This window comes from Aporhodopirellula rubra (assembly GCF_014192335.1).
GTDB classification, from domain to species: domain Bacteria; phylum Planctomycetota; class Planctomycetia; order Pirellulales; family Pirellulaceae; genus Rhodopirellula; species Rhodopirellula rubra.
Genome location: NZ_JACHXU010000004.1, coordinates 288358 through 403700, shown reverse-complemented (window position 1 = coordinate 403700; position 115343 = coordinate 288358). Strand labels below are relative to the sequence as shown.

Sequence of the window (115343 nt, the reverse complement as noted above, 5' to 3'; positions counted from 1 at the left end):
TCCCAGCATCGCGATGTTTCCGCCATGACACATTTGCGAGATCATGTCGCGGAAGGCGGTCGGGTTGCCCGACATTTCCAGGCCGACGTTGAAGCCTTCTTTCATGCCGAGTTCGCGTTGAACGTCAAAGAGTTTCTCGTGGCGAACATCGACGGTCCGGGTGGCACCGAGTTTCTTACCGAGTTCGAGACGCCAAGGGTTGATGTCCGTGAGGACGACGTGTCGGGCACCGGCATGTTTTGCGACCGCTGCGGCCATGCAGCCGATCGGTCCCGCGCCGGTGATCAGCACATCCTCGCCTAGGATCTCGAACGACAACGCGGTATGAACGGCGTTGCCGAAAGGGTCAAAGATGGCCGCGATGTCACGGTCGATATTGCGATCATGGTTCCAAACATTGGTTACCGGGAGCGCGATGTATTCGGCAAAGGCACCGGGGCGGTTCACCCCGATCCCCTTTGTGTCGGCACACAGGTGACGTCGGCCCGCCATGCAATTGCGGCAGCGGCCACAGACAACGTGCCCTTCTCCACTGACGATGTCGCCGGCGCGAAAGTCGACCACGTTCGAGCCGACTTCGACAATTTCTCCGACGAACTCATGCCCGACGACCATGGGGACTGGAATCGTTTTTTGAGCCCAGGCGTCCCATGTGTAGATATGAACGTCAGTTCCGCAAATGCCAGTGCGATCCACTCGAATCAGCACATCGTTGATACCGATGCTGGGGATGGGGACTTCTTCTAACCACAAACCCGGCTGTCGGTGACGCTTAACGAGTGCTTTCATATTCGAATTACTGATCGATGGATGCGACTTCCTTTCCGGCTCGCGTACCCAATGCACCCCACAAACCGTAAGGGCTGATAGAGCCTGGTGCGCTTTCGCCGGTTCCACCCGACCACACATTGCCGTGGTGGACATCTCCCGCCTCAATAGAGTCGGTGATGAATCGTACCGCGCCATCACCCATCAAAACATGGGCACCGCCTTGGTGCTGGCTGCTCACCGACGCTATTCCGTAACTGTCGGCGGTTGTACCGCCAAAGCAGAGTTCACGGTTCGGCGGAAGAATTGTGTTAACCGCGGAATAAGCCGCGCCGGACGATGCCCAACGGTAGCCTCGGCCTTCATTAGACGCCGCAAGTGTCGGCGGCGTTCCGGTTGCCCAAAATTGTGGACGCGTGCTGTCGGTAAGACCTTCGTGCAAGCACAAATCGGGCTCGTCTCGAACCGTTTCGGCGCCACTGTCATTACCAACTGCAGCAATTGTCCGAATGTTGCGGTCACCAAGGTCAGTCGTGATCTCGCCACAGATGATGGTGTTGGCGAGCCCATCGAGAATGTCACGGAAACCTGTTTGCTGGTGTGACACAAACGCACCACGACACGCAGCACGGGTTTCCGATGCGTGAGTGGAAGCGTTGCCGAGAACCAACGTCGGTGCAGAAGGGTCGTTATCGATTCCGAGTTTGCCCAATCCCATGTAGTGGATCGAATCACCAAGGCACGCCGCGTAGTTGGTACGGCCCAACGCTGGCAATCCCGTTCCCGGATCGCTTGGGCAGCGAAGGGTTGGGATTTCGGTTGACCACGGTGCGTAGTTCCCTTCGTTCGTTTCGGGACCCATCGCCGGCCAAGGGTTGGGCGTGCCACCTGCGTTGGCCATCGGGTTCACGATTTGTTCCCACAACGCTTGCTGTTCGAAGAACGGTGTCAGTCCGACCCAGATCGACAAATCCATGCGGTTGGTCAGGTTGCTGCCGACGGCGGCTCCATCGGCCCAGGTGCCTGCACCGTGCATTGGCATTTTATTGTAGGAGGAGTGGTAATTGTGGACCGCAAGTCCGAGTTGTTTGAGGTTGTTGCTGCAACTCATTCGCCGTGCTGCTTCGCGCGCAGCTTGGACGGCGGGGAGGAGCAGGCCGACGAGCACACCGATGATGGCGATCACGACCAGAAGTTCGACGAGGGTGAATCCGAATGGGGCGCGACGCGCCGGGTGAGTTGATTTCATAGTAGAGTCCGAACAAATAATGGAATGATTGATTAATGAGAAAGATTGCAAGCTCGATCATTGAGTCGCCTTTGATCGGCAGACTCGAGATTCTCATGGAAGGCCCCGTAGGCCCGATCCGGATTTGTCGCAGTGGTGCTTTCGAGAACGCAGCGAGCTAGCCAGCAGCGTGCTGAAAACATCGCGATAACGAACAGGTGCGCAGAGGCTACCCGTCGGTCACAAAGATTCCGGAAACTCAATCAAACAGTGGGCGGACCACGTGAAGAGACTCCGCCACAGAGAGGCGGAAGTGGAAAGGTGAGTCCCTTGAGGCGAGACTCGTCGTCGCTGGCGAAAGGAGCGAACGATATCGCCAACGAGTCGCCGACCTGTCCGACCAAACTGATCGAACAGCAAAGAGCACAAAGCCCCACGCATTCGTCGGCTTTGGATTGCCCGGCAACCAACGACGAGTGCGATTCCGGATGGTCGTCCGCACTCGGATGTTCTGTGGAATGGTCACAGCAACAACCGGTATCGTGCGATTCGGGCGTGTGTGGGGCAGGCGTCGGCGTTGCCGCCGGTTGCGTTGCCACAACCGCACACTCACACGCAACACCGCCCGCCGAATGATCATGCACATGATGGTGGGCAGCGGGCAAAAGCCAGCCACCTACCACATAGGCGATCAGTGCGATTTGAGCGGTGAAACGTTGCATGAATTGCGGGTGTCGAGGGCCGAGCAAGAGAACGGTGTATGCGTGCTACGCGTTGAACTGTGTTTGGTTCATAACAGATTACGCGTAGAAACAGAATAAATGAAGCTGCTTTTTCGCAAGGAATTTCGTGTTTTTACGGAGATTCCTCGGGCATCAACACATCCGTCGTGTTCTGGGGCGTGTTCTGGAAGGTGTGATCGTGCCCGTCATGCGAGTTGTGTTTGTGTCCTGGCAAATTTTCGATTCCGACCGCGATGGCCACACCGAGAAGCAGTGCGGTCGTCAATTTTCCACGGTCGTGATCGTGAAATGCGACCTCCGGAAGAAGGTCTGCCAGGGCGATGCAGATGAAGAATCCGGCTGATACGGCAAGCCCCCAACCGAGGACTTCCGTGCCTTCGGTCCAGTGCGTTGCACCGAAATACATCAGCAACGCACCGAGCGGGCAGGCCAGTGAAAAGCAGATATTCGCGGCACTCTGGGCGTTCTCGGACCAGCCTTGTTTGCTCATCACCGACGTGATCGCGAACGCGTCGAGAGGTTTGTGAAAGGCGACTGCCAAGAACGTTCCCAGACCCGCCAGACCCAGCCACGCACCGTGGTGAGCGTCCGCGATCACGCTACTCGCCAGTGCGACGCCATCGATGATGGTGTGTAGGGCTAAACCGAAGAACATCCCTGCCCAACTGAGTCCCTTGTGGGGGTGAGCGTGGGAATGGGAATGGGAATGGGAATGATCGTGTCCGTGAGAATGGCTGTGTGCGTGAGAATGCACTTCCTCGTGGGCATGCCCATGCTCATGAGAAGTCTCGCCCTCGGGGGAATCACCGTGATCGTGGTGGGCGTGATCGTGCGCTGGGTCGGGTTCCTTGGCACCGTGGTCATGGGTGTGAAATAAGCGGATCAGGAGGAACATCGAAATCAAGCCCACCAACGCCGCTCCCCCGGTTTTGGAAGACGAACCGAGCACCTCGGTCGCGTGTGGCAACAGGTGTAAAAGTGCGATGCCTAGCATTAAACCACCCACGCCGCTCATCAGCATCTGCGTTCGCAAGTGAGTCATGCGAAAGAGTTTCGACAGTCGCCCGCCCATTAGTGACGCCATGATGACGAACACGCAGTAGACGATTAACAACGGTTCGGGCGACAGCGACATCAATAGGACCGGCAGAAAGCGGGGGTGAGGGAAAGAAATGCTCAAAATTGAACCCAACATCCTACGGCATCAAAGCGGAATCGACTATTGACCTATCCAAGGGGGCGGAGAGGCCGCGGTCCCTCAAACGGGATGCGGCCGACAAGGAGGTCATCGACCGGGATTGCGTCAACGCAGCGGAGCGAGTCGGATCCCAGGAGACATCTGCGATGGACGCAAAATGCCGGTGAATCCGGGCACCTGACCCTCTCCTTCGCGTCACCGCCGCGAAGTTGGTCGGATTCGATCAAGTTTGACGGTTATGACGGTCGATACCTTTCCTGATAGGTGGGCTCTCTTTCGAGGGTCGTATGGTTCACTGAGAGGGTTCGCCGCCATGGGGCTATTCGGAACGATTCAGCAATCCGCCGGCGCTCTTAATACGGCTCAGGTGGGACTGCAGGTAGTTGGTAATAACATTGCCAACGCCAACACCGAAGGCTTTATCCGGCAGCGTCTTGAACAGACCCCTGCCGTGGCGGTCCGCGAAGGCGGGCTGATCCTGGGAACCGGGGTCCGGGCCACCGGTGTGAAGCAGGTCATCGACCAGGCTCTCGCCGAACGGATGTTTAACGCTAAGACCGCGCTGTCGGGAAGCGAGGCGTTGCAGTCGGCCTACAACCAACTCGAGGAGTTGACCACGGATCTCGATGGCGGCGGACTGAGCGAACAGTTTTCGTTGTTCAACAACGCGCTGCATGACTTGTCGACTCAGCCGAACGATTCGGCGATGCGTGAGTTCGTGATCATCCAAGGTGAAAACCTCGCCGAAAACTTGCAAACGGCTCGAACGAAAGCAGGCAATTTGGCGGACCAGTGGAATGGCGACATGTCTGACATGGCCACTCAGATCAACCGGTTGACCGAACGCATTGCGAGATTGAATACCGAAATCGCCACGATCGAAGGCGGCGGTTTGCTCGGCAGCGATGCGACCGGTTTGCGAGATCAGCGGTATCGCGATCTGGAAGAACTCGCCAGCTACATCGATATCAATTTCCAAGAACAAGAGAGCGGCAACGTTAACGTGTTCGTCGGCGGTGACTACCTCGTCAGTAACCGTAACTATCGCGAAGTGTATGCGGCATTTGACGAATCGGCGGACGGTTTGGAAGTTCGGATTGTCGACACTGATGCTCCCTTGCAGGTCAAAGGCGGCAAGCTCGGTGCAGCGATCGAAATCCGCGGTGGCGTATTCGGTAACTACATCGATAACCTCGACTACATGGCCGAGTCGTTGATCCGCGGCGTCAACGAAGTTCACTCGCAAGGCCAAGGTCGGACCGGTTTCGATTCACTCGAAGCCGCCTACTCGGGGTTGCCGGGAACGCCGATCAGCCAAGCCGATTTGTCGTTTGAACCGAAGAACGGTAGTTTTGATTTCAACCTCGTCGATAACGATGGCGAGTTACTTTCGACGACCCGGATCGAAGTTCGGAATTTGGGACAGATCGGCGATTCGACGTTGGATTCGATCGCCGCGCAATTGAATGACATCACCGGTATCTCGGCCTCGTTGTCGAGCGATGGGCGGTTGCGAATTGAAAGTGATTCGCCGACGTCGCAGTTCACGTTCGGGGAAGACACGAGCGGTTTCTTAGCCGCAGCGGGGCTCAACACATTCTTCACCGGGACGTCGGCAAAAGACATCGCGGTGAACCAAGTGATCAAAGACGATCTCGACTTGTTGGCGATCTCATCGGGCGGAATCGATCAAGACACTAACACGCTCTACGAACTGTTGGACCTCGTCGACCGTCCGGTGGATGATCTCGACGGACGGTCCATTCGTGGGTTGCACGAACAGATGCTCGCGAAGATCGGCCGCGAAGTGAATTTGCAAACCAGTTCGAGCGAAGGTCTCAACGACTTCTATGCGACTTTGCGAAGTCAACACTTGGCCATCACGGGGGTCAACATCGATGAAGAGTCGATCAAGTTGATTTCGTATCAACGTGCCTTTCAAGCTTCGTCACGGGTGATTGCCACCGCGTCGGAGATGCTTGAAATCTTGATGGCACTGTAACGAAGTTCGTTCCCGATACGGCAGATTGCGGGAGCCTCGGGCAAGGCTTGATGATCAATTGACGCCAGTGCGTTGGTTCATCAAGCGTCTCGGTTTATTCCTGCACTTGGCTTGGTTGCCACGCGGTTAGACGCTCGCCCCGAGTTTGCATTGTTGCCGGTTGCGAACGTCTGGTCTGCCGCGATGTTGCATGTTCGTTTCGATCGTGAGTGAACGCTACAGCACCAATCCGGTTGCGAACGTGACACCGTCCAGGCCGATGGACGAGTCGGAGTTGACCGGGCCGCCCGCATCGAGCCACACCTGGGCTTCATACCCGACTCGCAAGAAGCAACCGCATCGTGGTGTCAACGATTGGCCGAACTGCAAACCCACGGAACACTCGGCGTTCGTTAGGATTTCGCGATGGATTGCACGGTCCTCCAGTTCCGTCGTGTAGGCGCCTTTCATTTCGTAGATGCGTTGGTCGGTGTCACCGATGAGGAAGGCACCACGCATGTTGCTGTAGAACGAGAAACGGCTGCACATGATTTGCCGGGTCAACCACAGCGACGCGGTTGGGCCGGCGCCTGCGAAGTCGAGATCGTTGGTGACGGCTTCCTGAAGAACGCCACCCCCGTCGTGAACATCGCCGCGGAGCAGTTGATTCATTTCCGCAATGCGAACGCCCAACCCGAACATGGCTTGGGTTGATGCGAAACAGAATTGCTGTGTCGCTTCGATGTCATAGGTTTGCAATTTCAGTTCATGTTGCGACGTCAGTGTCTCGCCCGCGTTCGCATTCGCGTTGCGAGTAAGGTTGCTGCCCGCACCGAACACGTTGACGAATACCGGTGTGGCACCGACCACGGCAGTGACCGAGACGGGATCCGGTTCGTCGTCAAAGCTGAAGTAGGTGAAACGGACACCTGTGCCGCGGCACGACTGCCATCCCAACCACGCACGCGGGCTGAGGTCGTGTTCATAGTCGAACGGCACGAGGGTGTTGCCGACCGGTGGGTCGATGATCAACGCCACGTTCTGTCCGAAGTTCGCACGAAGCCACAGAAATTCGAAGCCGCCATAGAAGCCGGGGGCAAAATTCCCGAATCGTCCGGATCCGAACGTTGGCATCGACGCGACATCGGCTGGACCACATGCGTTGCCGTACCCAGTTCCGCCGCCAACGAGGACTGCGCCACCGATCGCTGCGTCACCGATCATTTGGCCGTTGCCACAGGAGTTGCCTGACGTGCTCATGGAGGCTGATGATCCTGCGTACCCGGACGCTCCGGCAACGGAATAGCCGTCGGAGTATCCGTCCGTGTAAACCATGCCTGTTCCCGACATCGTACCCGGGCCGGAGAACCCTGTTCCCTGACATCCACCGCCGAGTTGGCTCGGCGACATTTGACCACCGCCCTGGTATCCCGAATGGTAGAGATAAGCGGTGTCGGATGTGGTACCAAACGACCCGCCCATCTGGCCCCCGTATGGCAAGGTGCTGTAACCGCTCGAGGAACATCCTCCATAAGGTGTCGTTGAGTAAATTGCCCCGCCGCAAATCGGCGATCCACACGCGGGAGTCCCGCAAGACGCCAATTGGGCGTTTTGAGCCTGAGCCCGATTCGGAGATGGGAATGGTCCGGCGGCGATTGCTAATACTGCGAGGATCGCAGCGGTACGGTGGTGGATGCTCATGATTGTCATCGAGGTGAAGTGAAACTGATTGTTCTATCTGCCCTATCGGGCTGCACATCTGTATCAATCGTGTTTCGGAAAACGATCTGCTTAATCCGACCTGACCGTATTAGTTCAACATTGATCGCACACTCCCGACGTGCCATTTCGCACAATTGTCAGTGTGTTGCGCGGTTCGCCGCCGCCGCTGGTCCTGAAACGCACGTGACCTCCGACGCTGAGGGAGGCCGATTTCGCTGACCCGCTCGGCGCTGGTCGGGATTAGCACGGCCTCGTGATGATCTGTACGGTGTTGGTCTCGAATTGCCGTGCGACGGCCGGATGCTTGCGTAACTCGGCGTTTCGCCGACAATGCTCGCTTTGTGTGCTCGAAACTGACTCTCCACTCTGAATTCCCCTCAATTTCTCATGAAATCCATGGACGCCCTGGTGTCGTTGTGCAAACGACGCGGTTTTTTGTTTCAATCCAGCGAAATTTACGGTGGGGTTCAGGGGTTGTGGGACTACGGTCCGTTGGGCGTTGAACTCAAACGCAACCTCAAGGATGCGTGGTGGCAGGACATGATCAGCGGCCACAACGAACTGGCCACTCCCGCTGGTGCCCCCAGCCCGTTCGAGATGGTCGGCCTGGATTGCACCATTCTGATGCACCCCCAGGTGTGGAAATGCAGCGGCCACTACGACCTTTTCCACGATTACATGGTCGATTGCCGGGAATCGAAAAAACGTTATCGACACGATCAGGTTCGAGGCCGATTTGTCGAATACAAAGACCAAAAGATCTTTGTGACGACACTTGCCGAAATCGAGCAGGAAATCGACGAGATCCGCCGTCGTTCGCTCAAGTTCTTCAAGCTGCGACCTAAGAACGCAGACGACATCACGATCGGCGACGAGTCGATCACGCTCGATAAAGTCGATTCTCACGACGACGTTCTCGGACCGGATGCGAAAACGCTCGGCACGCTCACCGAGCCGCGTGAATTCAACTTGATGTTCAAGACCACGCTCGGAGCCCTCGGTGGTGAGGACGACACGACGTTCCTGCGACCGGAAACCGCACAAGGGATCTTTGTCAATTTCAAGAACGTGCTCGATAGCTCGCGGGTTCGTGTCCCGTTCGGGATCGGTCAGGTCGGCAAGAGTTTCCGCAACGAAATCACCCCGCGGAACTTCACCTTCCGGTCGCGTGAGTTCGAACAAATGGAAATCGAATTCTTTTGTCATCCCGATCAATCGCAAGACTGGTATCGATACTGGCGTGATCGTCGGATGGCCTGGTACACCGAGATGGGATTGTCCGGTGAATCGCTGATCATGCGCGAGCACGAACAGTCCGAGTTGGCGCACTACAGCGTCGGCACTGCGGACATCGAATATGCGTTCCCGTTCCTTCCCGAAGGCGAGTATGGCGAACTCGAAGGCATCGCGCACCGCGGCGATTTTGATCTCCGCAGTCACATGGAAGGGAAACTCGACCCGGCCACGAATCCGATGACAGTGCAACTCGGCGAAGACGGCAAGCCGAAGTACCGCGGCAGTGGAAAAGACCTCACTTACCGTGATGACATTTCGAACGAGAAGTTCACTCCTCATGTGATCGAGCCGTCCGCCGGTGCCGACCGGGCTGCCCTTGCGTTCTTGTGCGAAGCGTACACCGAAGACGAGGCTCCCGACGAAAAGGGCAATCTGCAAACGCGTACGGTGATGAAGTTGCACCCGCGACTCGCGCCGATCAAGGCAGCGGTATTCCCGTTGGTGAAAAAGGACGGGATGCCTGAAATCGCTCAAGAAATCTACGCGGGCCTGAAACAACACTTCAACGTTTTCTATGACGCCAAGGGTGCGGTCGGTCGTCGCTATCGTCGCCAGGACGAAGCCGGCACGCCATACTGCATTACCGTCGACGGTGATTCGTTGACGGACAAGACGGTCACCATCCGCGACCGTGACTCACTCGAGCAAACTCGTATCAAGATCGACGACGTCGTCGACGTAATTCGCAGTCGGATTCTTCAATAGCAGTGACTGCTCACCTTGTCCGAATCGGTTTCGCAGGCGATTGCTTCGTCGCGGTTTCACTCGTTGAATCGGCGACCTTCACGCGTGGCAGCGAAGTGTTGGTGCAGACGCCACGCGGGATCGAACTCGGTGAGGTGCTCGGCGAAGTTTCGGTGAACAATGCGGGATCGGGCGACACGCAATCGGGCGACATGCAATCGGGCAATGCGGGATCGGAAGAGGAAGATGCGCCCACGGCACGATTGCGGATCATCCGCTCGCTTACTGAGGAAGATCGGCTTCTGGTCGAGCGATTGCAGCGATACAAGCGTGATGCCGTGCGTCGTTGCCAAGACGTACTGGCGAGCAGCGATTCGGACGCCGTGCTGCTCGATGTGGATCAATTGTTCGACGGCAATACTCTCGTGTTGCATTTCCTCGGCCCGGTCGACGCACTCGGTCGAGAAATCACCGATCAAATCGTCGCTGAGTATGAAGCTCGGGTGCAGTCGATCCGGCTCGCCGAATTAATGACCCACGGTTGCGGTCCTGATTGTGGGACCGAAGCGGGCGGTGGTTGCGGTACGGGGGGCGGTTGTGCCTCCTGTGCGGTAGCGGGTGCCTGTACGAAATAACGTGACTTTCGAAGACCATTCAATACACCTGATCGCACCATGCCCGACAGTCTTTACTTAGCCACTAACGAAAACGCGACGGGCAAACGGATGATCGCCCTCGGGGTCATGGAACTCGCGATGCGGAGGTTCGGTCGGGTCGTTTTCTTCCGTCCTGTCGTGCGTGATTCCGCCGACGACGATCAAAGCATTCGGCTGATGCGATCACGCTATCAACTCGCTGCGTCGCCACAACAGATGTTCGGCGTGACCCGCAAAGAAGCGCGTCAAATGCTCGCTGAGGATCGATACGAAGGGTTGATCCAACGCATCCAACAGAAATTTAAGAACCTGCAAGAGTCAGCTGAATTCGCGGTTGTCGAGGGCACGAGTTTCCAAGGGCTGGCGACGGAGATCGAATTCGAACTCAACGCGGACATCGCCGTCAACCTCGGCTGTGCGATCATGTCGGTCTATTCCGCGGCGAGCCAATCGGTGGAGGAGAGTGTGCAGTCGATCCGGATCGGGAACGACTCGCTCACCGATCACGGCGGGCAATTGCTGGCGACCGTGGTGAACCAGGTTCCGCCGGAACAACGCGATGCTCTGCGGGCGGGATACGCGGCGGCGGGACTCGCCAACACGGCGCCGATATACACGTTGCCTGAGGAGCCTCTGTTGCGGCAACCCACCGTGCGTGAAATTCAGGTCGGCCTCGGTGCGTCGGTACTCGGTGGTGATGAATCAACTTTTGATCGCGAGGTGGCTCGGTTGAAGGTGGCCGCGATGTTGTTACCTGACTTTCTCGAACGTATGAAGGCCGGAAGTCTGGTGATCACACCGGGAGACCGCAGCGACATCATCATCGGCTGCGCGCTGGCGAGTTTGCATTCGGGCAGCCCGTCACCGGCGGGACTTGTGTTGACCGGTGGCCTTTTGCCGCCACTCGCGGTACGGCGAATGGTGAATCCGACGAGTGGATTGCCGATCCTGACCACGAACGTTGACACGTTTACCGCCGCGACAATGGCGTCGAACGTGCGTGCGGAAATCGGCGAACACTCACCGCGAAAGATTGAGTCCGCACTCGGATTGTTCGAGCGAAGTATCGACATGGAAGATCTCGCTCATCGGTTGGAGGCGCCTGGTATTCAACGTATTACGCCGATGTTGTTCGAACACTCGCTCATCCAGCGAGCCCGTGAAAACCGCGTTCGCATTGTCCTGCCCGAAGGCCAGGATCCGCGAATCCTGCAGGCGGTCGATGTTCTGCGGCGACGGGGGGTCGCCGACATCGTCTTGTTGGGCGACCCGGCGAAGATACGAAGTGCGGCCAGCCAGGTGGGCGTGACACTGCCGGAACTCGACGCCTTGGAAGCAGGAGGAAAGCCCGTCGCCCACGACCCCGACAGTGAAACCCCTACGGTCGAGATCATTCATCCACCGTCGAGTCCGTTGTTGGACTCGTTCGTCGAGGAGTACTATCTGCTGCGTCGCCACAAAGGGTTGACCCGCGACGTCGCACGCGACCGGATGCAAGAGGTCAGCTATTTCGGAACCATGATGGTGCGCCGGGGCCTTGCCGCGGGAATGGTTTCCGGTGCGATGCACACGACCGCGGCGACGATTCGGCCGGCTTTCGAATTTATCAAAACACGTCCCGGGATCGGCTGCGTCAGCAGTGTGTTTCTGATGTGTCTGAAGAACGGCGTTTTGGTCTACGGCGACTGTGCGGTTGTCCCCAACCCGACGGCGGAACAGTTGGTCGAAATCGCCAGTTGCAGTGCCGATACGGCAACTCAGTTCGGCATCGAACCACGCGTCGCGATGTTGTCTTACTCGACCGGTGAAAGTGGACAGGGGGAGGACGTCGAACGGGTTCGATCGGCGACCGCGATGCTCAAAACGGCACGCCCCGAACTCTTAGTCGAAGGCCCGTTGCAATACGACGCCGCGATCGATCCGAGTGTTGCGGCCGCGAAACTGCCAGGCAGTAAAGTGGCGGGTAGGGCGACTGTATTTATCTTTCCCGACCTCAACACGGGCAATAACACCTACAAAGCGGTTCAGCGATCTGCCAACGCGTTGGCGATTGGCCCCGTTCTGCAAGGGTTGCGGCGTCCCGTCAACGACCTTTCACGTGGATGCACCGTGGCCGATATCGTCAACACCGTTGCGATCACCGCGGTTCAGGCACAGGCGTCTGAGTCCATCGCCTTAGATCCGGTACCCACCGACAACATCGACGAAGCACCTGTCTCATGAACATTCTTGTATTCAATGTTGGATCGACCACGCTCAAGTACGCGTGCGTCAAAGTCTCGACCGGCGAGCGGCTTTACGAGGGACTCGTCGATCGGATTGGACAGGTCGGGGGTGACGCCCCTGATCACCTTTCCGCGGCACGTTGCGTGCTCGAACAATTCGGCTTGTTGCCGGGAATGCAAACGCCAAAGGACATGCCGAAGCTATCCGCGATCGCTCACCGCATCGTTCAAGGTGGCGACAGCTATCCGACACCTGCGGTAGTCAATGCCGAGGTGCTCGCACAACTCGAGACACTCGACACGCTCGCGCCGCTTCATAATCCGTCCGCCCGGTCGGTGGTCGTTGCGATCGATAGCTTGGGCGTTCCGTTGCCGCAAGTCTTGGTTTTTGATACTGCTTACTTTAGTACGCTGAAACCTGCCGCCTATCGGTATGCCATTCCCGAGCCGATCTACCGCGCCCATCGTGTTCGTAAGTACGGGTTCCATGGCACGTCGCATCGTTTCGTCACGCAACTCGCGATCGAACGCCTGGATATCGAATCGCCTGCCCGCATTATCTCGTTGCATCTGGGTGGTGGAGCGAGTGTGACCGCGTCGATCGATGGTGCTGCCGTTGATACGTCGATGGGAATGACGCCTCTCGAGGGACTCGTCATGGCGACGCGGTGTGGCGACATTGATCCATCGGTGCCGTTGCACCTGATTCGATCGGCGGGAATGTCCGTCGATGATGTGGATCGATTGCTCAACAAGGAAAGCGGTCTGGTCGGGTTATGTGGCGAAGCCGACATGCGGGCAATCTTATCGCGTCGTGAAGCCGGCGACGGCGCAGCCGAGTTAGCGATCGATATCTACGTTCGCCGGATCCAAAAAGTCATTGGTGGTTACATCGCGATTCTCGGCGGTCTCGACGCATTGATCTTTACCGCGGGAGTTGGCGAACACGCGGTGAAGATCCGCGAACTCGTTACAGGACCGCTGGCTCACTTGGGGATTGTGATCGATCCTGGCGCGAACGAATCACCTCCGATGCGCGACAGCGTGGCTGAAATCAGTCACCCTTCGGCCACGGTTCGCACGTTGGTCGTGGCCACCAATGAAGAGCTCGCGATTGCTCGCGAATCGGCACAACTGTTGATGGACGCGTAGGCGTCTGCCTCGAGGACTGAATTCGGGCGAATCCAGCTAGCGTAATCGGTCACGCTATCAGTTGAACAGCTTTAGGTCAGGTCGATCGTTCGGAGTCGGAGTGCGTTGCCGATCACGGACACGCTGCTCAAACTCATCGCCGCCGCTGCCACCATCGGGCTGAGCAATAGGCCAAACACTGGGTACAAAAGTCCAGCCGCTAAGGGGATTCCGATTGCATTATAAACGAACGCGAAGAACAGGTTTTGGCGGATGTTACGCATCGTTTTACGGCTGAGGTTCGCCGCCGCCGCGACACCACGTAAATCGCCGCCGACCAACGTCACGCCTGCGGACTCGATCGCGACGCCGGTGCCCGTTCCCATTGCGATTCCCACGTTCGCTTCGGCGAGTGCCGGAGCGTCGTTGATCCCATCACCCGCCATCGCAACCACTTTGCCTTGCTCTTTTTGTTTGCGAATGAAGCTCAGCTTTTCTTCCGGCGAGACGCCTGCGTGGTACTCGTCAATGCCGAGTTCAGCAGCAACGGACTTCGCCGTCGCCTCCGCATCGCCGGTCAACATCACGACTCGCAAACCGAGTTCGTGCAGTGTTTTAAGAGCAGACGGTGTGGACTCTTTAATCGGATCGGTGATTGAGATCATGCCTGCCAGTTCACCATCGATCACAACGTAGACCACCGTCGCACCATCGCGTTGGTAGCCGATGGCCTTTTGGTTGACTTCATCGATCGACGTCGACGCGGCGAGAGTGCTGGAAATCAATTTCGAGTTGCCGACGAGGACGTCATGCCCATCGACAGTGCCACGAATGCCTTGCCCCGTGATGCTGTCGAAATCGGTTGCCGACGGAATCGGTTCTTCGGCACGCCGGACAACTGATTGTGCGAACGGATGCTCGCTGTGGCTTTCTAACGCTGCAGCGATTACGAGCACGTCGGCTTGTTTCCATTGACCAAACGTTTCGATTGTCGTGACCTCGGGGCGACCTTGAGTCAGCGTGCCCGTCTTGTCGACGACAACCGTGTCGACCTTTTCCATGATTTCCAGCATCTCTGCGTTCTTGACCAACACGCCTTCCTTTGCCCCCCGTCCCACTCCGACCATCACTGACATCGGCGTTGCCAACCCCAGTGCACAGGGGCAAGCAATGATCAGCACCGCGACCGCGGCCACCAAGGCGTGCGCGAGTTGAGGTTCAGGACCGAACACCGCCCATCCGACGAAAGCGGCAATCGAACTCAGGATGACGGCTGGCACGAAGTAGCGTGCAACAACGTCAGCCAGTTTTTGTATGGGGGCGCGGCTGCGCTGCGCATCGGCGACCATTTGCACAATGCGGCTGAGAACGGTTTCGCCTCCCACGCCCGTTGCTTCCATGACGAACGCACCGGTTTGATTCAACGTACCGCCCGTGATCTCATTACCTTCACTTTTAGGAACAGGCATGGGTTCACCGGTCAGCATCGATTCATCGACCCGGCTGCTCCCGCTGATCAGTCGCCCGTCGACAGGGATCTTTTCGCCGGGACGCACGCGGAGGTGATCTCCCTTGCGGACTTCATCGAGCGAGACTTCCTCGTCGGAATCACCGGAGACGCGATGTGCCGTTTCGGGGGTGAGTTGCAGTAGTTCACGAATTGCGCCTCCGGTCTGGTGTCGAGCTCGCAGTTCGAGCACTTGGCCGAGCAGCACCAAGGTGATGATCACGGCGGCGGCCTCGAAGTACAGCGGTGGAACGCCGTTTTCATAGAACGCTCGAGGAATCACATCGGGCAGCACGACGACAACGAAGCTGAACAGATACGCGGCCATCGTGCCGACGGCGATCAACGAAAACATGTTCAGGTTCATCGTCCGGAACGATTTCACGCCGCGAACGAGCAAGGGCCAGCCACACCAAAAGACTACCGGTGTCGCGAGTGCGAGTTGCAGCCATCCGAACGACGTGATGGACAATCCACTTCCGATCCGCAATCCGACCATCGGGCCCATCGCGATCACGAGCAGCGGAATCGATAACGCGGCACCGACCCAGAACCGGCGGCGCATGTCGATGTACTGTTCGTCTTCACCGGTGGCCGAGGCGTCGACGAATTTGGGCTCGAGATCCATTCCACAGATCGGGCAATCGCCTGGACCGACCTGTTCGATCTCCAAATGCATCGGGCAGGTGTAGATTGCGTCCGGGTTTGCGGGCTGAGCGTTCGATTTGGCGGCTGAGCCTCCGCCGCCGTGCCCGCCGCAGCAACTGTGCTCAGGTGCGGAGCCCCCTTTGGCGGCATCTTTAGCCGCGCGGTTCGCCAGCACGCCCGCGGGGTCGGATTCGAATTTGTCTTGGCAGCCTTGATGGCAAAAGAAGTGCGTTTTGCCCTGATAATCGCGGTGCAAAGGCGTCGACGGATCGACCTTCATTCCGCAAACAGGATCAATCGCTTTTGCGGCGGAATCGTCCGGTCGGGGGACCGGGTCAGTGATGGGCAGTTGCATTGGATTTTTCATGCGTGGGCACAGTAGCTCGACGCCGCTGCGTTTTATCGATTCGTGATCGGAGGATTGATCAGTGAGCAGGCGGGAGGCCGCTGATACAAAACATCAGGTCTAAGTTGGTGAGGAGTCTTCGGAGACACAGGGAATTCTACGAGAGCGAGCAAGTCGTATGCCGCGCGGGACCCGACAATCACCAGGAAGTTCCAAAACCAATGGGATTCGTTCGTTGGCTACTCTCATGTCGGCGGTGTTACAATTCAATAGCGAGCCGGATCGGTGCCGCGTTTGGTTGCCCCCACGCTGGGATGCATCAAACGGCGTTGAGCAGCGTTGAGCAGCGGTGAACAGCATTGAACGGTGTTGAACGGTGTTGAACGGTGTTGAACGGTGTTGAACGGTGGCCGCATGAAACACACGCAGGGGAGTATGGTTTGCAACGACGCGTTGGCTGGTTCCTCTTGATGATTGTCATTTCGTGGGTGGTCATGACGTTGACTCACGAGACCGGTCACCTCATTGGTGGTGCCCTTAGCGGCGCCACACTCACGGATTGCGATCTCGCTCCTTGGCGGTTGCCGTATTGCCTGCATTCACCTGACCCGCATCCACTCGTGACACTCTGGGCGGGGCCGGTTTTGGGCGTGATCGTACCGTTTCTCGCGGCGATGATGTTGCGCGTCTGGTGGGCTTGGTTCATCGCGGACTTCTGTTTGATCGCCAACGGCATCTATCTTGCGCTAGCGTGGGTCTCCGGAGATCGTTATCTCGACACGCCGCGACTTCTTGCCGCAGGAACGCACCCTGTTTTCGTTTTCATCTTTTGTGCTTTAACGATCGGGTTCGGATACCCGCGGTTTCGAGACCGCTGCATGCGTGTCCTGGCGAATCAATCGGTTGAAAGAGAGCCGACTTAGTGCGGCAACACTGTCTCGGTTTATTTGACGCGGGAGGCAAACAGCGTTTGGTATTCGCGGAGATGTTCGTCCACCTCGCGTGACAGCATGCGACCGTTGAAATGTCCACTCAAGACGGTGGCGTAATAGATCGGCATGGAAGCCGACGGGGCGAACGGTCCGAGCGAGCTGCCGATGTAGGTTCCGTACGCTGGGTAGAGAACCCGGTTGGCTTCAATAATGCCGGCTCGGTCGCCGCGAGCGTAGAGGTAATCCATCACATCACGTGACGCGACAGTTTCGTGGTAAAGTGGCGTCCAGAGATAGATCAGTCCGTAGGTTCCCGGATACTTTCGCCTCGCAAAGTCTTTCGCATGAGCGAGTTCATGAAGCGCGATCGCGGGAACGTCACTGTAGAGATGCACGGTCTGAGTGAATGGGTTGAAATGGTCGCCACCGATCAGCCGACCGGGAAAGATCGCTTCGCCGCCGACCGACAATAATCCGAGTGTGTAACGGTACGGCCACGCAACGGTGCGGTTTTTTTTCAGTCGTTTGAAATCCTTCAATGGCGCGTATTGGTTCAACCGAACTTTGATGTGCGCGAGTTCTGCCGATTGCATGTAATCGGTTGCCACCTCGATCGTAGGCTCAGTGATGCGGTGGTTGTCGATGCGTCGATCCCACAGCAACAACTTGCTGGGAATTCCCCACACCCACCCCGCAGTGTCGAGCCACCAGATCGGTCGACCGACTTCGATCTCGGGCTCGTCGTCACGCGTCAATTCTGGAGAGACGTTGCGTGGATGCATCGCGATGGGTTGCGGCGAAAGGACGTGACATCCCTGTGCTCCCGGTATAACCAACAGCAGCGTTAATACGATTAGATGGTGGACTTTCATGGTGCTTAGAAATCTCTCCAAACACCCAACGTCATGCCGAGCCAACGTGCAGTCGATGAGTCTCCCGCAGCGCCCCAAGTATCACGGGCTTGCGCGACGCCCTGGACCATGAACCCGCGAGCGCCCAATTGCAGAAACGTTTGGTCGGTGATCTTCCACAGCACGTCCGCGTGGGCTTCGTATGCCGTGGCGAATTCACCGCGTCGTCGCGAGAAGGTCGCGAACGATCCATCCATTCGCACACCACTTTGATCGATCAGGCTACCTCCGATTCCACCCGACAAACCGGCCGAGAGGACCAAGGCACGCCAATCCCAATACCCCGTGGCGGTCGCGTCAACGGTGACCACGTGATTTTCACCCACCGCCAAGTCGTCTCGCGTCACATGGTCGAACGCATCGGCAATGTGAGTGTACCGGGCTCCCAGCGTCGTTTCGCTTCGCCCCCGGAGCAGAAGATTAGTCCACCCGTATCCCAATCGCGTCGTCAGCAGCTCTCCATGATTTGAGTAGTACTCGCCGGGGCGAAACTCCGTCTCTCCTTCGCCGGTGGTTCGCAACAACGAGAACTCTGTGATCTGTCCAGGACGTGATATTCGAAATGGGGTTTGGTGAGACAGCCGAACACGAAAGCCTGCGTTTAAATCCGACTCCACCGTCGAGATCCGATCGGTGCCGCCGTCGTTCCAACGCAAATCGATATCATCGTCGCGGTCCATCATCACGCCCTGCAGCGTTCCGGACCACGCGGGCGTTGGCGACATGATGATCACATCATCAACCACGAGCGTGTTTGCCTGCCAATCCGACGACGTGATCGCCATCGGCAACTCTTCGGAAGATTTACCTTGGGCAGAGATGTCTTGGGCAGAGGTGTCCGCGCATGCAACGCATGGCACCATGAGCACTGCAGTCCAGACCGCAGCCAGGATCCGTCGGCGATGAGCGGTGACGACGTGCAATGCGGCTTCAGCGTGGTGAGAGTGCGGAGCGGTCGGCCGCGCGTGCCGAATGGATCGGAGGACGATGTCCGAGCGACCGGAAGGACGACCTTGCATCTACCTCAAAAATGGTTGCGACGGCAAGAGCGTACCGGACACGGCGCGTTTCCCATCAACTGTTTCACGACCGGGGACTGCCTCAGGTCGGCTGTTTGCTCCAGTTCGCCTCGTCGGTGTCGAGACGGTCGCATGCCGTCCTTGTTGAGAGTGAGTTTCGCCCGGCGTGGCGCGACGCGGCCGTGAGGATCGAGCGGGCTGGTCACTTTGCTTTTTTGGGCGACAGTCTATAATCGAGTCGACGCGTTATTGGCGTGAAGCGAATTCAATGATCCACGTCGTCCTGTCTCTCATGCGACTGAGACACGCTCGGCGATCGGTGTTCGCTCCTGCTGAATATTCACTCACACGGATGGAACGATGGGATTTTCTGTAGCGTACGAAACCGCTGAACTCATTTCGCCCGCATTGCAGCGGGAGATGATCGCCGTGACGAACGAGCTTTCCAGCGATCGTGCGTGGCTGAGTTGCGAACCACCTCTTTTGATGAATCGCGGTGGGATTCTCGGCGGGGCCAGTAAGCCCAATTTTTCACCCCACCCTGACGAACTCGCGGCCGCGAAAGCAGCGGGCGAACGCGACGGTACGTTGAGCGATCTAATTCAGATCTTGTGCTCGGTGTCATCCCAGTTCGACGTCGATTGGGTGATTTCTCACGACTGCTCCAACGGCCCCCTCGGTTGCATCCGGTGCGGCCGATGTGACCCCGAAGTCCAAGATCAGTGTCAAGTGCTCAGCGAGTTGGCTGAGGAACTGGGCGGATGTGATTTGGATTTGGACGATCTTTGAATCGAGCGAACAAAACTCTCTTGAAATTGACTTTGGCTGGTTACGTTTGAAATTTGGCAACGGTTAACAAGGGTTCCGAAGACCCTTTTCCAATCGATGCATGAACGTTCAAGAAAAACTAGCCGTTTTGGCCGACGCCGCGAAGTACGACGCGTCCTGCGCCAGCAGCGGATCCAAGAAAACCCGTCAAGGCAGCCAAATCGGCAGCACGGAGGGGATGGGGATCTGCCACAGTTACACGCCCGATGGACGATGCGTGTCGCTGTTGAAAATACTGCTCACGAACTACTGCATCTACGATTGTCAGTACTGCGTCAATCGCGTGTCCAGCGACACGCCACGTGCCCGGTTCACCGTTGACGAAGTCGTTTCGTTGACGATGGAATTCTACAAACGCAATTACATCGAGGGCCTCTTTCTGAGTTCCGGAATTATCCAGAATTCCGACTACACGATGGAGCAAATGATCGCGGTGGCGAAACGGCTCCGTACCGAGCAGCACTATGGCGGCTACATTCATCTGAAGACGATTCCCAACGCGTCGCAGGATTTGATCGACCAAGCCGGACAGTGGGCTGATCGCTTGAGCGTGAACATCGAATTGCCCACGGACAACGATTTGTATCGGCTCGCACCGGAAAAGAAGAAGCCTCAGATTGTCGCGACGATGGGCGGGATTCGAGAGCGAATCGACGAGGCGAAAGAGGATGAGAAATCCGGTTTGAAGGCTCGCCGTTTTGCTCCAGCCGGACAGAGCACGCAAATGATTGTGGGGGCAACCGAAACACCGGATGTCGATGTGCTCAAGACCGCGTCGGATTTGTATTCCGGTCAAAAGCTACGTCGGGTGTACTATTCCGCGTACAGCCCGATTCCCCATGCGGACGCTCGCTTGCCCGGTCAATCACCGCCGCTGATGCGTGAGCATCGGTTGTATCAGGCCGATTGGCTGATGCGTTTTTACGGCTTCAAAGCCGATGAAATCGTCGCTGAGAAAGACCGGAATTTGTCGTTGGATCTCGATCCCAAATTGGCATGGGCTCTGGCCAACCGCCAATTTTTTCCCGTTGACGTCAATCGGGCGACTTACGAGGAACTGCTGCGGATTCCAGGGATTGGCGTACGAAACGTGAAACGCATTTTGTCGATTCGAAAGCATCGTCAATTACGGTCGGCTGACTTGCGAAAACTGCGTGTCGCATGGAATCGTACCAAAGCTTTTGTCTTAACCGCTGATCACAACCCCAGCGTTCATGATTTGGATCGGCTGGACCTGAAGTCCAAGGTGACGATCAAGAATGAACAGTTGATGCTGTTCGATGCCGCCGGTTCTGCAATCAGTGGCGAGGTATAGCCGAGCGGTTGGGCCGCGGCGACATCTTCCATATGGACCAATTTGTATCTGTCGAAACGTTCGAGCAGTGGAGGGACGAGGCGAGAAAACTACTCGCCGCGGAGGTTCCGCCATCGGGTGTTCATTTTGCCACGCACGATGACCAGCCGACTCTTTTCGGTTCGGATGAACCGGAACCTGCCGATGACAAGAGCGTCGAGGCAACGGATCGTTCGTCTACGGTTCGTGTTCCGAAGTCCTTTCTCGAAACAGCCCGGATTGTTACCTGTCACCGAAGTCCCGTGCGGTGGGAGTTGCTCTATCGAACGTTGTGGCGATTGACGCACGGGGAGCCATCGTTGCTCGCGATTGCGACCGATGATGACGTCCATGAACTTCATCGCATGAACAAAGCGGTCACGCGGGACGTGCACAAGATGAAAGCGTTTGTGAGGTTTCGCCGCGTCGCATCGGCGGACGAGGAAACGTATGTCGCTTGGCATCGTCCCGATCATCGCATTGTTCGGTTGGCGGCACCGTTTTTTGCCCGGCGATTCAAAGTCATGAATTGGTCGATTTTTACGCCATGGGAGTCTGTCGTTTGGGATCAGGAAAGTTTGCGTTACGGAGACGGGGTTCCTGCCAGCGCGGTGACGGATGACGATTCGCTCGAATCATTGTGGAAGACCTATTACGCATCGATCTTCAACCCGGCTCGGGTGAAGGTTGCGATGATGAAACGAGAGATGCCGGTGCGGCATTGGAAGACGCTGCCGGAAGCCTCGATCATCGAGGATCTGTTGCACGAGGCACCCCAGCGTGTGTCTGAAATGATTGAACGCAACGAAGGCTTTGCCGACACGGCGACGAAGTTCATGCCGAGCCAAATCGATCTGCCGTCATTAAAAACGGCAGCCGATTGCTGCAAGGCATGTGATTTGCATCAGTTCGCGTCTCAGATGGTTTTTGGGGAAGGTCCGCCAGACGCGAAGATCGTTTTGGTCGGCGAACAACCCGGCGACCACGAGGATATCGAAGGCAAACCGTTCGTCGGTCCCGCCGGCGTGTTACTCAATCAGGCACTCGTGCGAGCCGGTATCCGACGCGACGAAGTTTATGTCACTAACGTGGTCAAGCATTTCAAATTCACCGAGCGAGGAAAACGGAGGTTGCACAAAAAGCCCGATTCGCGAGAAATCTTCGCCTGCCGCCCTTGGTTGGAGGCGGAATTGGCCGCGATCAAACCGCAGACGGTGGTGTGCCTCGGGGCCACGCCCGCACAAGCTCTATTCGGACGCGACTTTCGAATCACCAAGAGTCGCGGCGTGATGCGGGCAACCGATTGGTGCGAAAGGACAATCGCGACGTGGCATCCGGCCGCAATACTACGCATGCCTGATGAAACGCGAAGAGGACAAATGTTGCTGAATTTGGTCGAGGACTTGGCAGCGGCAAATGCTTAAGGGCACCGCGGTGTCACCGGCGTCAAATTTCAAAAAACGGGCGTCGTCTTCAATGAATCAGTGCAACGTGCTCAGCAAACAATGGCTTCGATACTTCAAACGACCGATCGCGGACTCTACTGCCCCGTGGGCGACTTTTATGTCGACCCGCGGGTGCCCGTCAATCGTGCCGTGGTCACTCATGCCCATACGGATCACGCTCGATGGGGATGCAGGCACTACTTGGCGGCGCAGCGCAGCGAGCATCTTTTGCGAATGCGAATGAACGACGATGCTGAGTTTGAATTCTTGCCTTACGGTGAGTCGATCTCAGTCGGCGGTGTCGACATTAGTTTTCATCCGGCCGGCCATATGCTCGGTTCGGCTCAGGTGCGCCTCGAACATCGTGGTGAAGTGGCGGTGGTGACGGGCGATTACAAGCTCGGCAGTGATCCGACCTGCGAATCTTGGGAACCGGTGCCGTGTCATTTGTTGGTAACCGAATCCACCTTTGGATTGCCGGTGTATCGTTGGGAACCCGAGCAGGTGACCGCCGACGCGATCAATGCATGGTGGCGTGAATCACGCGACGCGGGGTTGTGCTGTGTTCTCTACGGATACGCGGTCGGTAAAAGTCAACGATTGCTCGCGGGGCTCGATCCCTCGATCGGAACGATTTACACACATGGGGCCGTCGAGAAAGGAAACGAGGCGTACCGAAAAACGGACGTCGAACTACCTGAGACGACCTTCGTCGGTTCTCTCGATCGCAAACACGATTTCACCGGTGGTATGGTCGTCGCCGTTCCGAGTGCGAACGGAACACCGTGGTTGCGCCGGTTCGGTCGGATCAGTACCGCGATGGCGAGCGGTTGGATGGCTGTCCGTGGGGCTCGCCGCCGGCGTGCGGTCGATCGCGGCTTTGTTGTTAGCGACCATGTCGATTGGCCGTCGTTGTTGAAGGCGGTGGAGTTGTGCGATCCCGAGACCGTCTGGGTGACGCACGGATATTCCGCAGCCGTGGCTCGCTACCTCCAAGAGATTGGACGCGAGGCGTGTGTCATCGACTCGCGGACGCGTAGCGAGAACGACGAGGATCATTCGCAGCAAACCATCGAAGGCGAAGAATCATGATTCGTTTCGCCGAACTTTACCACGCACTCGATTCGACCACGAAAACGAATGAAAAGATCGCGGCAATGTCGTCGTACTTCGCCGCCGCACCACCGCTCGATGCAGCCTGGGCAACGTACTTTTTGTGTGGCAACAAACTAAGTCGTCTCGTTCCTAACAAACTGTTGCGGATTTGGGCGGCTGAGGAAGCGGCGATTCCCGATTGGCTTTTCGATGAATCCTATCACGCCGTTGGCGATTTGGCGGAAACTTTGTCGTTGGTCGTTCCGCCCGGGGAAATGGTTGCCGACGAATCGTTGAGCACATGGGTCGAAGAACGTTTGCAACCCCTGCGTCGCTTGGACGAAAAAACTCAACGTGAGCGCGTTACCGAAATCTGGAGGGAAACACCTTCGCCACTTCGCTTTGTCGTGATGAAACTAATCACCGGCGCATTTCGAGTCGGTGTCAGCAAACGTCTTGTCACGCGTGCGATCGCGCAGCAATCAGGCGTCTCGGCTGATGTGGTATCGCATCGGCTAATGGGAAACTGGAAACCATCGAAACACTTTTTCGAGAGCCTCGTCGACCCCGATGTTCAGGACACCTTGGCCAGCCAACCGTACCCGTTCTGCCTAGCGCACCCGATAAACGTCGACGACGGGCCACGGGAAATCGGGGATGCAAGCGCGTTCGTGGCCGAATGGAAATGGGACGGAATTCGCGGGCAAGTGATCCGCCGCGCCGATCAGACTTTCATATGGTCACGCGGCGAGGAACTGATGGAGAATCGGTGGCCAGAAATTGAGGCCGCTGCCGAACACTTGCCTGACGGAACGGTCTTGGACGGTGAAATCTTGGCGGCTCTCGCGGACGGGACCGTCTTGCCGTTTGCGCAGTTGCAACGAAGGATCGGCCGGAAGACCGTGGGGAAGAAGTTGTTGACCGAGGTGCCCGTGGTGTTTCATGCGTTTGATTTGCTCGAACACAACGGCGAGGATATTCGCGATCAGCCTTTCGACGATCGACGCGGCCAACTTGAACAACTGCTCGGCGATTGCGAGCATCCTCATTTGAAGATCACAGAACTCGTCGCAGGCGAAACATGGGACGAATGGGCGGGCGTTCGCGAACTCAGTCGAGACGTTAACGCCGAAGGTTTGATGCTGAAACGCAAAGATGCCCCCTATGATGTCGGGCGTGTCCGAGGAACCTGGTGGAAGTGGAAAGTCAAGCCGTACACGATCGATGCTGTCCTAATCTACGCGCAAAAGGGACACGGTAAGCGAGCGAGTCTCTTCACCGACTACACATTCGCGTTGTGGGATGGCGATCAGTTGGTTCCGTTTGCCAAGGCATACAGTGGATTGGATGACAAAGAAATTCGACAAGTCGATCGATTTGTTCGGCAGAATACAAAAGACACGTTCGGTCCCGTTCGAAGTGTGACGCCAACGTTGGTGATGGAATTGGCTTTCGAGGGTTTGCAACGCTCCAAGCGACACAAGAGTGGTGTCGCGACTCGCTTTCCGAGGATCTTGCGTTGGCGGCATGACAAACAACCCGAGGATGCAAACCAACTCGGCGAATTGCTCGAAATGCTCGACGATTAACGATCGCGATCAGCACCGTTCGGCACACTTTGTCTAGGCACATTGAGATTTTGTAAGACTATCCCGCGAATTTTATGCATCAACTTCCCGTCGAAACGCCTTCCAAAATCGTCGATCGATATTTCGATTCGATCGGGTGGAAGCCGTTTCGCTTTCAACGATCCGTATGGCGAGCTCATCAAAACGGCCACAGCGGTTTGATTCACTCGGCAACGGGCACTGGGAAGACGCTTGCCGCATGGATGGGGCCAATTCTTCGTTGGCTGAAAGAAAACCCCGACCGATCCCGGTGGAATCCCAAACGCCCGCCGCCGGCACGTGTGATATGGGTGACCCCATTGCGAGCTCTCGCTGGAGATACGGAGGCATCGCTTCGAGCTCCGATGGAGGCAATAGGGCTACCGTGGCGTCTCGAGTCACGAACAGGCGACAGCAAGGCGAGTGCAAAAGCACGACAAGTGAAACGGCTGCCCTCCGCATTGGTGACAACGCCTGAGAGTTTGTCGTTGATGTTGACGCATGAGCGATTGCTATCGCAGTTGTCGGGCGTCGAGACGGTAATTGTTGATGAATGGCACGAGTTGTTGGGGACCAAACGCGGCATTCAAACCGAGCTGGCGCTCGCGCGTCTCCGGCATCTCAATCCGCAAATTCGCACGTGGGGATTGTCCGCGACGCTAGGTAACCTCGAACAGGCAAAGGATTCCTTGATAGGAGTGAACCCCTGCGGTCCCGTTCGGATCATCGAGGGCTACAAGAAGAAACGCATGACGTTGGAATCGATCATTCCCGAACGGATCGAACGTTTTCCCTGGTCGGGTCACATCGGAACAAAGATGGTTCCCCAGGTCGCCGACCGATTGAAAGACGTTAACAGCGCACTGATTTTCGCCAACACGCGATCCCAAACTGAAATTTGGTATCAACAATTACTGCGACAACGTCCCGATTGGGCGGGCAAGATTGCGCTGCATCACGGTTCGCTCGATACGACCGTTCGGCGATGGGTGGAGGACGGTTTGCGAGACGGATCGCTGCGCGCGGTTGTCTGTACGAGTAGTCTCGATCTCGGCGTTGATTTCACCGCCGTCGATCTGGTGCTGCAGATCGGCAGTCCCAAGGGCGCCGCCCGGTTGCTGCAACGTGCCGGTCGCAGCGGCCATCAACCCGATGCGGAAAGCCGCCTCGCTTTTGTGCCGACCAACGCGATTGAACTGATCGAATTAGCGGCGGCTCAGGACGCAATCCGTAAAGGGCACTTGGAAGCAAGGCCGCTGATAAACAAACCTCTCGACGTCCTTGCGCAGCATTTGGTCACGATCGCGATCGGAGGGGGATTCGATGCCGATGAATTGCTCGAGGAAGTCCGATCCAGCCGTGCCTACGAATCGTTGACCGATTTGGAATGGCAATGGGTTTTAGATTTTGTTGTCCACGGTGGCAGTTCCCTGACCGCTTACCCGGATTTCCATCGCGTCGAACGGAATGAGAATCGGTACACCGTTACCCAACGTCGAACGATGACCATGCACCGCATGAACATCGGGACGATTGTTTCGGACGCTTCGATGAAGGTGAAGTATCTCAAAGGGGCGACACTCGGCAGCGTGGAAGAAAGCTTTCTGTCAAAACTCAACGAGGGAGATCGGTTTCTGTTTGCCGGGAAATTGGTTTCCCTGGTACGCGTGAAAGACAATGTCGCCTACGTCAAACGTGCCAAGGGGCAACCCGATTCCGTGCCCCGTTGGATGGGCGGACGGATGCCTTTGTCGTCTGAACTCAGTGCTGAACTGCGATTGAAACTCGAACAAGCTGCCGACGGCAAACTCGTCGGACGTGAGATGCAGGCGTTGAAGGGGCTTTTCGATCTGCAAACACGATGGAGTGCATTGCCACGTTCCAATCAACTGCTGATCGAGCGAATCGAAACGCGGGGCGGTCATCAAATGTTTGTTTTTCCGTTCGAGGGCCGTTTGGTACACGAAGGGTTAGCAGCGGTGTTCGCCTACCGGATCTCCCAATTGCAAAAGACGACGTTCACGATGGCGTGCAACGACTACGGAATTGTCCTGCAGTCGCCCCATCGTGTGCGGCTCGACGAAGTGATTTGTGAAAAGGTTTTTTCAACCAATGATCTCACTGCCGATATCTTGAATAGCATGAACTCGACGGAAATGGCCAAACGGCAGTTCCGCCAAATCGCACGCGTCGCGGGGCTAATCCATCCAGGTTATCCCGGCCAACGCAAGAGTACGTCGCACGTGCAGGCGAGTAGCAATTTGTTCTTTGACGTTTTCCAGGAATATGATCCTGATAATTTGCTGCTCGAACAGTCTCGCCGAGAGGTGTTGGAGTTTCAATTAGAGTCGTCGCGTTTGTTTGACGCCCTTGAGCGAATCGAACGAAGTGAAATGTTGATTACCGAACCGCCGAAAGTCACGCCTCTCGCGTTTCCTTTGCTCGTCGACAAATTGCGAGAACGAATCAGTAGTGAGACGTTAGGCGAACGCATCGCACGAATGCAACAACAGTTAGAGAAAGCGGCCGATCAATCAAGTTAGCAATTGTCTGCCGGTCTCGGCTCATTCGGGCTCACCGAGTGGATTGTGATTGAGAACTGGAGCAATATGGACGTCAACACGGAGGAGAAACATGGCTCACGAAATCGATGTCGAACTCAACGGAATCGAGCTGCGTCTCCACTGCGATGGGGCGGTGTCTTGGCCTGAGCAGCAAACGCTCTTCGTTGCTGACACTCACTTCGGCAAAGAAGCAACGTTCCGGCGGCACGGCATTCCCGTGCCGATTGGCAGCACGCAAGGAACGTTGACGAGGATCGAGAAATTGATTCACTCAACCGAAGCAAAACGGTTAGTGATCTTAGGCGATATGTTTCACGCCCGGTCATCATTGTCGCCTGACGTGATCGGCAGTCTCGAGGCATTCTTTTCTTCGCATCCGAGACTGGCGATCACGCTCGTTCGCGGAAATCACGACGCTCATGTCGGGCAATTGCCGCCATCGTGGCCGGTCCAGATTGTAGATCCGTATTATCGGTTAGGAGACCTGGTGATGACCCACCATCCACAACCGGTACCGACGGATGCGAGTGTGCTGCTGTGCGGCCACTTGCACCCTGCTGTCGCAATGGGAGCCTCGTTTGGGAAGTTGCCGTGTTTCCACTACCGGGGCGGCATGATGGTGCTGCCTGCGATCGGACGCTTCACAGGCACGCACGTCGTTCAACTTGAACGAGATGATCGCGCATGGGCGATCGGCGAAAACGAAATCTTTCCCTTGGGCGCTTATCTACGCAGCAACGTCTAACGGTCCAGCAACGACTGGCGAACGTTGATTGGCGTGCAACGCACTGGCGCCTATGCGTTGCTCAGTTCGCTTTCGCTCTTGAGAACTTGGTCGCCATCGTCCTGTTCGACCAAATAGGCCGGTTCCTCATCGCTTGCGTTTCGAGTGATTTCGCTACCCTTGATCGTCTTGGTCACTTTCTCTTTGTATGATTCTTTGATCTGCCCGGTTGCCGTGCCGTTGCCGTAGTTCCACTGGACGTACTGATTGACCTGAAATTTCTGCGCCATTGTTCGTTGCTTTGGTTGTGGGAAGTATCTGAGTTTTTCGGAATCCAATTCCACTTCCGCATTGGTTTAGCAAACAGCAGGCCAACTTTGACGTAAAATCATCAGAGCCTTGTGGTTGGCGATTGATTTTATTCGGATCGATTAAACTCGGTTCAGTCGTTGTCGAAGAATATGGGTGATTTGAACGATGAGCGAGTCGCCCAATCCCTATCAATCACCGACTTTGTTGCCGGTCGCTCCGAGTCGATTGTCGGCGTTTTGGAGGCTGCTCTTTCAGGTTCCGGTGGTTCGATACTTTGCGTATCGGCGAGGTGATATCGGGATCGTGGATGGGGTCGCGTTTTATGTCGACCCAGAAGACTCCTCCAATGTTTACGCCGTTTCGCCATCGAGTATCATGACCGATGCTCGCATGCGTTTGGTCGAGTCGGAAGTTATTCGTGTGATGCCGTATCTATTTTCGCGTCGACCCGGTGCGAGTCGTTTGTTCCATGGGAGAACGCTCGTCATTCGATTGGTCACTTCTTACGAAGAGGCGAAGACGAGTGTCCTGCGAGAAACAACGCTTCCATGGAATGAGGTTGTGAGACGACTGCCCGAAATCGAATCCCTCTGACCAGGGTCTGTTGTGATGCGGAGATCAGCGTTCCGTCACGTGATACCGATGCCTGGGGTTGCGATGTCGTTTCGTTTCGAGACTATGCCGTGCGTCCGAGCGGTTTCAACGCCGCGTCAATGCGTTCAATCGCTTGATCGATGTCAGAATCCGATTGGGCAACGCCGACCGACAGACGGACCACGCCGCGTTGGTCCGTCCCCAGTGATCGATGCGATTGCGGGGAACATTGCAATCCACCTGACGCGATCACTCCCTGTTGTTTGAGGAGTTCCGCGATTGTCCCGCTTGACTGGTTCGTGATTTCGAACGCGATGGTGGGCAGTCGCGAGTTCGCGTGCTGGTTTCCGTAAAGCACTGCCCGGTCTTGTCTCTCAAGGACCGCACGCAATCGTTCGGTCTGACGTCTTGCGACCGACAAACGGAGCTGTCGATCGCTGTCAGACAACCATTCGGTCGCTGCGGCGAGTCCCGCGAGAGAAAACTGGTCGACCGATCCGACGTCGCAATACTCCAGCCGTTTGGAAAACAAATTCCCGCGGACTGTCTCGGTATTTCGGTTCGTTGGCAGTTCGCATTGCGATGAGATGCACCGCAGCCGAGCTGAATCGTTTACATAGAGACCTCCAATCCCCCATGGCGATTGCATCGCTTTGTGACCACCAAACGCAACCAGGTCGGCGTCTAGGGCATCCAGGTCGAGGTCGATCCATCCTGCAATTTGTGCTGCATCGATCAAGACCATGACGTCGTATCGATGCGCCAACGCGATCGTGTCGTTGATCGGCAGAAGTTCCCCGGTGACATTGCAGGCGGCCGTGATTGCCACTAACCCAACTTTGCCAGCCTTGAGAATGTCTTCGAGCTCGTTCAGGTCAAAAGGAGTTGTTGCATTCGCCGCGATCGTATCGACGTGATAACCGCGGTCTTGCAGTTTCATCAGCGGTGCGTGAACCGCGTGGTGCTCCCAACCGCTCGTCACCACTCGGCTGCCCGATGGGAGTTCCACGTTCGCAATCGCCGTCGCCAGCGAAGACGTGCACCCTGGTGTCAGTAACAACTGTTCCGAATTGGCAACGCCAAAATACTGACAGACGGACGTGTGAGACCGCTCAAACGATTCGAGCCACTGATCCGGCGTGGTATTGAACGCACGCTCAACCGCTTCGACAACAACGCGCGGTTTCGGCCAGCTCGTGCCCGCATGATTGAGATAGATCGTTTTGCTCATCCGTTCAGTCTACCGCGACGAGTCTTCCGAACCAGTCGTCAACAGTGCGATCGTTTCCCCTCGGGAAAAACGCCCACAGGGGATATGCTGTAGGCGAGATGTTTCGCGAACAGGAGCCTAGAATTGCAGGAACAAGAAAGCAGTCGTCATCAAACGAAAGTATTGGTCGTCGGAGCGACCGGGTATCTCGGCAAATACATGATCCGTGAGCTGAAACAACGTGGCTACTGGGTGCGTGCGTTGGCGCGGAGCCGAGCCAAACTGGATGCCGTTGCAGATTGTGTTGACGAGATCTTCGTAGGCGAAGCGACAAGGGCCGAAACACTTGAGGGTGTTTGCGATGAAATCGATATCGTTTTTTCGTCGCTCGGCATCACACGTCAACGTGACGGTTTGACCTACACGGACGTTGATTATCAAGCAAACAAAAACGTTCTCGACATTGCGATTCAATCAGGAGTCGAGAAGTTTCTCTACGTGTCGGCGCTCAATGCGGATAAACTGCCCAATATTCAAATTCTCGCCGCAAAAAAGCGATTCGTTTCGGAACTCCAGGCCAGTCCGATCAAGAGCATTGTGGTGCGTCCGAACGGCTTCTATTCCGATATGAAAGAAGTCTTGAAGATGGCGCGTCAGGGCCGTGTGTACGTGTTCGGAACCGGCGAATGCCGATCCAATCCGATCCATGGTGCTGATCTAGCGAGGTTCTGTATCGATCAGTTTTCGACTGAAAACACCGCCTGTGACGTGGGCGGTCCAGAGATACTGACGACGAATGAAATCGCCCGTCTCGCGTTTACCGCGGTCGGAAAAGAACCTCGGATCACTCGCGTTCCTCTTTGGATTAAGAGCCTGGTCCTGTTCTTCGCTCGCACGTTGACTAGCGTCAAAATCTACGGGCCGATCGAGTTCTTTCTGACCGTGTTGACGATGGACATGGTTGCTCCAACCACCGGTTCGCACACGCTGGGCGAATTTTTTGAGCGTGAAGCGAAGAAAACGACGTGAGTAGTGCAGTGACAGCGGCGTCGCTCACTGCTCGTGACTCAACGTGCTCAGTTTCAGCGGGAACTCCTTGACGACCTTCCCGCTGATATCAACGCACTTGAATGTCATGACTGGATCCTCTGGTCGCAGATCGAATGATAATTGTCCCCAGAAGTTACCTTCGTTGTAGGACCACACTGCGTTTGGAAACGTGTTGTGGGTGTGTTCGTTGGTTACCTTTGCGGAAACAAATTCGTACAACGGGTATCCGCGAGGTCGATCCGTTTTCCAGATGTCGGAACGATGGCGATCACCGGAAATTAAGATGACGCCGTCGATCTTCTTGTCATTGATCAGGTCGAAGATTTCGTCGCGTTCGGCGCGGGACCAGTTTCCCGCCCATGAATCTTTCCCATCCTTGTCCGCGCCGTCGGACCACATCGTTCCCGAGGCGATGACTTTGAATTTCCCTTTGGCTGCCGCCAGCCCTTTGAGCAGCCATTTCTTTTGGTCTGGGCCGAGCATCGTCTTTTGTTTCTTGTCACGATAGAAGCGACCATCGGTCATGAAGAAGTCGACATCGCCGAGGGAAAAGGAGTGCCACGTGCCGGGCATCGCTTCGCCACCACCATAGTGCGGGTTGTTCCAGTTCTGTTTGAACACCGTCCAGTTCGGCATCTTCCATGGTGCTTTCATTCCGGCACCCCCTGACGAATCGTTCATCGCCATGTCGTGATCATCCCACACCGCGTAGATGCCGGTACTGCTGGTCAATTCGCTGAACGCCGGGCTGAGGCAGCGGCGGTAATAAAACATGCGTTGTGCGCCACGGCGGTTGACGACGTCGATGTAAACGTTGTCGCCCAAACCCAAATAGGCGAGTGGACGAGATTTTGCCATGTTGCTCCAGGCGTATTCGTTCTTTGGCACATACCGTGCCCCAGAACCGAACGTAACGTCGAACTGGACGTTCTGATTTCGAGTGGGGGCTGTGCGAAAACGAAATGCATCCTTTTCAATCTCTTTCCCGTTCAGCTTGACCGCGTAGGTGTATTCAGTGAACGGTTCCAAACCTTCGACCGTCATGACGGCCGTGAAGTCGTCGGCACTGGACGTTTTCACGGAATTCGATTTGAGGTCGCCGATTTGAATTTGAACTTCGGCGGGGCCTGCCGTGCGTACCCAAAACTTTGCCGACGTTGGCTTGAGGTCTCCGAGCATTGGCCCGTTGAAAAGTTTGAGATCGTGCTCCTCTACTAACTCGACGAACGCTGGTTCAGCCATCAGTTCGGCAAGCCCACCTTCGGCACCATGGCGGCCTGTTTGCCCTGCGGCATCGTCGCCGTACAAAGCGTCGATAAGATACGGATCCAAATCCTTCATCACGACAGATTGCTCGCCGTCGGTAATCGGTGGTTTGGCGATTGTGTTCGTCGAGGGCATTAGTGACACAGCGATGATTGCCGTGGTCTTCAGGAGCGTGGTGGGCAGGCAGGAGCGGACGGACTTCATGATTGGGGGATTGGTTTCGTGTCGTTGGTGGATTGGATGGCAATCAGGATTGAGAGAACGACGTTCAGTGAGCCGGGTCGATAAGCAGTCGTCCTCGTCCACCTTCTAATTTTGATTGCTCTTCACAGAACAAGCGAATTTTTCCGTGCTGACCGGCGTTCGCTCTCAGCGACCACATCGCGGCGCCTTTGTTCGCCACATGCACACGCTGCTCTTCGTTCATCTTTTCAAAAACTTGAATGCATGTTGAGTTTTGATCTTTCAATCCGAACCACAGCAAAATATCGATGTCGCCGGGTGACACGATTTGCCAATGCCCAGCGTTTTGTCCGAGAGCAATGCCGACACTGCCGAGTTCACCGATCTCTTTTTCACCAACGTCGATTGACGGGCGATCTTCTCCCGCGAGTAAAGAATCAACGAACGGGCGGGTGAGATCATCACGATCGAGTACCGCTAACACCTTTTCAACGGGATCGATCGAACCGGTGACGAGAAACTCTGCCCAGCACAGATCCATTTCACCAGGCGACTCGATGCGTTCGGGAAGATACTCCGCGTCGCGAATGCCGACAGGTGGATCCAGGACCAATTGCAATGCAGAGCATTCGGCACCCTCGGCATTGGACAATTGAGATTGCAAAAACTCGTGTACATCGGCGTACACCTCTGCGATCCTCACAAACATCATCATGATGGTTGGGTTTTTTGCCGGCAATTCGTGTCTTACCGCGTAGCGGATGGCTTGCCAAACGGCAGCCGGAACGACGTTTCGATAGATGCCGCTGGTGACTTGAGCAAAATGCTCCGCATCGGGGTCGGTACTCGGTTCAGGTGGGGCGGTGTGTGGTTCGGTCATCGTTCAAATGGGGGCAATGGGCCAACGCGAGTTCTGATCGGCGAAAACGGTGGCCTGTGAAAACAGCGGGAAAACAAAGAAGGGTGGAGCGGCGAAACACATGTTTGCTGCAGCAGCATAACCCAATCGGTAGCCGGCCATGAAGTCGAGAGAATGCATGATGTTCAGCTCGTCACGCTGGCGACCCGAGCCAAATTCACTGCCGATCCGCCCGCAGGACGCTCGCGAGAAGAAGTTGATCCTGCTGGTGTTTGATGCTGTCTTGCCCGTCATGACCGATATTGATATAGACGCCCCGCACACGTGCCGTTCACGCCCCGACTCTGATTGATTTGGGGGGAACGGCGAATTGCCTGCATTTGACGCGACGTGTGACAACAGCTTGCAATCACCGGTTTCTTTCTCCCCGTTCGGACTCGATCGATATCCTTCATGGCCAAACCATCCATCCCAACCGACACTCCGGCAGACGATACCAAGGTTAGCAACGATTTGGTGGAAAACGAGGGCTCCGCACCCGAGGCAACCGTGAGCGACGATAGCGTCAGTAAAGAGTCCGAAAAGACGCCAGCGAAAACCGAGCCGGAGAAGGAAAAGGCGAAAGACGCCAAGGCGTCTGCGAAGGACAAACCGTCTAAACCTGCCAAGACGAACGCAACGCCATCGAAGGTTGCAGCGGCATCTAAGTCTTCCGCCAGTTCTGCGAAAAAAGAGTCCGGTGCGCGATCGAAGAAGACTGCCGCCTCGGGCAAGAATGCAGGATTGTTGCCATCGGATGATCAGTTAGAGAGTTTGAAAGAGGCCGTCGCGGCGGCAGGAGGAGCTGAGAATCTCTTGCTGATTCTGCAGCATGTGGAAGATGCGGGCGGTCGAGTTCAAGTCGAAGAAAGCATCGAAGCTTATCGGGTATTGAAAACGGTTTTAGAGGAGTAGGCTGGCCACACGCCGCTCCCAAATATTGATCGCCACCGGAACACAGCGTGGCAATCCCTGCAACGAGTCCGAGGTGATTTCGATGACCGGAAATCCCTACAGGTCACCGGTTCCTGGTCCGGACATGGATCGGAATGAGTCGCATCTTCCCGCCGACGTGACACTCGGCGGAATCGCTCGACCGGTGTTTCTCGCGTGGGAGCGTCTTCGGGTTGTTTACGTTGTCCTGCTCGGTGCACTCACGTTGTTGCTGGTCGGTTCGGGCATCTTTGGCATGCCGATGCTGGTGAGGATTGGCGAAGGGGCGATTGCCGCCAACCTCTGCTTCTTTGCAGGACCGGCGGTGGAAATCTACGTGCGTTGGCTCGGCTACCGAGGGAAAATGCTGCGATGGATCTTATTCGTAAGCGGCGTGTTGTTGAGCATGATATTGGTGATCGCAACACTCGCAGGTGTGCTCCTGCCTGACCAGAATTGATGTGATACGACCGTGTATGGCTAGAGCATTTTCTAAAGAAGAGGTAGCCGATGCCGCGAGGGTTCATTTCGTCGTTGAGTCGTTTCACTCTATCGGTCTGCGGACCGACTGTGAGGTGTTGCTACACGTACTCGTTGTGATCGCTGGTCATACTTGTCGGTGAGCTGCGTGCGGCGTGACTGGTGATTTCCACGCGTATAGAATGAACTGATCAACTTGCCGCTTTCGGGATTCTGGCCGAGATGGAAGAGACGTTTTACCGACTCGCACCTGCATCGCTTTGGCTTGCCATTTTATGGTTGGCTGAATCGTTCGTGGTCGTTTCACCACCGGGTCGATGGCAGCATGGATTGCGAAACCTCGGTCTTGCCGGAATCAATGGTCTGTTCCTCTTTTTTACCCTCGGCGGTGTCTCCGTCTGGATTGCCAGTGTTTCTCCTTTCGCTCCCGCGTCGGCTTGGGCGATTCCTCACGCGGTCGTTTGTTTTGTCGTGCTCGACCTGTTTTCGTATGGCTGGCATCGACTCAATCATGCTGTTCCGATGCTGTGGAGACTTCATTCGGTGCACCACAGCGATGAACACATGGACGTTACGACGGCGGGGCGATTTCACGCAGGTGAACTTGCTGTCGGAGCGTTGCTTCGGTTGCCGCTGTTGTACTGCATGGCGGTTTCAGCAACGACGTTGCTCGCATACGAAACCGTTCTGGTGTTGGTGTCGATGCTTCATCATTCATCGATCTCGTTGGGCCGTTGGGATCGTTCATTCAGGATGTTGATTTCAACACCCGCGATGCACTCGATCCATCATTCCAGAAACCCGTCACATTTCGGTTCCAATTTCTCGTCCGTCTTCTCCGTCTGGGACCGCATCTTTGCAACGTTTCAGCTAACCAACGGACCCATCTCACACGGACTGGAAAACGCAGACGGCAAATCACTGCGTTCACTAATCACCATGCCTCTCAACCAAACCACCCCACCTCGCCCTACCTCAAACACCCCCGCAAAATCGCGAGAGTAGTGTCACCGGGTTGGAAAGGAAGGCCGAGCGGACGGGGCGAGGTTCCAATGGCACGAGTGGGCAAAGTGCATGGCGGCAAAGCCGATCTAATGAATGGGTTGGCTCAATATTAGGACGTAGAAGGCGAGCTTGCGCGGCCTCTACGTGGCGTAGAGATTGCCGTCTAGCGGCGGTCAATCTCGCGAGTTGTGCTTACGTTGAATCGCTAAGGCTGGTCTGCGCGTACCCCTATCCGTCGTTGTCTGGAGAGGTTTTTCTAGCGGGAAAATGCCTGGACGAACTGCCACAGTGAATTAACCTACGTTGAGACAGAATGAGTTGGAATCGTTGCTCGCTGGTCTAAGTCTGTGTACATGACAATGTTGCAGATGTGCCTGGCTAGACGGATGTGCCGGATGGTGCAGTCAGGAAATTGATGAAATGTGGTAGGTCGGGGGGCCAGATTCTCTCTGCTCGAAGCATCCAGCTCGCTTGCTCTCGCCTTGGCAACTGGTCTTTTTTTGCGGATGTCTTCATACTCAGTGGCCGGCGTCTTGCTCTCGCGAGCAACGGCAAGTCGGTTGTCGATTTTTAGGCGCAACCAAGCTAGATGCTGATTGGCGTCAATAATCTAACGCTTTCTCATACCATCGCTAACTCGAAACTCTGACTGAAGCATGAAACGCGCGCTCATCACCGGGATTACCGGACAAGACGGCTCATATCTCGCCGAACTCCTACTGGAGAAAGGGTATGAGGTACATGGGATCAAGCGACGTGCGTCTTCGTTCAACACTGAGCGGATCGACCACATTTATCAATCACCACACGCAGAGAACAAACGTTTTCAATTGCATTACGGTGATTTGACAGACACGTCGAACCTGACGCGGATTATCCAAGAGGTGCAGCCGGACGAGGTCTACAACCTTGGTGCCCAGTCCCACGTCGCTGTATCGTTTGAGTCACCCGAATACACGGCAGATGTTGACGGGCTCGGCACGCTGCGGCTTCTGGAAGCGATTCGGTTTCTCGGCCTCGAAAAGAAGACTCGATTCTACCAAGCCTCAACGTCCGAGTTGTTTGGGCTTGTCCAAGAGATCCCACAAAAGGAGTCGACACCTTTCTATCCACGGTCGCCGTACGCCTGTGCCAAGATGTACGCCTACTGGATTACGGTAAATTACCGAGAATCCTACGGCATGTACGCGTGCAACGGGATTCTTTTCAATCACGAGTCTCCTCGTCGCGGCGAAACCTTCGTGACACGCAAAATCACACGTGGAATGGCGAACATCGCCCAAGGCTTGGAACCGTGCTTGTACCTTGGAAATATGGACGCGCTGCGCGATTGGGGACATGCAAAGGATTATGTCCGCATGCAGTGGATGATGCTGCAGCAGGAAACTGCGGACGATTTCGTGATCGCAACCGGTCAGCAGATTACTGTCCGCGAGTTCGTGAAAATGTCTGCCTCCGAAGCTGGTTTGGAAATCGAATTTAGTGGAAAAGGGGTAGATGAAATCGCCACCGTTGCGGCGATTAGCGACCCCGAAAAAGCTCCGGAAGTATCAGTCGGTGACGTGATCGTTCGGGTCGATCCTCGCTACTTCCGACCTGCTGAAGTCGAAACCCTCTTGGGGGATCCATCGAAAGCCAAGGCAAAACTGGGGTGGGAATGCGAAATCACTGTCGAGGAAATGTGTGCCGAAATGGTCGCTAATGACCTCGACAAAGCCCGCCGCCATGCCTTGCTCAAGCAGCATGGGCACGACGTTAGTGTCACGATGGAATAGGCATCGAAAAAAACTATGAGTGAGATCGCCGTCCAACGGATCATCGCTGGGATGACATGCTGGAAATTGCCCGCTCGTAAGGTCGGGGACTCATCCTCTAGTACAGGCTAGGCGGCATGCAGGCACGCGTTCCAATCAGGTTCCGCGAAGCGGGAGCTGATTCTGTGTTAGCAACGCGTGAGAGCCATTGGATGTCTTGGTCAATCAATCCTGGCGTTCGGTCGCGTGAATTGATCTGAGCCCCTCTGATTTGTGCGCTCGTCAAATTTTGCCGGTCAGTCGAGTGCCTAGCGGGTGGCCGGAGATTCGGAGCGGGGCGAAGATTTTGGGGGGCCCGGGGCTCGCTGGCCTTTTGGGGGCCGGGTGCCGACTGGTTGTCGGGCACCGGCGTGGGGCAAAAGAAGTGGAAGTGCTGGGACTCGAACCCAGGACCATCCGATTAAAAGTCGGATGCTCTAACCAACTGAGCTACACTTCCGGGCGGGCCACTGGAAACAAAAACAGCACCGTTGTTTGGACGGTGCTGCATTGCAATCAGCGATCCTATGTTTCGTCTTCTAGCGGAGCGGACAGGATTCGAACCTGCGGACCCAGTTGCCCGGGTCACCGATTTAGCAAACCGGCGCTTTCGACCACTCAGCCACCGCTCCCGAGGTGGACTTTCGTCAGTGCGGAATTGTGCTTTATTGCGGTCCCCTTGGCAACCCATCTTCACAGCCACTTTTTAGGGACTTTGGACGGGTTCGAACCTGCACGTTACACTGCGGCATCTGCACTGACGCGTTATCTGTCACAACCCGTTCGTTTTCGGCTGGATGACCGACCCGCATTCACTTTTTCTGAATTAAATTCGATGCAATCGACCCAATGGGATTTGAATCCGAAGTTTGATTTCCGCGATGAGCACGTCGTACCGGAGGGGAAAAAGGTCTCCTTGGACAAGATTTCGACTGAATTTGAGGGGCCTTTTAGCGGTAAAGAGCATGGGAGGGCGTTTGTTGAAGAGGCGATCGATGAAATCCAAACGCTGCAGTACCGGATGTATACGGAGGCGAAACAGTCACTGCTGATCGTTTTGCAGGCGCCCGACGCGGCCGGGAAAGACGGTCTGATTCGCAAGGTTCTCGGTCAGATGAACCCGCAGGGGTGTCGGACGTACCCGTTCAAGGTGCCGAGCAGCCTCGAGCGTTCTCACGATTTCCTTTGGCGGATCCACAAGGCGGCTCCCGCGGCCGGGAAGGTCTCGATCTTCAATCGCTCCCACTACGAAGACGTTTTGGTGGTGCGGGTTGAGGACTTGGTGCCGAAATCGGTTTGGAAACAGCGATATGAGATCATCAACGATTTCGAAAAGTTGTTGCGGCACCGCGGCACTCGGATTCTCAAGTTTTATTTGCACATCAGCCCCGCCGAGCAACTCGAACGATTCAAGAAACGGCTGGACGAGCCGACCAAACATTGGAAGCTCAACGAGGGCGATTACGAGGCTCGTTCAAAATGGGGCGACTACCGCGAGGCGTACGAGGACGCGTTTGAAAAATGCAATTCCGAGCATGCCCCCTGGTACATTATTCCCGCAGACAAAAAATGGTATCGAGACGCCAGCGTCGCGGCGATCGTTCGAGATACGTTCCGTGACATGGATCCTCAGTTACCGCCCATCGATGCGGATCTCGACGAGATACGCAGGCTCTATGAGCGGGAACTGGCAAAACAACAGTAGCTGGCCGAACAAAAATAGCGTTTTAGACTTCCCAGACATCGTCTTTAAACGGCCCAGTACGCTGGTCCAGGACGAGCGTCAGATTCGATAGCCCGTCGTGGTTGAGTTCACCTTGCCTCCGTTCACCACGTCTCTGTTTATTGTTCCGTCGTGCATCGTTGTCCAATGCATTGGTTTCGTTGGCTGTAGTGAATCCCCCCTCTGTCTCGACACAGGCGGGCTGTTCTGCATGACGACAAAAACGAAGCTGGCGACGGAAGCGTTGCGAAGTAATCGAAATTCGCCGATACCACTGACGCCTTAAATCGATCCCATGACGTCGGTCGAAACCGGTGTCGAAGCTCACATTCAAAACACTCATCACTTCCTCCACGCATCTTTCTCCCCATGTCGATTCAGCGAAATCCTACCCGCCCTGTCACCATCGGTTCGATCACGGTTGGTGACGGCAATCCGATCGCGGTGCAAAGCATGACCGCGACCAAGACGCAGGACGTCGACGCGACGGTTGCGCAAGCGGAAGCGTTGCGTGAACGTGGTGCGGGCGTTGTCCGGATCGCCGTTGATAGCACGAAGGATGCGGAGGCGTTGGCTGAGATTCGCAAACAAACGACGGCCAATCTCGCGGTGGATCTCCAGGAGAACTTCCGGCTCGCCGAGTTGGTCGCGCCGCACGTCGACAAGATTCGGTACAACCCCGGGCACCTCTATCACCACGGTCGTGACATGACGTGGCAAGATAAGGTTCGTTATCTGATCGATTTAGCGGGCGGCAATGGTTGTGCGGTTCGCATCGGCGTGAACTGCGGTAGCGTTGATCCTGCGAAGAAGGAAAAGTACGCGTCAGACGACTCGATCACGCCGATGCTCGAGTCCGCGTTGGAGCACTGCGAGTTGGTTGATTCGCTGGGTTTCCACAATTTTGTCGTCTCGTTGAAAGACAGTGATCCGTCGAAGGTCGTCGAGGTGAACCGCCGGTTTGCCAAGCAGCGTCCGGATGTTCCGTTGCACCTCGGTGTGACCGAAGCGGGGATGCCACCCGAGGGAATTATCAAAACTCGAATCGCGTTCGAGCAGTTGATCGGTAAGGGGATCGGCGACACCGTTCGGGTTTCGCTGACATTGCCAAACCCTCGCAAACCGGAAGAAATCGATGCCGGACGCGAGATCGTCGATGACATCTATGCGGGGCGCGTTCGCAGCGTTGTGCGTTTCGATGATACGAAACTGAACATCATCAGTTGCCCGAGTTGTTCACGCGTTGAGAACGAGGCTTTCGTGGATCTCGCCGCGAGCGTGAAGGAGATGACGGAGTACGCGAAAGATCATGCGATCACTATCGCGGTGATGGGGTGCCGGGTTAACGGACCGGGCGAAACCGACGATGCGGATTTGGGTTTGTGGTGTGGTCCGGCGAAGGTCAATTTGAAGAAGGGTGAAGAAGCCCTCGGTGCATTCGGTTACGACGAGATTCTTCCGAAACTCAAGGCAGAGTTGGACGCGTTGATCGCGGAGAAGTCTGGATCGGCGGCGGGCGTTTGAGCCAAGTGGTTGCCCCGGTGTCGCGGTCGAAAAAACGCACTCGCGTTCTCTTGATGGCGACGTCGATGCGTGGCGGAGGCAGCGAGCACCAGGTCGCTTTGCTGGCCCGGCATCTCCCCCGCGATCAGTTCGACGTGCATCTCTATTTGACGCACGCCGAAGGGGAGTTGTTGGCGGAGATACCGCCCGATGTGAAGACCCACTCTCTTGCATTTGAGCAAGGAAAAAGTGGTTGGCGAAAATTGGCCGACCGATGGCCGGGAACCATCTTGCGACGTCAGGCGGAAGAGTTTGCGGAGATTGTCCAGCGAGAAGGCATTGATGTGGTTTATGACCGGGCCTTTCACAACACGATGATCGCGGGGCATCCGGCCATCAAAAATGAGATGAAGGCGAGGCGTGTCTCGACGATCGTCAGTCCGCCCGATGTCGCGCTGCCAATGGTTGAGAAGAGGTTTGTGGCGGCCAAACGTCGGTTGTTGGCGGACGCGTATCGCCGGAGTGACACGGTGGTCGCGGTCAGTACGGCGGCGGCGGATTCGGCGGCGACGTACTACGGATTACCGCGTGACCGGATTGTGGTGGTTGCGAATCCTGTCGATGTAGGACGTGTCAGGGCGGTCGCAGGGATGCCGTCGGCGGATATTGGTCACGAATCGGAGCGGGGGATTACGCCAGCGGCCCACGGTGATCGGCTGCGTTTGGTGTGCGTCGGGCGGATGACGCCGGAAAAGGGGCAGGCCGATTTGATCGAGGCGATCGGTCGGTTGCGAGGAAGATGGCCGGATTCGGGTGTGCCGCGTTTAGTCGTTCGGTTTATTGGCGACGGTCCCGACCGCGAATCCTTGGAACGACGATGGAGTGAAATGGCAGATCCGGATGGGAGCGTGGACGGGCATCTGGTCGAGTTCGCCGGCGTGATTTCGCCGGCTTTGTCCGAAATAGCCCGATCCAATGGTTTGGTGCTTCCGTCTCACTTCGAGGGGATGCCCAATGTGGTTTTGGAGGCGTTCGCATTGGAGGTGCCCGTCGTGGCAACCCGGTCGGGCGGAACCACGGATTTGCAGACTGATTCTGGCCAACCGACCTGTTTCTGGGCGGAACCGGGAGATCCGGAGTCGTTAGCGGTGGCGCTTTTGGCGATGGCCGGTAATCCGGACCGGCGGGCCCGCCATGTGGTGGTGGCAGGAGATCTGATTCGCGAGCGGCACGGAATTGAGGACGCGATCGGCAAAATTGGCCGGATTTTGCACGGATAATCCCGTTAACCGTTATACTTCCACGCTCGCCTAAATTGCCTGTCCCCCTGAGCGTCAAAAGCGCCAATTTTGTTGACACCTCTTTTTTTCGTCAATTATAATTTCCGCTTGCTACCCGCCTTACCCCTTTTCTCTCGTCTCCTTGGAACCACTTTCCCATGAATCTACTCGGGAAATCCTTCTCGGTTTTGATCTTGCTGCTCAGTGTGGTGTTCATGGTTTTGGCCCTGGCGGTCAATGCTTCTCACCGTAACTGGCGTGACATGGTCCTCGCCGATGACGGTTTGAAGGCTCAGATCGAGTCTTACGAACGAACCAACGATCAGCTTCGCGAAGCCCGTGCTCGGACGCAGGCAGAGTTGGACCGCGAAAAAGCGGCTCGACGCACCGCCCTCGCCGCACTGCAAACGCAGCTCGATCAGCTCGAATCACAACTTCGCGAGAGCGAAGCGACCGTCCAGCAGCTTCAAGCCAAAAACACCGAATTGGCACAGCTCGACCGCAGTCGTGCGGAAGAACTCGAGAAGTTAACCGCTGAAACGACGCTTCTGCGTGCACAGATCCGCAAAGAACAGCAGGATCGTGACACGCTGTTCGCCGAAACACTGAAGCTGACCGACGATATGAACGCGTTGCGTGGAATTGTCCAGTTGCAGGAAGATCGCAACGATCAACTGCTCGCTCAGGTCACCCGGTACAAAGAAGTGGTCGACGCAGCGGGGCTGAACATGAATGACCCGCTCGATGGTGCACCGCCGGAACGCAACGGCAGCGTTTTGGTGATCAACCGACCTCGGAAATTAGTCGAGATTTCGATCGGATATGACGATGGTCTCCGGGAAGGCCACTTCCTCGAGGTAACTCGTGGTGGCCGTTACGTGACCCGTTTGCGGGTGCGTGAAACAGAGCCAGATCGTTCGGTCGCGGAGATATTGAACGATTACAGCGAAGGAACGATTCAGGAGGGTGATCGTGTCGACACAACCATCGAGTAGTCCTGGGGCGGGGAAACGTCCCGCGAGTGTCTTTACCGTGATGTTGCTGTTGGCGATGCTGTTCATGATCATTGCTGTTGTGGCGATGTACATGGAGCTGAACCGTTGGGCTCCGGATTACTACAAGACCAACACCGCTCGCCCGTCGACCACTTCGATGGTCGCACCCGCGAACGACTTCTACCTCGCGTAGTTCGCACTTCTTTTTACGTCGCGCTCGCCCATCGATGGCGAGAGCGATTTCGCGGTCATTGCTTTCGCGGTCATTGCTTTCTCGCTCAGTGCCGTTCATGGTTTGAAGGCCGGGGCGAGTGCCAGGATGGGGCCGATCGTGAAGGTGAGCCAATATTCAGCTTTTTGCGTTTTCGAGCCGAAAAGTTGCCGCTCTGCCAATTTCTTCTGAAGGATCCGACCTTGGTGGTCCGATACTAGAGGTACCATGGATTGGGAGGGCGGAACGATCGGTGCCATCGTTCCAGCATTGATAGGGCCATGGTGAGGCAGGGAGGGCTTCACCATGGCCCTTCCCTTTTGCGCTGAGAGTTTTTCAGCAACGAGAGCGTTGCCGCAAATGCCGTAGGTTTTTTAGGTCGCTGCGTTCGCCCGAATAAGGTCCACCGTTTGGGGACTGTGACTACCGCGAATACCGAGACGTTCTAGATGATCAGCATGGCGTCGCCGTAGCTGAAGAAGCGGTATTCAGCGTCGATGGCTTCCTGGTACGCTTGCCGGATCAAGTCTCGCCCCGCCAAGGCGCTGACGAGGACGAGCAGCGAGCTCTTGGGAAGGTGAAAGTTGGTCATCAGTGCGTCGACGGCGCCGAATTGATACGGCGGTTTGATGAACAGATTGGTCGCTCCCGTCCATTCTTTCAGTTCACCGGAATTGGCCGCCACGCTGCTTTCGAGTACCCGAACGCTGGTGGTGCCAACGGCGACGCATCGACCGCCGGCGGCCCGTCGCGCGCGGATGCTTTCGCAAGTGTCAGCATCGATTCGTCCCCATTCATGATGCATGTGGTGGTCGTCGATGTTTTCGGACTCGATCGGTCGGAAGGTGCCGATCCCGACGTGGAGCGTGACCTCGTGGATGGACGTTTGGCCTTTGGTGATGTTCTTGAGCAGATTCTCGGTGAAGTGCAGTCCCGCGGTGGGGGCCGCGACGCTGGCTTTGTCTTCTTCCCGTTTGCTCGCGAAGACGGTTTGGTAATTGATCAGGTCGGCGTCGACCATCCGTCCGTCTCGAATGTATGGCGGAATCGGAACGCGGCCGAACCGTTCGAGCCACCGTGTCGGGGATGACTCGTGTCCCGACAGTGCGTCGTCGAGTTGCACGGAGTCGGGGAGTGGGCGGACGAGCAGGTGACCTTCGTTGTCTCGGCCGATGACTTCGAGTTTGCCCCCGTCGCGTGCATCGCGATCCTGCAGCGTGATCGTTTCGCCGGTTTTCAGCGTGCCACGGGTCTTGGTGAGCAGTTCCCAGACGCCCGACTCCGGATCGCTGCGGAGGAAAAGTCCTTGCCAGCGTCCTTCGGTGCGGGTGCGGTATCCGATCAGTCGCGCGGGGACGACTCGCGAATTATTGAGCACGAGAGAGTCTTCGGCTCGCAGGAGCTCGGGCAGGTCGCGCACGTGGTGATGTTCGATCGTTCCGTCGGCACGGTTGACGAGCATCAGGCGTGCGTCGACACGATTGCGGAGCGGTTCCTGGGCGATCAGCTCGCGTGGGAGCTGGTAATCATAGAGGTTGAGTGAATGCATGTCCTAGCGTAGCACAAAGCGGGGGTCGCTGAGTCGTGCTTGTGCTCGGTAGGCCTTCGCAGCAGTCTCGGGGTAGATCGGATTGATCATCGCACCGGTCGCCAATTCGAATCCGGCCAACCTGGACATCCGAGGGAAAATGTCGATCGCCCAGTGCTGTGATTCCATGGCGCCTTGGAAATCGACGGGGCAGGTGTGAACGAGCATGTTGTACGCGGTGCCTGGTCGGAGAGCTTCGAGCCAGCGAACCACTCGGAGAGCCAAGCGAGCTAACTCCGCGAGCGGGCGATCATGCAGATTGCTGAAGCACGGCATGTGTTCTTTCGAGGTCAGCCGCACCTGCATCGGGAAGCGACTGGCGAAGGGGCAGTAGGCAACGAAGGAGTCCGTCTGGCTGACGAGACGCGATTTCTCTTCGATTTCACCGCGAATTAGGTCGCATTGCAAGCACGATCCGACGCGTGCGTGATGGGCTTGCAGTCGTCGTGTGACTTGTTGGACGAGTGCGGGAACTCGGTTGGTCGCGATTAGTTGGCTGTGGCTGTGTTGAAGCGACGCGCCCGCATCACGGCCGACGTTCTTGAAAATGCTGACGTGTTGTACGCCGGGGACGCTCCGCCAGTAGCGGATTCGATCGGCGTATGCGGCGAAGACAAGAGCGATTTCAGAAGTGTTCAGTTCGCCGAGCGATTCGGTGTGCCGAGGGGCTTCGATGATGACTTCGTGTCCGCCCATGGCGGCTTCGCTCGGGAACAGTTTGCCTGTCGATGAACCTTTGGAAAACGCACGGCTGTCGTTGTAGATCGCCTGAGCGTGGTGACTGCACGAAGTGTACGAACCGCTGGAACGATGAAGGCGGGCCGACGCAGGCATCGCGTCTTTTTCCGCCTGTCGCTCGCTGTCGTCCTGGTTTGGCGGGACGGCCACACCCGCGTCTTCGAGACGGGTGACGGCGGGATATAGGTTGGGAACCACGCGAACGGACCAGTCGACGGCGTTCTCGGCGGAGTCGTGATTCGGGGCACCGTGAGGATCGTGTTCTCCCTCGACACTGGCGACCCAGACCGGATTGGGGGTTCGGTGTTCCTCGCCGGCACAAAAAGGGCAGTCGATCTCCTCGGTCGGTTTGACGATCACGTTGCCGAATTGATCGGGGCGTTGGGATCGCGTGGTCGCAAACCAAGTCCATTCCCCCGTGATCAAGTCGAGGCGAGATTGGCCGACTTTGGGGTCTTTGGACGTAGAGGTTTCCTGTGCGGCATCGCCAGCGGACCGCTTCTCGGGGGCTTCGCGGCGAAGGTTAGTTTCGGGGGTGAAACGCATTTGCAAACCGCGTTCGACACCGATGGGTTCGTCCGTCGGTGCGGCTTCCAATCCGGAAGGGGGCATGCTCTGTGTTCGGGTGGCAGATGCGTCTTCGGAATCGGACGCGGTGGCTCCGGAAAAGACCGCCTTGAGGTCGTAGAGGCGGCTGTCGGTCGAGTCGATTCGGTGGCGATTGACACGCTGAGAAACGGGATTGTTCGCGTTGCCCGAATCCTTCTGAGGTGTCGGCGAATCCGAATCGGGTTTCGCTGGATTGGGGGTGGGACGCGTTTCAGCCGATGCGTTGGCGAGCGTGTCGCCTTCGAGATATCGTTGGTCGCGGTGGCTCGCGCGAAGCTGTCTATTGTCACGTCGATGCCGGAGACGGTCGGCGTTCAGTTCGACGCGAGTGATAGCCATGGAAGCGTCCAATGTTAAATGCTAACGGCGGAGCGAACACGCTCTTGCCTGAAGCGGGGCAACGTAGCAGAAGGGGGGTACTTCATTCTACGGAAATTTCGTTGCCTGCTAGGGGGGAAAATGCTTGCATTTTTCAACCGGGCGACTCCACGTCCGATGGCTATTTTGCCACCCTGCGTTTAAGGGAAATCGTCCGCGCGTAGAGGTCAATATATTGGGAAGCACTCTTCCGCCATGACCAGTCACGCGTCATCCCGTGCGAAACAATTTTTTTCCAAATTTCTTTTTCGTGGAAACGTAGCCGCAGTGCGTCCCCAATCGCTCGGTCCAAAGATGCGGCATCGTAGGAGCGAAGATGAAAACCAGATGCGGTTCCGTTGGCGATGGTTTCGCCGGTCGTATCAACGATCGTATCGGCTAGACCGCCCGTTGCCGTCACAACGCAAACCGTTCCATAGCGCAGACTGTATAACTGATTCAAACCACAGGGCTCGTATCGGCTCGGCATGACGAACAGATCACTCGACGCTTCGATGCGGTGCGCCAACGGATCGCTGAACCCGATATGAGCGGCGAGTTGGTCGGGGTGTTCCTCTTTGAGCCAACGCAATTCGCTCTCGATAACGGGGTCACCGCTGCCGAGCACGGCCCACTGGGTTGGGCGTCCTTCACGCAGGTGTTCCCGCATGACCGGTAGAATCAGGTCCCATCCCTTCTGCTCTGCGAGGCGGCCGACGAGTCCGATCAGCGGCACGTCCGGGTCGCTGGGCAGGTTCATTTCGGCCTGTAACGCGAGCTTGTTTTCGAGCTTCCCGTTTTCCCAACTGTCCACGTCGTAGTTGCGGACCAAGTGCACGTCCTTGGCGGGATTCCAAATGTCGGTGTCGATGCCATTGATGATGCCGCTGACACGATCGCCGAGGCTCCGCAGGATCGGGTCGAGGCCGCATCCGTGTACCGGCGTTTTGATCTCGCGGGCGTACGTCGGGCTGACCGTGCAGACGTGGTCGGCGGTGACGATGCCGGTTTTGAGAAAGTTCAGGCCGCCGTAGAACTCGAACGACTCACTGCGGAAGCGGTCCCACGGCAGTCCTGTGAGCGGGAAGGCTTCGGCAGAAAATGAACCTTGGTAGGCCAGATTGTGAATCGAAAGAATGGTTGGCGTTTCGATGGGGAGTCCGCCCACGCCGTTCTGAATCAACGCGGGAACGATTGCCGTCTGCCAATCATTGCACTGAACCAGGTCGACTCGTTTGCCGAGGCGTTTCATCAATTCAATGGCGGCCCGGCAGAAGAAGATGAACCGTTCGGCGTTGTCACGGTAGTCGCCGTGTTTGTCGCCATAGAGAAACGGCCGCGAGTAGTACTGCGGCTGATCGATGAAGTAGACCGGGACGTTCCCTCCGGGGAGCGTGCTTTTGAGAACGCGGCCACCGACGATCCGGTCCGACGGCATGTCGATCGCAAAACTGATATCGGTTCGTTCGATCGGCATCGACGAGCGGCGGATGGAATCGAACGCGGGCATGATGACCGAGCACTGATGGCCGTTTGCGGCAACGACACTCGGGAGCGTGCCGCAGACATCGGCGAGTCCGCCTGTTTTCGCGAAAGGGACGGATTCCGTCGTTAGGTAGACGATGTTCAAAATAACACCGGGGTGTGGCAATGATGGAGGGAATGCAAAGCAAAGATGTATTAACTCTCGGCCGTCAAGCGACGGAACCGGCCTCAAAATCGTGTCGGGGCGGCACAAAGCCCATGTTTTTGGGGCTCCCGATTCGATCCGGCGCCGCAAAACATCACGGCACACAATAGACTAAGGGAATCATAGGATGAGATGTTGTACCACGAAGATCCCCCACTGAACCCTTTTCAACCGTTCCCCCATCGCAATTTATGCCGCTCTCTCTCGTCGATTTCTGGAAACGCTTGATTCAAAGTGGTTTGGCAGATTCGTCGGTGCCACGGCAGTGGGCGGCGGATTACGCCAAAGAACACGGCTCAAAGCCGCCCACCGACGCGGTGCAGTTGGCAAAGTGGTTGATCGATAGGGGGGAGTTATTGCCCTTCCAAGCATCGTGCCTGCTCAATAGATCGCTTGCGGGGGCGGATCCCGCGAGCGAAAAATCACCGGGCCGGTTTCCGGTTTTAAGGATCGCACCGCTTACGCAGTCCGCGGAAATGCCGCCTGTGCCCTTTTCCAGATGGACACCGGTGACCCACGATTCGTATCCGGACGAACCGGGCATCGTGTTGCAGATCGTTCCCTCGCGATTGACACCGGAAGACGGCGATACGCTCCGCGCGATAACGGGGCTGCGTGGCCCCGGAATTCCGGAGACGGAATTGATGGCTTTGGTGGGGGCGCCGCTGGGTGATCGCCCGACAACGATCCCGCTGGACACGTCGCTCGATGCGGTCGCGGTGTTCGCGAAGATGAAGCCGGGGCAAACGTTGAGCGAACAGATGCGTGTGGCGGATTCTTCCAGCGGCACGAGCTGGGCCGCGCCGGAGATCGCACGGCTGATCGAATCATTGGCCGCGACATTGTCGGCGTTCTCGTCTCAAGGAACCGGTGCGTTTGCGTATCCACCGATGCCCTCGCCGGATCGGATTTGGATTGATGAAACGCCTGGACGCGATCCGATGCTGTGGATCGATCCTGCGGACTATCTATCGGCGGACGTGTTCGATTCTCAGAACACGATCGCGACGAATGAGTCTCGCTTTTTGTATGCCGCTCCTGAAACGCTGTCCGCAAACAGTGCGAGTGGAGGCGGCGCCGTCGGTGCGAGTTCGCTCGAATCCCAATGCGTTTATGCGTTGGGATCTTTGGCGTACCGGCTACGGTTCGGCCGGCATGCTTTTGCGGCGGCGAAGGACGAACAGATTCGTTCTCGGCAACTCCGTTTCGAGCCTCCCGAATTAAGCGAAGCGGTCGCCAAGGGGGCCGCGGGAGATCCGCTGTTGCGAGTGCTCGGTTATGCGTTAGCGAAAGATCCCGCCGCGAGATTTCCGACCCTGGATGCGTTCACGACCGCGCTGAAGGCAGCCGTTCCGGTTGCGGAAAAGAAAGCGGCCTCGGTCGCGACGAGCAAGCCGCCCGCTAAGTCATCGGATCCAGCATCGTCATCAAACGTCGTCGCGTCAGCGGGAAGTTCCGCGCCGAAGGCAAAGTCGTCCCCACCGACGCCACCTGCCGTCACGGTGCCCGATCAGCCCGCCGAAGCCAAGCGATCCGCTGAGTCCGAACGGTCCACCAAGTCCGAACGACCCGCTGCGGTCGAGCGAGAACCGGTAGCGGACGTCCAGCGGAAGTCCGGTTCGAAACCGAAGTCAGAGCAACAGCCTGCTACGACGGTTAAGGCGAAACCCGACGCTGACGCGAAACCCGACGCCGACGCGAAACCCGCGGTCGACGCTAAACATGCGGTCGAACCGAAATCCGTTCGCAAGGACGGGCCAACTGCCTCGCCGTCCGCCGTTGTATCGGAAGACCCCACGTCTGAATCGAAGAAGCCCACATCCGCTGCAACCCAATCGGAGACGTCTCAATCTGTTGGCACGCAACATTCCGCTGGCTTGTGGGGTTCCTCTGGCTTAGAGGGTTCCACTGGCGTGCCGAGTTTCACTGGTGTGCCGGCGCAGTCTGCGTCCGAGCCTATTTCCGACGCATCGGCGGACTCGCGGGGTGGCGTGAATGAAACAGCCCCGGTTCAGGCTGCGGTCGTGCAGGCGGCTGTCGCGTCGACTCAGAGTTCTGACTCGGTGTTGCTCGCCGACCAACCCAAGCAGGCCGCGGTGCGGCGACGTTCGGGGCGGCGCCGGACGGCGTGGTTTGTGCTGGGGAGTTTGTGGATTCCAATTTTTCTGTTGATCATCGCGCTCGCTCTCCAGGATCCGAACGCACCTCAACCGGTTGCCAAACGGGTTCGCCCTCGTATCCCCGCGGTGATCCCATCGGTCACGGGAACGCGACCTGCGTCCAACCCGGCTACGAATCGCCCCGTCCCATCGAGGCGGCCTGCCGAGTCGTCTGAGACCGACACGATCGAGTTGGTTTCGGATCCTGCGATGTTGTGGGCGCCACCTTCTGCGATTGCAGCCGATGGCAAGACGCCACCGAACTCATCCGTGCCGTCGACCATTTTGTTGCCGCCCGGTCCAGCCGCGATCCTGACGTTTGATTTGGCTCATCTCAATTCAACCGGACTGCGTGACGTGTTCGATCCTGAACTCGCGCCGGTGATTGAACGGTTGCAAAAGCGGATCGCGATGCCGCTCGATGATATCCGCATGATTGCGATGGCATGGTTTCCCGGACGAGGCGGTGTGCCCGAAGTAGCGCTAGCGGTTCACATGAAAGCACCTCGTCCGCTCGATGAACTCACCGAAGCGTGGGGCGTTTCGATGGCCCAGTTGCCCGGCGGGATCAAACTGTACGCGGGTGATGATCCGGGCAGCGATGCGTTCTATCCTCACTACGCGGTGTCGGCAAATTCAAATGCCGCCGTTTCAAATGCCTCGGCCGCGAACGAAGGTTCGTCCGGAACCGGGGCGCCGAATGATCAGCTCGTCGATGCGTTCGCGGTCGGCTCGATCGCACAGATCACTCAGGTCGCCGAGGTCGAAGGGGCGCCGGTGTTGTTGCCTCGATTGCTCGAAGAGTTGTGGGTGTCGGCCGAATCAACCGACGCGGTCACGATGCTAACGCAACCCAATTTCTTGATCGCCGACGCGCGAGCGTGGGTCGAGCAAACGGCGCCGACGCTCTTGCAGTGGGTTCAGTCGACGTTGGTTCCCGAGTGTGGCGGGCTGTTGTTGCGAATCGCGTCCGTTCCGCCTGCAACCGACAGCGGGGCCGCCACCAACGATTTCGCACCAGGGTCGCGAGGCAGTTTTGTCGAGGTGCGGTTGGCCGCCGCTCCGGGGATGGACCCGATGGCCTTGAAGACCAAGGTACAATCGCGAGTGGACAACGCGTCGATACAGGCCGAAGATTTTCTCGTTTCGCGGGAAGTTGATCCGTCGTGGCGGTTACTCGCATCGCGTCTGCCGAACATGTGGGCGTTCTTTAGCGAGCAGACTCGATCGGCGGCGATCAAGCGTGAGGTGATCTTGAATGCCTATTTGCCACCGCTCGCTTTACCGCAGGTGGCCTTGGGAACCCTTTTGGCTGCCAATACGACGACGATGACTGCCATCGCTGGATCTCCGGCCACAACCGAGAAACTGACCCTCGCCCAGATGCTCGATCGCCCCATGTCGGTCAGTTTTGGTCAGGAATCGTTGCAATTCGCAGTCGACACGATCGTGAACGAATTTTCCGCCGACCTGCCCGAGGGCAACTCACCACCGAAGGTCGAAATCATCGGCGGTGATTTGCAGTTGATGGGAATCACGCAAAACCAGCAGGTGCGGAATTTCGCAAAAACGGATCAACCGCTGCGGAAAGTGCTGACCGATTTGGTGCTCGGGGCGAACCCCGACCGCACCGCGACAGGCCCGAATGATCCCAAACAGGCATTGATATGGGTGGTAGTTGGAGAGGGCGAGAATGCCGAAATCCGAATCACGACCCGTGAGGCGGCCACCAAGAAAAACTACGATCTGCCCCAGGAATTCCAGCTCGAGGGTTAGTCCGCGTGCATCTTGCCTGTCCTTCAGACTTGACCTGGAGTACAATACCCAACGCGATTGTCGCATGCCTGCGATGATCGTGGATCCCGCCAATTTGGCAGTGAAAAGCGTTTGGCAAGCGAATTGCTAGATTTGGTGTTGATCTCAGTGCTGTTTTGCACCCACACTTGCGGTGCCCAGCGTGGAGCCGAATCGATTGCGGTCAAGCACAACGGCTGAGCGAACCGAGGCTGAATGAAACGATCACTGCCTGGATAGCTGCCGGACGCCCGTCGACTCAAGATGACATGCGTCGATTGGTCCGCACGGTTTTCAGTGATGCCAGCGGATTTCAGTGACGCCGGTGCGAATCGATGGCGCTCTCGGCGAACGGTCGCTGACTAAACGAATTAACGATACAAGAAGCAACTTAGAACGACCTGTGTTCCAGGTTTGATCCTGTCCAACCATTTCCGACCCCTCCTTCCTGGGAGTTCATCTTAACGATGGCCATTAAACTTACCGAGCGTGCTGCAGAAGAAGTCTTGCGATTCCGCAAAGAGCACAACTTTGACGACTCGATGTTGTTGCGTATCGGTGTCGCCGGTGGCGGCTGCAGCGGTTTCAACTACACGCTGAACTTTGACGACAACTACGACGAGAAATCTGACAGCAAGTACGAACACCACGGCGTTGCCGTCGTCGTCGACAAGAAGAGCGCCCTGTACTTGGACGGTACCGAAGTCGACTGGTTCGATAGCCTCGAGAAACAAGGCTTCACGTTCAACAACCCGAACGCAGTGAAGAGCTGCGGTTGCGGTAGTTCTTTCCAAGCCTAGTTTTCTGGCTTGGTCGCAGGCTGCGGCCTGAACGAACCCATCTGAACAAAAACCGACGCGCCGATCAGGATTCATCCTTTTCGAAGCGTCGGTTTTTTATTGCGCTGTAGTTTTCACGCCGAACTTTTTTTGCGCCAAACGAATCATTGCTTGCATGGCCGGCGCGGCCTACAAGAAAAGCCGCTCTAAATGCATCATCCAAACGAGCACCAGGAGCACCAGCGTCACGAGTGACACGGTCATGCGAGTCGCCCATTTGCTACCCGTTTGTTTGCCCCCGCCGTTGTTGTTCCGTCCGGGGACCGATGTGTCGATGCGTAGTCCTCGGGCATACAAAACGAACGACGTTCCGATCATGATCGTCAACACATTAACGCTGACCAAGATTAACGGTCCGAAGATGGGCCATCCTTGTTCCGTCGATTCCCAGACACCGAATGCGGCTTGCAGGCCTGCGGTTGCGATCGGTGGAACCAACGCGGCCGCGATCGCGGCGCCAGCGAGTGCGGATGACAAGTGGCTGCGAGTTCGCGCATACGAGGCGGCCATCCCACCGACCAATCCGACGCAAAAGTCCAGCGGCGATGGATTGCATCGGCCCCACATCTCCGGCGTAACGACTGGTTCTTGAACGATGCGAACGAGCAAGCCGAACAGGAAGCTCGATACAAACGCCCCCAGGAATCCGATCGCGATCGTTAACCAGGAGGTGCGAAACAGCGGCCGGTTGCCGTGCGCCAGCGACAAACCCGCTCCCATGATCGGAGTCATCAACGGTGCGATCAACATCGCGCCAATGATGACGGCGGCGGAGTTCTGCAGCAACCCGAACGCGGCCAACATCGCCGCTGCCGAGATCAGTCCTAGGAATTCGAGGTTCGGTTGCGAGCCTTCCTGTAACGTGTTGGCGAGTTCCAGACGCGCGTCACGATCCATCGGTTCGGCCACGTGGCTGGCCCAGTATCGCACTCGAGAAAGCAGCGATCGGTCCCATCCTTCTTTGCTGCTGACCAATCCGATTGATGCGTTAGTGGAGCCCGAAAGCAGTTCACGTGCTAACGCGTAATGGGATTCCTGCGATGGCGAGGATCCAAAAGGAATCCACACGAGATCTCCTGGATCACAACGCTGGCGTTCGAGTTGCACGGCTTTGTCGATGAGCGTCTGCGGGTCTGTCGTTTTGTCGTTCAGCCAAACATGGTCGAGTTGCAGCGACGCGTGCGTCTGCAGGAGGCGACGAGAGATGAGGTTGGTGGTCTCTCCAAACGCATCGTCCAAGGAAAAGATGTGCTTGTCACTATCCGGGGGCGGTGATTTTACGCTCAACCATACCGACTTCACCCCGCAACGTTCAAACACGGAGGCCTGGAAGCGATCGTCATCAACGTCGTCGACCATCAACAGCAACCGGCATCGCTCCGCATTCAATTTTGCGATCACGGCATCCACGTTGGTTTCGACGAGGTCGACGGCTCCGTTGGAACCGTGTTCCGCGAGAGCGGATTCAGCCAATCTTGCCAGCGTGCGGTGATCGGTGCCGAGCACTAACGCTTTGGGTGCGTAGCCGGTTGAGGCGGCAAATCGGAGCAGCCACGGCAACCCGTCGGCGAGCTGTTTTTGAGATCCGACGAGGAGGATGACGTTCATTTCGCGAAACGATCCAACCTGGGTTGCGATGCGATGATGTTACGGTGAATTCAGGTACATGAGCGTGCCGACGCGTTGCCCGACCGATTGCTATTGTAGCTTTGTCGCGGTGTTGGTCGCACTGCTTGTGCGGAGTCTTTGTCGCCTTTCAAGCGGTTCGGGAATCAACGTTCGAATGGAACGACGTCGATTGACCATCGAAGAACCGCAGATGATGACGTGCTAGCAAGACGCATTAGCGTGGCTGTTTGACGAACCGCCAATCCGGAATCTCTGCCACGCGTGCTTGCGGTTGTGAGATCGGATTGAAGGTGCGGTTGGAAGCCGCCGTTCCGTCGGATCCGTCAGGGCGGACGGGGGCATTGAAGTCGAGTTGCGTCTGTCGCGGTCGTTCCGGACGAATCGAGTCGAGTTGGTCGAGCTGCTCGCCGAGCCCTGGTGGGATGTTTTCGATACCCGGGAGCTCGACGCCAGGAGTGTTGTCTGGTTCGATGAGCAGATCGTCTTCGTCAGAACGCCTTGACTCAGTCGGTTGCGTCGGGTCAGGGAGCGGTTGTTCCCGGTAAAGGAAGTCGCGTCGCAACTCGTCACGCCTTCGTTCGTCTTGGCGGAGTTCTTCTTCCCGTGGGAACGGTGGCAAGAGCGAGTCCATCGGCATCGACGTATCCTGATCACTCGGGGCCAGGTTGTTAGGACCCTGGTTGTATGCTCCCCGGTCTCTCGGTGTTTGGTCGCTAGGCGTTTGGTCGCTCGGGCTGCGGAGGCCATCTTCAAGATCGGAGCCTGTCGACTCAGACATCGCATCTCTTCGGGCGCGTTCTTGCTCGAGCCTCTGTTGTTGAATGTCTCGCTCGAGTTGTCTGATTTTTTCTTCGTCGAGTTTGCGACGTTCTTCCGATCCGACGGGTGGTCCGCCAAAGGTTTGTGACGGTTCAATGTCATCGGGATCAATCAGATACTTTTCAAACTTTTTGCGTTCACGCTGTTCGGCTTGGTATTGGCGGAATTCTTCGAGTTCCGTGACGCTTAGCGCGGGTGCCGCCGGGCTGCCATCGGCCGTCGCATTGACGCTGACGGTGGGTTCGTTGCGTTCGAGAAAACGGTTGCGTGGGATCGGGGGCGAGTCATAGGGATCCCGGTAATTGTTCATCCCCGCGCCGGCCTCATGATCGATGATCGCTTGGACAGGTCCAGTGGCGGCGTGAGCTTCACGATGACTGAGTTGGGCGGCGTACTGATCAAATCGGTGATAAAAGGTTTCTGGTCCACGAGGTGTCGTGATCGGGTCGACGCTGGGCAACATGCGTGGCCGGCAGGTCGGACAACCCGCGATGCGTTCTTGCGGGGTGCCGACGCGGGCGGCATATGATCGGGGTGGCAGGTCGGCGAGTGGGCGAACACCGCTGCTGTGGCAAGAGTGATATCCGTCGCCCCATCCGCATCCGTATAAGCGACCACCCCGCTCGAGTGTTTCAGGAAAACCAGCCGTCGCAATCGAAGACACGGAGAGCGATCCGTAGGGCGCGCAAACGACCGAAAGAGGACCTAGCAAAACACTCGCGACGAGAACCCGTCGAGCGTACCGGACGCGTTGACGGTGTTTACGTTTTTTCGGGGGCAACGCGGTCATGGGTGATCGGCCGTCACAAAAAGTACAGTTACGGTGGAGATGTTCGGCCGTTGTGGATGCGCAGCCGCTATGAACGGTGCGAGCACAACGGGCTCAACCGCTACGATCGGACGTTCGAGTTGAATCGTTGCGACCGACCTGATGATCTCGTTTGAGTTGTTGGTGCCTCGGCAGGGTCCGTTCGGTCAGGTAACTTGTAGGGATGATTCACCAAACACTGATTCAAACAGCGGCGAGTGCACCCAATCTCGATTCTTCAGCGGAGGGTAGCGCGACATTGTTCGCGGGTCTCGCTGATCGCAACCCAAACTTATTTCGGCGGATCGGATTGCCGTTAGGCGATCCCGTGGCGTGGATCGAGTTGCCTTCGGGGAACAAACTTCGAATCGTCCGCGACCTCGAAATGGACCGTACCCGCGCAGCGGGGGCCGAGGAGGGCAGTGACCGAGTTGCGATCGAACTCGGCACGGTTTTCTGTCCGGCCGACTTCCCACCGAGCGAAGGCGAACTGAGTGCGGACCGTGAAACGGCGACGGCTCAAGCGGTCACGTCGTGTTTGTTGAAGGAAGGCGTTCGCCGCGTTCGTGCCGACCGGACGTTGCCACTCATTTATGCTTGGCACGTTGCTGCGGCGGGCATCGAACTCGATTACGACGATCAACTCGGCGTGTTCGACCGACGAATCAAAACCGCTGACGAAATCGCATCGCTGCGCCAGGCTCAACATGTCACCGAGCAAGTCATGTTGCAGATTTGCCGCCGGATCGCGACGGCGTCGGTTGACGACGATGGGCACCTGATCGATGAAGCCTACTTGTTGACGAGTGAGCGGATTCGGGCCTTCGCGGCGAGGCTGTTCATGGATCGCGGGTTCACGATGTCGCACGGTGCCATTGTTGCTTCGGCTCCGCATTCGGCAGATTGCCATCACGCGGGGACCGGACCACTCTCGACGGGCGTTCCGATCATTGTTGATTTGTATCCGCGAGACGAATCGACTCGTTACAACGGCGACTGTACCCGAACCGTCGTTCACGGAACGCCGAGCGAAGAAACCCTTCGGATGCACGCGGCGGTGGTCGCATCGAAAGCCGCGGGTGAGGCGGAAATGTATCCCGGTCGGACTGGCGATGCGGTGCACAAAGCGGTGATTCGAGAACTCGAAGCGGCCGGGTATTGCTTGCACCGCGGTGAATTGACCGATGAGGCGTCGATCCAGCACGGGACCGGGCACGGGATCGGGTTGGAAGTTCACGAGCCGATTCTGTTGGACGACGGCGGTGGCGAATTGTTCGCCAACGAAGTGTTCACGGTCGAGCCGGGCTTGTACGGCCGATTGACCGGCGGTGTGCGGGTCGAGGACATGGTCGTGGTGACCGAGAACGGTCCGGAAATTCTCAACGAATTGCCGATGGGACTCGATTGGCAGTAAGCGGCCACAATCGCTCAAGTCGTGGACGTCGTCGGTTCGATACCTGAAGTGAAGGAATCGACGGAAAAAATGACCCAAACCGAAACATCCTCACCACCGACCGACGAAACAGCGTCCCCTGCACCGATGCAGCCGCAATACCGGGAACGTCTACTTAAAATTAAGACACCCGTTACGGTCACGTTGGCCGAGCGAAAAGAGACGCTGCGTAACATTTTGGCCCTTGTACCAGGGTCAATGTTGACGTTCGACACGCACTGCGACCAACCTCTGGAGCTCTCCGTCGGTGGCCATCCGATTGCGACCGGTGAAACGGTAAAAATTGGCGACAAATTCGGGATCCGGATTCGTGAGATCGGCGTTCCCAAGACCGACTGAGAGGGACGTTGGGGCGACTCGGAGGACGCGAATACCGTCCCCTACTTGCTCAGACGCGACGGAGACCGCATTCTGGGGCACCGCCCGCGAACCGCGGGTGGGCTGAACCGTCGTTTCCCCTTGCTCCTGAATCCACCTCATGAATCATGACGTCTATGCCGTCGGCAACGCGCTTGTCGACATCCAAGCCCAAGTAAGCGAAGAATTGCTTGCGAAACTCGCCTTCGAAAAAGGCATCATGACGTTGGTGGATGACGACCGTCAGGCTGGCGTGCTGTCGAATTTTGATCTCCCCTCGCTAAACCGATGTGCCGGCGGATCAGCCGCGAACACGATTGCCGCGGTCGCCGATTTCGGCGGCAAAGCGTCGTTCGTCGGCAAAATCGGGAACGACGAAACGGGAGAGTTCTTTCTGAAGGATCTCCGTAATCTCGGCGTCACGATCGATGTCGACCCGCTCGACGGCAGCCCCACCGGGACTTGCGCGATTCTGATCACCGACGATGCCGAACGCACCATGTTGACCAACCTGGGCGCGTCGGCCCAGCTTTCCGTCGACGACATCGATGAGGCCGCGATTGCGGCGGCGCAGTACATCTATATCGAAGGTTATCTGTTCACCGGCGACACGACCAAGGCGGCCGCCTGTCGGGCGATGGAACTCGCGAAAAAAAACAACGTCAAAGTTGCGTTCACGGCATCAGATCCATTCCTGGTGAATATGCTCCGCGACGAAATTTGGGAACTGATCCGCGGCCCCGTCGACCTGTTCTTCTGCAACGAAGAGGAAGCACAAAGTCTGACCGGCCTGACCGATCCGATTGCGTGTGCGAGCAAGATTCACGAGTCGGCCGAAAACGTCGCCATGACGCTCGGTGAAAAAGGGTCGATCCTGATGCACGGCGGCGAGGTGATTCCGATCGAAGGAGTCAGCGTTAAGGCGATCGACACGACCGGTGCGGGCGATATGTACGCAGGTGGTGTTTTGTACGGTATTACAAATGGATTATCATGGAAGCAAGCTGGCCATCTCGGCTCGCATGCCGCCGCCCGGGTTGTCGCACAACTCGGAGCACGATTGGCAAACCCGTTCACCAAGGATGAAGTCCTAGAGTTAACCAACGTGTGATCCATGATTGCGAACGTTTTAATCACCGATGATGATGCCGGTTATCGAGAAACCCTCTGCGATGCGCTTTCGCGTCGAGGTCTGAATTTGCATCAGGCCAAGGACGGAGACGAGGCACTCGCGGTGATTGAACGCGAGCCGATTCACCTCGCTTTGTTGGACGTGCACATGCCTCGCGTGACAGGGCTCGAGGTGATCCGGGTGCTCTCCGAACGTCCCGGACCGATGCCGTATATTTTAATGAGTGCGATGATGGACGAAGAGATCGAGCGCGAGGCGGCGAGGATGCGTGCCTACAAGATCTTGCACAAACCGATTCGGTTGAAAGTTCTCCGTGACATTGTCTGCGGCGGTTTGGCCGAGACGTATGGGTGGCGTCCCTCTTGAATTATCCATTGCTGCTCCGGTTTCTCGGAACGATCTGTTTGTTGATCGGCGGATCGATGGGCTTCAGCCTTCCGTTCGCCTTCCCACAGTTTGCCGAGCGGACCCACTTGCCTCCCGCGGCAGAGTTCGAACAAGCCGGCGCCTATGGGTTGCTCGCCAGCATGATGGTCTGTTTTGTGATCGGGTTGGCGTTCCGATTCTTCGGGCGTACCCATCGCCAGGGCGGGCATCTGTTCCGCAAAGAAGCGATGGCGATCGTCGGGTTGTCGTGGGTCAGTGCCACGGTGCTCGGGGCGTTGCCGTATTACTTCAGTGGCACGCAAACGACAGCGGAAAATCCGATCACGTTCATCGAAGCGATGTTCGAGTCGCAGTCCGGGTTCAGTACCACGGGAGCGACCGTGCTGACGGATTTAGAAACGCCCGGAATGGTGCCTCACTGCATCCTGTTCTGGCGATCGTGGACGCACTTCCTCGGCGGTCTTGGGATCGTGGTTCTGTTCGTGGCCATTCTCGGTCAAGGCTCCGCGGGCAAGGCGATGATGCGGGCAGAGATGCCGGGGCCGACTAAGGACGGCAGCATGCCGCGAATGCAGCACACGGCGTTGGTGTTCGCGGCGATCTACTTGGGCCTCAATGTGTTGCTCACGTTTGTGTACTTCTTCGAAGGCATGAGTGCATTCGATGCGATGTGTCACGCGTTCGGAACCATGGCGACGGGGGGGTTCAGTACGTACAACCGATCGCTCGGCGGGTTCGACAGTCCGCTGATTGAGTCCACCACGATTGCATTCATGGTACTCGCCGGAACGAACTTCACGTTGTTGTATCTGACTCTGATCGGTGGCCCGCGACGATTGGTTCGCGATGTGGAGTTTCGCGCCTATGTCGGCATCATCGGTGTGGTGACTGCGGGAGTCGTGTTTTTCGGAATGAAGGCGGGCGACGAAGGTTTTGGTTCGCTCGCGACGGCGACTCGCAACGGATTATTTCAGGTCGTTTCGGTGATGACGACGACGGGATATGGCACGGCCGATTTCGACACGTGGAACAATTTCGGGCGAGGAATACTGTTGTTGTTGATGTTCGTCGGCGGTTGTGCCGGCAGCACTGGTGGCGGTTTGAAGGTGATTCGGCACGTTTTGTTCTACAAAATCTTGCATTTGGAAATGGAGCGCGCCCACCGCCCCCGGGTTGTCCGGCCTCTTAGAATTAGTGGCCAGGCGGTCGATGATCCGCTGCTGGCTCATAATATTTTGCTGTACTTTTGCTTGATCTTGGCAATTTTCGTTTTCTCATGGCTCGCGCTGATCACGTTTGAACCGAATTCAACGTGGGGAGTCGTCGAGAGCGATGTGGCTCAACAAAGCGAAGTCGGAAAACAGTTGCTCAAGGGGACTCTCGACGACAAACTGCTAGATAGTGCCAGTGCCGTTGCCGCGACTCTCAACAATATCGGTCCTGGGCTCGGAGTCGTGGGGGCAACTCGGAACTATGCCGGTTTCAGCCAAGGCGCGAAACTGTTGTTTGTTTGGTTGATGATGTTGGGTCGGGTCGAGATTTTCAGTGTGCTTTTACTGTTCGTACCGTCGTTTTGGCGAAGGGTGTGACATGATGATCCAGAGCTTCGTACGGATGTCGTTCCTGCTCGCAGGTGTCGTCGTCTGTCTGACAATGAACGTCGCACCAGGCGAGGTTCGTGCCGCGGATCTTCCGGTTGCGGATGTCGCTCTTGCCGATGAGGCTCTCGCTGGGGATGCCAATGAGCAGAATGGTGTGGGAAAGGACCGCGACGTTCGGCCCGGTGGCAAACGGACCGCGGTGATTCTTCCCTTCAAAGAGGACATCAATCCGCTCAGTGGTGCGTTGCTCAAACGCAAATTCGAAGCCGCAGTTGAATCAGGTGTCGATGTCATCATCTTTGATATCCACTCGCCCGGTGGGTTCACGTATGTGACGTTCGAGTTGATGGACATGGTGCTCGATGCCAAAGATGTCGAGACGGTCGCCTACATTGAAAAGGATGCGATCAGCGGAGCAGCGTTGTTCTCGTTGGCGATGGACACGATTCTGATGAAGCCCGATGCGCGAATGGGCGATGCGGGTGAAATCGTTATGGGCGAAGACGGAGCGTATCGGTACACGGAAGCAAAAAGTCGCAGCGTTTTGGCGCAGAAGGCACGCGATACCGCCGAGGCGACGGGGCGTTCTCTTGCGCTCGCCGAAAAAATGACCGACAAAGACATGGTCGTTTACCGGGCTACCAATGCGAACACCGGAGAAAAACGTTTCCTCTCCGACAAAGAGCACGCCGCCATGCCTGACGCCGACGACTGGGAGTTGGGGACGCCGATTCGCGAGGCAGGCAAGGAAATGTTCTTCATCGCCAACGGACGCCGCGCCGTCGAACTGGGTATGGCGGATCAGACAGTTTCGGGCAAAGAGGATCTCGCCCGAGTGCTCAACGTTCAGTCGCCAATTCCTGAAGTGCAACGCAGTTGGGTGGACACGTTCGTATTGTTGCTGAACATGAAGGTCTTCACCTTCTTGTTATTGTTGATCGGGTTAGTTGCTCTCGCGATTGAATTGAGTGCACCGGGAATCGGTGTGGGCGGGTTGGTTAGCTGTCTCTGTTTTGGGCTGTTCTTTTGGAGTCGTTTCCTTGGTGGGACGTCCGGATGGCTCGAGGTGATGCTCTTTCTCATGGGGCTGCTATTCATTGCCGCTGAAGTGTTTGTGATTCCGGGGTTCGGGGTTGCCGGCATCATGGGGCTGGCTCTTTCGCTCGGATCGTTGGTAATGGCGTCTCGGCGATTCTCGTTGACCGACGGCGGTGTCGATTGGACTTCATTGAGTAACGACGTGGCACTCGTGTTAGGTGCGTTTCTAGCTTTCCTGGTCGCCGCGATTTTCTTGACCAGTTACATGGGGCAAATTCCGGGACTGAGTCGATTGACGTTGCAGGCGGAGGTCGCGCCATCGGACTCGTTCGTCGTGACAGATTCCGCGCCCGCGTGGCAGCGAGTTGAGCTCGGGCAAACCGGCACGACGGTGTCGCCCTTAAGACCGGGAGGGCGGATCGAAATCGACGACATGATGCTCGACGTCGTCACCGAAGGCGACTACGTCGGCCCAGGAAACTCTGTCCGCGTCATCGCCAAACAAGGCACACGCGTCGTCGTGCGACTCATCGAAGATTCCGTGAACTCTTGAGCGACTCGTCGATTGTGATCACGCACGGATCCTTGAGTCGAGGACTATCCGCGAATGACCAGTGGTTTGGTTGTTCTAATTCGCGTCAATTAGCGAAACTCGCGGGCGCTAATGGTAGTGCGTAAGGATTGATAATAGTGCGGCGAGCAAATGCGAGCGTAGCAATCGCTAACAGCGTTGGCGGGATTGATTCGCATTCAAATCGATGAGCGTGAGAGGACGCCGAATGACAAACGGGCTGATTCTCAAAGACGAATGCGACAAGAGCATCGGTTGCTGTTTTGAGGTGTACAACGACAAGGGGTGTGGGTTCCCTCAGTCGGTGTATCAGGAGTTTCTGGAGATCGAATGCGAGTACCAGCAGATCCCGTTTTGCTCTCAAAAACAACTCCCACTTTTCTATCGCGGAAAAGAACTCAAACGAAAATTTGTTCCCGACTTCATCTGCTAATGGAAGGTCATTTCGGAAATCAAGGCGGTCCGTAACCTGACCGACGAACATCGTAGTCAGGTCATCAACTACCTCAATGCGACCGGCTACGCGCTCGGGAACTTGTCAACTTTGGTCGTCATCCCAGTCTTGAATGGGAGCATTTTGCATTGACAAAGAAAACGTAAATTGTTCGCTCCCATGCGTGTTGCGAACCCAATACGGGGAATCGGTTTCGCTGCTGTGCGAGGCTAGGGGGTGAGTTGCAGGGGGTTGAGATCGAGGCCGGGGATGGCTGTTTGAAGTTGTTTAAGGCCCGTGTCGGTGATTCGTGTGCGTTGCACGTCGATGGTTTGCAGGTTGGGACAGTTTGAGAGTTTCGAGATGGAAGCGTCCGTCACGCCGGTGCCGGTTAGCCAAATCGTTTCGATCGTTTTATCCGCGGTCAGCGATTCGATTACAGAATCATCGATCGCTGTCCAACTGAGATCGAGTTCACGCAATTTTCGGGCGCGTCCGAGAGTGTCTCTCGCATTGGAAGTGATTTTGGTGGCTTCCAAACTGAGCTGATCGAGTTCGGACGATTTGACCAGAATCCGCGAGACTTGTGCGTCATCGATCGGGGTTCGTGAAGCATCGAACCAGTGAACGAGTGGGAGTGGTGGAATCGTTTTCCATCCGTCAAGAGAAACTTCACATCCGGCCAAACAGATCGCGGTGGTGGATCCCGGGATCGGATGATCGTTCAGGTGGTCATCATCGATCATCAAGAAGCGGTCGATGCGATCGTTGTCGGCACGAGACGTGTCGGACGGTTGTTTCAAGCAAGCGAAATCGGACACGTCGACACCGTAGATTTTTGCCAGCGTTTGATATACCTGCGACCTTTGAGGACGCCGCGACGGGTGATCGATTGCGAAATGAGTTTGCAGGATCGAGTGCGAGTACCACCGCGCCAGATCACTCCGGCGTTGCACCTCGCGTCGGTCTCCTTGCAATTCCGCGATCGACGCGATCGGTTGCTGAGCGATGAGGGTTTGGTAGCGGGCGTATTGCAACCGAGGGCTATCCCAACCACCGACACACGCCAGACGGTTACTGGTTTGTATTGATTCGAAATGCCCGGCGATCCCTTCGACGAGCCAGAAGTCTTTGGTATTCAGTGAGGTTGTCCGCGACCGGGCGTGATCGCTCGCCTCTTCAAACAATTGGTGGCATGTTTCGTGCGCCATCCCCGACGTGTCGTCTTGGGGAAAGAAGAACGAGGCTGAAAGCGTGTCGCTGTAGAACCCCGCGGATGCTGCAATTGTGGACGGACGTCCCGCCGCGATTTGAGGATGCGAAATTGTCATTTGGTACGAGCGTTCGTCGGGCAGTAAGACGACTCGGTGCCGGCGACGCAGCGTCAATCGAGAGGTTGCGTTCTTTGATAGATAGTCATCAACGCTCTCGGTGGTCGGATTCCAATTGGCTAATCCGATTGCCGCTTGGTCTCGCCCGGTCCAAAGCGGGAAAAACATTTGAGTCCACGTCCAATAGAACCGTTCGAGGTCGCGGGCAACGCGATTGGATGTTTTGGCATCGGCACGAGAAAGGATCTCGAAGTGCGGCGTTTGAACGACGACAAAACTCGCTGCTCGCCATGGAAGAAATTTGGGTGATACTCGGCCACGTCGAATCGTCACTTGGACTTCGTCATTCTGTGGAATCGTGAGCCAGCGACGGATTGCGGTTGCTTCGGGATCCTCGTGATGGGCTCGCCAAACTTCGAGATATCTCCACCAATCGAGGTCGCCACCACGAGAAGTTGGGCCGAGGCGAAAGGCTTCGGTAGGCGAAACGCCCGATTTCAATATGGCAGCGTCACCGGAAATGGGTGGGGAAGCGGCGGGAGCCGAATCGGAAATGGGTGAGTCGATTCCGATCGGGAGAAAGCACGTGGTTCGATCCGCAGCACTGCCGACGGTCGGCAATGCCAAGATGCTCGCAACGACTAGTGCGAAAAGAAATGCCACCACCGCGTGATTGGGTTTCACTACACTGTGGGGCACGTCGTTCGATGGCATGATCGAGCGATCCCCTCTCGGTTCCCCACCTAAGTTATGAAAATCTAAAGTCATGTGTGTGTCCATTTCACGATCGGTTGTCTCCAGAATGCGTCGGTTATCTGGGGCCGTTTGCATCGGCGTTTGTATCGTTCTCGCATTACCGATGCAGGCAAAATCTGCGGAACGGAATGTGTTGTTCATCATCACCGATGACGAAAGTCCCACGCTCGGTTGTTACGGCGATACGTGTGCCGTGACGCCCGCGATCGATGCGATTGCAGCGGACGGTCTGGTCTTCCGCAACGCGTTCGCGACGACGGCATCCTGTAGCGCAAGCCGCAGTGTTGTCATGAGTGGGCTGCACAACCATCGTAACGGACAATTCGGCCACCAACATCATTATCACAAATTCGCTTCTTTTCAGGATGTGATCGGCCTTTCTCTTCCCCGAGTGATGCATCGGGCGGGGTATCGTACCGGTCATATCGGTAAGTACCACGTCGCACCGGAGGAGATCTATCATTTTGAAACTTATCTCAAGGGCAACGGACGCAATGCCGTCGAGATGGCAGAGAAATCAAAATCGTTTCTGACAGACGGCAGCGACGACCGACCGTTCTTCCTTTACTTTGCGACGTCCGATCCGCATCGAGGCGGCGGCGTCGATAACGATTCAGACCTCGAATTGAAACCTAACCTATTTGGGAACCGTCCTCGCAAAGGTTCGCACGACGCGGTGGAGGAAGTGTTCTTCGACCCGGCTGACGTGGTTGTGCCGCCGTTTCTGCCTGATACCCCCGAAACCCGGAGTGAGCTGGCGCAGTATTACCAATCCTGCAGCCGTATCGACCAAGGTGTGGCTCGATTGGTTCGTATCTTGAAGGACGCCGACCTCTACGACAAAACAATGATCGTCTTTACCTCGGACCACGGGATGGCGTTTGCCGGTGGTAAAACGACTGTTTACGAAGGTGGACTACGCGTGCCGATGGTGGTGCGAGATCCTTACCAAAGCGAGCGTGGCGTTGAGAGCGATGCCATGATCAGCCACATCGACATCACGCCCAGTTTATTGGACTTCGCCGGTGGGCTCGACCGCGATGCCAACGCACCGAAAGACATGCTGAACGTAAAGAAATATTGGAAAGAGAAGAACGCATCTCCGATGGACAACCGTGACGGCGGGAAACCCTTTGACCGATATCACGGCAAGTCCTGGATGGGTGTGCTCGCCGATCCGTCGAAGTCGCATCACGACGAAATTTTTGCGTCACACACTTTTCATGAGATTCAGATGTATTACCCGATGCGGGTGATTCGCGACGACAAATACAAATTGATCTGGAACATCGCTCACCCGTTGCCGTACCCCTTTGCGAGCGATCTGTGGGCCGCTAGCAGTTGGCAGGCCCAGTTAGCTAAAGGGACCGATGCGTCTTACGGAAACATGACGGTCGGTGACTATGTGCAGCGACCTGAATTTGAACTATTTGACATCGCGGCCGATCCCGATGAGACAACCAATCTCGCCGACAGTTCCGGTCATACAGAGGTTCTCAAACAGTACCAAGAGAAACTCAAAGCGGCACAGAAACGCTACCAAGATCCCTGGGTGATGAAGTGGGAGTATGAGTAGGTTTGGAGGTGACAGGTGACAGGTGACAGGTGACAGGTTGCAGGTTGCAGGTTGCAGGTTGCAGGTTGCAGGTTGCAGGTTGCAGGTTTACGTTTCCTGTAATCCTGCTAACCCGATAGTCTGTTAACCTTTTCTCACCTTCTAAACACGAAGAACGATCCGTTGTCGGCGACGTCGAACATTGGTCGGCAGTAGCGGCTCGAACGTTTTCCGAATCCAGGGCGGTACACCATGCTGATGCCCATGTTCCATCCTTCGGCTTGGTGTTTGTCGATCACCGAATCGTCGCCAGGTGAGAAGTATGTGGACGCGATTCGCATCGACAATCCGTTCTTCAGTGGCATCGTCAAGTCCGATCCGACGAGGAAGTGTTCGTCATCGGTACCACCGAGAAACGATGTCCATTCGCCGGAGGAGCCGAACGAGTACCGATAGAAGGCACGGTATTGGTTGCTTGCTTCGAGCGTTTCGGAACCGTTGAAGATCGCACCCGATTCGTCACGAACGGTCGTTGTCACGAGATCGTCGCTAACGCCGCCCATCCATTGAAATCCGAATCCTTGGCAGGCGGACATCTTCCAACTGAGTTCGCCGCGAAGTTGCAACAGGTCGGTTTGGTAGTACCAGTCTTCGTTCAAGTAGTCGAGCACGACACCGTACTGCAAGCCGTAGTCGACGCGTCGAAACAGTCCGCCGGTGAGGAAGATCTGATTGCGGTGTTCGTCGGTGAAGTCTTCGCCTTGCAAATTGCTTTGGGTCGCTCGGAGTCCGAATTGGGCGGCGAGGTCGAGGCCGATCCAAGGTCGCAGGTTGCGTCCTTCGTTGAAGCCCTGTTGGAATCCGAAGCTACCGCTGTCGGTGCTCGATGCCGCACCGGTGGCTGGATCGTTCATCGGGTTGTGGTACGCCTGGTTTCCGATGAAAAATTCGAATCGGTTCCAGTCGATATGGAGGATTGGCAAAAACAGTGGGAAGCAGTCCACGTGGCAGGCGGGGGCACATACATAGCCGTCGCAACTGCCGACGCCCGATGTGCAGGCATCACACCCACACATGTCACCACCGTAGGTTTCGATCCCACATCCGGGTTCGAGTCCGCAGCCGGGCTCGAGCCCACAGCCTGGTTCGATTCCGCAACCCGGTTCGACGAGATAGGCGCCTTCCATGCCACATCCGGGCTCCCGCAGCATCGCGCCGGAGCATTCGCCGCAGTCGCAAACGGGGCCGCACGCGCCGTGATCTTCCAGGAATCCGACCTGACGGACGTCGCCGTTGTTTGGGCGTGAGGTTCTTTGGGTGATACGGGTGGCCGAGGATTGCCGTACCGAATTGGTGGGCCTGGTGGTCACTGCGGCGGCATCCGCATCAACACGGGAAGGCGACCATGTCGTCCGAGCGGATGGTTGCGTTCGCAGAATCCGTACGGGCCCTTCGGCGGAGACGGCGGAAATGGATCCCGGTGCGATCAGCAACGCAATGCTGAGCACGAGGTGCTTTTTCGCAAAGGTGGCTAAACGCAGTGTTTTCGTAGCAGGCATGGAGTATTTCCCGTGTCGCGAACCGCGGCCAATAGACCGCGAATCGTCGTAGGTGAATTCGATATCACTCGTTATCGGACCGGCACCTCCCTCCTCATTAGAAAAACTTGCGTAACCCGCACAGGTTATCTGACCCGAACGTTGCGATTGAGTTTCACGCGACTTTCCATGCTGATAACCCGTACAACCCGACTCCGGTTATGAATGCTGTTTCGGTTGATCGGTTCCTACCGAAAGAGACTGCCACAGGCGGTTCTGAGTCAAGGAAGACTGCAGGCGCCTGTCGTCGACAGGGATTTGGTCGATGATCGTTTGGGTGTTCGACATGGAGGTCAGCAAATCGTATGAGCAAATATCGCCGATTCGGTTTGTTGTGCTTACTCGCGATGGTAGTCCCGAGTTTGGGATGGCGTTATCTGTCCCCACCCGCGGCTCAAGCTCTCGGTGTTCCGTTGAGCTGGGTTGGACTTTCCGATGACGGTGGGGAGAGCGACATGATGTCGCTCGACCTCGGTCACTCGGTCGAAAACCTCGACCTCACCGACCCGCACGCAGAAGTCTTGCCGTCCTCAGTCGAAGTCCTCGGCTCGAGCATCGGGCATGGAGTGATTGGAGAAATCGTTTCCGGTCCGGCGATGTACACGCAAAGCCAAGTGATGAAGTGGGCATACGATCGATCGCCCGAAGCGGCGTTGATCGAGGCAGAGGTCAACGCGGTGATACGTGGAATCGATCCGAAAGATCCCGACGCCTGTTGTTCCGCTCGATTAATCCGAAATGTTTTGCGAGAAGTCGCGTTGGCTCGTCGGTACGATGATGCGACTCACGCTGCAGTGGCCTACCACAAGTTGATCGCTGCGACCGAAGCCGTCGCGGTCGCCGAACAAGCGATTGGGACAGCAGACAGGTTGATCTCGATGGCGGACCAAGCCGAGCGTTTGGAAATTCCTGATGGGGATCCGTTGAAGCTTCGTCAGGCTCGGTTCGACCTGGTCGCGTTGAAGACCGAGCAATCGTTCAATGCATTGAAACTGCGACAGGAACTTTCGCGATTGACCGGTCGTGCCGAAGCGGAAGTTGCCACCGCGGTGATGATGGATCCGCTACCCGTGGAAGCCCGTCCGATTGTGGCGGGGGAAGTCGTCGCGACGGCTTTGGTTCAACGCCGCGATCTTCGTGCGGTCCAGGTGCTGTGTCGTGAACTAAGAAGCTGCAACATTGATGCGGCTCGCCTGTTGATGGGACTCGTTAGTCCCGGAGTGGGAATGTCTCTAGCCACGGCGAGCAAGGGGCTCTTTCAGTGTCTCAAGGAAGACCGATCCGATGATGACTTAAACGCGCGACGCAGACAATGTTCGCAATTGTGTCAATCGCTCGAAGTCGTGATTCGCAACGAAACCTTGCAGGCGGTTTTGGACATCCGCAGTGCAGCGGCGCGGTTGAAAATTGTCGATCAACAATTGCAGCTGGCGAAACAGCGACTCGATGAAACGAGAGGACGTATCAAGATCGACGAAGAGACACCCGGTACGGATCTTGCGTTGGAACTGGAAATCTTTGAGATTCGCGGAAACCGAATCTCGCTACAGAAAGATCTTGTCTTGGCACTCGACGACCTCGATCACGCAACGAGCGCTCCGTTCAGTAACGCACAATCTCGGTGAACCGCTAACGCAGTTGTGCCCGTCCGCGAAAGTCGAGGCGTCGTGAACTCCGAGACCCGCCGGACCTCCTGGTGAGCCGTCGATTCCTTTTAGCCCACGTGGGTGTCCCCGAAGGATCGACGTTCGTAGGTCGTGCAGTCGACCGGCGGACTGTTCTTTCCTGCGTCCACGAACTCATGGGAACCAGCCGATGAGGCGAATCTCGCCGAGTTTTTGTTAAGTGCTGCCGCAACTCTTGGCGAACGGTTGGTTCTTTGCTGATTGCTTTGCGGTCAACGTGGTGGGCGTTTGCTCGATTATTTACCTGCAACCGTTTGTGCGTATCGGTAAACCGCTGTCTTCGCTTACACGGCCTTCATTGCGTTTGGATTGGCACGGGAATCGCTACTTCGTTTGAAAAACAAACCGCGTTGGACGTGAAGCTCACGCCTGCGTGTTAACCACTTTTCAAACCAGGAGATTGCCATGTTGGGCTGGGCTTTGACGTTTCTGATTATCGCATTGATCGCTGGCGTGCTGGGCTTTGGCGTTGTCGCCGGTACTGCAGCAACGATCGCGAAGGTGTTGTTCTTCGTGTTCTTGGTTCTGTTTGTAATTGGCTTGCTGATGGGCCGCCGCGGCCCGGTTGTTTGATCCCAATCGATGAATTGCATCCGAGCGGTGTGCCTTCGCGCACGCCGCTGCTTTCTTGCGCTAGGTAGGGTCAGAACATGAGTCACACGAACCCCGAAATTGAACGGACGCTGGACGAGCTATCCGAGTTAGTCTGCGAGGCGTTGAAGAACGAAGGCGATCAATTGATCGATCGTCGCGAGGGGCTCTTGCGGACGCTCCTGATGAGTGGTTACTCGTCGACGTCAGGAAACTGTCTCATGACCGACATCGAAAACCGCGTTAAAGAGCGGTGTGGTGAATGTGCAATGCACCGTGGCGGGGCGTTGTCATCCGTCACGAGTGATCTGGGTACCCGGTTCAAAACACTCGCACAATGGGAGTCCCGCTCTCCGAGTGATGAGACCCCGTCGAAACCCGCGAACATCAGTTCAGCGACGGATGCGTAATTGCAGGAAGTGAATCTAACAACCAGAGAGAACGATCGCAGAGAGAACGATCATGCCCGAATGGGCAGACAAAGACGAACGACAGTACGAGCATATCAAGGATAGCCAGCTCGACCGAGGCAAGTCGGAGGATCGTGCAGAGGAGATCGCAGCGCGAACTGTCAACAAGCAACGACGGGAGGAAGGTCGCACGCCGAACAAACGGACCCAGGGGGCCGGCAATCCCAATACTTCTCTTGAGGATCGAACTGTTGACGAGCTTAGGAATCGTGCGGCCGAATTGAATATCGATGGCCGCAGTAAGATGAACAAAGCAGAACTCGTCGCGGCGATCCGTCATTCCAATTCATGAACCGGCCGCGTAGGCAAGTTCGGCAAATTGAATATCAACCACAGGACAATCTCATGGCACTGAATCGCAAACTAAGACGGGTTCTTGTTGTTCCACTCTCACTCGCATTGGCGGGACCCGTCGTCGCCCAAGACGTTGATGTGCAAGCGGGGGCATCTGGCGTCGACGTCCGTGCATCGGGTGTGGATGTTGACGTGGATGCGAATCGGCAAACATCTACCGACCGCACGCAACGCCGCCGCGGGAACGGTGATGTCACTGATCGGACGAACCAACAGATCGCCGCTTGGGTTATGGTCGATCAGGAGTCGCTGATTGATCTCGCCACGTTTGGACTTGACCACACGCAATCAGATCAGGTTCGCAAACTCGCCGAAACTGTCATTCAAGACCACAAGAAAATCAGTGAAAAATTATCACCCCCGGCGGCATGGCGGACTCGTCCGACTTGGGCTCGCACGTCTGACCAAATCGAGCGAGAACAGCAACGCCGACTCGACGCCGCGGAAGACCGTGCCGATGAGGTAGGTGAGGAGCGTCGGGAAGTCATTCGCGACGCGCGGCGCGATGCTGATGGAGTGAGACGGCCGTTAGAAAATATTGTCGATCGATTGGAGGACGGTGTTGAACGCGTCGCAGATCGTACAGAGGACGCGATCGAGAACGCACGTGAAAGCATTGACCGCGAACTGAGTAATGATCGCTCTCGGCGGCGTGGCGTTTCGTGGATCGCAATGCACCGAGACGTGTCCGAGGCAATTGCGAATGCGGCGAAAGAAGATCTTCGTCAGCGTCAGGGGTATGAGTTTGACGCATCCTTTGTGGGGATGTTGGTAGCGTCCCATATTCAGCAGGAGGCCACGCTCGAGCTTCTATCGAAACGTGCCTCCGGTGAGCTGTCTGAAATGCTCCGAGAGACTGTCGATGCGATCCGAGAGCACAAGCGGCAGGCCAACGAGGTAATGGACGCAATCAAGCCAAACACTCCTGCACGCCGCGTTGCAAGTGAGTCGCGATAGCAAACCGCGGGTTGACGGATTGCTTTAAAAAGACGGCAGGCTCCTTCCGGTGCCCGCCTTTTTTTGGCGAATGATCACCCGTTGATGACTTCGCCGCCGTTCGGATGGAGGACCTGTCCGGTTATATACGACGCGTCTTTGCTGGCAAGAAAGACATAACAGCCGCCGCATTCATGAGGTTGTCCTGCCCTTCCAATCGGAGTGTCGCTGCCGAACTTCGCGACTTTCTCAGCGGGAAATGTTGCTGGGATGAGTGGCGTCCAGATCGGACCAGGTGCAACGGCGTTCACTCGAATGCCGTCATCGACGAGGTTTTGTGAGAGAGAGCGAGTGAAGCTGACAATCGCACCTTTGGTTGCTGAATAGTCCAGCAAACCCGGGCTGCCTCGATATGCCGTGACTGAGGTCGTGTTGATGATCGAACTGCCTGGTTGCTTCTTTAGATAGGGGACGGCAGCCTGGCAAAGATAGAACATAGAAAAGATATTGGTGCGAAACGTATCGACCAACTGTTCTTCGGTAATTCTTTCGATCTCTTTCTGCGGATGTTGCTCGGCGGCGCAGTTGACCAACACATCGAGCTGACCAAATTCCTCGATTGTTTTCTCTACCGCACGATCACAAAAAGCTTGATCACCCACATCGCCGGGGATCAGTAAGCACTTACGTCCCTCGCCTTCCACCAATCGTTGTGTTTCTTTCGCGTCGGCATGCTCATTGAGGTAGATGATCGACACGTCGGCTCCTTCGCGAGCAAACAGCACCGCGACGCTGCGGCCAATCCCGCTATCGCCGCCGGTGATGATTGCGACTTCGTCCTGTAGTTTCCCACTGCCAACGTAATCATCGCGGGTGCTAATCGGTTCGGGCTGCATTTCGTCTTGTTTGCCCGGTTGCTGGTCTTGAGATTGAGCGGGACGCTGCTGGTCCTCGTCGGAATTGCCTCGTTCTTTTGATTTATTTGCCACTGTGGTTCTCCGTGAGTGTGTTCGTTGAATACAGAGGATTCTTCATCCTCGAACGAGACGCGGTTTGCGAATCGTGTGCCGTTTCAACGAGGCTCAGTGTCAGCATGGGTATGATCGCAATTAGGCTGTACGGCTACCTTCGTCGTGCACGAGTTCTTCTGCGGAGCTAGAATCTGCGTGTGATCTTAGACACGAATCGGAGTTCCGTCCGATCGCGTTGTCGTCTCTGTGGTCGACGATGAGAACGTGCACCCACTCACCGATATTTAGAACCATGCGAAGTCTTTTTGTTTTTCTATGCCTCTCGGCAACCTGCGTTGCTGGGACGCCCGCCAGTTCGCCTGAAAAGGAATTGGCCGAATTTAATACCGTCAAAGACATCGTTTTCAAAACGGTCGACGGTCAGAAGCTGGACATGCTTCTGTTCTTACCAAAAGAAAGGCAGTCGCAGCCGATGCCTGTCATGCTTTACACGCATGGCGGCGGATGGCGTGGTGGAAACAAGTACGCGGTGTTGAAGAGTTCCTTTGTCGGAACCCTCCGATTGCTGCTCGAGCGGGGAATCGCGTGTGCAACCATCAAGTACCGATTATCGCGAGTCGGAAAGGCAACTGCCTTCGATAGCGTGGTCGATTGTAAAGATGCCGCCCGATTTCTGGTGAAGAACGCCGAGTTGTATCACTTTGACCCCGAGCGTATCGGTGTGTGGGGAGGTTCCGCGGGTGGTCATTTGTCGCTGATGACGGGGCTCGCTCCGGGAAAACTGTTCGCGGGTGACCCATCGCTCGAGGGCTTTGATCCAACGATTCGATGCATCGCGTCCTACTACCCCGCGACGTCGTTTATCCGAGTTGATTTGTTCAAAGGGAGTGCGTTCGAGGACTCCGCGAAGTTCGCGCCTATTTTGGGTGGCCCGTATGAAGAGAAACAGGATATGGCAAAACTGCTCAGTCCGGTGGAGTATCTCACGATGTCATCACCTCCAGTTCTGATCTTGCACGGCGATAACGATACGGTGTTGCCGATCGCCACGTCGCAGTACATGCTCGAGGTTGCCGAGAAGATTGACGCGAATGTTGAGATGTTGGTCGTGAAGGACGGCGGCCACAGTTTCAAAGGCAAGAATCTGCAGCCGACGTTGCCTGAGATCCAACAATTCGCCGCTGAATTCATTATTCGGCACCTCAAACCGGAACCGTGATCCGCTTCGCGTTACGGTGACATCGCGAATAAGACGAAATGTTAACCGCGAAACTCGGTCGGTGTTTGACCGGTTTCTCGTTTGAAGGCAGCAGCCATGTATTCGACGTATTCAAAACCGGTGCGATCGGCGATTTCCCCTATCGATAAATCCGTTTGAAGTAGCAGTTCTTTGATGCGGTTCATTCGCACCCGTTGAATCTCTTCGTGCGGTGTGTGGCCAACGTACTTTTTAAAACGGTGTTCGAGGGCGCGACGCGAGAGCGAGAGGTGCCGCAGGACATCACCGACGCGTATGTTTGCGTTGGCATGTCGGCGAATGTATTGCAACGCTTTTGCGATCTCGCTGTCTTCAATCGCGAGTGTGTCAGTTGACTCACGCAGTTGGACGCCGAGCGGTTGTGTGATTAACGGTTGTTCGGTGGCGACTTGTTCTCCGCTCATCATGCGGTGCAATAGATCGGCAGCTTCATACCCGGTCCGCTGCGTGTCAGGGATGACGCTCGAAAGTGACGGTTCACAGATTTCGCAGATCAGCCGGTCGTTATCGACACCCAGCACCGCAACCTCGGCTGGAACGGAAATTTCGAGTTGGCGACAGGCGTCAAGAATTTGTTGAGCCTTGAAGTCATAGCATCCCATGATGGCGATGGGACGAGGCAGTTCTTTCAGCCAGTCGATGATTCGGCGTTGTTCGATCGCAAGGTCGTAGGCTTCGTCATATCGGCCGACCGATTCGAATTGGTGAACCGTGCAGTCGGCGGCGCGAGCTTGGCGAACGAAGTGTTCACCACGTTTCCGCGACCATGCGAAACCGGCGTCCCCGCAGTAGGCAACATGCCGAAACCCTCGCTCGACAAAATGGTCAACGCCGAGCTGCGTGATGGTTCGGTCTTCGGTGTCGGCCCAGGGGACCCCTCGGACGTGACGTGCGGCGCTGAGATCGACGATCGGAACGCGGTATTTTCGTAATTCTCGACCGATACTATCTGTTTCGATCCGCGCGATAATGCCGTCGCCCTTCCAATTCTGTAGCCACGCCGGGGGGGGCGCACCACGTTCCTGTTCCGTTAGGTGGACTGACCAATGACCGCGTTCTTTTGTGTAGGCGATCACGCCCTCCAACAGGCCGCGGGAGTAGCCGTTGGACGTCTCGATCAACAATGCGACGGATTTTCGACCCATGGCGATCCTTTTAGGGCGTGTTAAATTTCTCTGGCATTATGCGCGATATCTACTTGGAACGCGATATTTGACTGTCATGATGATGCTCAATACCTCTGAATGAGTGTCCCTCCCCATGCGGAAACGTCTTCCCCAACCGAGCCGAGAAACCTATGACTGCCTTTCCCGAAGTTTCTAAGATCCAGTACGAAGGTCCGCAATCGGACAACCCGCTCGCTTTTCGTTGGTACAACCCGGACGAAGTCGTGGCGGGCAAGACGATGAAGGAGCACCTTCGCTTCACCGTGACCTATTGGCATACGTTTCGGGGAACGGGATCGGATCCATTCGGCGGCGGAACGATGCAGCGACCATGGGATGACGGCAGCGAGTCGGTCGAAAACGCCTGCAACCGCGCACGAGCCGCGTTCGAATTTTTCGAAAAACTCGACGCCCCGTTCTACGCGTTCCACGACCGCGACGTCGCTCCGGAAGGGGCGAGTTTGTCGGAATCCAATGCGAACCTCGATGCCGTCGCCAAAGTGTTGAAAGAGGAACAAGAACGCACGGGCGTGAAGTTGCTGTGGGGAACAGCGAACATGTTCAGCAATCCTCGTTTCATGCACGGTGCCGCAACAACATGCAACGTCGAAGTGTTCGCCTACGCAGCCGCTCAGGTTAAGAAGGCACTCGAAGTTACCAAGGAACTCGGCGGTGAAAACTACGTGTTCTGGGGTGGTCGTGAAGGTTACCAGTGCCTCTACAACACCGACATGAAACGGGAACTAGATCACCTCGGTCAGTTCTTCCACATGGCCGTCGACTACGCGAAGGAAATCGGGTTCACCGGACAGTTCTTGATCGAACCGAAACCCAAAGAGCCGACTAAGCACCAGTACGATTCGGATGCGGCCGCCTGTTTGAATTTCCTTCGAACCTACGACCTGATGGATCACTTCAAGCTGAACATCGAGACCAACCACGCGACGCTCGCCGGTCACGAAATGATGCACGAACTTGAGTACGCCGGGATGCAGGGTGCGTTGGGCAGCATCGACGCGAACACGGGCGACCTGTTGCTCGGGTGGGACACTGACCAGTTCGGCACCAACTACTACCTGACAACGCAGACCATGCTGGTCTTGTTGAAGTATGGTTTGGCACCCGGTGGAGTGAACTTCGATGCCAAAGTGCGTCGCGAAAGCTTCGAGCCGATCGATTTGTTCTACGCTCACATCGGCAGCATGGACGCGTTCGCACGCGGACTGAAGATTGCCGCAAAGATTATTGAAGACGGAGCGATCCAGAACGTTGTCGATCAGCGTTATAGCAGTTGGAATGGTGATCTCGGCAAGAAGATCGAAGCCGGCAATGTTTCGTTCGCCGAACTCGAAAAGCTGATGCTCGAAAAAGGTGAAGCGGCGGCCAACACCAGCGGACGTCAAGAATTGCTCGAAAATATTGTCAACCGTTACGTCGACAACGCGTAGTACGAAAACGTAGCAAGCAAACATGGAAAGGAAGGCCCAAGTGGCCTTCCTTTTTTTATGCGCTAACGGGGCGACCGCAGAATGCCTGCGATCCCGGGTCTCGTGCGTGTGTTGAAGTCCCTGCCTCACACGCGTTGGCGAGAGCGATGAACAAAAAGCGACGAGAAACCGAGAGCAAGTCTACTGATTAATTGGGTTTGCAAGTGTATGGACTCAGGGTGTCTGGTTTGCACGCGCATCCGCCGAGTCGACGAAGAGTGATCGGGGCTCGACACTATTCGCATCAAAATGCGGCGAGTAAGATAGTGGCCTGATTGCCGTGAAAAGTCTCAACGATTCTCGATGCGTATTGGAACGCAGGAAGACGTTTTGTACCCGATCTGATTCGTAACTCTGCAAGAGTTAGTGCCTGAGCGAGGTGTGTTACGGACATGAAGGATTGAATTCCGGTTCGACGAGCCACCGCTTCCTAGCGTGTGTCCACAATGCGTCATGCTCGCTTCGACGACCACCCGCACGCGGGAAGCAGCGATGCTGCTACCTGATTCGCACGGTGGTGGTTTTGGATCTGCTCGCATTGATTTACCGAACTGCCCTCGCGTCACTCGGGCTCCCGCGGAGTTCGATTCGCCAAGGAACGACTGGCAACTCCTCGACAGAAACCTCTAAAAGGTACAGGCACCCTTTTGTATTCACTCCGATGGTCACCATGAACGCAACTGCCCGAATTCTGTTTGTTGCTCTCGCAATCATCTGCGTGCCAAGTGCCGCTGAGACGATCCGGCTGGAAAGTCCTAGTGGCGAGCTCGCGGGTGAGTTCACGCTCACCGATGGCATTCCGTTCTGGTCGATTCAGGCAAACGACACCGCCGTTCTCGAAAAAGGGAGACTGGGAGTCAAGCTAACTGACCAAGCGTTCGGGTCGTTCGATTCGGTTTCTGTCGAGATGGGCTCCGCCAACGAGACGGTCAAAACGACGTGGGGCAACTTTGCTGAGTACGCAGATCACTGTCGTTCGTTGACGTGGACGCTGGTTGAAAATGACGCTCCTCGCAGGACGCTGAGAATCGAAGCTCGTGCGTACGATCAGGCACTTGCGGTGCGATATGTGTTCCCCAAAGAGGGTGGCTACGACGAACGGATTTCTCTGTCAGACGACCAAACGGAATTCGTGTTTCCTCGGGATGCGACGAGTTGGTGTTACGCGGGCGAACACGATCCCGAGGGACCCAAACCGCTCAGCAAGTTTCGTGCGAAAAAGGGAACCGCTGCACAGTTGCCGTTTGTCAGTGAGTTGGGACCAAACCTTTTCACCGCAATCATGGAAGCAGCGATCTATGACGTTGCGCCGATGGACCTCGTTTCATCGAACGAGGGAGAATACGCGTTGCGTGGGACCTTCTCCAAATCGACCATCGAAACGGGAGCAGCGACGAGTTGGCGAGTGGTGCAGGTGGCCTCGACTCCGGGCGATCTCTTGCTTTCGCCGGTGACTTATTGTTTGAATCCGCCTTGCCAATTGGAGGATCCCTCTTGGGTGAAGCCTGGTCTTGCGATGTGGGATTGGCGTGCGTGGGGGGCTCAGACGGATGACGGTTTTACGTACGGCCTGGACATGCCAAGCTGGCGACGTTTTATCGACTTCGCATCCAAACACGGTGTTGCCTATTTGGTTCTGGATGCCGGTTGGTATGGTTTGGAATTTGAAGCCTCGTCCGATCCGACAACCAGCCGCGATTATCTGTTGGTGCAGCCCGATCCGAATAAGCCGCATCTGAAACCTCAGGCTCCGCCATCCGACTGGGCCGACCCGACCGATATTCCTGAACTGATTCAGTATGCAAGAGACAGGGATGTTGGGATCATCTTGTATATCAACGATATCGCGCGCTTGAATTTCCCGTTCGACGAAACGTTGGCTTTGTATGAGAAATGGGGGGCAGCGGGGATCAAGTACGGATTCATGAAAGGCAAAGGCCAGCAAAAAGTGCTCGACACGTGTTCGATTGTTGAACAGTGCGCGAAACATCACTTGTTGTGCGATTTTCACGATGGTCCGATTCCGCCATCGGGTGATCGGCGAACGTACCCGAACTATGTTGCACGCGAGTTCTGTCACGCTCAATCGGATTCGCTTCGCACGTTCACGCCAACAGGGTTTTGCGAAACGGTATTCGTGAACATGTTGGCCGGACCGCTCGACATGAACAACGGTTTGTTCACGCTGGAGGATCCTGCGAGTGTTCGACCGAAAATCTTCAAGAATGTTGATACGACCGTTGTTGCGGAAACGGCTCGGGTGATGATCACATTCTCTGGGCTGGCGATTTTGCCAGATTGTCCGGAGGCATACGAAGCGAAGTCCGACCTGTTTGAATTTCTCGGTAAGTTACCGATGACATGGAACGAAACGCGTGTGCTCGACGGAAAAATCGGCCACTACATTTCGATGGCACGCCGCAGTGGAGGTGAATGGTTTATCGCATCGGCAAACAACGAGGAGCCGCGGACGCTGCAGATCAAACTCGATTTCCTCGACCCCAACGTGCAATATGTTGCGACGTTATTCGAGGATGGGGCGGACGCGCACTATCAAACCAACCGTGAGTCGTATCGCGTTCGAAAAATCGAAGTCAAACAGGGTGACGTCATCTCAGCCAACATGGCCGCAGGCGGTGGGCACTGTGTCCTGATATCTCAAAAATGATCCAGGTGGGCAATAAGTCGTATTGTGCGAAGAAAGCAGACGAAACGTTGGAATTCAAAGTGTCGGCCTAGCTTTTGTTAGCAGCAAACTATCGACGTCGTTGATGCTGGATCTTGATTTTGCCCAACACTTGACTCACACGGATGGTTGCCTAGTTCCGCGCCCTTGATAGTGGTTGCCCATATGCGACGGGGCATCGCGTCGGGATGCGAAATGGTATCCTCGTGGAGTGCCTGAGGGTGGATTCCAGGTGATAGGTAATGTGACTAAGGCTTATTCGATGTTGGGGCGTAGTAGATGACGACACCACGTGAAGCGATTGATTCCATTTCGACGGCGATGAATGCCGCGGTCATCGGGCAGGAGACCGTCGTTGAACGGTTGTTGATAGCGTTGTTGGCCAATGGACACGTGTTGATGGAAGGGTTGCCTGGAACCGCAAAGACGCGTTCGATCAAGACACTCTCTAGCTTGATCGAGAGTGAATTCAGCCGTGTGCAGTTCACACCGGACCTGTTGCCGTCGGACGTGACCGGTTCGGAAATCTATCGTGAACAGACCGGTGATTTCGAATTTCAGCAGGGGCCGATTTTCGGCAACTTGGTTCTTGCCGATGAGATCAACCGAGCACCCGCCAAGGTTCAAGCGGCGTTGTTGGAGGCGATGGAAGAACGGCAGGTAACCGTTGCCGGGACAACACATCGCTTACCCGATTTGTTTCTCGTTTTGGCGACTCAAAATCCGATCGAGCAGGAGGGGACGTATCCGTTGCCGGAGGCTCAAATGGACCGATTTTTGGTTTATGTCCAGGTGCCCTATCCGCCGGCCGAAAATGAACTCGAGATTTTGCGTTTGGTGCGTTCCGAAAACACCGGAGAACGAACCACTGCGGAGCGGGCGAGTAAGGATGCGATCTTTGAGGCCAGGAAACAAGTTAACGCGATTCATGTCGAACCGTCGGTCGAACAGTACATTGTTGATCTAGTAATCGCGACGCGTGAACCGAAGCGGTATGGTGACGAGTTGGCCCGGTTGATCAATGTCGGTGCCAGTCCTCGAGCGACGATCGCGTTGGATGCGGCCGCGCGGGCACGTGCTTGGCTGCGTGGTAACGATTTTGTCTCGCCCGAAGACGTGCAGTCCGTTGCGCCGGCATGTTTGGCGCATCGGATTCACCTGACCTACGAAGCCGATGCGGAGGGGATGACTCGCGAAGGGGTGGTCGCACAAGTTCTCGAGAAAGTCGCTGTCGGTTGAAGGAATGAGTGAGTCAAGCTGGTATCGAATAACGCATCTGTGATCACAAGGCTGCTTCATGTTCAAATCACTGACGACGAAGGAGAGTGCTCCCGGACGTGACGAGTCCGCTGCCGAATCGACGCACGTCTATCCGACCCTCGAGAGTCTCGTGCGACTGCGGTTTGATGCACGTGGTTTTTCGCTGTTGCCTCATCAACCGGTTAGCAGTTTGTTGAGTGGTCGGCATGCGTCACGGTTGCGTGGACGCGGTTTGACGTTCGAAGAGTTGCGTGATTATCGGCCGGGTGACGATATCCGATCGATCGATTGGCGAGCGACGGCCCGATTGCGAAAAACACACGTGCGGGTTTACAGCGAGGAGCGTGAGCGACCGGTTCTCTTGGTCGTCGATCAGCGTTCGTGCATGTTCTTTGGTTCGGCGCGGACGACTAAAGCGACCGCCGCAGCGGAACTCGCCGCGTTGGCGGCATGGTCGGCACTAAATTCGGGTGATCGTGTGGGCGCGATCATCTTTGGTGACGATGATATCGTGGAGGTGAGGCCTCATCGGAGTCGCGAAAACGTGCTGCGGATTTGTCACGAACTGGTTCGTATGAATCGATTGTTGAAAGCGGATTCAGGACGCCCCAATCCTGACAAACTGAATGCGGCACTCCGCCGCGCCGTGAGTGTCGCCAACCATGACCATCTCGTCGTGTTGGCCACGGACTATTTCGGGAACGACAACGATACCCACCGACATGCGACTCGTTTGGCCAGTCACAACGACGTGCTGGCAACGCTCGTCTACGATCCACTCGGTGCGAGCTTGCCGATTGATGGTGGCGCGGATGTCACCGACGGTTCACACGAAACAACAGTCAACGTGACCGCTCGCGTGAACGAACGCTATGTCGAACAGTTTCGCCTTCTCGCGGAGGAAATTCGTGGTCGACTGCGATCGATCCGAATTCCCGTCTTGCCGATTTGCACGCACGAGTCGATCGTCAGCCAGTTGTTGAACGCATTGGGGGAACGTCGATGACTCCGGACCCTGCCAGCCTCGAGAACTTGCGAGACATTGCCGAACCACCGCCTGTGTCGTGGTGGCCGCTCGCGCCTGGATGGTGGTTTGTGATCGCGTTTCTCGCGTTTGGTTGCTGTGTGGTTCTCTACAGGTTGTGGTGTCGATGGCAGGCGAATGCGTACCGACGTGCGGCGATTGCGGAAGTGCAGCGTGCATCGAGTGACGCGGAGATTGTCGGGGTGCTCAAACGCACGGCCCTCTGTGCCGACAACCGAACGCATGTCGGATCGCTTTCGGGAAAAAATTGGTGTGACTGGCTCAGTGCGACGGGAGGAGCTCCCGTTCCGAATGAGGTAGCCGATCGAATTTCGGTGGGCGTCTATCGAGACGGCTCCGCTCGCACACCGGCCCTCGTTGAATTTGCCAGCCGCTGGATCAGGCATCATCAAGTGTCTCGTCAGGGGGACGCGTCGATCGTGAAGACGCGAGAACGATAGTATGTTTACTTTCGCACACATTTGGGTCTTTGTGCTCGCCCCACTGCCCCTGGTCGTGTATTGGTGGGTGCCTGCGAAATCGTCGCGGCGCCCGTCCGTTCGTGTTCCATTTCTTTCACGTCTGTTGGCGTCGAGTGAATCACCCGTTTCGCTCAATCAGGGCAATGCGAAGTCGTTTGGAATCTTGGTGATCGTTTGGCTGTTGGTGCTGATCGCGATGGCGCGACCGCAGTGGCTCGAACCGCCGATGGAGCGAATCATTCCGACGCGGGATTTGCTTTTGATCGTGGACTTGTCAGGGTCGATGGATCACGAAGACTTCACCAACGAGGCCGGGAAAACGGTAAATCGTTTAACCGCGGTCAAGGAAGTTGTGGGCGATTTTCTGACGCAACGCGAAGGCGACAGGGTCGGTCTGGTGGTGTTTGGGAATTCACCCTTTTTGCAAGTGCCGTTCACGACGGATCTGGATTTGTGTCGGCAACTGCTCAATGAGACGGACGTTGGTATGGCTGGACCACGGACCGCATTCGGCGACGCCATCGGATTGGGAATTCAGCTATTTGAGAATAGTGACGTGCCTACCAAAACGATTGTCGCATTGACCGACGGAAACGACACGGCGAGTTCGGTGCCTCCCGAGGAAGCGTCTCGGGTGGCGCGGGATCGTGGCATCACCGTCTACACGATCGCCGTTGGAGACCCCACGACGGTTGGTGAAGAACAGATCGACCAAGAGGCGTTGAAGGACGTTGCCGAGACGACCAACGGGGAGTTTTACTTGGCTCTCAATCGGGACCAGCTCGTCGATATTTATGATCGGATCGATCAGGTCGAAACACGTGACGTCAAAACGGTGAGCCATCGGCCTCGGCATGATTTGTTCTATTGGCCGTTGGGCATCGCGTTAGTGATTTCTCTGTTATCGCATGCGGTGCCGCTCGCTCGGGCACGGCACGCACGATTGACGGCCTCGACGACGCGGTTGCGAGTCAATTCGCGAACGTTTGAATTGGAGACCGTGGAGTTATGAACGATCTCAGTAGTTTTCATTTCATTCGGCCCTGGTGTCTGTTGTTTTTGCCCGCGGTGATCGGCGTCTGGTGGATGGTGCGGACGCTCGGTAATCCGTTTCGCCGTTGGCAAGACGTGATGGCACCCGAACTGCTTGATGCGGCGACGGTTAACCGAGACCAGCGGCAGAAGTGGAGAACCTACTCGTTGCTAACGGGGTGGGTGATCGCGGCAATTGCCGTTGCGGGACCAACATGGCGTCCCGAACCGTCTCCGTTTGCCGATGATCCGGTGCCTGTGATGCTGTTGCTGAAATCGGGCGAAACGATGAACCAAACGGATTTGTCACCGAGTCGGATGGAGCGGGCGAGGCTCAAAGTCGCCGACTTTGCGGAGCTCAGAAAGGGGCTGCCGTTAGGTTTGATCGCGTACGCCGGTTCCGCCCATCTCGTCTTGCCGCCGACGCGTGACACGGGAGTGGTCGCCACGATGGCTGCGGAAATCGGTCCCGAGATCATGCCGACGCCCGGTGACGAACTCGCCGTCGCACTGACGCTGGCGATGAAAACGCTAGGCGACCGGGGGGGATCGATTGTCGTTGTCGCTGATACGGTTCCGGCGGGCGCCGAGTCGGCGTTGAAAGAGTTTCGAACTTCCTATGGAGTTAGTGTTGAGATTTTCGGCGTGGCACGGGAGGAAACGCCCGAGCGTGATGACCTTGCAAACGCCGCGTCAAACCTGCGGGCGGATTTAACATTGCTCACGCCCGACACGACGGACGTCGCGACGATTGTTCGACGTATCGCTGACACACCGATTGCGGTGTCTGTCGACGGAGCGGGCACGCGGTGGGCGGAGATGGGATGGTGGTTAGTGCCGATTGTCGCGTTGTGGGTGCTTTCCGGATTCCGCCGTGACGAACAGGTGTCGGAGCGATCTGAATGAACAAAATAACGTTGGTAGTTTTGTTAGGCGGCATCACCTGGGGCAGTCTTTGGCTGACACCTGATCAGCGTGGCCAGCGGTTGATGGACCGGCAGCAATACGTTGATGCTGCCGCCGCATTCCGGGACCCGATGCGTAAAGGCGTTGCCTGGTTTCGTGCGGGTGAGTTTGAAAAAGCGCAGCGGTCGTTTGCCCGAGTTGCCTCCGCCGATGCCGAGTTTAACCGAGGCAATTGTTTGGTTATGCTCGGTCAGTACGAACCGGCCATTGAACGCTATGACCGCGCGTTAAAACTGAGGCCTGACTGGGAAGACGCACGCGTCAATCGGGAAATTGCGATCGCCCGGGCTGCGAAATTAAACAACGAAGGCGGCGACATGGGAGATCAACGACTCGGGGCCGACGAGATCCGATTTGATAAGAAGAAAGACTCCGAAGGACAAAACACCGAAGTCGACGATTCGGAAACGATCTCTGATTCGGCGATGCAAGCGTTGTGGCTGCGGCGTGTGCAAACCAAACCGGCGGATTTCTTGAAAGCGAAATTTGCTTATCAACTCTCCGATCAAGAGCAACCGGAGAAAGAACAATGAGCGTGGTTCCCAACGCAACCGTCGCGATCCATCGATGCCGGACGAAATCGATTTCGCTGCAGCGAGACGCAATGAAACGATGTGTGGCCCCTGTCTTTAAAATTGGGCCGTGGCGAGTGGACCGCATTCGCGTCGTTTGCTTCGTTTGCGTCGCTTGTTTGATCTTATCGACCAAAACCGCGAGTGCGGCGGAATCGTTGAAAGCGTCCATCGATAAGGAATCCGCGTGGACGGGCGAAGCGGTCTTGATGGTGATCACGCTCTATTCGCCAGGCCCGTTCGATGGAACGGCGTCTTTCGATCTTCCCGAATTGTCACGCACATCGATTATCAAAATTGGCAATCCGGTTGTGGGAAGCGAGGACGTGGGAGACGAATCGTTTCTAACGCAGCGACACGAATTTAATATCTACACCCAGCGATCCGGGACGATCGTGATTCCTCCCTTTGAGGTTCGCTTTCGCGGTAAAGAATCGTTTGTCGGGGACGTGAAATCGGTCAACGCGACGACGAGCGAACTCAAGTTTGAATCCAAACGGCCGCCGGGAACCGATTCGCTCGGTGTCGTGATCGCGACTGAAAAATTGAACTGCGAACAGTCTTGGACCCCAGACTCGCTCGCTCACTTGAAGGCAGGTGATGTGATCGAGCGGACGGTGACGCGCCGGGTTACGGGGACCAGTTCGATTATGTTGTCACCAGCGAGTTCGGCGGCGCCGGAGGGAATTCGCGTGTACACATCGGACCCAGAGGTCGTCGACAAGGTGACTCGCGGAGAGCTCGACGCATCGCGGGTGGACACGATCAAGTATCAGGTCCAAAAGCCGGGGACGTTTGAGTTGCCCGAACTCACGTTCACATGGTGGGATCCGAAGGCGGAGAAGCTGCAACAGACCACGTTGGATGGTCTTACGTTGACCGTCGCCGCGCTACCCGTTGGTGAGCAATCGTCTGAGTCGGCGGCAACGACACCGACCGAGAAACCATACACGTCTTGGGCGATGGGCGTTTCATTGTTGGTCGCTTTGGCGGTGTTGTATCGACCTGTGAAGCGGATCGTGGAGGCACGTCGTTTGTCGTATCACAGTGTCGCCGCGCGGGCGTCCCGGGAAGTCCGTTCGGCGTGTCGAGCCAACGACGCTCGCGCCGCCTATGCCGCTGTGCTGGCGTGGTGCCGCATTCATTCAGATCGACATGAACCGTTGTCACCGGAAGATCTTTTCGGAGACGAATGGAATCGACTGTCGTCGTACCTGTTCGCCAGTGGACGCACGTTGAGCGGTTGGTCGGGATCGCCGTTGCTCCATGCATTTAACGCAGCCGTTAAACGTCGCGAAAACCATCAACGACAACGCAGTCGGGCGTCATTGCCCGCGATCAATCCGTCGCATTGATCGCGCCGAGCTCGTCACGGTGTTGCGCCCGAAAATGGTGCGTTGGTGGGATGGAATTGCAAGCAAATCAGAGTCGATTTTAGTTTAAAACAACGCTGACGTCTCGATTTTTTTGTGGGCGTTACGACGTCTCGATTGGGATTCGGGCGTGCCGCGGCGTGTCCTGTTTGGCCCGAGCAGGGAGGGGCGAATCGTGCCTTTGGGAGTCGCATTTAAGCGGGCCGTTTGGGGCTCACAATCGAGTCTCGATCGGAAAAGTTACCCGCTCCCAAAACGCTGCCACTAGCCGCTATAGAAAATATGGCGAAAATTCGACGATGGCACAGTGACAGACTCCCGACAAGGCGGCCTGGGAAAGTAGCGGGCCGAAATACGTGAACGAAACCGAGCAACGGCGCGCGACCCAACTGCTCCAACTCGCGCGAAACGGCGACGCGGAGAGTTTGGAGACGTTATTGGCTAGTTACATCGGGTATCTCAAGGTGTTATCGCATTCCCAGTTAGATCCGCGTGTTCGGGGCCGACTATCAGCATCCGATTTGGTGCAGGAGTCGTTGCTCGAGGCGCATCGTGACTTTACTAAGTTTGCGGGGACGACGACGGCGGAGTTCACCGGTTGGCTGCGAAAAATATTGGTAAACAATGCGGCCCGAGCGGTTGAAACACACTTGCTCGCTGCGAAGCGAGATTACCGACGGGAGTATTCCTTAGACCTGCTGCGTCAGGCCGCCGACGAGTCACATGCCCGGTTGAATTCGATGACCGCTGTCCACCGCCGAGGGCCTGCTTCGGAGGCCGAACATCAAGAAGATTTGACGGTTCTTTCCAATGCGATCGAAAAACTCTCTACCGAATATCGCGAGGTGATTGTGCTGAGGCACGTCGAAGGCCTTACGTTCGCAGACATCGCGATTCGTATGAATCGTTCTGCGGGGGCGTCTCGAATGTTGTGGATGCGTGCTATTGAAAAACTTCGTGAAGCGATGAGTAATGAAAATCATGAGTGATCAAACGCTAACTCTCGACCTGCCACGACTTCCGATTAACGAAGCCCGTACCGGAGACGGGGCGTCGGCAGAGTTACAGGAGTTGCTCGCTGAACTGCTCGATCAGTATGCCAATGTTTTAGAAAACGGCGACGAGACAGCAGCCGAGGAGTTTTTGCGTGCTCATCCGGAGTTGCAAGCCGAAGCGAGCGGCCACCTCGAGAGTCTGCAGTTGCTTTGCAGGATGTCTCGGTCGGCGAACAAACCGGCTGATCCGGTCGAAACGTCGAGTCGTCCGCCAACGTTGGGAGATTATGAGCTGCAAGGTGAAATCGGACGCGGCGGAATGGGGATCGTTTACGAAGCGACGCAATTATCGCTGCGACGAAGCGTGGCGCTAAAAGTGTTGCCCTTCGCAGCGGTTTTGAACCAAGACCAGGTTTCGCGATTCCGCAACGAAGCTCACGCGGCCGCGTCGCTACACCATCCTCATATTGTTCCGGTCTATGCGGTCGGTTGCGAACGCGGTGTGCATTACTACAGTATGCAGTTGATCAACGGGAACACGCTCGAACAAACACTCGACGAGTTGCGAACGATCAGCGGTGATTCGATCTCGTCGACGGTAACGTCGCTTACTGAAACGGTTGACCCGCCCTCGACCACGGTTGTGAATCGCGCCGGCAGTACGACGTTGCGCTCGGTACGTGAACGCGATGGCGTGCGAGCGATTGTCAAAATGTTCGTGGATGTCGCCGACGCGATCGATTATGCACATGAACAGGGGGTGATTCACCGGGATATCAAACCGTCCAATTTACTCGTCGATGCGGCGGGCAAAGTTTGGGTGGCGGACTTTGGTTTAGCCCGATGCCGCGACGCGGGGAATCTGACTGCGGAAGGCAAAGCGATCGGCACGGCTCGTTACATGAGTCCCGAACAAATCGCCGGTCGTCCGCAGGAAGTCGACCATCGTACGGATATCTATTCTCTCGGGATCACGTTATACGAACTGCTCACGTTGCAGCCTGCTTTCGCGGGCAGTTGCCGGCAACGGTTGTTGCAGACGGTTGAGTTTGAAACGCCCGTCGCGCCGCGCCGGATCAACGCCGCGATCCCGATGGACCTCGAAACGATCATCCTCAAAGCAATCGCGAAAGCGAAGGATGAACGCTATGCGACGTGCGGTGAACTCGCCGAAGATTTACGCCGGTTTCTCAACGGGCAACCGACGTTGGCTCGGCGACCGAGCCGTGTGGATCTCGCGTTTCGTTGGGCGATACGTCACCGCGCCACCGTGATGACGAGCCTCGCGGTCATGATGTTGGCAATGGTCGGATTCGGTGTCGCCACCGCGATCGTTTCGCATCACAGCAGTCAAAAAGATCTCGCGATTCAGGAGGCTCGGCATCATTTAGACCAAGCTCACTCCGCGGTCGAGCGTTTTGGCGGTTTGATGTCGGACCGTCTTGCATCGATTCAAGGGACCGACGAGCTGCGTCGTGAACTTTTGACTGAGGCGAGAGATTACTACGTTGACTTCGTTCGGTATGCCGCAACGGATCGTGGGTTGCGGGCGGAGTTGGCCAAGGTTCAGTTTTTGTTGGGAGCGACCGAGTCGAAACTGGGGAACGTCGTGCCCGCCGAAGCCGCCTATCACGCCGCAATCGATGGTTTTCAAAATCTGATTGACGAGGGACAAGGCGATTCGGTCATGCATGAGGATCTCGCGCTGAGCGTCCATAACCTCGCCGCCCTTCACAAATCCAACGGCCGTTACAAAGAAGCGATCGCCGAATATGAACGCGCCTCTGTTTTGCATGAACGCGTCATGGACGCAACCGACGCGCCCGTCGATGCGATTTCCCACTGGGGTGCGACTCAAACGAATTATGCGACGTTGTTGTGGGAAAGCGGCGAAACCGAGAATGCCGCCCGGCGGCTACGAAATGCCGAGGCCAAACTGGATCGTTATGCGAGTGACTCGCCGGAGAATCTGCACACGAGGCAACAACTGATTGAATGCCGCAACACGCTCGCCGGATTGTTGATGGAGAGTGATCCTGAGGAGGCCGAGCGGTTGCTGCGTGACAACATCGATTCGCTGGCTGTCGGATTCGACAAAGATGCCACCGTGATGTCCGGCGAGAATCAGTTCTCGTCGTTATCGCCGGAGTGCCAACTCGCGATCGCGCAAAGCAATTTGGCGTCGCTGCTCGGGATACGGCAACAAACCGAGGAAGCGATCCAATTGACGCGGGCCTCAATCGCTACGTTTGAGGATGCGGTCCAGAGCCACCCGACCGATGTCGCCGTGCAGCAACAACTCGCGATCGCCCATAACAATCATGGACAGCTTTTATGGCGTCTCGGCACGAACCTTGAAGCTCGGTCGGCATTCATTGAAGCAGAGAAAGTGTTCCGAGATTTATGTGCGGCGCAAACCCATGATCCTCAACTGCTCAGTCGGTTCGCCGGAGTTCTTCACAATCTTGGCGTCCTGGATCAGCAGCAAGGCAAACTCGACAACGCCGTTCAACGCTTGACCGACGCGATGGAGTTTCAGGCCTTGGCGGTTCGAATGGCGCCTTTTCATCAAGGGTATCGCCAATATCTCGAACGACACAACGAACTACTCGATCAGATCCTACGTCAACTCAAACAGCAAACGGAAGCGACGCAGGAAACGATCAAATCAGCCGACGGCGATGGTCCGCCGGTGATGAAGACACACGCGGCGTCATGCAAGGAACGCGTTTATGTTTTTACTTAAAACGAAACATCGAAATCGACCACAAATTCGTCATCAGTATTCCGTCGAACGGCTCGAAGGCCGCTTGATGCTCGCCGGTGATATGAACATCGGATCGTACGTGCTCGATGGTGGGAGTGTGAAGACCGACGATTGCGAAACCGATAGCGGTGCGTCTTATCGCGTCGAGGATCACGGTATCGGTCTGGATGTTCTCGACGATCAGCCGGTCGAAGAAAAGGTGGTTGATCCGCCGCCTGAACAACCGGGCACCGATATCGAAATTCCTGTCGATCCAAGTGACTCGTCGACCGAGCTCGAAGCCGAAGAAGATGAAAACGATCAGCAGGTTAAGTTCGGCCAGAATCAGTTTAGCGATGCACACGAAGGCAGTTCGGGTGATCAGGCGGACGAGTTTGCGTCGGGCGAGAGTCCATTGATTGTGTTGCCGGTGGTCACTCCACACACCAACAAGAAGGTGGCTCTGGCGAAAACCGATCTGACAACGTTGACGGACACGGACGAGTTGGATCGGTTTCACTATTTCGCCGGACGTGAAGAATCCGAACGTGATGAACCCGATGACGGTAACGAACCTTCGTTGACACGCGTATCACTCGGTGACCACGTGCGGCGTGATACGTTCGTTGCAATGTCGTTGCTCGAGCCTCGCGATCTGTCGATCCGGGAAACCGCACAGCAAACGCGAACGAGATCGGTGGTTGTCGCACGTTCCAAGGAGTTCGATGAGTCGTCGGAGCCTTCGCTCGAAGCGATTCACCGTGACCTCGCCGCGTCTGACCAGATATTCGGTGAACAGGGACGCGTTGATGATTGGGCGGTCGCCTCGGCGCTGGACCACGCGTTAACAGAACTGGCGCCGGATTTGATCCCGATCGGTGGAGACGTGCCGATGCCGAGTGGCGCCGAAGTGGCCGTAGTATCCAACGCATCCGCAAACATCGATGTGTGCGGCGTGTTCGATGAGCGATCCTTGTCGTCACCGGGAGAGGTTCCGGGGCGGCACAGCGGCGTTCAGTTTGCTGCGTTTATCTTCGTATCAACAATCCTCACTCAACGTGGTGGCTTTTTTCAAGCTCGCGGTAACGCCGGGCGTCCTGCCGATCCCGCTTCACCAAACCATTCGGAGAAAACCTGAAATGACGAGACATCCGCTGACCCGGCTTTTCGGATTCTTGGCGGTGACATGGATGCTCGCAGTGCCCTCGATGGCACCGGCGGACGAGGCTGTCGACGGTGGGGTGCCGTCGGCGCCTGATGTCCGCCAACCTGAATGGAACGGGGAAATGTTCGCGCCGTCGGGAGACGCTAACGGCGGTTTTGTTGAACCCAAGGAACGCCCAGGTGGGCATGGGCACTTCGGCGGATGGTACTTGGGCGTGTACGGGCATTACACCGATACCGGTCACTTACTGACGCAGGTATATGCCAACACCGCGGCAGCCCGCGCGGGGCTCGAACCCGGTGATCGTATCGTCAGCATCAATGGTCAACAGGTCGGATATGTCTTCGGAAGGCGATATCCCATCGACATGTTGTTACAGCGACATGCCTCCCATGACGGATGGGTGCGACTGCTCGTGCAAGACCGTCGAACGATGCGGTTGGTGAACAGAGATGTCCGGCTCACCCGCGGGCAAATCCATTTTTGAATTCGATGGGTGTAGCGTCGTGATGTTTGGTTCTGCCATTTTGAATGCCGTCTGCATCACCGTGACTGGGCTCTGTGATGTCGAGAGCTTATTTGAGCCAAGCTTGATTCTCGCCTCAATTAAAAAATGCCGAAAACACTCGGCGTTTGACGTGTGTATTGGAGGTTACCAAAACTTGAATCCACGCACGCAAACGGGGTGCACGGCAATCGCACCTTGAAATCGTTTCGGTCGAAGGATTGCGTTGAAATTGCTGAAGTCAAGCCGCTTTTAGGTTGATAGCCAGTTTCCCGCACGGAGGTGTCAAGGGATGAACGGACCAGCAGCAATTGTTTCAAAAAGTGCAACTGTTCAGCTTTCTGCGGAAGTGGCGGCATGGCGACTGTGTTTGCGTCGTCCGCGAGAGCGTTCAAAATTCTATCGAGTGGTTGGTGCCCTCGGAGGCGGAGCGTGCGAGGAACATTCATCAAGACCGATTGGCTCATTGCTCCACGATCGCTGTGGTTGCAGTAGCTGTCCTTGCTAATCGCTGTTCCAGGCGACCAACCGTCAGATCATAGTCTGCCTCGCTCGTCGATAACTTTTGGCTTTGCAGGTTCTTGGTGTCACGGTACACACCAACTAACCGACGCGAGAACGATTTCCACTCCGGGTGATCTCCGTGTCTCTCACGGATCGCGGCGGCATCTCGCAGGATGCGGCCAATAATTCTGCTTGTCGGCGCACACAACCGCCTTATGCGGCGACCAGAAATCGGTGGTCAACGTTCCCTTAAAGCTTTCCGCAAAGAACTTCTGTAACACCGGGGACCCGCGACTTCGATCGATCATGTAAAAGACGCGTTCGTCACCCGCAAAGCATCGCAACCAATGCGTTTTGCCGCTCACACGCCAGCCTGTTTCATCGGCGTGCAGTGTGCAGCTTTTTAAACTCTCCAAGTGAATCTGCTCCTACCAAGCGAACAGCAAGTCTGCCACGCGATGCCACATTCGAACCAACCCGCCGCGTTTTCGCTTCTTGCCTTTGGGTTTCTTTGACTCGGCAGTCGTTTTTCATAACGCGGGATCGCCGAGTAAGGCGTGTTGGGGCCAGTGGCTTGGTTCCATCCATGAGACCGAATCACGCTAATCCCCGGAACCTACTTGATCTGAGCCGGGGCATTGGGAATCGCCTGCGATAGGTTCCCGCTGTCACAATGGGAGAGGATAAGTGTCGAGCGAAAACCCGCCACGGGGCATTGATTTGACGTGTTTCTTCGCAACGCGAGCATGACATTGCTACGAGATGCGGGCGACAAAACAGTAGCCTCCGCCACGAGGAAATTCGCCACGAAGCAACGCGGATTACTCAAGCTCTTATCCAGATCTAAACCGGGAGTTGCCCTGCCCCGTTTATGGGTTTCGAATCGCATTGTCATGCGAAATGTCCCATTAGTGGCAGTCGTAGGCACGGTAAGTTGCCGCAAAACAAGGGTTGAATTAGGTGGGCTTTTGGGAGCAGGAACACTAAATTCATCGAGTGTTGTGACGACTGTTTTTCTTAATGCTCTCTTTTCGGATCCCGCACGTATGTCAAAGACCAACAGATTAATTGCATTTCTCGCCTTTAATTGCTTGCTTACTGGTTGCGGCAAAGAGGCCGCGTCGAAACCGAGCGACGATGCCGTGAAAGCTCATGTTGAGCGATACGGTGATCTTAGTGTCGATCCAACTAAGAGCAGTCCGGATACAACAATTAAATAGCACTGTTTATAGGAAAGCCAGTTTTCGGCTTTTTCTTCGGTTTGTTTCTTTCAAGGAGAAGTGTCATGTTAAAGAAGTTATCGAGTCAAAAGGGATTTACCTTAGTGGAACTGCTGGTCGTCATAGCAATTATCGGCGTCCTTGTCGGTTTGCTTTTGCCGGCCGTTCAGGCAGCCCGCGAAGCGGCGCGGCGGATGAGTTGTAGCAATAACTTCAAGCAGATCGGATTGGCGATTCACAATTACCATTCGGCTTTCGGGCGGATTCCCATGAATGGCACTGGTACCAACGACGGAACCGGTGGTGGTTACAACGTGATTGGGACCACAGCCAGCCCAGGTGGGAACAGCTACCTTCGGGTTAGTTTTCTTGTTGGGATCACGCCATTCATCGAGCAGCAGGCGATGTGGGAGAAGGTTTCCAATCCTTATGTAACGAGTGCCGGAGGAGTTTGGCAGGCGATGGGGCCGTATCCAACGATGTCCGTTGCCGAATGGGTCGCGCAGCCATACGATCCTTGGATGACTGATATTCCAGGCTATCGATGTCCGAGCGATCCTGGCCGAGGACTTCCCAGTATGGGGCGAACGAATTATGCGGCGTGTTATGGGGACTCTAACCACGCCACACGCGATGGTGATACCTCTCCACTTGCCAATGGCGTAGTCGATGCGACGCATGCGGGCTACATGCGCGTCGCGCAACGTGGTGCATTCGTCTACCGCAACAAAACCGAGTTTCGTGACATTCTCGATGGGCTGTCCAATACGATCATGTGTGGGGAAATTGTTACGGATCTCGGAGACAACGATATCCGATCGACGCCGGTAGGTGCTGGCGGGAGAACAGCAGATCAGTGGAATGTCGGCGGCCTGCTTCGTTGCCGCGGAGCTATCGATCCCTTGCGTCCGCAATTTTGGAAGGCCGTGGGTGCCCCTGGGGCCTTGCCGGTGCTGGCATCTCCTGAAGATCGGCGTGGCTCGAAGTGGGCAGCGGCAAATGTTCTTTACACTGCGTTTCACACCATGCTGCCTCCCAACAGCGAGACTTGTTACCACGGAAATCATCACGAGGAATACATCACATCAACGAGTAGTCACCATCAAGGTGGTGCTCATGTGTTGATGAGTGACGGTGCGGTTAAATTTATCACCGATTCGATCGAAGCGGGGGATTCTAACAGCGCACAGGTCACGGTTCACAATTTCCTTCCTGCAGGATCGGGGAGTCCGTTCGGCTTGTGGGGCAAGATGGGTACGCGTGCGAGCAAGGAAGTGATTGGAGAAGAGTTCTAGCCAACCCAGGATTCGTTGGTTCGGGTCAGAGCAAGCGTTCTTTTTCTCATAGTAGCGAAGCGACACCCGTAGCGAAACACGCAGAGTGTTTCGCTACGGTGGTAGCTAAAAGAAGCAGAGTTCTCCAGATCTAGCGGCTAAAGGCACTGGTTCCCGGGCCCCGATTGCGGGGCCCTCATAAATAGCAGGTTCCCTCAGGTGGCAGGGAGCCTCGAAGGCGGTTTATTTTCAGTCAGGATCCAGGGAACGCAAGTTTCATGTTGGGATCAGCCAATCGTGTCAAAGCAACTGCACTAAACGGCGCGATAGCGGATGTCACAAAAGAATAAAACTACTGCCAAACTACAAGATTACATACACGAGGTATAATTATGCGGCATGCACATTGGATCGTTGGCATATCCATTTTGATAGGTAGTTTCGGAATCGCGCCAACGTGGGCTCAAGAGCAGGATCAGCCAGGCGAGCAGTTCCAAACGTATGGCCAGTTGTGGCAGGCTTTTCAGCAGACCGACTATGCCCGCTATGGCGAAGTGCCGTTGTGGTGGTGGGAAGGAGAGCCGATGGCCAGGGAGCGAGTGACTTGGGAATTGGAAACGCTCGCGGCGAAAGGTGTTCGCTCTGTCTGCCCAATTCAGCGATCCCCGGCGCGTTGTGATCCTCCGTCCTTCACTCCGAAGTGGTGGGAGATGTTCGAGTTCGTCCACGAAGAGTGCCAGCGGTTGGGGATGACGTTATGGGCGTATGATCAAATCGGCTACGGGCACTACGGATGGCTGGAAAAAGCAGCCGCCAAAACTCAGGATAATCGCACTTCGCGTGTAGTCTTCCTGCAGGTGGACGCAGACCCGAAATCGCCGGTGGATTTAGTGCTCCCTAACGGCGAATGCTTGGGCGTTCGAGCCTATCCGCTCACCGGTGGGGTTGCTGATGATGCACAGAGCGTGGATCTAACTGATTATCTAGATGACCGTGTGTTGCGATGGACTCCCACCGACGGCTCGTGGCGAGTCGCTGTCTCGGTCGCCGCGCCTGAAACGATCTTTCAATTAAGCGATCAATCTACCGATACGTTTCTTGACATGCTCTACGGTGAGGTAGAGCGGCGATTGGGACATGATGCGATGGGGAAATCGTTTGTTGGCATGTTTCAAGACGAACACCCCTCAACGCCGCGTGATGTCTACACCGACAGTTTGGCCGAGTTGTTTAAGCAGCGTTGTGGATACGATATCGCTCGGGCTATCCCCGCTTTGCACTTCGATGTCGGTGCTCTGACCCCAAAGTATCGAACGGACTACTACGACACTTATTTGATGGAAGACGAACGCTGTTATTGGCGTCGGGTATTCGAATGGGCGGAGTTACGCGGATTGCAGACCAGTCATGACAACTGGGGGCGCCAGAACCTTGTGCAACAGAGTTTCGGGTATATCGACTACTTTCGCACGCAGCGTTGGTTTAGCGCCCCCGGTTATGACGATTTCGGACAATCGCCGCTCACACAACGTAATTACTACGACACCAAGATTGCGGCATCGCTTGCGCGGCTCTACGAGCGGCCACGTGTATGGGCCGAGGTGTTTCACTCTAGCGGTTGGGGGCGGACGACGGATCAGGCACTGTCTTGGTTGTCGGCAAACTATGCGTTTGGAGCGAATTTGTACAATGAGCATGGACTGTACTATTCCGCACGCGCAGCGGCGTGGGAACATGCTGCGCCTGATCCGCATTGGAGGCAACCATATTGGCGTTATTACGGGAAACTATCCGATTGGGTAGCGAGAATGAGTTTTGTGATGAGCCAAGGCACTCATGTGACGGATGTTGCCGTCCATTACCCCGTGGCTGGCATGTTGGCGGGTGATGTTCCAGGGACGCCCACGCCGGATTACAACCAATATATGCAGTTGTCGAGAAGGGTTTTTGATGAATCGATCGACAACGACATCATTGATGATGACTCCATCTTGCGAGCTCAGATTGCCAACGGCAAGTTGACTGTGGCCGGTAACAGTTATCAAGCACTTGTCTTTGGGCCGCAAACAACGGTACGCCGTGAGGTGCTGGAAAAGGCTCTCGCATTCGCTGAAAGTGGTGGATGCGTGATCTTCTGTGGCCAATTACCCACGACCAGCACCGAGTCGGGGCGTGAGGATCCAAAGTTAGCGGAATTGTTGACGCTGTTACTGGGTGAACGATCTGCCAGCCAACCACCGGCGATTCCACACGAGCACTCGTTCGACAGCGGAGGCAGCGTTACCTGGATCAGTGCCAATGACGAACAACTGACCAACATTGTCAATCGTGCTGTCGTGCGTGATTTCCAACCAACGACTCCGCAGCCCGTGTTTGTGACGCACCGGCGAATCGGAGAAACAGACGTGTACTTACTTCAGAACACATCCGTAGATCCCGTCGAGTTGGAAGCTCGCTTTCGGGCTCAAGGGACTCCGCAATTGTGGGATTCGTTTACAGGAAAAGCGAGAGAAGTGGATTGGTTTGAACCGGATGGCGAACACACGCTCGTGCGACAACTTCTTGATGGCAATGTGGCGCAATTAATCGTGTTTGAACCCGAAGGCAAAGTTGCGCGTCGGGCTCCCCGTCGACTACTGCAGCCGGAATCGCTTGATCGCATATTGGATGAGGAATGGGCGTTTTCGGTGATCCCCACTCGCGACAATCGCCACGGTGAATTTCGCTGGCCGCCAAGCCAAGAGCTGATTGGGCCAGAGGTTCGTTCGTTCAAATATGCGTTAGAGACGTCTGATTCAGCCGAGCAGGTTGTCGATTGGCACAAAACCGACTTGGATGACAGCCAGTGGTCAGTGGCTAAATACAGTACTGGACCGTATTGGTTGTCTCTGAATGACGTTAGTTCTGAAACGGCTACCGAGTCGCTGCTCAAAAAGGATGACAATACCTTTGAACCAGGTCGTCAGGTGACGCTAGGCAACGATACTTACACTTGGCAGCCTGTTGAGTTTTCACAAAAGTTAGGGCTGTATCAACCCGCACCGTGGGGCGGGCATGGTAGCTATCCGGACGGAGCGATTGATCAGAACTTTATCGCTTTGCCCCAAGGACGCAGCACTCTCTTCACCCGCATCCATTCACGCGGTGATCAACGACTTGGATTGAGTATCCAGTTGCGGCAATCGGCGGCCCGCTTGTGGGTCAACGGCGTCGAACAACCGATCGAGGGGGCCGTGGGGAATTTGCCGCTGCGGCGCGGTAACAACTCCGTGCTACTTGAATTAGCCGATGGTGGGCATGGCATGTTGTACGTTCAAGCAGAACCGCCAACGCGATCGACGCTCGATGAAGCGGGCGAAGGAGACCAAGAACCGCCGTTCGCTGAAGCGAAGTGGATTCAAGTTCCAGGCACAGCATCTGGCTATTTTCGCAAGTCGTTTGAGCTCTCCGATGTGCCGCTCAATGCTCGCGTTGTCGTCACCGGCTACACGGGTTACCGATTGTTCGTCAACGGCAAGCAAGTGGAGGAGGATATTGGTCCGTGGGCTAGATGGACGAACCCTGAGACCGTCAACATTACATCCTATTTGCAACCGGGTAAGAACGTGATTGCGGTTTGGATTCAGGTGCTGTTTGATCAGAACGTACGCGGTGAGATCAGCGACCAAGCACTGGCGCTGGCGATGCGTGCCGACTTCGCCGGTGGACAAACCATTGCACTTGTGACGGACGAAACATGGCGCGGAAGCGCTCGTGAAGTGGACCACTGGCAAACGTGTGAGTTTGACGACGGTGATTGGGCTGCGGTCAAGGTGGTTGCAGCGATGGGTGGTGAACCGTTTGGAAATGCGCCGCTGCAAAACGTGGGTGCCGTGACTGAACCTCGTCGACGTTTGGCCGTCGACCTGGACTCACCCAATATCACCTGCTTTGACGAGGTGCCTGAGGTGACTTACGATGTCTTCTCGCATCAGACGCGGCCTGTGGGGTGGTATCGCTTTAAGGCACCGCCAGGCTTGAGTCGATTGATTCTGGGGACAACGGCGTCGGGCCGCGTGTGGGTCGATGGAACGGAAGTGCCGGTCCACAAAGGGATCGCGACGGTACACACGCCGCCGCGGGGTGTATCCCAGGTTGCGGTTCGTTTGCTCCTGCCACGTGGCGACTATGCGGGGGCAGTGTTTCCGCAGCCGATCGCGATGGAGCTTGCTGGCGGTACGATCCAGCCCGGTTTATGGACCGATTTTGCGCTGCCTACCTATTCGGGGATCGGTGTTTACAAGCAGTCACTTGAGCTCACGAAAGAAGAAGCTGAACGGCCAACCGAGTTGGACTTGGGCAATGTACAGGTCGCCGCTGAACTATTCGTCAACGGCAAATCGGCGGGTGTGCGTTTGGCACGTCCATTCCGTTTCGATCTATCGGGCTACATCCATGCAGGGGATAATTTGCTGGAAATCCACGTCGCCAACACCATTGCACCGCATTACTTGCAAACAAATCGTTCGGACAACCTGGGACCAACCGACTCGGGACTGTTGGGCCCGGTGATGCTGCGACAACAACTGCAGTCTCAGGACTGGCTATCATGGGCGAAACAAGAGTCCGATCGACTTAATGGGCTACTAACAAAGTCGACCGATGACGTGTTGGCAGCTCAGCGTGATTGGGAGTCACAGTATTCGTGGACACCGCTAATCCCGCTGCCTCAGACGCCAGAGTCGAGCAACCCGATTGACTCGCCAGCCGATCGAACTGTGCCTGTGGATGATGAAAAGCTTGATTCGGATGTTGAAGAATTCGAGTTCAATACGAAATTGACGGACATCACCGGTATTCGCTTGAACGCATTGGTGCAGCCGCGTGATTCCGATACTCGTCTTACTGTTGAGCAGGTCTCGCTGACAGCGTCGTTGCCGAACGATGCTCAGTTTCGAGGCCGCACGGTGCGTTTAGATGTCTTGGAACAATCTCAGTTTTTGCATCTGGCCGAGATAGAGGTGTTTCATGATGACGTCAATCTCGCGACGTCTGGAACGGCGCGACAATCCACAACCTCGTTCAATGGAGGCGCGGAGCGTGCGATCGATGGGAATACCGACGGTACCTGGTCCAATGACTCTGTATCGCACACTGCGTTCGAAGCGAATCCGTGGTGGGAAGTTGATTTGGGGGCGATGCAGGAAGTGAGTCGGATCGTGATCTGGAATCGCACCGATGGCCAGCTGCAGACGCGACTTGACCGGTTCCGCGTCTCCCTGCTGGACGATCAAGGTCGTGTGGTGTGGCAACAGGTTGTCTATGACTTCCCGAATCCGAAGTGCGAGCTGTGTCTATCACCTCAACCGATCAAACTGGTGCAAGTGCCTAGTGAGTCATGGCTAACGAGCGATGAAAAGATGCATCCACCATTCGGAAGTAGAAACACAGAAGTTTGGGATGGCCCCCAAGAGGTAAGCCAGCGTGACGGAATGATATTCGAGATGCGGCCAGCAATTGAATACAAAGGCGGCGCCAAACTCGTGCTTACTTTGGAAAAGTCTGCCGGCATTCCAGACGATCTGGAAGTTGCAGTGACGACGATGTCAAAGCCGCTGCGTCACGTCCCCTTTGAAGTTGAGGAGCTCCTAAGGATAGAACGAAACCAACGCAGTAGCGAACAGCAGGAGACGTTGGCGGCATACTTCCGTTCGATTACGCCGCAGTTGAAACCAATTCGTGAACGACTGCAGCGTTTGAGTTCGGAGATTCGTCAAGTGACGGAGTCCCACGTGGATGATTAGTGCGATTTGGCGGTCAGCATATTTGGTGAACCGATGTGCTGACTTGCAGATACTCCCGGCATCGGCCCTCCGCAACTTTCCAATTTTTGTCGGCGGCAACTGACGGGGGCAGTCACGACGTCGAATTGGCCACTTATCGAGCGGCGACGGATCCCAGTCAGTTGCAGACGCAGATCATCCGGGCGATCGTGTCCCTCGTTAGCAGCCGATCGATTGAGGATATCAAGCCGAATTCCCCAGGCGTCAGCCGGTCGAATGTATCGCGATTGTGGAAAGAGGTGGGGCACAAGTTTGTCTGCGAATTGCGAGGCAAGGATTGGGGAGCGCAGAGTTGGTGAGTGCTGATGCTTGATGGGATTCGCTTGAGCAGCGATCGGACTGCAGTCGTCGCGTTGGGGATCGATACCGAAAGTCGAAAGCAGGTCCTGGACTTTGTCCTTGGTAGTAGCGAAAGCTTGGAAATTACGAGTGATCTAATGAGCCAAATTATGAAACGCGGCTTCACTTGCTCTCATCGTCTGTGCGTCGTACTCGACGGAAGTGACGCGTTGCGTGGTGCCGTCAAAGAACACTTTCCCGATGCAGTGGTTCAACGCTGCTTGGTTCGCAAAGAGCGGAATCTCAAGGCGAAGCTTTCCAAACGAAATTGGGGTGAGGTCTCTCGTTTGTCCACGCGTCTTCAGGGTGTCCAAGGCAGCTAAAGAAGTATTCGATGAGCTGAATGCGTTTATCCAGCCGATCAACGCCGAGGCGCACACAAGCCTGCACGAAGCCGGGGAAGCATCGCATGAAAAAAATGGAAATGTTCCAAGTGGGGCGACGGAGTCCTCGAAAGGGTCCGCCGCCCCCGCCCCTTGGCTGCATTTGGTATTCAATCATTGCTGATCGAAACCTGAGTACTGAGATGAATCAGTTACCTGGTGAGCTTGCCTTAGGAAAGGTGGACTGGAACTGATAGGTTCCCGAACCCACGCGATAGACGGCCGCGTTTCTTTCCGTCCGCAGAAGCTTCACGCCATCGGCTTGTGATACTGGTGTCCCCGATTCGGTCACAAGGGATGCATCCGATGTCGGGACGCGTACTGTCGCAGAAGTGTTGGTAGGTATAGTCACGTCCATGGTCAATCGACCGTTTTCGTGTTTCCAATTGCTCGTAATGCGGCCATAGATCGAATCGAATTCGGTATTCGCCCACGTCAATCCTTGCCCAATAGCAGGGCTGACTTGGAAGGTTTTGTAACCAGGGCTCGTTGCCTGGATTCCGCCGACGCCACCATACAGATACTCGCCGACAGCGCCGAAAGCGTAGTGGTTGAACGAATTCATACCAACGTTCCCGAAACCGTCTTCGGGCGTCCAGCCGTTCCACCGCTCCCACATCGTGGTGGCACCGTTCTTGACGGGGAACAACCAGGACGGATACGTGTCGTTGAACAGCAATCGATAGGCGACGTCATCGCGTCCAGCGGCGCTGAGTGCTGGCAACAACCGAGGCGTGCCGATGAAGCCGGTTGCCAAATGCCAATCAAACCTTTTGATCTCGTTCACAAACTGATCGGCGGCCTTCTGCTTCATTTCAGTGGGCAGCAGGTCCATCGAAAACGCGAGTGCGTAGCCCGTTTGGCTTGATTCGACTAGCGAACCGTCGGGTTGCACAAATTCTTTCGCAAAGGCTGTCTTCACGGTTTCGTGTAACTGTTTGTAGTGCTCGGATTCGTCAACGCGTCCAATTGCGGCAGCCATCTCGGACATGATTCGCGCTAGGTAAGCGTGATACGCCGTGTCAATGACTTCTTTCTTGGCACCTCCTCCGGCATTGAGCCAATCGCCGTAGCCTCCGACGTCCGAGATGCCATTGTTGGTCCGGCCGTCGAGCCACTTCATGTAACGTTCTAGTGAATCGAACCGATCTGCCACGACGCGTGTGTCGCCGTATGCATGGTAGAGATTGTAGGTGCATATGAGGGCCGCATCGCCCCAGGCCGTCGAGCCGCCTTCTCCCATCAAGTCCGGTACGACGTGGGGGAACCTGCCGTCAGGAAACTGATCGTCTTCGCAGGTTTGCAGCCAACGAGTGAAGAAGTTTGCGACGTCAAAATTGTAGGCCGCGGTTGGCGCGAAAAATTGAGTGTCACCGGTCCATCCCATTCGTTCGTCGCGTTGGGGGCAGTCGGTGGGGACCTCGAGGTAGTTGCCTTTCTGGCCCCAAAGAATGTTGCTGTAGAGTTGGTTCAACATCGGGTACGAGCACTCGAATTGTCCGGTGCGACGCATTGGCGTGTGCACGACGATTCCGGTGACCGTATCGAGTGGTGGTTCGGACGTGAGGCCACGGATCTCTACGTAGCGAAAGCCGTGGAAGGTGAACTTGGGTTCCAGGATTTCTTCGTCCTTGCCTGACAAGATGAAGTAGTCCGTTGCCGGACAACTTCGCAATGCGGCCGTGTAGATCGTGCCGTCGTCGTTGAGCATTTCGCTATGACGGATTGTTAGTCGTTGTCCCGGTTGACCGCCTCGGATTTTCAAGCGAGTCCAACCGACCATGTTCTGGCCCAAGTCGAAAATCCAGCGATTGGCATCGGGCTGAGAGATCGATTTGGCGGACAGTTCCTGGATCACACGTGCCGGCTCTGCGACCGACGCCTCAACGCGCAAGTCTTCTTCGAGAGTCGAACGTTTTCCGTAGTGTGCACTGAGGATGACGAGGTTTTCACCTGCTAGGTCCAGAGTTTCGTGTTCACCGACCGTTTTCGTTTCTTCAATGCCATCGTGCTGATACACGACTCGCAACGATTTGATTTGGTTGAAGGCGGGATCGTCACCGAACAGATCATTCTCCACTTGGAGGTTAACGCGATTGTTTTGTTCGGCCGCCTTAACGACATTTGTGACATCGATTTCTTGGTGAACACCGGCACCCAAGACGACGGGCTTCCAACTCTCATCGGGAAACCCCGTCTTGTCCCATCCTGCCATCTCCAATCGAGTGTCATACTCACAGCCGAGCAGGAGGTCGGCATGCAGAATGGGGCCATAGGTTGCTTTCCAGCTTTCGTCGGTGCCAATCACTTGCGTGGTACCGTCTGCCAATTCGATGACCAATTGGGCGAGGAAACGCGGGGGGCCGCCGTAAAGGTTGCGGCGACCGATGAACGCCAGATCACTAGCGTACCAGCCGTCGCCGAGGACGGCGCCGATTGCATTGGAGCCGCTTGTTACCTGGGATGTGACGTCGTACGTTTGGTAGTGCACCCGCTTACGAAACTCGGTCCAACCCGGCGCGAGCACGTCGTTGCCGACTCGCTGTCCGTTCAGATGCAGCTCGTAGGTTCCCAATGCAGTCACATAGACGGTGGCGCGTTTGATCTCTTGGGAGTTGCCATTGTTGATCGAAAATTCCTTACGCAAAAACGGCGCAGGAACGCGTGCCAAATCTGACACCAATGGAGGTCCATACCACGGGGAGTCGATCATTGCGGCGGCTGGCCATGAGGTGTCGTCGAACCCCGGTTGTTCCCATCCCGTAGGCGGATTTTGCGTGGCCTTCCAAGTGTTGTCCAACGGAACGACCAGATCGTCACCGGTTTCGAATTGCACGACGACGCGGCCGATCGCAGCGGGAAGATGTGGATCGGTATTGCTGACCACTAAGGTGATCACATTACTTCCGGGATGCATTAAATCAGTGGCATCTAACCGCGAGGTTTGTTCCCAGTGCGCGGCCTCTCCGATCGGAGTACCGTTGACACTGACCTCACAGAAATGAAAGGCGTAGCATGCTACCACCGCACGTTTGACTTTACGGTCCGCCGGTAATTCAATGCGTCGGCGTAGACAGGTGTCGACGGAGAGTTTGCCATGTTCGGATGCCATCTGCACCCACTTCAATCCCTGAACGTTCAGTTTCTTATTGTCGGAGGCTTCTTCAGGCGAAGGATGGTAGGCCTTGTCATAGCCGATCCACTTTGCCTGCCAATCATCGGGCTTGAGCAGTCCCATGGTCCAAGACCCGTTTGAACTCCAACCGGAGGGCGTTGCTTCATTGCCCCATACACGCACTTTCCAGAAACAACGCATGTTCGAAGTCAGCGGAGTACCCGCATATTCGAGCTGATTACTTTGCGCGGAGATAACCTTTCCGCTATCCCACAGGTCGCCTTGGTCTCTATCCAGACGTTCTTCAGACGACGCCACCAAAACCTGGTAGGCGGTTTGGTTCCAGCCCCGTTTGCTCCCTTCGACGCGTCTGGCCTCGGTCACCCAGCTAAGTCGAGGTGCGACCACATCGATTCCAAGCGGCGTTTCTCGATATTCACACCTAAGGTCAGTAGGAGTGAACTCTGCAGATACGGTTGGATTTCCAATCAAGAGGCTGAGGCATCCCAGCACCATCACCGATAATTTCATCGTCTCATTTTCGAAGGAGTAAAACTAAGCACATAGATGTTTTTTCGAGACGATCCGCGTCGGATGCATCTCTCATCGTTTTCACTTGGATCACCAGCGGGCGTTCAACACTTGCTGAGTGCGGCTGTGACCAAGGTTTCGGGGTTACAAAGAGGGACACCAGTCATGGTTTTGGCTCTGGTATCCCGTTGGACGATCATGGATTTCTATTTCGAACCCGGTGGGACGCCAAAACAGAGCGGGAATCCGTTCCACACCCGTGTTTTGAAACGACTCAATATCAGAAGATTCTGCGGCGGCCGCAGGAACGCTTTCGCTGCACCCGATGGCTCCATTAGCGATCTCTATCGTTTAGGAAAATGGAGCACCGCGAACAGTGATCATGTGATGTGTCCGCTGCTGCAGCAGGAATCGATACTGCAGCATTGGACACGTTTCATCGTCGCGAGATCTAGAACTCGCTATCGATAACTTCCTTTGCGGCTCGCGTACCGAGAGCACCCCAGAGTCCGTAAGGGCTCTGTGATCCGGCAGGAGTAAAGCCGTTGCCATCGTGGCGAACTTGGATGGCTTCGCTGTTTCCGGCTTCGATGGAATCCGTAATGAACTTCACTGCACCATCGGCCATCAATACATGAATTCCGCCTTGGTGACGGCTGCTTGCTGTTGCGTTGCCTTCGCCTTCTTGGGTGTCTTGAAAGCAGAGTTCGGCATTCGGAGGAAGCACGGTCAGGAAGCCGGTGTAGAGCGGACGTGCCAGTGCCCATTTGTAACCACGGCGTTGCTCGGCATCTCCTGCCGTTGGGACACCCGTTGCTCGCCAAAACTGAGGTCGCTCGACGTCAACGTACTGACGGCAGGAGAGGTTCTCTTTCCAGAGATCGCCGGCAGGGCTGTCGACGGCCATGGTCCGTTTGTCGCGGTCTCCTAAGTCCGTCGCGATTTCCGCCATCGCAATCGTATTGGCCAGGCCATCGAGGATGTCGCGAAAGCCCGTTTGGGTTCGTGGAATGAACGCACCGCGACAGGCCGATCGTTGATAGGCTGATAGTCCGCGGGAAGTTCCATTGTCGGCAGTATCGCCAACTTGGCTGAGTGTTCCGGAATCACCGAGCGATGCGGCGTAGTTCGTACGTCCCGCCGCGGGGAGTCCCACGCCTGGATCGCTTGGGCAGCGATAGCTAGGGATGTTGGTCATCCAAGGGTCGTAGGGCACGGAAGCATGGTCAGCGAGTTGCCGGTTGGGCCATGGCCCCATCGCCGCAAATCCGCTGGCCGTTGGGTTGCTGATTTGCTCCCACAAACCTTGTTGCTCGATGAATGGCAAGATGCCAACAAGCAATGAAAGATCTGATCGGTTTCCACCAGGAGGCATGATTCCGCTATTGGGCGGCCACTCTGTATAAGTGCCTGAGCCATGCTTCGGCAGTTTGTTATACGCAGCATGGTAGTTGTGAATTCCAAGCCCGATTTGCTTGAAGTTGTTACTGCAGCTCATCCGGCGGGCTGCTTCACGAGCCGCTTGGACTGCGGGTAAAAGAAGGCCGACAAGTACGCCGATGATTGCGATCACCACGAGCAGTTCTACTAGAGTAAAACCGCGGCGCTGTTCTTTAACAGACATAAGACAAGGTTCTCCTATGAAGAGGAAATCAAGAAACAAAAAATAGAATGATGTGCGATGACAAGAATGGCATCGCTATCAATCTAAACGTGGGAATTTGACCACCGCCTGTCGCAGTGGCTGTGCGCTACTTGTAGTCAGTGGGGTTGGCAGGAGCGATATCTTCCTTGGGCTCTTTGAGTTCAGGATGGGCGTCCAAGTACTCTTGAACTTCGCTCTTGGGAGTCGCTGCGGGTTCGCTTGATTCTTCGCAACCGATCGCCGTGGTTAGCAGCGCGGCAAGGGCAAACGACCCGATCGACGTAAAGCTGAAAAAAGTTTGAAAACGCGATGCTGCATTCATAAGTGTCTCGACTTGGGAAAAAGACAAACCGGAAAAGGCAAAACGCCCGGTTCTCAATACACCACTTTTGCGCGGGCAATGTGGTAATCAAGATCGTTGAGCAAGCAGGTGTGAGAATACGAGACCACCTGACAAGGGGCGGTCGGGCTCCACTGATTGCCACTACGGGAATATCAATGGAACCAAGCCTGCACGCAATGCGACAACGCGCAAAAAAGATGCGGATTCCCGCAAGTCTATAGGCTTTGGTTTTGGCTGCGACCAAGCGCATCAGGTGAGGGTGTTAGCCAGTGCACGCTGGTCAAAAGTGCTCCCCTGAATGGTGGGGAGGACAGCGTTTTTCGGAGTAAAATGATACCTCATCTGAGTGTGAGGTCGTGGCATGAAAGGGGGTGAGGTGTTGCGACGCATTTGCTAGCGAGGCGATGTGGCCATCGGTTGTTCGTTTGCGTTTGAACGCGAACAGCGGTGGTTGGGTTCCACGATGGCTCATCTCTAACGCAATTGCCCGAGACAGGTTTTAGCTCGCACCAAAAGAGATCGAATCTTTGTGAACGCGGCTACGGTCGTCGGAGGTAATGAGCCCATCAAATGAAATGTCGACGCGTCGAAGCAACAGCTGGGGGCACTGCACGTACCGACACTGTTCATTGTTGTGTAGGGGGCTTTATCGTTGCAGAGAGTTCTGGTGATCTCTGAATCTTCCGGGCTCTACCCGTCGAGCGTGTCTGCAAACGACGTATGTCTTAAAGGTAGCTGCGGTCGCTGCTCAACGTGGTCTATCGGAGGGTGACGGTGCTACAGCGGCATAGAATACATAAGACCCGTTTTACTATCGAGCAGACTGTTTCTCTCTTTGATAAACCGGTAAATCCAGACTAGCGGTTCGATGCTGAACATGCGGTAAAACGGGGTCTGTGAAGGCTTGCAGCATGCTGATGTTGCCGTACTCTGTATATCAATAGCGGTTAAGTTTGATTGCAGGGACGGCATTGTGCGCAAGTGATTAAAGGGACGTCGAATTCTGCCTGCTCTGTCACCAAGGGACGCTGTGTTACCGAGAGAAGGGGAGTCACCCAGTGGCTTTTAAGCTTCCATTTCGCGATCAGCGAAAATGGAATGCAGTTTTCTTATCGGACCAGATCCGTGATTTCATGTTGTGATCATCGTTGGCATCGCAAGGATAATCGCTATTAATGATTTCATTTCACATTCGTTTGAAGCGGCATAATGAGCGTTCAGAATCAGATCAAGCAATTTGTGGTTGTTTTCATTGCGGCAGCCGTCGTAGGTTCTGTTTGTGCTGCGGCACCTCCGCCCAAGCGTCTGGATAAAATTCCTGATCTGACTCAGGGAGATGACACCGATCATAGCCACGATTGGACGCTCGGCGCCACCGGCGCACGAGGCTGGGTTTATGCGTGGAAGCATACCGCCGATGCCCGTCAAATTTTGGTCACGAAGGTCGCCAAAGGCTCCCCGGCCGACGGAGTCCTGGAAGTTGATGACGTCATTTTGGGCATTGACGGCAAGCCATTCGATGACGACGCACGAATACGATTTGCTCATGCCCTGACGCGAGCGGAGCGTGAAGAATCCGGTGGTGTCCTCCGTCTCATTCGCTGGCGCGATGGGCAATCGAAAAATGTCGAGATCCGAATTCCGGTCATGGGGACGTATAGCGATACCGCGCCGTATGATTGTGAGAAGTCGGCAAAGATTCTTGAGCGCGGTTGCGAGGTGATCGCGAAGAAGGGTTTCGGAAGCGTCACGATCCCGAACAGCATCAACGCACTTACTCTGCTAGCTGTCGATCAGCCTAAATACCAGCCATTGCTTGCCGGCTACGCCAAGAAGGTATCCCGCTACTGGGTCGACGACTTTGCGACTTGGCACTACGGCTATGGGATCATGTATCTTGCTGAGTACGTCATGGCGACGGGCGATGACTCTGTGATGCCAGGGTTAAAACGATTGGCATTGGAAGCGGCTCATGGTCAGAGCAAAGTCGGTTCCTGGGGGCATCGATTTGCGTTGCCCGATGGTCGAGTCGGTGGATACGGGTGCATGAATTCACCGGGAATTGCATTGACGATCTCGATGGTTCTGGCTCGTGAGGCCGGTGTGAATCATCCCGATCTGGACCTTGCGATCACCCGGTCTGCTCGGTTTTTAAGATGGTATGTTGACAAGGGAGCGATTCCTTATGGTGACCACGAACCCTGGCCCGGTCACGAAGACAACGGGAAGTGTTCCATGGTCACGGTGCTGTTTGATTTACTAGGCGACCAAGAAGCGGCGAGTTTCTTTGCCAAGATGAGCACGGCGGCATACGACGAACGCGAACGTGGTCACACGGGTAATTTCTTTAACATCCTATGGGCGATGCCTGGCGTGTCGCGATGTGGTCCGCTAGCCAGCGCAGCTTATTGGCGAGAGCAGGCTTGGTTTTACGATCTCGGGCGACAGTGGGACGGCAGCTATCCTTACCAAGGCTCGCCGTACGGTGAAGAAGAGCACGGGAAATATTCCGACTTCGATAGCACGGGGGCGTACCTTCTTGCTTACGCGTTGCCGTTGAAGAGCCTTTACATCACCGGTAAGAAGGACAACTCGTTTCCAGCTCTCAAACAGTCGGAGGTTGATGAGGTTATTGCCGCAGGGCGAGGGTTTTTCTCAACAAAAGAAAAGGATCGCTTTCGGTATGAGAATCGTAGTGAAGAGGAGTTACTCGAGGGGCTATCGAGTTGGTCGCCGTCGGTTCGCAAACGATCGTCCCTGGAGCTTGGGAAGCGTAAGGGGGACTTCCAGCCAGCCGTTTTGAAACTTATCGCATCTGACGATCGCTATTCCCGATACGGGGCCACCGAGGCGCTCGGGCAGATTGAGCCGAGTGCCGATCCGACCGCCAGCGTATCGGCTCTGACAAAGGCATTAGAGTCCGATGATCTGTGCCTGCGAATCATTGCCGGACAAGCTCTCGCGAGCATCGGCCGGCCCGCGATGTCGGCCGTTCCTTTGATGCTTCAGCGACTTGCAATGACCGATGTCGAGAGTGATCCCCGGGGAATGGAACAACGCTTTCTATGTTTCAGTTTGTTCGACCGTCGAGGTGGTTTGATCGGAGGATCGTTGGAAGGCGTCGATCGTGAGCTCCTGTTGCGAGCCGTCCGCATTGGTCTGCAGAACGAAGATGGCCGAGCACGTGGCAGTATTGGTACGGTGTATCAATATCTTTCCTACGAAGAAATCAAGCCGCTGCTGCCCGCGATTCATCAAGCGATTGTCGAGCCCGCGCCGAGCGGAATCATGTTCGCCAACCAAGTCCGACTTGCGGGGGTCGAACTGCTGGCCAAGCACCGCATCCGAGAAGGGATGCCGTTGTGTATCGAGATCATGGAGATCGATAAGTGGGGTAAGAAACCTCGCATCACGCAATGCTTGAAGACGCTGGAAAGTTATGGTGCCGCGGCCAAGCCTGTTTTGCCCAAGCTTCGGCAGCTCGAGAAGGACTTGCTCGTCCACAGCGAGCGGCGAATGCTGGCGCCTATCATCGAGCAACTCAGGGACCTGATCAAGAAAATCGAAAACGGTACTGAGGCGGTTGAACTGCGCAGCATTGCAGCGGCGACGCCGAGCTAGAGCATTTCCATACGTGCTGTAGCCACCGCCGCCAGTCCGTGGATTACGTTTTGGCGAAATTAGCTACTTCTAAAAACTAACCTCAATTGCACGAACGCTCGAGACTTTTATCGCCAGTACTTGTCGAGCAAGTATTGGTTGTCTTTGCCGTGCTGCAGCCATTCGTCGTACTCCGCCCGAGATCGGAAAGGGGGAATGTGGTGCGGTTTCAGTTTCTCGGACGTTTTTACGAGCGGGGCTGGTGACCGGGGGATTTCAGCGGCTAGTTGTTTTTTGATCTGAGAATATTCCGGATCTCGGGCCAAGTTATGCCATTCCTCCGTATCGGATTGGTGGTCATAAAGTTCTTCGCTGCCGTCAATGTAACGCGTGTACCGATACCTTTCGCTGCGCACCGAAAACTCACCAAAGTCGTAGGTGGTCAATGCGACGTGATCCCATGGTGCGTCTGGCTTTGTGAGAAGGGGAGTCAAACTGTGTCCGTCAATCTCGGTGTTTGCGGGCAATCCGCATACGTCGACCAAAGTCGGATAGATGTCTTGCAAGGAAACCGGACGATGGCACAACTGTCCGTCGGCCGAACCATCCCGCAGCCCGAGGGTGTTCTTGGGAACATGGATCATCAACACCGAACGGACGACGTTGTCCCAAAGCGCAAACTTTCGCCAGTGCTGCTTCTCACCAAGTTGCCAACCATGGTCGGACCACAGCACGACGATCGTGTTTTCTTGCTGGCCGCTCTCGTCTAGACCATCGAGCAAGCGTCCAAACATCGCATCGGCAAACGCGATCGAAGCGAGATACCCTTGGACGGCTTGCTTCCACTGACCAGCATCCACCACGTGCTGATGGTAGCCTCCGCCTCGAACGGCGATGTCTTTTGCTCGTGGACCGACATCATCAAGATCATTCTCTAATCGTTTGGGAAGGACCACGTCATCGAGCGGAAACATGTCAAAATATTTGCGAGGCACGTACCAGGGCAGGTGTGGTCGATATATACCGCACGCCAAGAACAGCGGTTTGTCGCGTGGCTTGTTGAGTTGCTGAAGCACGTAGTCCACGCTTTTGAAGTCCCCCATCTCTTCGTCGGGAATATCCAACGCCGACCAGTCGAACATCCCATACATTTGGTGGAACGCGGGCATGTTCATCGTCGCTGGCGTCGGGTTGTCCGCCGTCGCGAGCGGGGATTTGGCGAAATCAGGAAAGGCTTCTTCGGGCATGTTTTGCTGCTGCGACGGCCAGTACTCGTCCCAGCAATCAGGATCGACCATGTGGTAGTGGAAGATTTTGCCCGCACCGCTGCTGAAATAACCGTGCTGACGAAAATAGGATCCCATCGTTCGGTGGTTCGGTATCGCCTCTCGCCAGTCTTGATAGTTGGAGTAAACGCCGGACGTGTAGGGGGCCAAGCCGGTCATGATTGCCGTGCGAGACGGATTGCAACCGGGACTCGGGCAATTGGCATTGGTGAAGCAGACAGATCGCTGCATGAAACGAGTGAAGTTGGGAGTCACCGCCTGAGGATGCCCTTTCAACGGTTCAATCCAATCATTCAGGTCGTCCATGGAAACGAAAAGAACATTGGGCCGTTGCTCCTCTCCAAACGTTGAGGTCGACACAGGAAAGATGCTCAAGCATGTCAACACCAGCCAAAGGATATTTCTCACGGGTCTTCGTTTCTTAAATGTGTTAGCCAAAGATCATTGTTCAATATGTCGTCACGAATATAACAAGATGGAACACATTCAACCTGCCGAACCACACTTCAGAGGCAGTACTAAAAGCATGAAATGTGAGTGTCGACGATTCGGTGTGCGCTGACCTTTTGTCACTCGCGAAATTGCGCATGCCCTGGATCGATGTCGCAAAAATCAATAAGTATTACGAGTCAATCCAATCGGCTGCTGGTACTATCTGAAGTCGATTGCGTCGCCCGGTATCAGCATCGTCGGCCAGTCTTGGTCAACATCCTCCCGGCAAGAGAGGGAGTGGAATGGGCGTTCCACGCTTCGCATTTCGCCCATAGAGAATTGGATAGAAGGATACAGAAGGTATGAACAATAGTGCTGCTTCTACACGGATGCCCCGATGGACTGCGGTGATCTGCTTGATCGCCATTATTGTTGGCACTCACGCTGGCGATGTTGGGGGCGCTGACGTGCCAGTGGAAAAAGATGCGCGTGCCAACACGTTGTGGTACAGGCATCCGGCAAACACGTGGATGACAGAGGCTCTGCCCATTGGAAATGGACCGATGGGAGCAGTGTTGTTTGGCCGCACGGACCTCGAGCGAATTCAGTTCAACGAAATCAGTCTGTGGGGCGGTCGCCGCCTCGCGTCGAAGGAGTACGTTGAAAATGACGACATGGGAAGCTACCAGGCATTCGGTGATTTGTTCGTCCAACTCGGGCACGACCCGGAAAAGGTAACCAACTACCGACGGGAACTTGACATTCAACGGGCGGTTCACCGCGTGACGTATGAATACGAAGGTGTTCGCTATGAACAGATCGCCTTCGCCAGCCATCCTGCAGGTGTGATTGTTGTCCACTTTGCAGCGAACAAGCCCGCAGCGTATTCGGGACGCATCTGGCTGACCGACATGCACAACGCTCCGATTACCGCCTCGGCCAATCGGTTGGCGGCAGTGGGAAAGCTGAAAAATGGGTTTGAGTACGAAGCTCAGGTGCAAGCGTTGACTCAAGGAGGCAAGCTGTCGATTACAGAGAATGATTCGGTCCCTGAGAATCAATGGGAAATTGAGCTGCCCGCGACTTGCTTAAGCTTTGACAAATCGGACAGTGTGACACTGTTTCTCTCTGCCGGGACAAGCTTTGAGCAGGACTTCGCAAAGGAGTGGCTCGGCGAACATCCGCACGCCGCGGTGACTCAGCGAGTTGATTCTGCGGCAAGCCGTAGCGTGGATGTGCTGCTAGCGGAGCACGTATCTGACTATCAATCTCTGTTCGGTCGCGTTTCTCTTGACTTGGGCACGCCCGATTCGTCGCAAGTCGAAAAGAGTACCAAGGAGCGTCTAGAAGCCTACACGCGAAACAAAGTCGCGGATCCGGACCTGGAGGCGTTGTTCTGTCAGTTTGGCCGCTATTTATTGATCAGTTGTTCGCGCCCCGGCAGTTTGCCCGCCAATCTTCAAGGCGTCTGGAACGACAGCAACCGACCGGCTTGGGCAGGCGATTACCATTCCAATATCAACGTTGAGATGAACTATTGGCCCGCGGAGACCAGCAACCTGGCCGAGTGTCATGTCCCGTTCATTGATTACGTTTCCAGTCTTCGGAAAGTCTGCGCCCAAAAAACGCAAATGCGCTATGGGGATGTCCGAGGATGGACAATCCAGACAATGAACAATGCTTGCGGTGTATCGAGTTGGAAATGGAACCCACCGGGAAGCGCCTGGTACGCGCAGCACCTGTGGGAACATTATGCCTTTGGACGCGATATCGACTATCTGCGCGAAACCGCGTATCCGATCCTGAAGGAGATTTGTCTTTTCTGGCAGGATCATCTCAAACGGCGTCCTGACGGG

84 protein-coding genes, 2 tRNA genes and 2 pseudogenes (2 of these 88 only partly in view) are annotated in these 115343 nt (G+C 56.0%); 60 read left to right on the top strand and 28 right to left on the bottom strand.

The annotated features are described in order from the left end of the window. The 4 genes from tdh to FHS27_RS08095 form a co-directional block, all read right to left on the bottom strand. On the bottom strand, positions 1 to 789 hold the 5' portion of the coding sequence (tdh, locus tag FHS27_RS08110) for an L-threonine 3-dehydrogenase (protein WP_009095566.1). 240 nt of this gene lie to the left of the window's left edge; only the first 789 of its 1029 coding nucleotides appear in the window; it begins with the start codon at positions 787 to 789; its stop codon lies off the left edge, out of view. A gap of 7 nt (positions 790 to 796) precedes the next feature. Further along, positions 797 to 2017 (bottom strand): DUF1559 domain-containing protein, encoded by a 1221-nt coding sequence (locus tag FHS27_RS08105; RefSeq protein ID WP_184303887.1) that lies wholly within the window; start codon positions 2015 to 2017, stop codon positions 797 to 799. A 242-nt stretch (positions 2018 to 2259) separates the two neighbouring features. Next, positions 2260 to 2718: a hypothetical protein gene (locus tag FHS27_RS08100; RefSeq protein WP_184303885.1), complete on the bottom strand. Its 459-nt coding sequence runs from the start codon at positions 2716 to 2718 to the stop codon at positions 2260 to 2262. A gap of 133 nt (positions 2719 to 2851) precedes the next feature. Then, positions 2852 to 3874, bottom strand: a complete 1023-nt coding sequence (locus FHS27_RS08095) for a ZIP family metal transporter (protein ID WP_184303883.1) — start codon at positions 3872 to 3874, stop codon at positions 2852 to 2854. Between the two features lie 376 nt (positions 3875 to 4250). Between FHS27_RS08095 and flgK the strand changes: the two genes are divergently transcribed. Then, positions 4251 to 5939, top strand: coding sequence for a flagellar hook-associated protein FlgK (flgK, locus tag FHS27_RS08090; protein WP_184303881.1), 1689 nt, complete (start codon positions 4251 to 4253; stop codon positions 5937 to 5939). 216 nt (positions 5940 to 6155) lie between these two features. On the opposite strand, the gene FHS27_RS08085 is transcribed toward flgK, so the two are convergent. Next, positions 6156 to 7619 carry a hypothetical protein gene (locus FHS27_RS08085; protein ID WP_246419259.1) on the bottom strand — a complete coding sequence of 488 codons (1464 nt, stop codon included), beginning with the start codon at positions 7617 to 7619 and terminating at the stop codon, positions 6156 to 6158. A gap of 417 nt (positions 7620 to 8036) precedes the next feature. Between FHS27_RS08085 and FHS27_RS08080 the strand changes: the two genes are divergently transcribed. Genes FHS27_RS08080 through FHS27_RS08065 form a run of 4 tightly spaced genes read left to right on the top strand, consistent with a single transcriptional unit; the run spans position 8037 to position 13653 of the window. Next, on the top strand, positions 8037 to 9641 hold the full coding sequence (locus FHS27_RS08080) for a glycine--tRNA ligase (RefSeq protein ID WP_009095582.1): 1605 nt from the start codon (positions 8037 to 8039) through the stop codon (positions 9639 to 9641). A 2-nt stretch (positions 9642 to 9643) separates the two neighbouring features. After that, positions 9644 to 10255, top strand: a complete 612-nt coding sequence (locus FHS27_RS08075; protein ID WP_184303877.1) for a PSP1 C-terminal domain-containing protein — start codon at positions 9644 to 9646, stop codon at positions 10253 to 10255. Positions 10256 to 10294: 39 nt separating this feature from the next. Then, positions 10295 to 12499 carry a phosphate acetyltransferase gene (gene pta, locus FHS27_RS08070; protein ID WP_184303875.1) on the top strand — a complete coding sequence of 735 codons (2205 nt, stop codon included), beginning with the start codon at positions 10295 to 10297 and terminating at the stop codon, positions 12497 to 12499. Further along, positions 12496 to 13653 carry an acetate/propionate family kinase gene (locus FHS27_RS08065; RefSeq protein ID WP_184303873.1) on the top strand — a complete coding sequence of 386 codons (1158 nt, stop codon included), beginning with the start codon at positions 12496 to 12498 and terminating at the stop codon, positions 13651 to 13653. The genes pta and FHS27_RS08065 overlap by 4 nt, the downstream gene beginning before the upstream one ends. Positions 13654 to 13724: 71 nt before the next feature. Here FHS27_RS08065 and FHS27_RS08060 read toward each other — a convergent pair whose 3' ends face one another. Then, positions 13725 to 16142 carry a heavy metal translocating P-type ATPase gene (locus tag FHS27_RS08060; protein ID WP_184303982.1) on the bottom strand — a complete coding sequence of 806 codons (2418 nt, stop codon included), beginning with the start codon at positions 16140 to 16142 and terminating at the stop codon, positions 13725 to 13727. Positions 16143 to 16603: 461 nt separating this feature from the next. Between FHS27_RS08060 and FHS27_RS08055 the strand changes: the two genes are divergently transcribed. Next, the gene (locus FHS27_RS08055) at positions 16604 to 17056 is read left to right on the top strand and encodes a hypothetical protein (RefSeq protein WP_246419258.1); all 453 of its coding nucleotides are present in this window, start codon (positions 16604 to 16606) and stop codon (positions 17054 to 17056) included. A gap of 20 nt (positions 17057 to 17076) precedes the next feature. Here FHS27_RS08055 and FHS27_RS08050 read toward each other — a convergent pair whose 3' ends face one another. Together FHS27_RS08050 and FHS27_RS08045 are read right to left on the bottom strand one after the other, a co-directional pair. Continuing rightward, positions 17077 to 17937 carry a hypothetical protein gene (locus FHS27_RS08050; protein ID WP_246419257.1) on the bottom strand — a complete coding sequence of 287 codons (861 nt, stop codon included), beginning with the start codon at positions 17935 to 17937 and terminating at the stop codon, positions 17077 to 17079. A gap of 5 nt (positions 17938 to 17942) precedes the next feature. Further along, the gene (locus tag FHS27_RS08045; protein ID WP_246419256.1) at positions 17943 to 18995 is read right to left on the bottom strand and encodes a hypothetical protein; all 1053 of its coding nucleotides are present in this window, start codon (positions 18993 to 18995) and stop codon (positions 17943 to 17945) included. Between the two features lie 360 nt (positions 18996 to 19355). On the opposite strand from FHS27_RS08045, the gene FHS27_RS08040 reads away from it, so the two are divergent. The 7 genes from FHS27_RS08040 to pdeM all read left to right on the top strand — a co-directional run bounded on the left by FHS27_RS08040 (position 19356) and on the right by pdeM (position 28612). Further along, entirely contained in the window at positions 19356 to 19784 is a 429-nt protein-coding gene (locus FHS27_RS08040) for a hypothetical protein (protein ID WP_184303871.1), read from the top strand. A gap of 100 nt (positions 19785 to 19884) precedes the next feature. After that, positions 19885 to 21138, top strand: coding sequence for a putative DNA modification/repair radical SAM protein (locus FHS27_RS08035; RefSeq protein ID WP_184303869.1), 1254 nt, complete (start codon positions 19885 to 19887; stop codon positions 21136 to 21138). A gap of 32 nt (positions 21139 to 21170) precedes the next feature. Next, complete coding sequence (locus FHS27_RS08030; RefSeq protein WP_184303867.1) at positions 21171 to 22580, top strand: UdgX family uracil-DNA binding protein; 1410 nt, start codon at positions 21171 to 21173, stop codon at positions 22578 to 22580. A gap of 81 nt (positions 22581 to 22661) precedes the next feature. Then, on the top strand, positions 22662 to 23693 hold the full coding sequence (locus FHS27_RS08025) for a ligase-associated DNA damage response exonuclease (protein WP_184303865.1): 1032 nt from the start codon (positions 22662 to 22664) through the stop codon (positions 23691 to 23693). After that, entirely contained in the window at positions 23690 to 25285 is a 1596-nt protein-coding gene (locus tag FHS27_RS08020) for an ATP-dependent DNA ligase (protein ID WP_184303863.1), read from the top strand. Before FHS27_RS08025 ends, FHS27_RS08020 begins: the two co-directional genes overlap by 4 nt. A 74-nt stretch (positions 25286 to 25359) precedes the next feature. Continuing rightward, complete coding sequence (locus tag FHS27_RS08015) at positions 25360 to 27846, top strand: ligase-associated DNA damage response DEXH box helicase (RefSeq protein WP_184303861.1); 2487 nt, start codon at positions 25360 to 25362, stop codon at positions 27844 to 27846. A 91-nt stretch (positions 27847 to 27937) separates the two neighbouring features. Beyond that, complete coding sequence (pdeM, locus tag FHS27_RS08010) at positions 27938 to 28612, top strand: ligase-associated DNA damage response endonuclease PdeM (protein ID WP_184303860.1); 675 nt, start codon at positions 27938 to 27940, stop codon at positions 28610 to 28612. A gap of 50 nt (positions 28613 to 28662) precedes the next feature. On the opposite strand, the gene FHS27_RS08005 is transcribed toward pdeM, so the two are convergent. Further along, positions 28663 to 28881, bottom strand: coding sequence for a hypervirulence associated TUDOR domain-containing protein (locus FHS27_RS08005; RefSeq protein ID WP_184303857.1), 219 nt, complete (start codon positions 28879 to 28881; stop codon positions 28663 to 28665). A gap of 187 nt (positions 28882 to 29068) precedes the next feature. Between FHS27_RS08005 and FHS27_RS08000 the strand changes: the two genes are divergently transcribed. Then, the gene (locus FHS27_RS08000) at positions 29069 to 29497 is read left to right on the top strand and encodes a hypothetical protein (protein WP_184303855.1); all 429 of its coding nucleotides are present in this window, start codon (positions 29069 to 29071) and stop codon (positions 29495 to 29497) included. Between the two features lie 82 nt (positions 29498 to 29579). Here FHS27_RS08000 and FHS27_RS07995 read toward each other — a convergent pair whose 3' ends face one another. Next, entirely contained in the window at positions 29580 to 30728 is a 1149-nt protein-coding gene (locus FHS27_RS07995; protein WP_184303853.1) for an aminotransferase class V-fold PLP-dependent enzyme, read from the bottom strand. A gap of 123 nt (positions 30729 to 30851) precedes the next feature. On the opposite strand from FHS27_RS07995, the gene FHS27_RS07990 reads away from it, so the two are divergent. Further along, positions 30852 to 31736: an SDR family oxidoreductase gene (locus FHS27_RS07990; protein ID WP_184303851.1), complete on the top strand. Its 885-nt coding sequence runs from the start codon at positions 30852 to 30854 to the stop codon at positions 31734 to 31736. A 24-nt stretch (positions 31737 to 31760) separates the two neighbouring features. Here FHS27_RS07990 and FHS27_RS07985 read toward each other — a convergent pair whose 3' ends face one another. Together FHS27_RS07985 and FHS27_RS07980 are read right to left on the bottom strand one after the other, a co-directional pair. Then, positions 31761 to 33227: an alkaline phosphatase D family protein gene (locus tag FHS27_RS07985; protein WP_184303849.1), complete on the bottom strand. Its 1467-nt coding sequence runs from the start codon at positions 33225 to 33227 to the stop codon at positions 31761 to 31763. A gap of 64 nt (positions 33228 to 33291) precedes the next feature. Then, positions 33292 to 34086, bottom strand: a complete 795-nt coding sequence (locus tag FHS27_RS07980; RefSeq protein ID WP_184303847.1) for a hypothetical protein — start codon at positions 34084 to 34086, stop codon at positions 33292 to 33294. 139 nt (positions 34087 to 34225) lie between these two features. Here FHS27_RS07980 and FHS27_RS07975 point away from each other — a divergent pair, with 139 nt between their 5' ends. The 5 genes from FHS27_RS07975 (at position 34226) to gmd (ending at position 38297) form a co-directional block, all read left to right on the top strand. Continuing rightward, entirely contained in the window at positions 34226 to 34417 is a 192-nt protein-coding gene (locus FHS27_RS07975; protein ID WP_184303845.1) for a hypothetical protein, read from the top strand. A gap of 101 nt (positions 34418 to 34518) precedes the next feature. Beyond that, positions 34519 to 35019, top strand: a complete 501-nt coding sequence (locus FHS27_RS07970) for a hypothetical protein (RefSeq protein WP_184303843.1) — start codon at positions 34519 to 34521, stop codon at positions 35017 to 35019. 82 nt (positions 35020 to 35101) lie between these two features. After that, the gene (locus FHS27_RS07965) at positions 35102 to 35497 is read left to right on the top strand and encodes a hypothetical protein (RefSeq protein WP_184303841.1); all 396 of its coding nucleotides are present in this window, start codon (positions 35102 to 35104) and stop codon (positions 35495 to 35497) included. A gap of 242 nt (positions 35498 to 35739) precedes the next feature. After that, on the top strand, positions 35740 to 36522 hold the full coding sequence (locus tag FHS27_RS07960) for a sterol desaturase family protein (protein ID WP_184303839.1): 783 nt from the start codon (positions 35740 to 35742) through the stop codon (positions 36520 to 36522). A 656-nt stretch (positions 36523 to 37178) separates the two neighbouring features. Continuing rightward, the gene (gene gmd / locus FHS27_RS07955) at positions 37179 to 38297 is read left to right on the top strand and encodes a GDP-mannose 4,6-dehydratase (RefSeq protein WP_184303837.1); all 1119 of its coding nucleotides are present in this window, start codon (positions 37179 to 37181) and stop codon (positions 38295 to 38297) included. Positions 38298 to 38701: 404 nt separating this feature from the next. Here the strand turns inward: gmd and FHS27_RS07950 are convergent. Both FHS27_RS07950 and FHS27_RS07945 read right to left on the bottom strand, forming a co-directional pair. Next, positions 38702 to 38775 (bottom strand) — tRNA-Lys (locus FHS27_RS07950). Between the two features lie 83 nt (positions 38776 to 38858). Next, positions 38859 to 38947: transfer RNA gene (locus tag FHS27_RS07945), tRNA-Ser, on the bottom strand. Positions 38948 to 39150: 203 nt separating this feature from the next. On the opposite strand from FHS27_RS07945, the gene FHS27_RS07940 reads away from it, so the two are divergent. From FHS27_RS07940 to FHS27_RS07920, 5 genes are all read left to right on the top strand, one after another. Beyond that, positions 39151 to 40020 carry a polyphosphate kinase 2 family protein gene (locus FHS27_RS07940; RefSeq protein ID WP_184303835.1) on the top strand — a complete coding sequence of 290 codons (870 nt, stop codon included), beginning with the start codon at positions 39151 to 39153 and terminating at the stop codon, positions 40018 to 40020. Positions 40021 to 40407: 387 nt separating this feature from the next. Continuing rightward, the gene (gene ispG, locus FHS27_RS07935; protein WP_184303833.1) at positions 40408 to 41562 is read left to right on the top strand and encodes a (E)-4-hydroxy-3-methylbut-2-enyl-diphosphate synthase; all 1155 of its coding nucleotides are present in this window, start codon (positions 40408 to 40410) and stop codon (positions 41560 to 41562) included. Between the two features lie 17 nt (positions 41563 to 41579). Then, positions 41580 to 42821: a glycosyltransferase gene (locus tag FHS27_RS07930; protein WP_315854492.1), complete on the top strand. Its 1242-nt coding sequence runs from the start codon at positions 41580 to 41582 to the stop codon at positions 42819 to 42821. Positions 42822 to 42979: 158 nt separating this feature from the next. Next, entirely contained in the window at positions 42980 to 43816 is an 837-nt protein-coding gene (locus tag FHS27_RS07925; RefSeq protein WP_246419253.1) for a hypothetical protein, read from the top strand. Next, on the top strand, positions 43794 to 44009 hold the full coding sequence (locus FHS27_RS07920; protein WP_184304002.1) for a hypothetical protein: 216 nt from the start codon (positions 43794 to 43796) through the stop codon (positions 44007 to 44009). The genes FHS27_RS07925 and FHS27_RS07920 overlap by 23 nt, the downstream gene beginning before the upstream one ends. Before the next feature lie 463 nt (positions 44010 to 44472). On the opposite strand, the gene queA is transcribed toward FHS27_RS07920, so the two are convergent. The 3 genes from queA to glgA form a co-directional block, all read right to left on the bottom strand. After that, a complete protein-coding gene (gene queA, locus FHS27_RS07915; protein WP_184303831.1) occupies positions 44473 to 45576 on the bottom strand; it encodes a tRNA preQ1(34) S-adenosylmethionine ribosyltransferase-isomerase QueA in 1104 nt (367 codons plus the stop codon). Positions 45577 to 45579: 3 nt separating this feature from the next. Continuing rightward, positions 45580 to 47301 (bottom strand): galactose-1-phosphate uridylyltransferase, encoded by a 1722-nt coding sequence (locus FHS27_RS07910; RefSeq protein WP_184303829.1) that lies wholly within the window; start codon positions 47299 to 47301, stop codon positions 45580 to 45582. A 160-nt stretch (positions 47302 to 47461) separates the two neighbouring features. Continuing rightward, positions 47462 to 48949 (bottom strand): glycogen synthase GlgA, encoded by a 1488-nt coding sequence (glgA, locus tag FHS27_RS07905; protein ID WP_184303827.1) that lies wholly within the window; start codon positions 48947 to 48949, stop codon positions 47462 to 47464. A 251-nt stretch (positions 48950 to 49200) separates the two neighbouring features. On the opposite strand from glgA, the gene FHS27_RS07900 reads away from it, so the two are divergent. Then, entirely contained in the window at positions 49201 to 52944 is a 3744-nt protein-coding gene (locus tag FHS27_RS07900) for a serine/threonine protein kinase (protein WP_184303825.1), read from the top strand. 485 nt (positions 52945 to 53429) lie between these two features. Next, entirely contained in the window at positions 53430 to 53762 is a 333-nt protein-coding gene (locus tag FHS27_RS07895; RefSeq protein WP_009095684.1) for a HesB/IscA family protein, read from the top strand. A gap of 168 nt (positions 53763 to 53930) precedes the next feature. On the opposite strand, the gene FHS27_RS07890 is transcribed toward FHS27_RS07895, so the two are convergent. Together FHS27_RS07890 and FHS27_RS07885 are read right to left on the bottom strand one after the other, a co-directional pair. Beyond that, positions 53931 to 55409: a DUF389 domain-containing protein gene (locus tag FHS27_RS07890; RefSeq protein ID WP_184303823.1), complete on the bottom strand. Its 1479-nt coding sequence runs from the start codon at positions 55407 to 55409 to the stop codon at positions 53931 to 53933. 235 nt (positions 55410 to 55644) lie between these two features. Continuing rightward, positions 55645 to 56913, bottom strand: a complete 1269-nt coding sequence (locus tag FHS27_RS07885; protein ID WP_315854491.1) for a hypothetical protein — start codon at positions 56911 to 56913, stop codon at positions 55645 to 55647. A 328-nt stretch (positions 56914 to 57241) separates the two neighbouring features. On the opposite strand from FHS27_RS07885, the gene FHS27_RS07880 reads away from it, so the two are divergent. From FHS27_RS07880 to FHS27_RS31020, 7 genes and pseudogenes are all read left to right on the top strand, one after another. Continuing rightward, positions 57242 to 58471 carry a M24 family metallopeptidase gene (locus FHS27_RS07880; RefSeq protein WP_184303819.1) on the top strand — a complete coding sequence of 410 codons (1230 nt, stop codon included), beginning with the start codon at positions 57242 to 57244 and terminating at the stop codon, positions 58469 to 58471. A 69-nt stretch (positions 58472 to 58540) separates the two neighbouring features. Then, entirely contained in the window at positions 58541 to 58849 is a 309-nt protein-coding gene (locus FHS27_RS07875; protein ID WP_184303817.1) for a FliM/FliN family flagellar motor switch protein, read from the top strand. Between the two features lie 139 nt (positions 58850 to 58988). Next, positions 58989 to 59978, top strand: coding sequence for an adenosine kinase (locus FHS27_RS07870; RefSeq protein WP_184303815.1), 990 nt, complete (start codon positions 58989 to 58991; stop codon positions 59976 to 59978). Positions 59979 to 59981: 3 nt separating this feature from the next. Then, the gene (locus FHS27_RS07865; protein ID WP_009095695.1) at positions 59982 to 60365 is read left to right on the top strand and encodes a response regulator; all 384 of its coding nucleotides are present in this window, start codon (positions 59982 to 59984) and stop codon (positions 60363 to 60365) included. After that, positions 60350 to 61975 (top strand): TrkH family potassium uptake protein, encoded by a 1626-nt coding sequence (locus FHS27_RS07860; protein ID WP_009095697.1) that lies wholly within the window; start codon positions 60350 to 60352, stop codon positions 61973 to 61975. Before FHS27_RS07865 ends, FHS27_RS07860 begins: the two co-directional genes overlap by 16 nt. Before the next feature lies 1 nt (position 61976). Continuing rightward, on the top strand, positions 61977 to 63578 hold the full coding sequence (locus FHS27_RS07855) for an NfeD family protein (RefSeq protein WP_184303813.1): 1602 nt from the start codon (positions 61977 to 61979) through the stop codon (positions 63576 to 63578). A 205-nt stretch (positions 63579 to 63783) separates the two neighbouring features. After that, positions 63784 to 64182: pseudogene (locus FHS27_RS31020) on the top strand (GxxExxY protein). Between the two features lie 77 nt (positions 64183 to 64259). Here the strand turns inward: FHS27_RS31020 and FHS27_RS07845 are convergent. Then, positions 64260 to 66074 (bottom strand): leucine-rich repeat domain-containing protein, encoded by a 1815-nt coding sequence (locus tag FHS27_RS07845; protein WP_221224941.1) that lies wholly within the window; start codon positions 66072 to 66074, stop codon positions 64260 to 64262. 145 nt (positions 66075 to 66219) lie between these two features. On the opposite strand from FHS27_RS07845, the gene FHS27_RS07840 reads away from it, so the two are divergent. Beyond that, entirely contained in the window at positions 66220 to 67692 is a 1473-nt protein-coding gene (locus FHS27_RS07840; protein ID WP_184303967.1) for a sulfatase family protein, read from the top strand. Between the two features lie 134 nt (positions 67693 to 67826). Here FHS27_RS07840 and FHS27_RS07835 read toward each other — a convergent pair whose 3' ends face one another. Continuing rightward, a complete protein-coding gene (locus tag FHS27_RS07835) occupies positions 67827 to 69230 on the bottom strand; it encodes a DUF6666 family protein (protein ID WP_184303811.1) in 1404 nt (467 codons plus the stop codon). Positions 69231 to 69574: 344 nt separating this feature from the next. Here FHS27_RS07835 and FHS27_RS07830 point away from each other — a divergent pair, with 344 nt between their 5' ends. The 5 genes from FHS27_RS07830 (at position 69575) to FHS27_RS07810 (ending at position 73326) form a co-directional block, all read left to right on the top strand. Further along, positions 69575 to 70894 (top strand): hypothetical protein, encoded by a 1320-nt coding sequence (locus FHS27_RS07830; RefSeq protein ID WP_184303810.1) that lies wholly within the window; start codon positions 69575 to 69577, stop codon positions 70892 to 70894. 465 nt (positions 70895 to 71359) lie between these two features. Continuing rightward, the gene (locus FHS27_RS07825; RefSeq protein ID WP_009095714.1) at positions 71360 to 71527 is read left to right on the top strand and encodes a DUF1328 domain-containing protein; all 168 of its coding nucleotides are present in this window, start codon (positions 71360 to 71362) and stop codon (positions 71525 to 71527) included. Between the two features lie 77 nt (positions 71528 to 71604). Beyond that, on the top strand, positions 71605 to 71955 hold the full coding sequence (locus FHS27_RS07820) for a hypothetical protein (protein WP_184303808.1): 351 nt from the start codon (positions 71605 to 71607) through the stop codon (positions 71953 to 71955). A gap of 52 nt (positions 71956 to 72007) precedes the next feature. Then, a complete protein-coding gene (locus FHS27_RS07815; RefSeq protein WP_184303806.1) occupies positions 72008 to 72307 on the top strand; it encodes a Rho termination factor N-terminal domain-containing protein in 300 nt (99 codons plus the stop codon). Positions 72308 to 72360: 53 nt separating this feature from the next. Beyond that, complete coding sequence (locus FHS27_RS07810) at positions 72361 to 73326, top strand: DUF4142 domain-containing protein (RefSeq protein WP_184303804.1); 966 nt, start codon at positions 72361 to 72363, stop codon at positions 73324 to 73326. 74 nt (positions 73327 to 73400) lie between these two features. Here FHS27_RS07810 and FHS27_RS07805 read toward each other — a convergent pair whose 3' ends face one another. After that, on the bottom strand, positions 73401 to 74294 hold the full coding sequence (locus FHS27_RS07805) for an SDR family oxidoreductase (protein ID WP_184303802.1): 894 nt from the start codon (positions 74292 to 74294) through the stop codon (positions 73401 to 73403). A gap of 274 nt (positions 74295 to 74568) precedes the next feature. Here FHS27_RS07805 and FHS27_RS07800 point away from each other — a divergent pair, with 274 nt between their 5' ends. Continuing rightward, positions 74569 to 75495, top strand: a complete 927-nt coding sequence (locus FHS27_RS07800; RefSeq protein WP_184303800.1) for an alpha/beta hydrolase — start codon at positions 74569 to 74571, stop codon at positions 75493 to 75495. 41 nt (positions 75496 to 75536) lie between these two features. On the opposite strand, the gene FHS27_RS07795 is transcribed toward FHS27_RS07800, so the two are convergent. Beyond that, a complete protein-coding gene (locus FHS27_RS07795) occupies positions 75537 to 76679 on the bottom strand; it encodes a XylR family transcriptional regulator (protein WP_184303798.1) in 1143 nt (380 codons plus the stop codon). Between the two features lie 152 nt (positions 76680 to 76831). Here FHS27_RS07795 and xylA point away from each other — a divergent pair, with 152 nt between their 5' ends. The 13 genes from xylA to FHS27_RS07730 all read left to right on the top strand — a co-directional run bounded on the left by xylA (position 76832) and on the right by FHS27_RS07730 (position 92975). Then, on the top strand, positions 76832 to 78148 hold the full coding sequence (gene xylA, locus FHS27_RS07790; RefSeq protein ID WP_184303796.1) for a xylose isomerase: 1317 nt from the start codon (positions 76832 to 76834) through the stop codon (positions 78146 to 78148). Between the two features lie 709 nt (positions 78149 to 78857). Then, positions 78858 to 80855, top strand: coding sequence for a glycoside hydrolase family 97 protein (locus tag FHS27_RS07785; RefSeq protein ID WP_246419251.1), 1998 nt, complete (start codon positions 78858 to 78860; stop codon positions 80853 to 80855). Between the two features lie 297 nt (positions 80856 to 81152). Beyond that, positions 81153 to 82112, top strand: a complete 960-nt coding sequence (locus tag FHS27_RS07780) for an AAA family ATPase (RefSeq protein WP_184303792.1) — start codon at positions 81153 to 81155, stop codon at positions 82110 to 82112. A gap of 58 nt (positions 82113 to 82170) precedes the next feature. Further along, positions 82171 to 83139: a DUF58 domain-containing protein gene (locus FHS27_RS07775; RefSeq protein WP_184303790.1), complete on the top strand. Its 969-nt coding sequence runs from the start codon at positions 82171 to 82173 to the stop codon at positions 83137 to 83139. Next, a complete protein-coding gene (locus tag FHS27_RS07770; protein ID WP_184303787.1) occupies positions 83136 to 83618 on the top strand; it encodes a DUF4381 domain-containing protein in 483 nt (160 codons plus the stop codon). The genes FHS27_RS07775 and FHS27_RS07770 overlap by 4 nt, the downstream gene beginning before the upstream one ends. Position 83619: 1 nt before the next feature. Next, on the top strand, positions 83620 to 84651 hold the full coding sequence (locus tag FHS27_RS07765; protein WP_184303785.1) for a VWA domain-containing protein: 1032 nt from the start codon (positions 83620 to 83622) through the stop codon (positions 84649 to 84651). Further along, complete coding sequence (locus tag FHS27_RS07760; protein WP_184303783.1) at positions 84648 to 85577, top strand: VWA domain-containing protein; 930 nt, start codon at positions 84648 to 84650, stop codon at positions 85575 to 85577. Before FHS27_RS07765 ends, FHS27_RS07760 begins: the two co-directional genes overlap by 4 nt. Beyond that, entirely contained in the window at positions 85574 to 86170 is a 597-nt protein-coding gene (locus FHS27_RS07755) for a tetratricopeptide repeat protein (protein ID WP_184303781.1), read from the top strand. The genes FHS27_RS07760 and FHS27_RS07755 overlap by 4 nt, the downstream gene beginning before the upstream one ends. Next, positions 86167 to 87564, top strand: a complete 1398-nt coding sequence (locus FHS27_RS07750; RefSeq protein ID WP_184303779.1) for a BatD family protein — start codon at positions 86167 to 86169, stop codon at positions 87562 to 87564. Before FHS27_RS07755 ends, FHS27_RS07750 begins: the two co-directional genes overlap by 4 nt. Positions 87565 to 87938: 374 nt before the next feature. Next, entirely contained in the window at positions 87939 to 88571 is a 633-nt protein-coding gene (locus FHS27_RS07745; protein ID WP_184303776.1) for a sigma-70 family RNA polymerase sigma factor, read from the top strand. Continuing rightward, positions 88564 to 91323, top strand: a complete 2760-nt coding sequence (locus tag FHS27_RS07740; RefSeq protein ID WP_246419248.1) for a serine/threonine-protein kinase — start codon at positions 88564 to 88566, stop codon at positions 91321 to 91323. Before FHS27_RS07745 ends, FHS27_RS07740 begins: the two co-directional genes overlap by 8 nt. Beyond that, positions 91310 to 92461 (top strand): hypothetical protein, encoded by a 1152-nt coding sequence (locus FHS27_RS07735; RefSeq protein WP_184303772.1) that lies wholly within the window; start codon positions 91310 to 91312, stop codon positions 92459 to 92461. The genes FHS27_RS07740 and FHS27_RS07735 overlap by 14 nt, the downstream gene beginning before the upstream one ends. Before the next feature lies 1 nt (position 92462). Beyond that, the gene (locus FHS27_RS07730; protein WP_184303770.1) at positions 92463 to 92975 is read left to right on the top strand and encodes a PDZ domain-containing protein; all 513 of its coding nucleotides are present in this window, start codon (positions 92463 to 92465) and stop codon (positions 92973 to 92975) included. Positions 92976 to 93643: 668 nt separating this feature from the next. Here the strand turns inward: FHS27_RS07730 and FHS27_RS31015 are convergent. Continuing rightward, the gene (locus tag FHS27_RS31015) at positions 93644 to 93913 is read right to left on the bottom strand and encodes an IS66 family transposase (protein ID WP_246419246.1); all 270 of its coding nucleotides are present in this window, start codon (positions 93911 to 93913) and stop codon (positions 93644 to 93646) included. 869 nt (positions 93914 to 94782) lie between these two features. Between FHS27_RS31015 and FHS27_RS07720 the strand changes: the two genes are divergently transcribed. The 3 genes and pseudogenes from FHS27_RS07720 to FHS27_RS31010 all read left to right on the top strand — a co-directional run. After that, a complete protein-coding gene (locus tag FHS27_RS07720; protein WP_184303768.1) occupies positions 94783 to 96012 on the top strand; it encodes a DUF1559 domain-containing protein in 1230 nt (409 codons plus the stop codon). 371 nt (positions 96013 to 96383) lie between these two features. Beyond that, positions 96384 to 101774 carry a glycosyl hydrolase gene (locus FHS27_RS07715; protein ID WP_184303766.1) on the top strand — a complete coding sequence of 1797 codons (5391 nt, stop codon included), beginning with the start codon at positions 96384 to 96386 and terminating at the stop codon, positions 101772 to 101774. A gap of 101 nt (positions 101775 to 101875) precedes the next feature. After that, positions 101876 to 102587: pseudogene (locus tag FHS27_RS31010) on the top strand (transposase); the annotation flags it as partial. Between the two features lie 96 nt (positions 102588 to 102683). On the opposite strand, the gene FHS27_RS07700 reads toward FHS27_RS31010, so the two are convergent. Then, positions 102684 to 106181 carry a family 78 glycoside hydrolase catalytic domain gene (locus tag FHS27_RS07700; protein ID WP_184303760.1) on the bottom strand — a complete coding sequence of 1166 codons (3498 nt, stop codon included), beginning with the start codon at positions 106179 to 106181 and terminating at the stop codon, positions 102684 to 102686. Between the two features lie 165 nt (positions 106182 to 106346). On the opposite strand from FHS27_RS07700, the gene FHS27_RS07695 reads away from it, so the two are divergent. Next, on the top strand, positions 106347 to 106652 hold the full coding sequence (locus FHS27_RS07695; RefSeq protein WP_184303757.1) for a hypothetical protein: 306 nt from the start codon (positions 106347 to 106349) through the stop codon (positions 106650 to 106652). Here FHS27_RS07695 and FHS27_RS07690 read toward each other — a convergent pair. Next, positions 106633 to 107805 (bottom strand): DUF1559 domain-containing protein, encoded by a 1173-nt coding sequence (locus FHS27_RS07690; protein WP_184303756.1) that lies wholly within the window; start codon positions 107803 to 107805, stop codon positions 106633 to 106635. The genes FHS27_RS07695 and FHS27_RS07690 overlap by 20 nt on opposite strands. 127 nt (positions 107806 to 107932) lie before the next feature. Next, the gene (locus FHS27_RS07685) at positions 107933 to 108148 is read right to left on the bottom strand and encodes a hypothetical protein (RefSeq protein ID WP_184304000.1); all 216 of its coding nucleotides are present in this window, start codon (positions 108146 to 108148) and stop codon (positions 107933 to 107935) included. Positions 108149 to 109378: 1230 nt separating this feature from the next. On the opposite strand from FHS27_RS07685, the gene FHS27_RS07680 reads away from it, so the two are divergent. Next, entirely contained in the window at positions 109379 to 111790 is a 2412-nt protein-coding gene (locus tag FHS27_RS07680; RefSeq protein ID WP_184303755.1) for a DUF6288 domain-containing protein, read from the top strand. Positions 111791 to 111897: 107 nt separating this feature from the next. On the opposite strand, the gene FHS27_RS07675 is transcribed toward FHS27_RS07680, so the two are convergent. Beyond that, positions 111898 to 113415, bottom strand: coding sequence for a sulfatase (locus tag FHS27_RS07675; RefSeq protein ID WP_315854494.1), 1518 nt, complete (start codon positions 113413 to 113415; stop codon positions 111898 to 111900). 434 nt (positions 113416 to 113849) lie between these two features. Between FHS27_RS07675 and FHS27_RS07670 the strand changes: the two genes are divergently transcribed. Next, positions 113850 to 115343: the 5' portion of a glycoside hydrolase family 95 protein gene (locus FHS27_RS07670; protein WP_184303751.1), read on the top strand. The gene runs 858 nt beyond the window's last position; 1494 of the gene's 2352 nt are visible here — the first part of the coding sequence; it begins with the start codon at positions 113850 to 113852; the stop codon falls past the right edge of the window.

Excerpts from the sequence above, each read along its gene's own strand:
- FHS27_RS08105 (WP_184303887.1), bottom strand. The coding sequence starts at position 2,017 with ATGAAATCAACTCACCCGGCGCGTCGCGCCCCATTCGGATTCACCCTC.
- FHS27_RS08100 (WP_184303885.1), bottom strand. The coding sequence starts at position 2,718 with ATGCAACGTTTCACCGCTCAAATCGCACTGATCGCCTATGTGGTAGGT.
- FHS27_RS08095 (WP_184303883.1), bottom strand. The coding sequence starts at position 3,874 with ATGTCGCTGTCGCCCGAACCGTTGTTAATCGTCTACTGCGTGTTCGTC.
- flgK (WP_184303881.1), top strand. The coding sequence starts at position 4,251 with ATGGGGCTATTCGGAACGATTCAGCAATCCGCCGGCGCTCTTAATACG.
- FHS27_RS08085 (WP_246419259.1), bottom strand. The coding sequence starts at position 7,619 with ATGAGCATCCACCACCGTACCGCTGCGATCCTCGCAGTATTAGCAATC.
- FHS27_RS08080 (WP_009095582.1), top strand. The coding sequence starts at position 8,037 with ATGGACGCCCTGGTGTCGTTGTGCAAACGACGCGGTTTTTTGTTTCAA.
- pta (WP_184303875.1), top strand. The coding sequence starts at position 10,295 with ATGCCCGACAGTCTTTACTTAGCCACTAACGAAAACGCGACGGGCAAA.
- FHS27_RS08065 (WP_184303873.1), top strand. The coding sequence starts at position 12,496 with ATGAACATTCTTGTATTCAATGTTGGATCGACCACGCTCAAGTACGCG.
- FHS27_RS08060 (WP_184303982.1), bottom strand. The coding sequence starts at position 16,142 with ATGCAACTGCCCATCACTGACCCGGTCCCCCGACCGGACGATTCCGCC.
- FHS27_RS08055 (WP_246419258.1), top strand. The coding sequence starts at position 16,604 with ATGATTGTCATTTCGTGGGTGGTCATGACGTTGACTCACGAGACCGGT.
- FHS27_RS08050 (WP_246419257.1), bottom strand. The coding sequence starts at position 17,937 with ATGAAAGTCCACCATCTAATCGTATTAACGCTGCTGTTGGTTATACCG.
- FHS27_RS08045 (WP_246419256.1), bottom strand. The coding sequence starts at position 18,995 with ATGCAAGGTCGTCCTTCCGGTCGCTCGGACATCGTCCTCCGATCCATT.
- FHS27_RS08040 (WP_184303871.1), top strand. The coding sequence starts at position 19,356 with ATGGGATTTTCTGTAGCGTACGAAACCGCTGAACTCATTTCGCCCGCA.
- FHS27_RS08035 (WP_184303869.1), top strand. The coding sequence starts at position 19,885 with ATGAACGTTCAAGAAAAACTAGCCGTTTTGGCCGACGCCGCGAAGTAC.
- FHS27_RS08030 (WP_184303867.1), top strand. The coding sequence starts at position 21,171 with ATGGACCAATTTGTATCTGTCGAAACGTTCGAGCAGTGGAGGGACGAG.
- FHS27_RS08025 (WP_184303865.1), top strand. The coding sequence starts at position 22,662 with ATGGCTTCGATACTTCAAACGACCGATCGCGGACTCTACTGCCCCGTG.
- FHS27_RS08020 (WP_184303863.1), top strand. The coding sequence starts at position 23,690 with ATGATTCGTTTCGCCGAACTTTACCACGCACTCGATTCGACCACGAAA.
- FHS27_RS08015 (WP_184303861.1), top strand. The coding sequence starts at position 25,360 with ATGCATCAACTTCCCGTCGAAACGCCTTCCAAAATCGTCGATCGATAT.
- pdeM (WP_184303860.1), top strand. The coding sequence starts at position 27,938 with ATGGCTCACGAAATCGATGTCGAACTCAACGGAATCGAGCTGCGTCTC.
- FHS27_RS08005 (WP_184303857.1), bottom strand. The coding sequence starts at position 28,881 with ATGGCGCAGAAATTTCAGGTCAATCAGTACGTCCAGTGGAACTACGGC.
- FHS27_RS08000 (WP_184303855.1), top strand. The coding sequence starts at position 29,069 with ATGAGCGAGTCGCCCAATCCCTATCAATCACCGACTTTGTTGCCGGTC.
- FHS27_RS07995 (WP_184303853.1), bottom strand. The coding sequence starts at position 30,728 with ATGAGCAAAACGATCTATCTCAATCATGCGGGCACGAGCTGGCCGAAA.
- FHS27_RS07985 (WP_184303849.1), bottom strand. The coding sequence starts at position 33,227 with ATGAAGTCCGTCCGCTCCTGCCTGCCCACCACGCTCCTGAAGACCACG.
- FHS27_RS07980 (WP_184303847.1), bottom strand. The coding sequence starts at position 34,086 with ATGACCGAACCACACACCGCCCCACCTGAACCGAGTACCGACCCCGAT.
- FHS27_RS07975 (WP_184303845.1), top strand. The coding sequence starts at position 34,226 with ATGAAGTCGAGAGAATGCATGATGTTCAGCTCGTCACGCTGGCGACCC.
- FHS27_RS07970 (WP_184303843.1), top strand. The coding sequence starts at position 34,519 with ATGGCCAAACCATCCATCCCAACCGACACTCCGGCAGACGATACCAAG.
- FHS27_RS07965 (WP_184303841.1), top strand. The coding sequence starts at position 35,102 with ATGACCGGAAATCCCTACAGGTCACCGGTTCCTGGTCCGGACATGGAT.
- FHS27_RS07960 (WP_184303839.1), top strand. The coding sequence starts at position 35,740 with ATGGAAGAGACGTTTTACCGACTCGCACCTGCATCGCTTTGGCTTGCC.
- gmd (WP_184303837.1), top strand. The coding sequence starts at position 37,179 with ATGAAACGCGCGCTCATCACCGGGATTACCGGACAAGACGGCTCATAT.
- FHS27_RS07940 (WP_184303835.1), top strand. The coding sequence starts at position 39,151 with ATGCAATCGACCCAATGGGATTTGAATCCGAAGTTTGATTTCCGCGAT.
- ispG (WP_184303833.1), top strand. The coding sequence starts at position 40,408 with ATGTCGATTCAGCGAAATCCTACCCGCCCTGTCACCATCGGTTCGATC.
- FHS27_RS07925 (WP_246419253.1), top strand. The coding sequence starts at position 42,980 with ATGAATCTACTCGGGAAATCCTTCTCGGTTTTGATCTTGCTGCTCAGT.
- queA (WP_184303831.1), bottom strand. The coding sequence starts at position 45,576 with ATGCATTCACTCAACCTCTATGATTACCAGCTCCCACGCGAGCTGATC.
- FHS27_RS07910 (WP_184303829.1), bottom strand. The coding sequence starts at position 47,301 with ATGGCTATCACTCGCGTCGAACTGAACGCCGACCGTCTCCGGCATCGA.
- FHS27_RS07900 (WP_184303825.1), top strand. The coding sequence starts at position 49,201 with ATGCCGCTCTCTCTCGTCGATTTCTGGAAACGCTTGATTCAAAGTGGT.
- FHS27_RS07895 (WP_009095684.1), top strand. The coding sequence starts at position 53,430 with ATGGCCATTAAACTTACCGAGCGTGCTGCAGAAGAAGTCTTGCGATTC.
- FHS27_RS07890 (WP_184303823.1), bottom strand. The coding sequence starts at position 55,409 with ATGAACGTCATCCTCCTCGTCGGATCTCAAAAACAGCTCGCCGACGGG.
- FHS27_RS07880 (WP_184303819.1), top strand. The coding sequence starts at position 57,242 with ATGATTCACCAAACACTGATTCAAACAGCGGCGAGTGCACCCAATCTC.
- FHS27_RS07875 (WP_184303817.1), top strand. The coding sequence starts at position 58,541 with ATGACCCAAACCGAAACATCCTCACCACCGACCGACGAAACAGCGTCC.
- FHS27_RS07870 (WP_184303815.1), top strand. The coding sequence starts at position 58,989 with ATGAATCATGACGTCTATGCCGTCGGCAACGCGCTTGTCGACATCCAA.
- FHS27_RS07865 (WP_009095695.1), top strand. The coding sequence starts at position 59,982 with ATGATTGCGAACGTTTTAATCACCGATGATGATGCCGGTTATCGAGAA.
- FHS27_RS07855 (WP_184303813.1), top strand. The coding sequence starts at position 61,977 with ATGATGATCCAGAGCTTCGTACGGATGTCGTTCCTGCTCGCAGGTGTC.
- FHS27_RS07845 (WP_221224941.1), bottom strand. The coding sequence starts at position 66,074 with ATGCCATCGAACGACGTGCCCCACAGTGTAGTGAAACCCAATCACGCG.
- FHS27_RS07840 (WP_184303967.1), top strand. The coding sequence starts at position 66,220 with ATGCAGGCAAAATCTGCGGAACGGAATGTGTTGTTCATCATCACCGAT.
- FHS27_RS07835 (WP_184303811.1), bottom strand. The coding sequence starts at position 69,230 with ATGCCTGCTACGAAAACACTGCGTTTAGCCACCTTTGCGAAAAAGCAC.
- FHS27_RS07830 (WP_184303810.1), top strand. The coding sequence starts at position 69,575 with ATGAGCAAATATCGCCGATTCGGTTTGTTGTGCTTACTCGCGATGGTA.
- FHS27_RS07825 (WP_009095714.1), top strand. The coding sequence starts at position 71,360 with ATGTTGGGCTGGGCTTTGACGTTTCTGATTATCGCATTGATCGCTGGC.
- FHS27_RS07820 (WP_184303808.1), top strand. The coding sequence starts at position 71,605 with ATGAGTCACACGAACCCCGAAATTGAACGGACGCTGGACGAGCTATCC.
- FHS27_RS07815 (WP_184303806.1), top strand. The coding sequence starts at position 72,008 with ATGCCCGAATGGGCAGACAAAGACGAACGACAGTACGAGCATATCAAG.
- FHS27_RS07810 (WP_184303804.1), top strand. The coding sequence starts at position 72,361 with ATGGCACTGAATCGCAAACTAAGACGGGTTCTTGTTGTTCCACTCTCA.
- FHS27_RS07800 (WP_184303800.1), top strand. The coding sequence starts at position 74,569 with ATGCGAAGTCTTTTTGTTTTTCTATGCCTCTCGGCAACCTGCGTTGCT.
- FHS27_RS07795 (WP_184303798.1), bottom strand. The coding sequence starts at position 76,679 with ATGGGTCGAAAATCCGTCGCATTGTTGATCGAGACGTCCAACGGCTAC.
- xylA (WP_184303796.1), top strand. The coding sequence starts at position 76,832 with ATGACTGCCTTTCCCGAAGTTTCTAAGATCCAGTACGAAGGTCCGCAA.
- FHS27_RS07785 (WP_246419251.1), top strand. The coding sequence starts at position 78,858 with ATGAACGCAACTGCCCGAATTCTGTTTGTTGCTCTCGCAATCATCTGC.
- FHS27_RS07780 (WP_184303792.1), top strand. The coding sequence starts at position 81,153 with ATGACGACACCACGTGAAGCGATTGATTCCATTTCGACGGCGATGAAT.
- FHS27_RS07775 (WP_184303790.1), top strand. The coding sequence starts at position 82,171 with ATGTTCAAATCACTGACGACGAAGGAGAGTGCTCCCGGACGTGACGAG.
- FHS27_RS07770 (WP_184303787.1), top strand. The coding sequence starts at position 83,136 with ATGACTCCGGACCCTGCCAGCCTCGAGAACTTGCGAGACATTGCCGAA.
- FHS27_RS07765 (WP_184303785.1), top strand. The coding sequence starts at position 83,620 with ATGTTTACTTTCGCACACATTTGGGTCTTTGTGCTCGCCCCACTGCCC.
- FHS27_RS07760 (WP_184303783.1), top strand. The coding sequence starts at position 84,648 with ATGAACGATCTCAGTAGTTTTCATTTCATTCGGCCCTGGTGTCTGTTG.
- FHS27_RS07755 (WP_184303781.1), top strand. The coding sequence starts at position 85,574 with ATGAACAAAATAACGTTGGTAGTTTTGTTAGGCGGCATCACCTGGGGC.
- FHS27_RS07750 (WP_184303779.1), top strand. The coding sequence starts at position 86,167 with ATGAGCGTGGTTCCCAACGCAACCGTCGCGATCCATCGATGCCGGACG.
- FHS27_RS07740 (WP_246419248.1), top strand. The coding sequence starts at position 88,564 with ATGAGTGATCAAACGCTAACTCTCGACCTGCCACGACTTCCGATTAAC.
- FHS27_RS07735 (WP_184303772.1), top strand. The coding sequence starts at position 91,310 with ATGTTTTTACTTAAAACGAAACATCGAAATCGACCACAAATTCGTCAT.
- FHS27_RS07730 (WP_184303770.1), top strand. The coding sequence starts at position 92,463 with ATGACGAGACATCCGCTGACCCGGCTTTTCGGATTCTTGGCGGTGACA.
- FHS27_RS07720 (WP_184303768.1), top strand. The coding sequence starts at position 94,783 with ATGTTAAAGAAGTTATCGAGTCAAAAGGGATTTACCTTAGTGGAACTG.
- FHS27_RS07715 (WP_184303766.1), top strand. The coding sequence starts at position 96,384 with ATGCGGCATGCACATTGGATCGTTGGCATATCCATTTTGATAGGTAGT.
- FHS27_RS07700 (WP_184303760.1), bottom strand. The coding sequence starts at position 106,181 with ATGAAATTATCGGTGATGGTGCTGGGATGCCTCAGCCTCTTGATTGGA.
- FHS27_RS07695 (WP_184303757.1), top strand. The coding sequence starts at position 106,347 with ATGGTTTTGGCTCTGGTATCCCGTTGGACGATCATGGATTTCTATTTC.
- FHS27_RS07690 (WP_184303756.1), bottom strand. The coding sequence starts at position 107,805 with ATGTCTGTTAAAGAACAGCGCCGCGGTTTTACTCTAGTAGAACTGCTC.
- FHS27_RS07685 (WP_184304000.1), bottom strand. The coding sequence starts at position 108,148 with ATGAATGCAGCATCGCGTTTTCAAACTTTTTTCAGCTTTACGTCGATC.
- FHS27_RS07680 (WP_184303755.1), top strand. The coding sequence starts at position 109,379 with ATGAGCGTTCAGAATCAGATCAAGCAATTTGTGGTTGTTTTCATTGCG.